The organism is Aeromonas sp. sia0103 (assembly GCF_963895295.1).
GTDB lineage: Bacteria > Pseudomonadota > Gammaproteobacteria > Enterobacterales > Aeromonadaceae > Aeromonas > Aeromonas encheleia.
Map to the genome: position 1 here is coordinate 284,056 of NZ_CAWQKG010000022.1, position 113,851 is coordinate 397,906.

The window sequence follows — 113,851 nt, forward strand, 5'->3', positions numbered from 1 at the left end:
GAACACGGCGCCGATCCGGGCCAACAGCCCCGGGGTATCCAGCGCCGTCAGCTCCAGCAGGGTGTGTCGAGTCTCCCCTTTATGGAGTGGGGAGCGGGGCAAGAACACCACCCGGGTCGGCACGCTGAACTGGCGGTGGCGGCGCGACAGTGGCTTGTTGCGCAGCACCAGCTTGCCCGGCTCCTGCAGGGCCTTCTCCAGCGCCTTCCTGATGGTGGCGGTGCGGTTCGGGCTGATGGGATCGCCGGTCGGCTCCAGCACTATGAAGGTATCCAGCACGTAATCGCTGCGCGAATTCATGATCTGGGCGTCGTGGATGTTGAGATTCTTCTGATCCAGCGCCGAGGCCACGGTGGCGAACAGATTCGGGGTGTCGCGGCAATAGATGAACACCTCGCTGCCGCCCCGGGTGGGGTGCTTGCCGATGATCACCAGCGGGGCGGGATTGTCGCCATGAGCGATGATCTTGCGGCAGTGCCAGGCGATCTGCTCCGGGTTGTGGCGCAGGAAGTAGTCGGCCTTGAAGTCGCTCCACAAGGCGTTGATCGCCTCCTCCGGCACCTCACGTTGTGCCAGGATCTGCTTCGCCTGACGCTGGTTCTCGCGGATCTTGAGCCGCATGTCGGGCGGGTTCTCCAGCCCCTGGCGCAGGGCCTTCTGGGTGGCGAAGTAGAGCTCGCGCAGCAGGGTGCCCTTCCAGTCGTTCCAGAGGGTATCGTTGGTGGCGCAGATATCGGCCACGGTCAGGCAGTAGAGCAAGTCGAGATGTAGCTCGTCGCGCACCTTCTGGGCAAAATCGGCCACCACCTCAGGATCGTAGATGTCGCGCCGCTGGGCGGTGACCGACATCAGCAGATGGTGGCGCACCAGCCAGGCCACTAGGCGGCTCTCGTAGCGATCCAGCCCGTGCAGCTGGCAAAACTCCAACGCATCGACGGCGCCGAGCTCGGAGTGATCCCCACGGCGGCCCTTGGCGATGTCGTGGAACAGGGCGGCGATGCTGAGCAGCTCCGGCTTGCGCAGCTGGGCGAACACCTCGTGACAGAGCGGGTGGGTCTGACGGCTGGCCGGATTGGCGAAGCGATGGATGTTCTTGAGCAGCCGGTGGGTGTGCTCATCCACCGTGTAGGCGTGGAACATGTCGAACTGCATCTGGCCGACGATGAGGTTCCATTGGGGCAGATAGGCCGCGAGGATCCCGTACTTGTGCATCAGGGTGAGCGCTTGACCTATGCCATTGGGGTGGCGCAGCAGCGCCATGAACAGGCGGCGACACTCGGGCAGGTCCTGCAACCAGCAGCTGAGGGTGCGCCGCGCCTCGCGCAGCTGGCGCAGGGTGGCGGAGTGAATGCCGGCGATGTCGGGATGCTGGGCAATCTGGTAGAAGAGCCGCAGTATGGCGGCGGGATCGCGGCCAAACAGCTCGGGATCCACCGCATCGATGAGCCGGCCCCGCAGCTGGAACTCGGGGCAGAGGCGGCGGACATCCATGGCGGTGTTGCCGAGAATGGCCTCGTCAAACAGCTGCAGCAGCATCTCGTTGAGCTCGGCGACCCGCCGCACCGTCTGGTAGAAGCGCTTCATCATCTGCTCGACCGGGCCGTTGCCTTCGCCCTCGAAGCCCAGCATCTGGGCCACGGTGCGCTGGCGGTCGAACAGCAGGCGGTTGTCGCCCTTGTTGATGGCCATGTGCAGCGCGAAGCGCACCTTCCACAGGAAGTTTTGGCAGTCGAGCAGCTCGCGGTACTCGGCCCGGTTCAGGAAGCCGTGGCTGGTCATCTCATAGAGGGTGGTGGCGCCGAAGTGGCGGCGGGCGACCCAGGCCAGGGTCTGGATGTCGCGCAGGCCCCCCGGGTTGCTCTTGAGATCGGGCTCCAGCTTGTAGGCGGTGCCGAGGAACTGCTGATGGCGCAGGCTCTGCTCCTCGCGTTTGGCGCGAAAGAACTCCTCACTCGGCCAGAAATGCAGGGGATGGGTCGCGGCTTGCAACTGCTCGAACCCGGCCAGACGACCGGTGATGTAGCGCGCCTCGATGAGGTTGGTGGCGACCGTGATGTCGGCCCGGCCCTGCTCGATGCACTCGGCCACGTTGCGCACCGATTGCCCCACCTCCAGCTTGAGATCCCACAGCAGGGTGATGAACTCGCCGATGCGCAGCCCCAGCACCTCATCGAGCTCCTCCCCTTCATAGAGGATGAGCAGGTCGATGTCGGAGTGAGGATGCAGCTCGCCGCGGCCATAGCCACCCACCGCGATCAGGGTGAGCGCCGTCTTGTCGAAGCCGAATTTCTGCCACAGCCGGATCAGCAACTGATCCATGTACTCGGAGCGGGTGGCTACCAGTTCGATGATGTTGTCACCGGCATCGAAGCGGGCATGCAACCAGACAAGGAAGCGGCTCAAGTACTCCTTGCAGTTCTCGCGGGTGAGCTGATCATCGGGCAACAGATGGGGGGAAAGCAGGCTGGCATCCATGGCATCTCACACTCTGGTCGGGCGGCTAAAAACAAAACCCCGGTGCAGGGCCGGGGTTTGATGTTAACCGTGTTTGTAGAACCGGTCGATAGTGTCGTCGGGGCGCAGGGTCAGCACCTCGCAGCCGTCGTCGGTGACCAGCAGGGTGTGCTCCCACTGGGCGGAGTCGCCGCCATCCTTGGTGGTCACGGTCCAGCCATCCTTCGGGTTGACGCGGCAGTGGTATTTCTTGCTGTTGACCATGGGCTCTATGGTGAAGCACATGCCGGCCTTGAGCTCCAGCTTGCCGCCGTTGCGGTAGTGCAGGATCTGCGGCTCTTCATGGAACTCGCTGCCGATGCCGTGGCCACAGTAGTCGCGCACCACGGAGAAACCGGCCTGCTCGACGATGGGCTGGATCACGGCGCCGATCTCGGTGATACACATGCCGGGGCGCACCCGCTTGATGGCGGCGTACAGGCTGTCCTGAGCCACCTTGCACAACTGGCGGCGCAGCGGGGTGGTCTGGCCCACGATGAACATGGCGGAGGTGTCGCCGTGGTAACCATCCTTGATGACGGTGATGTCCAGGTTGATGATGTCCCCTTCCCGCAGCTTCTTGTGGTTGGGGATGCCGTGGCAGATCACGTCGTTCACCGAGGTGCAGATGGACTTGGGGAAACCGTGGTAGTTGAGGGGGGCGGGGACCGCCTGCTGCACGTTGACGATGTAGTCGTGGCACAGGGTGTTCAGCTCGTCGGTGGTCACGCCGGCGTTGACATGGGGGGCGATCATGACCAGCACATCGGCAGCCAGCTGGCCGGCAATGCGCATCTTTTCAATCTCTTCCGGTGTCTTGATTTTGATGGACATGGGATCTCTCTTGGGGCCTGACTTCTCATCCTGGGATGACCTAAAATCAGGTAATGAAAAATAGATGCGTTTGCAATCAGGGCGAAATTTTATCCCCAACCTCCGTTTACTTCCAGTGTGATTGTCATCACAGCGTCAGCCAGCGGTCGCATTCCCGCTCCTGGGGATCCATTTTTAGCATGGCTGCTGGTGGTGTCCTGACCAAAGTTATGGTATAAAGCGCGCCGGAATGGGGAACTTGCGTCCGCATTTCATCACCCTTACTCAATAACACACACACATCGACACCTGTACCGGGGTGCCCCTTTGGGGTCGGTTACATGGGATGTGTGGAGGCCTAACCCCAATACAGAGGTATAAAATGGCTAAAGTTTCTATGCGCGACATGCTGCAAGCCGGCGTTCACTTCGGTCACCAGACTCGTTACTGGAACCCGAAAATGAAGTCCTACATCTTCGGCGCCCGCAGCAAGGTTCACATCATCAACTTGGAAAAAACCGTTCCGATGTTTGACGATGCCATGAACTTCATCAGCTCCGTAGCTGCCAAGAAAGGCAAGGTACTGTTCGTTGGTACCAAGCGTGCCGCGTCTGAAGCCGTAAAAGATGCCGCCATTCGTTGCGACCAGTTCTATGTTAACCACCGCTGGCTGGGCGGCATGCTGACCAACTGGAAAACCGTTCGTCAGTCCATCAAGCGCCTGAAAGATCTGGAAACCCAGAGCCAAGACGGTACCTTCGAAAAGCTGACCAAGAAAGAGGCGCTGATGCGTACTCGCGAAATGGACAAGCTGGAGAAGAGCCTGGGTGGTATCAAGAACATGGGCGGCCTGCCTGACGTTCTGTTCGTTGTCGATGCCGACCACGAGCACATCGCTATCAAAGAAGCCAACAACCTGGGTATCCCGGTCGTTTCCATCGTTGATACCAACTCCAACCCGGACGGCGTTGATTACGTCATCCCGGGTAACGACGATGCCATCCGTGCCGTCAACCTGTACCTGAATGCTGCCGCTGACACCGTACTGGAAGCTCGCGCTCAGGACATCGTTGTTCAAGCCGAACAAGATGGCTTCGTTGAAGCTGAGTAATTGATAAGGACTGAAAAGCCCTTATTAACCAAGCTGATGTAATTGGTTAGCAGGGGCCCTTGTGGCCCCTGTTTCTTGTCAAATCAAGACCGAGGATACTGAACATGGCTAACGTTACTGCCGCCCTGGTAAAAGAACTGCGCGAGCGCACCGCCGCTGGCATGATGGATTGCAAAAAAGCACTGGAAGAAGCCGCTGGTGACATCGAGCTGGCTATCGAGAACATGCGCAAATCCGGTCAGGCCAAAGCCGCCAAGAAAGCCGGCCGTATCGCCGCTGAAGGCGTGATCTTTGCCCGTACCGAAGGCAACATTGCCGCCATGATCGAGCTGAACAGCGAAACCGACTTCGTCGCCAAAGATGCCAGCTTCATGGCCATGGGCCAGAAGATCGCCGACATCGCCGCGACCCAGAAGATTGCTGACGTTGACGCCCTGAAGGCCGCCGATTTCGGTAACGGTGAGTCCATCGAGCTGACCATCACCAACCTGATCGCCAAGATTGGTGAGAACATGAACCTGCGTCGCGTGATGCTGGTTGAAGGTGACAACCTGGGCACCTACGTACACGGTTCCCGTATCGGTGTTATCACCAAGCTGATCGGTGGTACTGCCGAGCTGGCCAAAGATCTGGCCATGCACGTTGCTGCCAACAGCCCGCAGTTCGTCAAGCCGGAAGACGTGTCCGCCGAAGTCGTTGCCAAAGAGCGCGAAATCCAGATCGACATCGCCATCAACTCCGGCAAGCCGAAAGACATCGCCGAGAAGATGGTTGAAGGCCGCATGAAGAAGTTTACCGGTGAGGTTTCCCTGACTGGTCAGCCGTTCGTGAAGGATCCTTCCATGACCGTTGCCGAGCTGCTGAAGAAAGAAGGCGCTGACGTTGTTTCCTTCACCCGTTTCGAAGTGGGCGAAGGCATCGAGAAGCAAGAGACCGATTTCGCGGCTGAAGTTGCAGCCCAAATCGCGGCCGCTCAAAAGGCTTAATCGAACCGGTTTTTCCGTTTCCCCAGACCGCGACTTATGTCGCGGTCTTTATATGACCAGGAATCAGTGACATGAGTACCAATCCCAAGCCTGCATACAGACGTGTTCTTCTGAAGTTGAGTGGTGAAGCCCTGCAAGGATCCGAGGGTTTTGGCATTGATCCAGCGGTGCTGGAACGGATGGCCCAAGAGATCAAAGAGCTGGTTGAGCTGGGTGTTCAGGTCGGTCTGGTCATCGGCGGCGGCAACCTGTTCCGCGGTGCCGGTCTTGCCAAGGCGGGCATGAACCGCGTGGTGGGTGACCACATGGGCATGCTGGCGACCGTCATGAACGGCCTGGCCATGCGTGATGCCCTGCATCGTGCTTATGTGAATGCCCGTCTGATGTCTGCCATCTCGCTGCAAGGCGTCTGCGACTCCTATAGCTGGGCCGAGGCCATCAGCCAGCTGCGCGCCGGCAAGGTGGTAATCTTCTCTGCCGGTACCGGCAACCCCTTCTTTACCACCGACTCCGCAGCCTGCCTGCGTGGCATCGAGATCGAAGCCGACGTGGTGCTCAAGGCCACCAAGGTCGATGGTGTATTCAACGAGGATCCGGTTAAGAATCCGGACGCCGTGCTGTATCATGAGCTCAGCTACAACGAAGTGCTTGATAAAGAGCTCAAAGTGATGGATCTTGCAGCCTTTACCCTGGCCCGTGATCACGACTTGCCGATCCGGGTGTTCAACATGAACAAACCGGGTGCCCTGCGCCGCGTTGTCATGGGTGAGCCGGAAGGCACACTGATCCATCACATCAGCAAATAAGGTAGCAGCAAGCCGGAAGGCGCTCTTATCCATTACGTCAGTAAATAAGTCAGAAGCGGACCTGCTCAGGGTTCGCTCGTCAAAAGGAAAACCACTGTGATCAACGAGATTAAAAACGACGCCAAGGACCGCATGGCCAAGAGCGTAGAATCGCTCAAGACCCAGATGTCCAAGATCCGTACCGGCCGCGCTCACCCGAGCCTGCTCGACGGTATCCAGGTGGAGTATTACGGTGCAGCCACTCCTCTGAAACAGTTGGCTAACGTAGTGGCAGAAGATGCCCGCACCCTGTCCATCTCCATCTTCGATCGCTCCATGATCCAGGCGGTGGAAAAAGCCATCCTGACCTCGGATCTGGGCCTGAACCCGTCCAGCAACGGTCAGACTCTGCGCGTGCCATTGCCACCGCTGACCGAAGAGCGTCGCCGCGATCTGACCAAGATCGTCCGCGCCGAAGCCGAAGGCGCCCGGGTTGCCGTGCGCAACATCCGTCGCGACGCCAACGCCGACCTGAAGTCCTTGCTCAAGGATAAAGAGATCTCCGAAGACGACGATCGTCGTGCCCAGGAAGAGATCCAGAAGCTCACCGACGCCTTCATCAAGCTGATAGACGAAGCCCTGGCTGCGAAGGAAAAGGAGCTAATGGAAATCTAAGCCTCCGACAGGTATATTACGAGCGCCGTGTAGTGCCCCTGCACGGCGCTTTTGTCTTTGTGGGAGAAATGAATGTCGCTTTTGGCAGCGCTAGGCGATAGCGCCAGCTCGTCCTTGCCTCGTCACGTCGCCATCATCATGGATGGCAACGGTCGCTGGGCTCAGAACCGTGGCAAGATGCGGGTCTTTGGCCACAAGGCGGGCGTGAAGTCCGTGCGCGAGGCCGTGACCTTTGCCGCCCGTGCCAAGCTGGAGGCGCTGACCCTGTTTGCGTTCTCCAGCGAGAACTGGCGGCGCCCGGAAGGGGAGGTGAATGCCCTGATGGAGCTGTTCCTGACGGTGCTGGGCCGCGAGGTGAAGAAGTTGCACAGCAACGGCATTCGGCTCAAGGTGATAGGCGATACCGCCCGTTTCAGCGATCGGCTGCAGGCCAAGATCGCCAAGGCCGAGGCGCTGACCGCCGACAACCAGGGGCTGACCCTCAACATCGCCGCCAACTACGGTGGCCAGTGGGACATCGCCCAGGCGGCCCGCAAGCTGGCCCGCGCCGTGGCGGCCGGTGAGCTGGATGCCGAAGCGGTCGATGAGACGACGCTGGCGCAGCAGGTCTGCATGGCCGATCTGCCGCCGGTGGATCTGCTGATCCGCACCGGAGGCGATCATCGCATCAGCAATTTTGTGCTATGGCAGCTCGCCTATGCCGAGCTTTATTTTACCCCGGTATTGTGGCCCGATTTCAACGAGGCCGAGTTCAGCGAGGCGGTTGCCTCCTTCGTGACCCGCGAGCGCCGCTTCGGGTGTACGGGTGAACAGATACGGGAATTGATCGCCGAGCACCAGACCGGCTAAACCCCGCTCCCAAGAGAGAGGTTTCTTTTGCTAAAACAACGAATTATTACCGCATTACTGTTAGTACCCCTGGTTTTGGGGGCACTGTTTTTCCTGCCGTTGAAATTCTTTGCCCTGCTGGCTGCCCTGGTGTTCTTGCTGGCCAGCCGCGAGTGGAGCGCCTTCGTCTCTGCCCAGCCGCAGCAATGGCTGCCGCTGGTGTTCTGTCTGCTGCTCGGGGCCAGTCTGTTCTGGGTGCCGGTGGAGCAGCTCTGGATCCCTCACCTGCATCCTCTGTTGATGGGGGTGCTCTGGACGGCGGTCAGTTGGTGGCTGCTGGGCCTGCTGTTGGTGTTGCGCTATCCCCAGAGCGCCAGCCTGTGGAAAAAGTCCGTCTGGCTGAAATCCCTGTTTGGTCTGGTCACCCTGGTGCCCTTCTTCTGGTCACTGGTGGCCATCCGTGGCTACAACTTCTATCACGACCCCATGATGGGGGCCTGGATCCTGCTGTTCGTCATGGGCCTGGTCTGGGCGGCAGATTCTGGCGCGTATTTCTTCGGCAAGGCGTTTGGCAAACACAAGCTGGCACCGGCCGTCAGTCCGGGCAAAACCATTGAGGGCATGCTGGGCGGCCTGTTTACCGCCAGCCTGCTGGCGATTGGTGTAACCTGGTTCATGGGCCTCGTGCCCGCCAAGATGGGGGTCGTGCTGCTGTGCTCCCTGCTGGCGGTGCTGGCCTCCGTGCTCGGCGATCTCACCGAGAGCATGTTCAAACGAGAGGCGGGCATCAAGGATTCCGGCACCCTGCTGCCGGGCCACGGTGGCATTCTCGATCGCATCGACAGCCTGACGGCGGCCCTGCCGGTCTTCCTGCTCAGCTATCTGCTACTCGGTCAGGGGTTTTGATGCATAACTCTCTGATGATATCGAGGGCCGCTGGCTCCATCGGTCTGTTACTCGTTCAGGAGTCTTGATGCACAACTCACTGGTGATCCTGGGAGCGTCCGGCTCCATCGGTCAGAGCACCCTCAGGGTACTGCGGCAGAATCCGGGCCGCTGGCAGGTGCTGGCGCTGACGGCTGCCCGCAGCGTGGATGCCATGCTGCGCGATTGTCTCGAATTCTCCCCCCGTTTCGCCGTCATGGTGGATGAGACCGCGGCCCGCGAACTGGCCGAGCGGCTCAGGACCCACGGCAGCGCCACCCGGGTGCTGGCCGGCCAGGCGGCCCTGTGCGAGGTCGCCGCTCACCCGGATGCCCACAGCGTGATGGCGGCCATCGTTGGAGCTGCGGGATTGGCCCCCACCATGGCGGCCGTGCGTGCCGGCAAGCGGATCCTGCTGGCCAACAAGGAGGCGCTGGTGATGTCCGGAGCCTTCTTTATGGAGGCGGTTCGCCACCATGGGGCCGAGTTGCTGCCCATCGACAGCGAACACAACGCCATCTTCCAGTGCCTGCCAGAGGCCATTCAGCGTCAACCCGGCTTCTGCGATCTGGCGGGGGCGGGCATCAGCAAGATCCTGCTGACCGGCTCGGGCGGCCCCTTCCGCTATACCGATATCAACGAGCTGGACAAGGTCACGCCGGCCCAGGCGATCGCGCACCCCAACTGGTCCATGGGGGCCAAGATCTCGGTGGACTCCGCCACCATGATCAACAAGGGGCTGGAGTACATAGAGGCGCGCTGGCTGTTCAATGCCCTCCCTGAGCAGATCCAGGTGGTGATCCATCCCCAGTCGGTCATCCACTCCATGGTGCAGTACAAGGATGGCTCAGTGCTGGCCCAGCTCGGCAACCCCGACATGTGTACCCCCATCGCCCACGCCCTGGCCTATCCGGGCAGGGTAGAATCTGGGGTGGAACCTTTGGATTTCTTCAGTGTCGGAGAGTTCAGCTTTATCCGTCCCGACTACGAACGCTATCCCTGCCTGGCGCTGGCCATGGCGGCCTGCCAGCAAGGGCAGGCGGCGACCACCTCGCTCAATGCCGCCAATGAAGAGAGCGTCGCGGCTTTTCTTGCAGAGCGGATTGGATTTATGGATATTGCCAGAGTCAACGAGTCCATCATGGCGGCGTTGGGCAGTTCTGCCGTAACATCGCTTGACGATTTGATTGCACTGGATGGCACGGCGCGTGTCCGTGCCCACCAACTGATAGAGGAGCTTGCTCGATGAACGGACTGTGCTGGCCAGAGGCCGCTCTCTACGCCCTCGGGTATGACCTCGGGGTCAACCACTGATGGGTGTTGTACTGTGGAATGACAACGCCCTCGGGCGCCCCGTTGGCGATGAGCACGAGGTGATCGGCTGATGGGCGGCATACTGTGGAATATCGGTGCCTTCATCGTCGCCCTCGGGCTGCTGGTGGCGGTGCATGAGTTTGGCCACTTCTGGGTGGCCCGCCGCTGTGGCGTCAAGGTGGAGCGCTTCTCCATCGGCTTTGGCAAGGCGATCTGGCGCCGTGTCGGCAAGGACGGCACCGAGTACGTGCTGGCCCTGATCCCGCTGGGTGGCTACGTCAAGATGCTGGACGGTCGGGTCGATGAACTCAAGCCGGGGGAAGAGGCGCAGGCCTTCAATCACAAGAGCGTCTGGGCGCGGATGGCGATCGTCGCGGCCGGCCCCATGGCGAACTTCGTGTTCGCCCTGTTCGCCTTCTGGCTGATGTTCATGATAGGTGTGCCCAGCGTCAAGCCGGTGATCGGCGAGGTGCGTCCCGCCTCCATCGTGGCCCAGGCTGGCATCACGCCGGGCATGGAGATCGTCGGGGTCGGCGATGAGGCCACCGGAGACTGGGAGAGCGTGACCTACGCCCTCATCAGCCATCTGGGGGACAAGTCGGTACAGCTCAAGTTGAAGGCGGCGGACACCAGCTATGGGATCGACAAGACGCTGATGCTGGAGAGCTGGACCTTCGATCCGGACAAAGAGTCTCCTATCGGCAGCCTGGGGATAGTGCCGCTCGGTGGCAAGGTGCTCCCGGTGGTCGAGGCCATCGTGCCCAAGAGCGCGAGCGAGAAAGCCGGCATGCAGGTGGGGGATCGCATCAAGCGGGTCGGCGAGCAGGAGATCACCGAATGGACCCAGTTCGTCGAGCGGGTACAGCAATCGCCGGAGCAGCCACTGCAGGTGATGGTGGAGCGCGGGGGGAATGAGTTGACCCTGACCCTGCTGCCGGACGTGAAAAAAGTGCGGGGCCAGCTGGTCGGTTTCGTCGGCCTGTCGCCACAACTGGTTCCATTACCGGATGAGTATCGAGTTCTGTTACAGTATGGGCCTTTGCAAGCCCTGTGGCATGGGGTCCAGAAGACCTGGAGCCTGATCACGCTGACCTTCGACATGATCGGCAAGCTGATCGGCGGTATCGTCTCGTTGGACAATCTGAGCGGCCCCATCTCCATCGCCAAGGGGGCCGGCAGCAGCGCCGATTACGGGTTGGTCTATTTCCTCGGTTTCCTGGCGTTGATCAGCGTCAACCTGGGGATCATCAACCTGTTTCCCCTGCCGGTGCTGGATGGTGGCCATCTGGTCTACTTCCTCATCGAGGCAGTCACCGGCAAGCCGGTACCAGAAAAAATTCAGGAAGTTGGGTTCAGGATAGGCGCCGCCATTCTGATGTTACTGATGGGCATTGCGCTGTTTAATGATTTCGCTCGCCTCTGAGGCTAGAGCATCAACAAGGACACATAAGAACAAAATGGCTGTTAAAAAAGCATTGGTGTTGAGTTGCCTGCTGGGAGCCAGCTTCCTGGCTCAGGCGGCCCCTGCCTCTTTTGTGGTGCAAGACATTCAGGTCGAGGGTCTGCAGCGGGTGACCCTGGGCGCCGCCCTGTTGAATCTGCCGGTCCGGGTCGGTGACTCCGTGGACTCGGTGGCCCTGGCCAACGCCATCAAGAAGCTGTATGCCTCGGGTAACTTCGAGGACGTCAAAGTCTATCGTGACGGCCAGGTGCTGCAAGTCGTGGTGAAGGAGCGCCCGACCATCTCCAGCATCGAGTTCTCCGGTAACAAGGACATCAAGGAAGAGCAGCTGACCCAGAGCCTGGAGTCCTCCGGCATCCGGGTGGGCGATCCGCTGGATCGTACCGTGCTGAGCTCCCTCGAGAAGGGGCTGGAAGACTTCTACTACGGCGTGGGCAAATACTCCGCCAAGGTCAAGGCCATCGTCACCCCCTTGCCCCGTAACCGGGTCGATCTCAAGTTCACCTTCGTGGAAGGGGAAGCGGCCAAGATCCAGCAGATCAACATCGTTGGCAACCAGGTGTTCCCGGAAGAGAAACTGCTGGCCCAGCTATCCCTCAAGGATGATGTGCCCTGGTGGAACTTCACCGGCGATCAGCGCTATCAGAAGCAGAAGCTGGCCGGCGACATCGAAGTGCTGCGCTCCTACTACATGGACCGCGGCTACATCCGCTTCCAGCAGGAGTCGACTCAGGTCTCCATGACTCCGGACAAGAAGGGCGTCTACGTCACCCTGAACATCAAGGAAGGGGATCAGTACAAGGTCTCCGGCATTCAGGTCAAGGGCGACCTCATCGATCGCGGCAGCGAGATGAAGGGGCTCATTCCCATCGAGGCGGGCAGCGTCTACTCCGCCAGCCAGGTGACCCACACCGAAGAGGTGCTCTCCAAGTTCCTCGGTCGTTACGGCTACGCCTATCCCAAGGTGACCACCTTCCCGCAGGTCAACGACGAGACCAAGGAAGTGGAGCTGATCGTCAACATCGAGCCGGGCCCCCGGGTCTATGTGCGCAACATCAACTTCAGTGGCAACGTCACCACCCAGGACGAAGTGCTGCGGCGCGAGATGCGCCAGATGGAAGGCACCTGGCTCTCCTCCGACAACGTCGAACAGTCCAAGACCCGTCTCAACCGCCTCGGCTTCTTCGAGAGCGCGGAGGTGGACACCAAGCGGGTGCCGGGCAGCGATGATCAGGTCGATCTCGACTTCAAGGTCAAGGAGCAGCCAGCCGGCTCCATCAACGCGGGCATCGGTTACGGTACCGAATCGGGTCTGAGTCTGCAGGCGGGTTTGCAGCAGGACAACTTCATGGGTACCGGCAAGAAGATCGGTATCAACGCCAGCACCAACGACTACTCGAAGAACATCGATCTTAGCTACAACGATCCCTACTTCACCGTCGACGGTGTCAGCCTGGGTGGCCGACTCTACTACAACGAGTTCAGCGCGGCCGATGCCAACATCGTTGACTATGAGAACACCACCATCGGCTTCCGCCTCTCCAGTGGCTTCCCGGTCAACGAGAACAACCGCCTCGACTTCAGCCTCGGCTACGAGAACAACAAGCTGTCCCAGCCCAACCCCTATGTGCAGGTGGATGAGTTCTGGAAGGTGTACAGCGGCAACCTGGATGGTGACAACCGCATGGTGTTCAACACCGTCGACGTCACCGCCGGCTGGACCCGCTCTACCCTCAACAAGGGCCAGTTCCCGACCGCCGGTGACCGTCAGCGGGTCAACGCCAAGGTGACTTTGCCTGGCATGGATCTGCAGTACTTCAAGCTGAATGCCGAAGATGCCCACTACTTCCCGTTCGATGCGGACCACCAATGGGTCATGCTGGCCAAGGCCCGCGCCTCCTACGGTAACGGTTACGGCAGCAACGGCGATTACGACCACGTGCTGCCCTTCTTCGAGAACTACTATGCCGGTGGTTTCGATACCCTGCGTGGCTTCAAGAGCAACACAGTGGGTCCGAAGGCGCTCTATTACTACAACCTGGGTGGTAACGACGTGATCCAGGGCACCGACAGCTCGGTGGGTGGCAACGCCCTGGCTGTCGCCTCCCTCGAGATGATAGTGCCGACGCCTTTCGCCTCCGAAAGCTATCAGCCCCAGCTGCGGACCAGCTTCTTCATCGATGCCGGCAGCGTGTGGGATACCACCTTCAACTATGAGCAGTACCAGAACCGCTGCTTCAGCGGCTGTAACTACCTGATGGATTACTCCGATCCCAGCAATATCCGGGTGTCGGCCGGTCTGTCGCTGCAGTGGCTCTCTCCCATGGGCCCGCTGGTATTCGTGCTGGCTCAGCCGCTCAAGAAATACGAAGGGGATGATACTGAAGTATTCTCCTTCAACATCGGCCGTACCTTCTAAGGGCGCGGACGCTCCCCCACCTCGGTGGGGGTATTCAATGATGGGACGCGCAGCTTGCGTGCCTCACCAGGTAACAAGCCGGTCCCAAGGACTGCTTGCACAATCAGTTAAATCAGGTAGCCCTCGACCGAGGGACCAAGGAGTAAGTGTGAATAAAGCGTTGAAAGTAGCTGGTTTGAGTTTTGCACTGATGGCTGCCGGTATGGGCTCCGCCTGGGCTGAGACCAAGATCGCCGTGGTTGACATGGGCGAAGTCTTCCAAAAGCTGCCCCAGCGTGAAGCCGTGGCCAAGAAGCTGAAGGGCGAGTTCGAGCCGCGCATGCGCGAGCTGCAGAAGCTGGAATCCGACGGTCAGGCACTGGTCGAGAAGTTCAAGAAGGACGAAGCCTTCATGAGCAACGAGCAGAAGAAGCAGAACCAGGAGAAGCTGGCCAAGCTGCAGATGGAGTTCAACCAGAAGCGTCAGGCGTTTGAGAAAGACAACGGCCGTCGCCAGGCGGAAGAGCGCAACAAGATCCTGACCAAGGTCCAGGCTGCCATCGATTCCATCGCCAAGAGCAATGGTTATGATCTGGTGCTGGAGCGCAATGCCGCGCCTTATGCCGCCAGCAAGCTGGACATCTCTTCCCAGGTTATTTCTCAGGTAAGCAAGAGCAACTAATTGATGGCATTCACTCTCGCACAGCTGGCCCAGCAACTGGGGGCCCAGGTCCATGGCGATGGGACCCAGGAAATCCGCAAGGTAGCGACACTGGAAAAGGCCGGGGAGGGTGACATTGCCTTCCTGTCCAATCAAAAATACCGGCATTATCTGGAGCAGAGCAAGGCCACGGCCGTGCTCATTACAGAGGCGGATTTGCCATTTTGTCCCACCAATGCCCTGGTGCTCAAAGACCCCTATGTGGGTTTTGCCCGGGTAGCCCAACTGCTGGACACCACCCCGCAGCCGGCCACGGATATCCATCCGAGCGCCGTCATCGCGGCGGACGTGCAACTGGGCGAGAGAGTGGCCATCGGCGCCAATGCGGTCATCGAATCCGGCGTCGTGCTGGGGGATGACGTGCGCATTGGCCCGGGTTGTTTCGTTGGCAAGCATACCCGACTGGGAGCGCGCTCCCGGTTGTGGGCCAACGTCACCCTCTATCACAACGTGACCCTGGGCACAGACTGTCTGGTGCAAGCCGGCACTGTGATCGGGGCCGATGGCTTCGGTTATGCCAACGAACGCGGCGAGTGGATCAAGATCCCCCAGCTCGGTGGCGTGACCATTGGCAACCGGGTCGAGATCGGAGCCTGTACCACCATAGACCGGGGTGCGCTGGAAGATACCCGCATCGCGGATAACGTCATCATCGACAACCAGTGCCAGATCGCCCACAACGTCGAGATCGGTTATGGCACAGCCATCGCGGGTGCGACCACGATGGCCGGTAGTCTCAAGGTCGGCAAATATTGTATCATTGGCGGCGCCTCCGTCTTTAACGGGCACATGGAGATCTGCGACCAGGCCACCATCACAGGTATGGCCATGGTGATGCGACCCATTACCGAGCCCGGTATCTACTCTTCCGGCATCCCCCTGCAATCCAATAAAGAGTGGCGCAAGACCGCCGCCCGGGTGATGCGTATCGAAGAGATGCACAAGCGGTTGAACCGACTTGAGAAAAAGCTGGGTCAAGAATAATCACGATTGGTATAGGGTACTGTTTTGACTACTGAAAAGAAGAGCCTGGGCATCCAGGAAATCATGGATCTGCTGCCCCACCGTTATCCGTTCCTGATGGTGGACAAGGTCGAGAGCTACGAGATCAGCGATGAGCGCAAGACTTTGCGTGCCATCAAGAACGTCTCGTTCAACGAGCCGATCTTTCAAGGCCACTTCCCGGCCAAGCCGGTGTTCCCTGGCGTGCTGATCCTGGAGGCCATGGCCCAAGCGACTGGCATCCTGGCCTTTACCATGGTGGGCAAACCGTCCCCCAACGAACTCTATTACTTTGCCTCAATCGATAACGCTCGTTTCAAGCGCCCGGTTGGCCCTGGCGATCAGCTGGTGCTCGACGTTGTGTTCTTAAAAGAGCGCCGCGGCATTGCCAAGTTCACCGGTGTTGCTACCGTTGATGGTGAAGTGGTCTGTACCGCCGAACTGATGTGTGCAAAGCGCGAGGTGTAACCGTGATCGACCAGACTGCCATCATTCACGATACTGCCATCGTTCATGAGTCTGCGGTGATCGGCAAAGGGGTGGAAATCGGCCCCTTCTCCGTCATTGGAGCCGAGGTGGAAATCGGTGACAACACCTGGGTCGGTTCCCATGTGCTGATCAAGGGCCCGACCAGGATCGGCCGTGGCAACAAGATCTTCCAGCACTCCTCCATCGGTGAGGATTGCCAGGACAAGAAGTACGCCGGTGAGCGCACCTTCCTCGAGATCGGTGACAACAACGTGTTTCGCGAGAACTGCACAGTGCACCGCGGCACCACCCAGGATCAGGCCCTGACCAAGGTGGGCAGCGGCAACCTGTTCATGGTCAACGTGCACGTGGCCCACGACTGCATCATCGGTGACAACTGCATCTTCGCCAATAACGCGACCCTAGCGGGCCACGTGGTGATCGGCGATTTCGTGATCTTCGGCGGCCTCTCTGCCATTCACCAGTTTGGTCGGGTCGGCTCCCACGCCTTCGTCGGTGGCTGCGCCGCCCTGAACAAGGACGTACCGCCCTATGTGATGGCGGCCGGCAACTACGCCAAGCCGTTCGGGGTCAACTCCGAAGGCCTGCGTCGCCGTGGCTATAGCCCTGAGGCCATCTCCGCCGTCAAGCGCGCCTACAAGGAGATCTTCCGCTCCGGCAAGACCATCGAGGAGGTGCTGCCCGTGCTGATCGAGATGGCTCAAGCCGAACCGGCCGTCCAGCTCTATGTCGACTTCCTCAAAGACAACGAGCGCGGGATCATCCGTGCCTGACCCGATCCGCATCGGTATCGTCGCCGGGGAGACCTCCGGCGACATCCTGGCTGCCGGTCTGGTGCGGGAGCTGCTGGTCCGCTATCCCGATGCCCGCTTCGAAGGCATCGCCGGACCGCGCATGCAGGCGCTCGGCGTCAAGGCGCTGTTCGAGATGGAAGAGCTTTCCGTCATGGGCATCACCGAGGTGCTGGGCCGTCTGCCCCGCATCCTGCAGGTGCGCCGCGAGCTGTTGCGCCATTTTATTGCCAATCCCCCTGATATCTTCATCGGGGTGGATGCACCGGATTTCAATATCGGGGTGGAGCTGAAGCTACGCCGCACCGGTATCAAGACGGTTCACTACGTCAGCCCCTCCGTCTGGGCCTGGCGCCAGAGCCGCATTCACAAGATCAAGGCCGCCACCGATCTGGTGCTCGCCTTCCTGCCGTTCGAGAAAGCCTTCTACGACCGTTTCGATGCCCCCTGCCGTTTCGTGGGGCACACCATGGCCGATGCCATTCCGCTGGTGCCGGATCAGGCCGCCGTGCGCCAGGCGCTCGGCATCGACCCGAGCCGGCGCTGGCTGGCGGTGCTGCCGGGCAGCCGCAGTGCCGAGGTCGGCTTCATGTCACCGGTGTTTCTCGAGGCGTGCAAGCACCTGACGGTGCACTGCCCTGATCTCGGCTTCATAGTGCCGCTGGTCAACCAGAAACTGCGTGAGCAGTTCATGGCCATCAAGGCCGAGGTGGCGCCGGATCTCGACATGGTGCTGCTGGAAGGGCAGGGCCGTGAGGCCATGATCGCCGCCGACGTGGTGATGCTCGCCTCCGGTACCGCCGCGCTGGAAGCCATGCTGGTGAAGAAACCCATGGTGGTGGGCTACAAGCTCAAGCCTTTCAGCTATTGGCTGGCCCAGTGGCTGGTGAAGACGGACTATGTCTCCCTGCCCAACCTGCTGGCGGACCAGATGCTGGTGCCCGAGCTTCTCCAGCATGAGTGCACCCCGTGCAATCTGGTGGACGAGGTCAGCAAGTTGCTGGAACACGACAACAGCGAACTCATCGCCACCTTCACCCGGCTGCACAAGAAAATTCGCTGCAACGCCGACGTGCAGGCCGCCGAGGCGGTCGCCGAACTGCTCGGCAGATAGCGCGCCCCCGGGCGATGCTGTGCTGACACTGGCCCTGCGGGGCCTGTTTTGATTCAAGGCATTGATATGACGATCGATATTCCGCAAGACAAGCTGGTAGCAGGGGTTGACGAGGTGGGTCGTGGCCCGCTGGTGGGCGACGTGGTCACCGCCGCCGTGATCCTGGATCCGGCCAACCCGATCGCGGGCCTTGCCGACTCCAAGAAGCTCTCCGAGAAGAAGCGCCTCGCCCTGTTTGACGAGATCAAGGCCAAGGCGCTGGCCTGGTCCATCGGTCGGGCCAGTCCGGATGAGATCGATGAGCTGAACATCCTGCACGCCACCATGCTGGCGATGCAGCGGGCGGTGGCGGGCCTGGCCATGACGCCCGAGCTGGTCTTCATCGATGGCAACCGCTGCCCGGCGCTGCCCATGGAGGCGCGCGCCGTGGTCAAGGGCGACAGCCTGGTGGCCGCCATCAGCGCCGCCTCCATCCTCGCCAAGGTGACCCGTGACGCCGAGATGACCGAGCTGGACGGCCGTCATCCGGCCTACGGTTTCGCCCGCCACAAGGGCTATCCGACCGCAGAGCACCTCGCCATCCTGGCCGAGCGCGGCCCCTTGCCCGAGTATCGCAAGAGCTTCAAACCGGTGCGCCGGGCGCTGGGGATCGAATAACCATGGCCGAACCTCGTTTCATCCACCTGCGGGTCCACTCCGACTTCTCCATGGTCGATGGCCTGCAGAAGATAGGTCCCATCGCCTCGGCGGCGGCGGCCAACGACATGCCGGCGCTGGCGCTGACCGACCAGATGAACATGTGCGGCCTGGTACGCTTCTATGGCTCGGCCCATGGCAAGGGCATCAAGCCCATCGTCGGGGCGGATTTCTGGGTGCAGAGCGAGGAGCTCGGCGACGAGCAGTTCCGCCTCACCCTGCTCGCCATGGACAACGACGGTTACCAGAACATCACCCTGCTCATCTCCCGCGGCTATCAGCGCGGTCATGTGCAGGGCCGCCCCGTCATCGACAAGAGCTGGCTCGCCGAACACGCCAAGGGCGTGATAGTGCTGTCCGGCGGGCGGGAGGGGGATCTCGGCAAGTTCATGCTCAAGGGCAACCGGCAGATGGTGGAGCAGAGCCTCGCCTTCTACCAGCGGCACTTCCCCGACGCCTATTACCTCGAGCTGCTGCGCACCGGCCGACCCGATGAAGAGGTCTACCTGCACATGGCGGTGGCCATCGCCACCGAGTTCGAGCTGCCGGTGGTGGCCACCAACGAGGTGGTGTTCCTCTCCGCCGAGGACTTCGACGCCCACGAGATCCGGGTCGCCATCCACGATGGCTACACCCTGATGGACAAGCGTCGCCCGCGCCGCTACAGCCCGCAGCAATACCTGCGCAGCCAGGAGGAGATGTGCGAGCTGTTCGCCGACATCCCAGAGGCGCTGGAGAACACGGTGGAGATCGCCAAGCGCTGCAACGTGACGGTGCGCCTCGGCGAATACTTCCTGCCGAACTTCCCGACCGGTGACATGAGCACCGAAGACTTCCTGGTGATGAAGTCCAGGGAGGGGCTGGAGGACCGACTGGCCTTCCTGTTCCCGGATCCCGAGGTGCGCGCAGCCAAGCGCGTCGAGTACGACGAGCGGCTGGAGATCGAGCTCAAGGTGATCAACCAGATGGGCTTCCCTGGTTACTTCCTCATCGTGATGGAGTTTATCCAGTGGTCCAAGGACAACGGCATCCCCGTCGGCCCGGGCCGGGGCTCGGGAGCCGGGTCGCTGGTGGCCTATGCGCTCAAGATCACCGATCTGGATCCCCTCGAATTTGATCTGCTGTTCGAACGATTCCTGAACCCGGAGCGGGTCTCCATGCCCGACTTCGACGTCGACTTCTGCATGGACCGGCGGGACGAGGTGATCGAGCACGTCTCGGAGATGTATGGCCGGGAGGCGGTCTCCCAGATCATCACCTTCGGCAGCATGGCGGCCAAGGCGGTGGTGCGGGACGTGGGTCGGGTGCTGGGCCACGCCTATGGCTTCGTGGATCGCATCTCCAAGCTGATCCCGCCGGATCCGGGCATGACGCTCGCCAAGGCGTTCGAGGTCGAGCCCAAGCTGCCTGAGCTGTACGAGCAGGACGAGGAGGTCAAGGATCTCATCGACATGGCGCGCCGGCTGGAAGGGGTGGTGCGCAACGCCGGCAAACACGCAGGTGGTGTGGTGATAGCCCCCACCAAGATCACCGACTTCGCGCCGCTCTATTGCGATGATTCCGGCCATCACCCGGTCACCCAGTTCGACAAGAACGACGTGGAGTACGCGGGTCTGGTGAAGTTCGACTTCCTGGGGCTGCGCACCCTGACCATCATCGACTGGGCGCTCGGCATGATCAACCCGCGCCTCGCCAAGGAGGGCAAGCCGCCGATCGACATCGCCGCCATCCCCATCGATGACAAGAAGTCGTTCGCGCTGCTGCAGCGCTTCGAGACCACGGCGGTATTCCAGCTGGAATCCCGCGGCATGAAGGATCTCATCAAGCGGCTGCAGCCCGACTGCTTCGAAGACATGATCGCCCTGGTGGCGCTGTTCCGCCCAGGCCCGCTGCAGTCCGGCATGGTGGACAACTTCATCGAGCGCAAGCACGGCAAGGAGGCCATCTCCTACCCGGACGAGAAGTGGCAGCACGAGAGCCTCAAACCCATACTCGAACCCACCTACGGCATCATCCTCTATCAGGAGCAGGTGATGCAGATAGCCCAGGTGCTGGCGGGCTATACACTGGGTGGCGCTGACATGCTGCGCCGGGCCATGGGCAAGAAAAACCCCGCCGAGATGGCCAAGCAGCGTTCCGGCTTCGAGGAAGGGGCGGTCAAGAACGGGGTCGACGGCGAGCTGGCGATCAAGATCTTCGATCTGGTGGAGAAGTTTGCGGGCTACGGCTTCAACAAGTCACACTCCGCCGCCTATGCGCTGGTCTCCTACCAGACGCTGTGGCTCAAGACCCACTTCCCGGCCGAGTTCATGGCGGCGGTGATGACCGCCGACATGGACAACACCGACAAGATAGTGACGCTGGTGGACGAGTGCCAGCGGATGGGGCTCACCGTGATACCGCCGGACGTGAACACCGGTCGCTACCGGTTCAGCGTCAATGAAGACGGCCACATCGTCTACGGCATAGGCGCGGTGAAGGGGGTCGGCGAGGGCCCCATAGATGCCATACTGGCGGCGCGAGACAGTGAGGGTCCCTTCCGCGATCTGTTCGACTTCTGCAACCGGGTCGACATCAAGAAGATCAACAAGCGGGTGATGGAGAAGCTGATCTTCTCCGGCGCCATGGACCGACTCGGTCCGCACCGGGCGGCGCTGATGGCCACGCTGGAAGAAGCCATGCGCGCCGCCGAGCAGCACGCCAAGGCGCAGGCGGTGGGCCAGGTCGACATGTTTGGGGTGCTCACCGAGGAGATCGACGACGTCAAGAAGGCGTTCGCCAACGTGCCGCACTGGCCCGACAAGGTCTGGCTGGAAGGGGAGCGGGAGACGCTCGGTCTGTATCTGACCGGCCATCCCATCAACCAGTACAGCAGCGAGCTGCGTCGTTATACGTCGGGGCGGTTGTGCGATCTGCACCCCACCTCCCGCGACACCATCACCACGGCGGCGGGGCTGGTGATCGCCGCCCGCAGCATGGTAACCAAGCGTGGCAACAAGATGGGGATCTTCACCCTGGACGACAGATCCGGCCGTCTGGATGTGACCCTGTTCAGTGAAGCGCTGGAAAAATACGAAGAATTGATGCAAAAAGACCGTATTTTAGTGGTTTCTGGACAGGTCAGCTTTGATGACTTCTCCGGTGGCCTTAAAATGTCGGCCCGCGAATTGCTGGATATTAACGATGCGAGGGAGCGTTTCGCCAGGGCGATCCGCATTTCCCTCGATGAACAACGCATTGATGAGCGCTTTTTCCCGCGTTTGTGCGAGATTTTGGAGCCCGCCCGTGCCGGAGTCTGTCCGGTTCAGGTAAACTATCGTCGCCCCGGCTCCCGGGTGCGATTGACGCTCGGTACCGAGTGGCGGGTGACGCCCACCGATCAACTGATAGATGACTTGCGAGTCCTGCTTGGACGAGAGCGGGTTGAATTGGTTTTTGATTAGAGGATCTATAGTCCCTATGAGTCTTTTTCTGGATTTTGAACAGCCGATCGCCGAATTGCAGGCTCAGATCGATGAACTTCGCCATGTGAGTGAGCACAACAGTGCCGTGGACCTGAGCGAAGATATCCGTCGGCTGGAGAAGAAAAACGAAGAGCTGACCAAGAAGATCTTCGGCGATCTGGGGGCCTGGCAGGTATCCCAGATGGCGCGTCATCCCCAGCGCCCTTACACCCTCGACTACATCGAGCAGATCTTCACCGACTTCGACGAACTGGCCGGCGATCGCGCCTACGCCGATGACAAGGCCATCGTCGGTGGCATCGCCCGTCTCGACGGCGAGCCGGTGATGGTGATTGGTCAGCAGAAGGGTCGCGAGACCAAGGAGAAGATCCGACGCAACTTCGGCATGCCGCGCCCGGAAGGGTACCGCAAGGCCCTGCGTCTGATGGAGATGGCCGAGCGCTTCAAGATGCCGATCATCACCTTCATCGACACCCCGGGTGCCTACCCCGGCGTGGGTGCCGAGGAGCGTGGCCAGTCCGAGGCCATCGCCCGCAACCTGAAAGTCATGGCCGGCCTGACCGTGCCTGTGGTCTGCACCGTGATCGGTGAAGGCGGCTCCGGCGGCGCACTGGCCATCGGCGTCGGCGATCGGGTCAACATGCTGCAGTACTCCACCTACTCCGTCATCTCGCCGGAAGGTTGCGCCTCCATCCTGTGGAAGAGCGCCGACAAGGCGCCGGTCGCCGCCGATGCCATGGGCATCACGGCCCAGCGCCTGAAGGAGCTCAAGCTCATCGACAACATAGTCGAAGAGCCCCTCGGCGGCGCCCACCGCAACGTGGAGCTGATGGCCGAGCGCCTCAAGGCCCGTATTAAACAAGACCTGGCGGCCTTGCGCCCGCTCGACAGCGACCAGTTGCTGGAGCAGCGCTACCAGCGTCTGCTGGGATACGGCTACTGCTAAGCCAAAGCCTTTCCGAGTGACTCCCCAAGACCCCTGCCATGTGCAGGGGTCTTGTTATTTGTGTCCTGTATGAAGATCGCCCAGATTCCTTTTCCCCGGCCCGGCGCCTGCCGAAAACCCCCTGTCTGATCAACTCGGCGGCCATTAGCGATCAAAAAAAGTGGGATCCATCTCCCATTTTACTTAGAGTGACCGATTCCGATCTGCCGGATCGGAATCCCTGCAAGGATTGCCCCCAGACATCAACGAGACGAGCGCAGACAGGCCCACAGGCGCCTTTAGCCTGCCGGCGGCGGAGTGCCGCCTGCCCTGGCCCTGACGCCGTCCATCCTGCAGTGAGCGAATCATGAGCGAATCGGTTTTTGAGATCCATGACTGGACCCTGAGCGTCAACGACAACATGCTGTGTCGTCCCGATCGCGAGGTCTACCTTGAGCCCAGGCTGGTCAACTTGCTGCGGTTCCTGGCGAGCAATGCCGGCACCGTATTTGGCCGTGACTCCCTGATCAACGAGGTGTGGGACGGCGCCGAGGTGACCGATCAGGTGGTCACCCAATCCATCTTCGAGCTGCGCAAGATCCTCAAGGATGGTCGCAACGACGCGGCGGACTACATAGTCACAGTGCCCAAGCGCGGCTACAAGCTGGTGGCGCCGGTGCGGCCGCTGCGGGTCGTCTCCCTGGCCATGCCGGAGTCCTCCCCCGGGGCCATGCCCAAGCCGTCACCCCGCGATGAGCCGGACGAGCCCTTGGCCGATGGCGAGGTGGCGCAGGGCCAGAGCCTGGCCCCTTTCCCGGCCGGGCCCCTGACCCGGGCCATCTCGACCCATACCGGCCACAGTCGCTGGAAGATGGTCAGCTTCGACATCTTCGTGGTCGTGGTGCTGGTCTCCATCGTCAGCCTGCTCGGCTACCAGCACGCCAGCCCCCAGATCCACAGCTTGCTGGATCCCAATCTGCTGGTGTTTCGTTTCCACTCCGGCATGGATGGCGAGAGCGAGAGCGTGCGCCTCGCCGATGGCATCACCCGCACCCTGATGGGGGAGGTCGCGGCGGCCACCCCGCTGCGGGTGCAATACGATACCCATAGCCGCACGAGCGGCATCCTGCCCGGCAAGGAGCTGAGCGTGCGGGTCTCCCATCACCCGGGTGGTACCTACATGGATTTGGAGTATCGCAATCTCAACACCAACCGGGTGCTGTGCAGCCACCAGTACCAGCTCAGCCGTCACAACGTGCATGCGGTGCTGCAGGAGAGCAGCCAGGATCTGCTGCGCGCCCTCGAGCGGCCCGAGGCATCACCCGGCATGGGGTGGCCCGCCGACGATGCCTCGCTGATGGCGATGATGGAGGCGCACTATTACACCAACAGCCAGGATGCGGTGGCGCTCAAGCGCGGCATAGCGCTGCTCGACGGCTCCCTCGTGACCCAGCCCGATCAGCCCCTGCTGCTGGCGGAGCGTTACCTGGCAGGGGAGGCGTTGGCCACCCTGACGGGCCACTCGGAGAGCGAACGGCTGCAGGGGATAGGCGCCCACCTGGCCAGCGTGGTGCAGAGTGGTGGCATGATGCCGGCGCGGGTGTGGGAGGCGCTGAGCCTGCAGGCCGTCCTGAGCGGCCAGCAGCGAGAGGCAAACCGGCTGCTGGCGCTGGCCGCCAGCCGGGGCCGCACCGTGCTCTACTACATTCTGCTAGGCAAGCTGGCCGAGCTGGACGGGCATCCCGATGCGGCGGGAGACGCCTATAGCCAGGCATTCCTGATGGAGGCGACCGAGCAGACCTACCTGCTCTGCCAGCAGCTGGGCTTCTACAGCAACATGGAAACCCTGACGCCCGTTCTCTACAACACCTTTGGCAACAGCAAGGTGAAGCTGTTCTAAGCCATATCTCTCCCCCCTGATCCCATTTTTTCTACAGCAACAGGCTACCCCAGGGTGGCCTGTTGCTTATCCGTGGCCGGGAGGCGGGATCCCAGCCGAAGGGGCGTCGCGCCCCAATCTCTTATCCCCCCATCCCCCTCTCTCCCTCTCCTTATGCACCTTTGGCCACAGTCGCTGGCGCCACGGCCCTTGCTGATTTTCATGGTGCTGGCGAGCCCTGACGCCTGTCCGGCCATGGGGTAGGGGGGCCCTGGATTGCGCCGGCGGCGGCTGACCAAGGGCGGCCTGGCGCCGGGCCCGCAAGTCGATGGGGCTGAACGGCGCCCACTCATTCCGTCAGGAGTGCACCGAAAAATATCAAGGTGGGCCGGCAGGGGTCATCAACCTCATCAAGGCGGCGGCGGCACATCAGGATTTTATCAAGGTGGCTCATGATGAGTGGTTTAACTGTCTGTATTTAATGGGTTTATATGGGTTGTTCTGAGCGGCTTTAAAAAAGTGTGCTCATGTTTTTATCCCTGAGGGGGCCCTTATGTTTTCCGCTGGCTGGCGGTCTAGTCTGTGCCCATTCTCTGGCGGGAGCTTCCGCCAGTAGTGTTTGACGACCCGACCTTTTATAGACCCGGAGATCCTATGTCCCTCGATACGAGCAAGAAGATCGGCCTCATCGCCTGTACAGGTGTGGTGGCCGGCAACATGATGGGGAGCGGCATCGCGCTGCTGCCTTCGGCCCTGGCCACTGTCGGTTCCATCTCGGTATTCAGCTGGGCTATCTGCCTGGTGGGCGCCATGGGCCTGGCATTCGTGTTCGCCCGCCTCGCCACCAAGAACCCGCAAGAAGGGGGCCCCATCGCCTATGCCGGTGAAATCTCCCCGGTGTTCGGCTTCCAGACCGGGGTGCTCTACTACCACGCCAACTGGATCGGCAACCTGGCCATCGCCATCACCGGCGTCTCTTATCTGTCGGTGTTCTTCCCCATCCTGAACAACCCCATACCGGCGGCCGTGGCCACCATAGCGGCGGTCTGGATCTTCACCTTCGTCAACCTGCTTGGCGGCAGCTGGGTGAGCCGACTCTGTACTCTGGGGCTGGTGCTGATCCTGCTGCCGGTGGTGGGCACCGCCCTGATGGGCTGGGCGCACTTCGACACCACCCTCTACAGCCAGAACTGGAACACCACAGGTGGCAGTGACCTGCACGCCGTCATCAGCGCCGTGCTGATCTGCCTCTGGTCCTTCGTCGGGGTGGAATCGGCCGCCGTCTCCTCCGGCATGGTCAAGGATCCCAAGCGCACAGTGCCACTCGCCACCATGCTGGGCACCGGCATCGCCGGCGTCATCTACATACTCTCCACCCAGGTGATCGGCGGCATGTTCCCGGCCGGTGAGGTGGCCGCCTCCGGCGCCCCCTTCGCCATGGCCTCTTCCGCCATCTTCGGCGACTGGTCTGCCCCCTTCGTCTCCGCCTTCACCGCCCTGGCCTGCTTCACCTCGCTCGGCTCCTGGATGATGCTGGTGGGGGAGGCGGGCAAGCGTGCCGCCCACGACGGCAACTTCCCGAAGATCTACGGTGAGCTGGACAAGAACGGCGTCGCCAAGAAGGGGCTGATCCTCGGCTCCCTCAAGATGACGGCCCTGATGGTGGTGCTGACCGCCTTCACCTCCCAGTCCGCCCACGCCGCCGACCTGTTCAACGTGCTGACCACGGATGCGGTGCTGCTGACCATGCTGCCCTACTTCTACTCCAGCATTAACCTCATCCGCTTCGAGGGCATGACCTCCCGCAGCATCGGCGCCATGCTGTTCTCCGGCGTCGCCAGCGTGTTCTGCCTGGTGGCCCTGATGGGCGCCAAGGGGTCCAACCTCACCGCTACCTTCGTGGTGTCGCTCATCATCCTGATGTTCTACGCCAAGAAACAGGGGTTGCGTCAGCACGACGCCTTGCTCAACGAGCAGCCCAGCCACTAACTCCGTTTCCCTTTTTCCTGCGCTCTTCACTCACCATCCCTGATGGAGAGCGCCTCTTCACGTGTGGAGCATCAAGATGAATATCATTGCCATCCTCAACCACCTGGGCGTGTTCTTCAAGGAAGAGCCCATCCGTCAGCTGCAGGCCTCCCTCGAGCGCAAAGGCTTTCAGGTGGTCTATCCGGTCGACGTGGCCGATCTGCTCAAGCTGATCGAGAAGAACCCCCGCGTCTGCGGCGCCATCTTCGACTGGGACAAGTACTCCCTCGGTCTGTGCAAGGAGATCCACGATCGCAACGAGAAGCTGCCGATCTTCGCCTTCGCCAACGACCAGTCCACCCTGGACATTCATCTGACCGATCTGCGCCTGAACGTGCACTTCTTCGAGTACCGTCTCGGCATGGCCGACGACATCGCCCTCAAGATGGGTCAGGCCACCCAGGAATATCAGGACGCCATACTGCCGCCCTTCACCAAGGCGCTGTTCAAGTACGTGGAAGAGGGTAAATACACCTTCTGTACCCCGGGTCACATGGGCGGTACCGCATTCCAGATGAGCCCGGCTGGCAGCATCTTCTATGACTTCTACGGCCCCAACGCCTTCAAGGCGGATGTCTCCATCTCCATGCCGGAGCTGGGCTCCCTGCTGGATCACTCGGGTCCGCACAAGGAGGCCGAGGAGTACATAGCCCGCACCTTCAACGCCGATCGCTCCTACATAGTCACCAACGGCACCTCTACCGCCAACAAGATAGTCGGCATGTTCTCCGCCCCGGCGGGTAGCACTGTGCTGGTGGATCGCAACTGCCACAAGTCCCTGACTCATCTGATGATGATGAACGACGTGACCCCGATCTACTTCCGGCCGACCCGCAACGCCTACGGCATCCTGGGTGGCATTCCCCAGAGCGAGTTCAGCCGCGAGACCATAGCCGCCAAGGTGGCCGCCACCCCGGGCGCCCAGGCGCCGCGCTACGCCGTGATCACCAACTCCACCTACGATGGCCTGCTCTACAACACCGGCTTCATCAAGGAGAGTCTGGATACCCCCTACATCCACTTCGACAGCGCCTGGGTGCCCTACACCAACTTCAGCCCCATCTATGAGGGCAAGTGCGGCATGAGCGGCGAAGCCATGCCGGGCAAGGTGTTCTACGAGACCCAGTCCACCCACAAGCTGCTGGCGGCCTTCTCCCAGGCCTCGATGATCCACATCAAGGGTGACGTGGAGGAGGAGACCTTCAACGAAGCCTTCATGATGCACACCTCCACCTCGCCCCAGTACGGCATAGTGGCGTCCACCGAGATCTCCGCCGCCATGATGCGGGGCAACACCGGCAAGAGGCTGATCAAGGACTCCATCGATCGCGCCGTCTCCTTCCGTAAAGAGATCAAGCGGTTGCGGGAGCAGAGCGAAGGCTGGTTCTTCGACGTCTGGCAGCCGGACGACATCGACACCCTCGAGTGCTGGAAGCTGGATCCCAAGGATGACTGGCACGGCTTCAACGGCATCGACGATGACCACATGTACCTGGATCCCATCAAGGTCACCCTGCTGACCCCGGGGATGAACCGTCAGGGCGAGCTGATGGAGCGCGGCCTGCCCGCCTCTCTGGTCTCCAAGTTCCTCGACGAGCGCGGCATAGTGGTGGAGAAGACCGGCCCCTACAACCTGCTGTTCCTGTTCTCCATCGGCATCGATCAGTCCAAGGCGATGCAGCTGCTGCGCGCCCTGACCGAGTTCAAGCGCGGCTACGACCTGAACCTGACCATCAAGAGCATCTTGCCGAGCCTCTACCGTGAAGACCCGAGCTTCTACGAAGGCATGCGCATCCAGGAGCTGGCCCAGAGCATCCACGCCCTGACCAGCAAGTACCGCCTGCCGGAGCTGATGTTCAAGGCGTTCGACGTGCTGCCGGAGATGAAGATGACCCCGCACGTCGCCTGGCAGCAGGAGCTGGCCGGCAACCTGGAAGAGGTGCCGCTGCGTGACATGGTGGATCGCATCAGCGCCAACATGATTTTGCCCTACCCGCCGGGAGTGCCGCTGGTGCTGCCGGGGGAGATGGTGACCGCGGATTCCCTGCCGGTGTTGGAGTTCCTCGAGATGCTGTGCGAGATCGGGGCCCATTACCCTGGCTTCGAGACCGACATCCACGGCCTCTATCGCCAGGCCGATGGCAGCTACACCGTCAAGGTGCTGCGTTAATCGAGAGTGACAACAACGGGCCGTGAGGCCCGTTTTTCCCTGCGGGGTTTAACCCTTTTTGTGTGAGTCGCCATCATGAAACGAGTTCTCTCCATTCAATCCCACGTGGTGTTCGGCTGTGCCGGCAATGGTGCCGCCGTGTTTCCCATGCGCCGCATGGGGCTGGAAGTCTGGCCGGTCAATACCGTGCAGTTCTCCAACCACACCCAGTACAGCGCGGGCTGGCAGGGGATGGGGATGCCGGATGGTCACATCCGCCAGCTGATGACGGGCCTCGCCGACATAGGCGTGCTGGGGCAGTGCGATGCGTTGCTGAGCGGCTACCTCGGCTCCGCCGAGCAGGGGGAGGAGATCCTGGCCGCGGTGGCCCATCTCAAGGCGCTCAATCCAGAGGCCCTCTATTTTTGTGACCCCGTCATGGGTCACCCCGACAAGGGGTGCATAGTGGCCCCCGGTGTCGCCGATTTCTTCAAGACGCGGGCGCTGGCCTGCGCCGACATGCTGGCCCCCAATCTGCTGGAGCTGGAGCAGCTGACCGACCGCGAGATCCAGAATCTGCCCGAGGCGCTGGCGGCCTGCCAGCAGTTGCGCGAGCAGGGGGTCAGGCTGGTGATGGTCAAGCATCTGGGGCGGGCCGGGTTTGCCCTGGACAGGTTCGAGATGCTGCTGGTGTGCGACGCCGGGGCCTTTCATATCTCCCGGCCCCTCTATCCGTTCAAGCGCCATCCCATCGGGGTGGGGGATCTGCTCAGCGCCATCATGCTGGCCAATCTGCTGGCCGGACAGGATCCCGTGCAGGCGTTCGAGCGCACCAACGCCAGCGTGGATGCGGTCATGGCCCACACCTGGCTGGCGGGGGCCTATGAGTTGCAGCTGGTGACGGCGCAGCAGGCGATGGCCGAGCCCGAGGTCCACACCCGCGCCATCCGGCTCTAGCCTGCCGTTCTTGCGGCCAGGGCTAGCCGGCGCGGCGTGTCAGTTGTGCCTCCTGGCGGGGGCCGAGCGGCTGGGTGCGGCGCAGCGGACGGGGGGCGCAGGCCAGGGCGAGGCGGCGCCACTCCCGCCACAGCAGCCAGCACAGCGGCAGGGTCAGCAGCAGCACCGTGGTGGGCTGGGCCATCAGCACCCCATCGCGGCCCCACTGCAGCGGCAGCAAGAAGATCAGCGGCAGCAGCAGCAGGGTCTTGGCCGCCGAGATGATCAGCGCCTGGCGGGTGCGCGCCATGGATTGCAGCAGCACTATGCCGAACATGATGATCCCCTCCAGCGGGATGGCGGCGAGGTTGAGGGTCAGGCTGCTGACGGCAGCGGACAGCAGCTCCTCATCCTGATCGCCGGTGTAGAGCATGGCCACCTGGCGTGGCAGCAGCTGGATCAGCAGCCAGACCAGCATGCCGTAGATCAGCGTGATCTTGAGCCCCATCTCCATCAGGAACTTCAGATCCCGGTGGCGCTTGGCCCCCGCAGCCTGGCTGATGAGCGGTTGGATGCCGAACGCCAGCCCCTGCAGGATCACGATGAACACCGCCTCGGTGTAACCGGCCACGGTGAAGCCGGCCAGATCCTTGACCGAGCCATGGACCATCAGCTGGCTATTGTGCAGCAGCAGCAGCAGCCCCAGGTTGAACTGGGCGATCAGGCTCGGCAGCCCGGTGAACAGCAGGCCGGGCATGGCTGGCAGATCGGGCACGAGCTGGCGCCACGAGAGGCGCAGCCTGGCGTGGGAGCTAAAGAAATAGCCGAGGCCCAGCAGGCTGACGATGCCCTCTGAGATGAGGGTGGCCTGGGCCGTGCCCACCAGCCCCAGCCCCAGCCGGCCGACCATCACATAGTTGAGCAGGATGTTGAGCACTGCGCCGGCACTGACCAGGATCATGGCCAGCCTGGGCCGGCCGTCGTTGCGCAGCAGGTAGGGTACCGCCAGGTTGCTGGCCAGCAGCAGGGTGCCGCCGCCGATCCACAGGAGGTAGTCGCTGGCCTGCTGCCAGGTCTCGGTGCCTTGCTCGATCCCCAGCCCCAGCAGGATCTCGATGTGCCAATGGTACAGCAGCAGCGGCGCCGTGGTGCCCAGCAGCACCAGCAGCCAGAGCGCGTTGACCAGGGCCTGGCGGGCCTGGCGAAGGTTCTTCGCCCCCTGCTGGAAGGAGATGGCGGTCGCAGCCCCCATGGCGATCATGGCGGCGAGACCGATCAGCACCATGATGACCGGATAGACCAGGTTGATACCGGCGAGGCCGGCGGCCCCCACGTAGTGGCCGACGAAGATGCCGTCGACCAGGTAATAGGCGCCGGACACCAGCATGGCGAGGATGGAGGGGAGGGCATAGCCCCAGAAGCGACGGGTCATGGCCCGTTGGCGTCGGGTGAAATAAGCGGACATGGCGATGCTTCTTGCTGTGTTGGGATCGAAGCACCAGTGTAGATTTTTACGTTTTGATTGATAATCCGGTGTTTATTTGATGAGTTGATGAATTCCGCTCAGTAATTGCGGCGGCTGGTGGTGCGCCTTGAGCATGTCGATCAGGGCGCGCAGGCCGTGTCCCAGCTGATGGCGGCTGGGGTAGAAGAGACAGAAACCGGCAAAGGTGGGGCTCCATGAGGTCAGCACGCTCACCAGGCTGCCGCTCGCCAGCTGCTGGCGAACCTCCTCCTCCAGGCAGTAGGCCAGCCCCAGCCCCGCCTCGGCGGCCCCCAGGTAGAGGGCCGGGGTGCTGGTGGTCAGCGGCCCGCTCACCTCGATCTCCAGCAGCTTGCCGTCGGCGGCAAAGGCCCAGCGGTAGTGGTGATGGGGGGTGAGGCGATAGCCGATGCAGTCATGCTGGACCAGCTCGGCCGGATGCTGGGGCGTGCCGCGCCTGGCCAGATAGGCCGGGGATCCCACCACCAGATAGCGCTGCAGCGGCCCGAGCGGGATGGCGATCATCTCCTTGGGCAGCAGGTCGCCATAGAAGATGGCGGCATCATAGCCGTCCTCGATGAGGCGCGGCATCAACTCCTGCTCCACCACCTCCACCTGCACCCGCGGATAGCGCACCAGATAGTCGATCAGCACCGGGGCCAGCACCTCATCGATGGCCCCGCGCGGCGCACAGATCTTCAACCTGCCGACTGGCTCATCACTGTGACGGGTCAACTCGTCGAGGGCCCCCTCCAGCTGGGTCAGAGTCGGCACCAGTTGTTGCAGCAGCCGCTGACCGGCGTCGGTCGGCACCACGGCTCTGGTGCTGCGATTGAGCAGCCTGACCCCGAGCCGACTCTCCAATCCCTTCAGGCTATGGCTCAGGGCGGAGGCCGAGACCCCGAGTTCGAGGGCGGCCTTGCTGAAGCTCTGGTGGCGGGCGACGGCGGCAAACACCGCCAGTTCGGCGAGATCGGTGCGGGTGATGGTCATCTTGATTCGACAGGCTGAGGGCGAAAAACAAGGGTACGCCAAGGGGCTGAGACACACAATCTGCGTTCGGAACCAGGCATGTTACGCATTTGTTGATCACGGTAAGTATTGGAATCTATTGAAACAAATTTGATTTGTTAAAAAAAGCTAACAAATCGGCGTCTGTAATGTGATCTCGAACGACCGAAAGTCGACCACAGTCAAACTTTGGTTGATTAATTCAAAAAAACGCTGTGATTAATAGGGGCATTTAATTAGAGTCAGCTCATCGGATGAGGTGCTTGTTGCTGAGTTGTTAACGCAAGCGGGTGCCTCAACCAAGTTCAGGATCTCATGCCGTCGTTTGTTGCAATTCGGTTATCACAAGGAGCGATAGCCTGATTGCCGGGGCGTGAGGGGGTAGTGACAAGGACGAACAGCAGGCGTTCCAGGGAAACGGAACCGGGCCAGCTGGCCAATAGACAACAAGATTCCACTTTCCTTGATGACAGGAACAACTTATGTCCGACATGAATATTGCAGTTGATGGTCGTTTAGCCAGTCAGGCTTCCCGTGGCATCAATAAGGCCGACCTGGTCTGGATGCTGGGTCTGTACGGTACCGCTATCGGTGCCGGTGTGCTCTTCCTGCCGATCAACGCCGGTGTAGGTGGCCTCTGGCCGCTGGTTGCCATGCTGATCCTGGCCCTGCCGCTGACCTTCTTCGCTCACCGCGGTCTGGCCCGCTTCGTGCTGTCCGGCTCCACCCGTGATGGCGACATCACCGAAGTCGTAGAAGAGCACTTCGGCAAGACTGCAGGCAAATTCATCACCCTGCTCTACTTCTTTGCCATCTACCCGATCGTACTGATGTATTCGGTCGCCATCACCAACACCGTTGAGAGCGTGATTGTTCACCAGCTGGGTATGACTGCACCGCCCCGTGCCATCCTGTCGCTGGCGCTGATCCTCGGTCTGATGGCGATCGTTCGCCTCGGCGGCCAGTTCATCGTCAAGGCGATGAGCGTGCTGGTATTCCCGTTCGTGATCACCCTGATGGGCCTGGCGTTCTACCTGATCCCGCACTGGAACGGTACCATCATCACCGAAGCGCCAGCGCTGGCTGACGCCTTCAACGGTGACTTCCTCAAGACCCTGTGGCTGGCCATCCCGGTCATGGTGTTCTCCTTCAACCACTCCCCGATCATCTCCTCCTTCGCGGTGGACAACAAGGGTCGTTACGGTGAAGGTGCCGAGAAGAAGTGCAGCAACATACTGCTGGGTGCTCACGTCATGATGGTGATGACCGTTATGTTCTTCGTATTCAGCTGCGTACTGAGCCTCTCCCCGGCTGACCTGGCTGCTGCCAAAGAACAGAACATCTCCATCCTGTCCTACCTGGCCAACCACTTCGACAACCCGGTTATCGCCACTGTGGCTCCGTTGATCGCCATGGTTGCCATCAGCAAATCCTTCCTGGGTCACTACCTGGGTGCGCAAGAAGGCATGAACGGCCTGATGGCCAAGGCGCTGCGCGAGAAGGGCAAGAACGTTGACATCAAGCAGCTGAACAAGGTGACTGCGGTCTTCATGATCCTGACCACCTGGGCCATCGCCACCATCAACCCGAGCATCCTCGGCATGATCGAAGACCTGGGCGGCCCCATCATCGCCATGCTGCTGTTCCTGATGCCGATGTACGCCATCACCAAGGTTCCGGCCATGCGCAAATACGCTGGCAACATCAGCAACGGCTTCGTGACCCTGATTGGCCTGATCGCCATGTCCGGCATCATCTACAAGCTGATTTCCTGATAAAGCCTGCAATCCCTTGCATGAAAGCCGCCTCGACAGAGGCGGCTTTTTTTATGGGCGCAGCGATAGCCCTTAACAAGCGCGCGGCAGCGGCCTAACATGGCGGGGTGTTTTTCCAGTCAGGACAAAAGGATATGTCTGCGTTGAAGAAAGAGCTCGGGCTCTGGCAGGGGATGGGGCTGCTCGCCACCTCCCTGCTCGGCACCGGGATCTTCGTGGTACCGGCGACCGCGGCGTCGCTGGCGGGGGGCGCCTCGCTCTGGGCCTGGCTGTTGCTCATCGTGCTGGTGCTGCCCATCGCCTTCACCTTCGCCCGGCTCGGCCGCCGTTATCCCCACGCGGGCGGGGCACCCCATCTGATCGGGCTCGCCTTTGGCAACGGTGCCGAGCGTTTCTCCGCCTTCCTGTTTCTGGCGGTGCTGCCGGTGGGGCTGCCCGCCGCGCTCACCATAGCCGCCGGCTTCTGGCACGCCCTGTTCGATCTGGGCGAGCTGACCCTGTGGGCCATCCAGCTGTTGACCCTGCTCGGGGTCTTCCTGCTCGGCCTGCGCGGCGCCCGCTCCTCCGGCAACCTGCAACTGCTCATCGCGCTGGCGATCCTGGGGCTGACCCTGCTCATCTGGATCAAGGGAGATCTAAGCTGGCGCGACGCGGCCCAGCCGCTGCCGACGGCAGCCGAGTGGCCCGCCATGGGCACGGCGCTGGCGGTGATGTTCTGGTGTTTCGTCGGGCTGGAGGCCTTCGCCCACATGGGGGAGGAGTTCAAGCGACCGGAGCGGGACTATCCCCTGGCCCTGCTCGGCGGCGTGCTGCTGGCGGGGCTGATCTATTGGGTCCACTCGCTGGTGGTGCTCAAATATGGGCTCTATGGCGATGAGGCGACCAATGCCACCGCCATCCCGGCGCTGCTCTCGCTGCTGTTCGGGCCGACCGCCAAGTGGCTGGTGGCGATCCTGGGTTATCTCTCCTGCTTCGCCAGCATCAACATCTATCTGCAGGGCTTTGCGCGCCTGATCTGGAGCATGGCGCGGGAGGGCAAGCTGCCGGTCTCCCTCTCCCGGCTCAGCGCCCGCGGTGCCCCGCTGGCGGCCCTGTGCTGGGTGCTCGCCATCTGCCTGCTCTCCATCACCCTGATCCTCTGGTGGCGGCTGCCGCTGGATGCGCTCATTCGCTACGCCAACGGCAACTTCGTGCTGGTCTACCTGCTCTGCATGGCGGCGGGCTGGCGCCTGCTCGGCGGGGTGGGCAAGGGGCTGGCGGGCCTGAGCGTGCTGCTCTGCCTAGCGGTGCTGGTGGCGCTCGCCTCCGAGGTGCTCTACGCCCTACTGCTGAGCGCGGGCTATGGCCTCTTCTCCCTGTGGCGGCGCCATCGTCGTCGGGGCCATGCCAGCCGCCTCTCGACCATCGAGTAACGCCGTGTCACGGATAAAAAAAGCCCCGCCAGTGCGGGGCTTTTTCATGGTGCTCGAGGTTAGCCGTCAGTCGAGGCCGAGCCGCTCGGCGAGCCGTTGCAACTCGTCGCGCCAGCCTTGCTGCAGCCTTGGGGTCTGATGCCTGGGCTTGCGGGCGAGATCGGCGGCCAGCAGGCCATCCAGCTCGTACCAGCGCGCCAGCAGCGCCTCGTCGCCCTCCGCCAGGGTGGCCTCCTCCGTCGGCGCCTCATGGGGTGCAATGCCGCCGGGGGGCAGGCTGTCGCCGCGCAGCTCGGCATAGGCTTGCTCGGCGCCGTGGGCCTCCAGGATCCTGCCCTCCCTGATCACCCAGAAGCGGTTGCAGCTGCGCTCGATCAGATCCCGGTCGTGGGAGATCAGCAGCACCCCGCCGGCAAACTGCGCCAGCGCCTCGGCCAGCTCCTCCTTGCCCTCCAGATCCAGATGGTTGCTGGGCTCATCGAGCCAGAGCAGGTGATGGCTCGCCAGCGACAGGGCGAGAAACAGCAGTCTGGCCCGCTCGCCGCCGCTTAAGGCATGCACCCGCTGGCCGTGACGGGCGTAGGGGAAGCCCGCGCGGATCAGGGCCTGGCGCAGGCTTATCGCCGGCAGCGGGGCAAGGGCATAGAGCGCATCGGTCAGGGTGGCTTGGCCGTCGAGTTGCTGCAGGGACTGATCGTAGTAGGCGATGCTGGCCGCGGGGTGACGGTACCAGCCCTCCGCCTGGCGCTGCTCGCACAGCTCACGCCAACACTGGCGCAGCAGGGAGGACTTGCCCGCCCCGTTGGCACCGAGCAGGGCGACCCTGTCGCCGGAGCGCAGCCAGAGCCCCTCCGCCCGCAGCAGGGGCGGCAAGGCGGGGGCCGGGCGCACGTCGAGCGCCTCCAGCCTCAGCAGGGCGTCGGCGGGCAGCCCCAGCCCGTGCAGCTCGAGCCGCCAGGGGGCGCCGGCGCCGACCAGGCTCTGCTCCTCCCGCAGCCTGACAATCCGTTTCTCCATGGACTTGGCCTGGCGCACCAGCTTGGCGTTGTCATGCTCCCGTCCCCAGATGGCGAGCCGCTTGCTGCTGGCGCTCAGGCGGTCGATCTCCTTCTGTTCATCGGCCCGGCGCTGGCGGGCGCTCTCGTCCTCCTGTACCAGCGCCGCCCTGGCCTGGCTGCAGGGCAGGGCGAAGCGATAGAGGCGTCTGTCCCGCAGGATCAGGGTGTCCTGGGTGACCCGGTCGAGCAGGCGGGCATCGTGGGAGACCAGCACCAAGGCCCCGCGCCAGCCCTGCAGGAACTGTTCAAGCCAGAGCAGGGAGGGGAGATCCAGGTGGTTGCTTGGCTCGTCGAGCAGCAGCAGGTTGGGTTGGCGCAGCAGGGCGCGGCCCAGCTGCAATCGACTGTGCTGGCCGCCGCTCAGGCTGGTGACGACCTGGGTGGCGTGCGGCGCCAACTGCAGATCCTCGAGCATCTTGTCCAGCTGCCAGCCGAGCGCGGGATCGTCCGCCACGGCATCGCCGAGGGCGGCGCGGGTGCTGAGCCCGTGCAAACGGCTGGGAAGGTGCTGCGTCACGAACTCGCAGCGACAGGGGGCGGCTCTGTGGATGCGCCCGTCATGGGGCTCGACCTGGCCGGCCAGCAGGCTGAGCAGGGTGCTCTTGCCGCTACCGTTGGCGCCTATGAGGCCGATGCGGTCACCGCTGTGGATGCTGAGATCGATGCTGTCGAACAGGGGAAGCTCTCCTGCGTTCATCTGCAGGGAGTGGGTGCTCATCAAAGTTGTCATGCTCTTGCTCTCTAAAATGCGGGATCGAAAATCCCTGTCATCAGGAGCGCTGGCGACAACGGTCGAGAAAGGTCTCGGTCAAGAAGGGAGTCGGCTTTGCTCGAACCCGCTATCGCAGCGCGATGGTATGCAGGCAAGAGCACTCGAATGTGCCGAACAGGCGGGCCGAGAACATCGGACACGCTTGGATAACCATTTTTTACCTCCTTATTTTCGTGATGGCACCGTGCGGCGATTATAGGCACAGAAGAAAAGGGTCGTCTATCGGGGCCATGAGGTGTCAAGACAGGTGGGGGGAGAGGCTCAGGGGGGTGGGCGATGAGAGCGGCCTCAGCCTGCGATAACGCAACAGCCCCGCGATGCGGGGCTGTGTTACAAAGTGGTGGGTGTGAGCGAGCCAGTCAATCGCGGGGGGTCTTGAGCGCCTGGATCACGTCGTCGCCGGGGGCCAGCTCGGTGACGTGGTTGAAGCTGTCGAGCCCGGCCTGCGGGTTGATGGTGAACGCATCGGCGCTGAGGTAGCCACCGCTGCCGGCGCTCTCCACTATGATGATGAGCTCCGGCTGCTTGTCACCGTTGAGATCCTGCAACTTCAGCTCCTTGATGCCGCCGTCCCGCGCCTGCACCTTGCCATCGATGAACTGATCGAGGGGGAACTGGGGGTTGGCGCCGGAGTAGAGGCGCACGTCGTAGCTGCCGATGGAGGCGGGTTCACCGCGTCCCTCGGCGACGGTGAGCACCTGACCGGTGGGGAGCGTCAGCTGCTTGAAGAAGCCCTCTGCCGCCTGGCTGGTCAGTGGCAGAGTGAGCAGTCCGAGAGTAATCAATAAGGCTTTCATGGATGTGACCCTTGTTGCTGCTGGGATGGCAGGGGCTTGCCCCTGCCGTCATGTCTGTGTTCGGCGCCGGACTCCGTGTCGGGTCCGGCACCTTCTCTTTCACTACCCTATCCGGTGCGCTTGGCCGGGTCCAGACAGGGAGGATTTCTCTGCCCTCTCTATTACCATATCTTGACCCGTTTGGCAGGGTCCAGATAGAGCTTGTCGCCCGGCTGGATGTTGAACGCCTCGTAGAAGGCGGGGATGTTCGGCACCACCCCGTTGACCCGATACTCGGGCGGGGAGTGGGGATCCGAGGAGAGCAGCATCTGCATCAGCTCGGGTCGATACATGCCCTTCCACACCTGGGCCCAACCGAGGAAGAAGCGCTGCTCGCCGGTGAAACCGTCCAGCACCGGCGCTTCTTCGCCCTTGAGCGACAGCAGGTAGGCCTTGTGGGCTATGGTGAGGCCGCCGAGATCGCCGATGTTCTCCCCCAGGGTGAACTGGCCGTTGACGTACTGGCCCTTGATGGGTTCGAAGCGGTTGTACTGGGCCACCAGCCGGCTGGTGCGGAAGCGGAACTCCTTGAGATCGCTTGGGGTCCACCAATCGCGCATCACGCCGTCGCCGTCGGACTTGGCGCCCTGATCGTCGAAGCCGTGGCCCATTTCATGGCCGATCACGCCGCCGATGGCGCCGTAGTTGACCGCGTCATCCGCTGTCATGTCGAAGAAGGGGGGCTGCAGTATGGCGGCCGGGAACACTATCTCGTTGTTGCTCGGGTTGTAGTAGGCATTCACCGTCTGCGGTGACATGTGCCACTCGTCCCTGTCCACCGGCTTGCCGAGGCGGGCCAGGTTGTCGGCGTATTCGAAGGCGCGGGCCCGCTGCAGGTTGCCCACCAGATCGTCCTGGCGGATCTCGATGGCGCTGTAATCCTTCCACTTGTCCGGGTAGCCGATCTTGGGCCTGAACTTGGCGAGTTTCTCAAGGGCCTGGGTCTTGGTGGTCGGCGACATCCAGTCCAGCTCCTCGATGCTCTGGCCGTAGGCGGTGCGCAGGTTCTCCACCAGCTGCTCCATGCGGGCCTTGGCCTGGGGCGGGAAGTAACGCTCCACATAGAGCTGGCCGACCGCCTCACCCAGCAGATCGTCAAGTACCCCGAGCGCACGCTCCCAGGGGGCGCGCTGCTTGGGGGTACCGCTCAGGGTGGTGCCGAAGAAGGCGAAGTTCTGACGATCGGTCTGGCCGTCGAGATAGGGGGCGTAATCGGTGATTAGGTGCCACTTGAGATAGGCTTGCCAGTCGCCGATCGGGGTCTGCTGCATCAGGCCGTTGAGGGCCGACAGATAGCTGGGTTGGCCGATCACCAGGCTGCTCTGGCCGGCGAGGCCGGCCTGGCCGAGATAGGCGTCCCAGTCGATGGCGGGGGCTAGGCGCTTGAGCTCGCCGAGGGAGCCCTTGTTGTAGTTCTTCTCCCGATCCCGCAGGGCCACGTTGTCCCACTGGATCTGGGCGATCCGGGTCTCCAGGGCCAGGATGCGTTTCGCCTTGGGTCCCGCATCCGTCTCGCCGAAGCGGCTCAACATGCCGGCGATGTGTTGCTCGTACTTCTGTCTCAGCGCCTGGCTGGCCGCATCGCTCTTGAGGTAGTAATCCCGATCCGGCAGGCCGAGCCCGGACTGATAGAGGTAGACAGCGTAGCTGTCCGGCGCCTTGGCGTCGGCATCGATCCAGAAGCCGAACGGGGCATTGCCGCCGAGGCGGCCGGCCTGGGCGAAGGCCTTGGCCAGCGTGCTCTGGTCGCTGATCCGGTCTATCTCGCTGAGCTGGGGCAGCAGCGGGGCCGTGCCCTTGGCGTCTCGCGTGCCCTGATCCAGGTAGCTGCGATAGAGATCGTGGATCTGCTGGGCCGGCGTCCCCGCCGCGGCCGCCTTGCCGTCCAGCCCTTCCACCAGCACCCGCACATCGGCGAGGGACTTGTCCCGCAGCAGGTAGAAGGCGCCGTCGGCCGGCCTGTCGTCCGGGATCTTGGCCGTCGCGAGCCAGTGGCCGTTCACGTAGCGGAAGAAGTCATCACCGGGCTTGACCCGGGTGTCCATGTTGGCCAGCGCGAGGCCGGAGTGCTTGCTTGCTGTGTCCGGCGCCTGACTACAACCGGCTAACAACGCCAACCCGATGAGGCCGGCCAGTATGCTTTTCTTATTGTTCATTCGCTTGATTCCAATTCGGGTTATTCAGCTTCCCTGCCCAGCTCGGGAGGGATCTCACTCTAGCAGTCCGGTTACAGCTTGATAAGCCTGACTCTGCTAAGATCCCACCAGCTGTTTTGGGGAAGCCTATGATTTCTCGTATTTATTCTCGTTTTTGTCAGACCCTGCCAGCGCCGGAAGGTTCCAAAGGCCTGCTGGTGGCCTTCAGTGGCGGGCTCGATTCCACCGTCTTGCTGGTGCTGGCGGTGCAATTTGCCCGCGAACACCGGCTCGGGCTGCGCGCCCTGCATGTGCATCACGGCCTGAGCCCCCATGCCGACGCCTGGGTGGCGCACTGCGAAGGCCTGTGCCGGCAGCTGGCGGTACCGCTCCAGGTCGAGCGGGTGCAGCTGGCGCGCGGCAACGGCGAGAGCCTGGAGGCCCAGGCCCGTGAGGCGCGCTATCTGTGCCTGGCTGCCCACCTCGGGCAGGGGGAGTGGCTGCTCAGCGCCCACCACCAGGACGATCAGCTGGAGACTCTGCTGCTGGCGCTCAAGCGCGGCGCCGGCTTGCGGGGGCTGGCGGGCACAGTGCCAGATCAGCCCTTCGCCGGTGGCCGCCTGCTGCGGCCGCTACTCGAGGTCAGCCGGGCCGAGCTGGCGGAGGCGGCGGCGAGCCTGCCCCATGGCTGGGTGGAGGACGAGAGCAACCTGGACGAGAGCTATGATCGCAACTTCCTGCGCCAGACGCTGATCCCGCAGCTCAAGGCGCGCTGGCCCGCCATGGCCCAGACGGCGGCGCGCAGCATGGCGATCTGCGCCGAGCAGGAGGCCTTGATCACCGAGCTGGCGGAAGAGGATTGGCATAGAGCCGGGGAGGGGGATGCCTTGCACATAGCTCCGTTGCAGGCCCTGTCGCCGGCCAGGCGCAACAACCTGCTGCGCCACTGGATCCGCCGCCAGGGCGGGGAGATGCCCTCGCGGGAGCTGCTTGGCCTGCTCTGGCAGGAGGTGGCGCTGGCGCGGGAGGATGCCAATCCGCAGTTGGGCTTGAAGGATCTGCAGTGCCGCCGCTTTCAGGGACGGCTGTATCTGGTGCGGCCCAATCTGCTGCCCCGGCACGAGGAGTTGCCCATCCGGGTGGGGGAGTCGGTTGAGCTGCCGGACGGGCTGGGCCGGCTCAGCCTGCGTCTGCAACCCGAGGGGGAGGGGCTGCGCTTGCCCCGGGCGGACGAGCCGCTGTCGGTGCGTTTTCAGGTGGCGGCGGGCAGCATGCTCAAACCCGTGGGGCGGGTGGGCAGCCGACGGCTGAAGAAGCTGCTGCAGGAATATGGAGTCCCTTCCTGGCAGCGGGGCCGCATCCCCATCCTCTATTACGGCGAGCAGGTGGCGGCGGTTGCCGGCCTCTTCGTATGTGACGGTTTTCAGGTGCCGGCGGGCGGCATCGGCTGGCATTGGCAGAAACCTGAGCCAGTCGAGATTTGAACCCTGCCCATCACTCCGATGGGCCGGTCACTCCGACCCGCTTGCGGGCGTATGGATGGGGGCATCGGCTGGCACTGCAGATACGGGATCCGGCCAAGGGGTGAGCCTTACCCGTTACTCCGATGGGCCGGTCACTGCGGCCCGCTTGCGGGCGTATGGATGGGGGCATCGGCTGGAACTGGCTTGAGCCGTTACTCCGATGGGCCGGTGACTGCGGCCTTCTTGCGGGCGTATTGATGGGGGCATCAGCTTGGACCATCACTCTGACGCACCGCTGACTCCGGCCCGTTTGCGGGCGTAGAGGTGGGCATCCGCCGCCTCATACAGGCTCTGCACATCCACCCCGGCCTGCCAGCTGGCGGCACCCAGGCTGCAGCTGACCGCGAAGGCGCTGAGCTCCTCGTGGCTGTGCATCACGTGTTGCAGGCGTAGCCAGACCGGGCGCCAGGCCTCGGGTTCGGCGGGTTGCAGCAAGAGCGCGAACTCGTCGCCACCGAGGCGAAAGGCCTGATCCGTGCCGCGGATGCAGCCGTTGAGCAGTTGCGCGAAGCGGCTCAGCACCAGATCCCCCACAGGGTGACCCCAGGTGTCGTTGACCTGCTTGAACCTGTCCAGATCCAGCAACACCAGTACCAGGCCGTGGGATTCCCGGCAGTGCTGCTCCACCGCGCGACCTATGGCCTCATCGAAGTAGGAGCGGTTGCCGAGCCCGGTCAGGTGATCGAGCCGCACCTGCCGCTCCAGCCCATCCAGCCGCAGATAGAGCGGCAGTGGCAGGCAAAGCAGCTGATGATATTGGCGCAGCAGCCGCTGCTGATCGTCGCTCAGGGGCTGCTCCAGTTCGTATTGCAGCAGACCGAGGCGCTGATCATGCTGGCCACGCAACTCGAATCGATAGCTATGCAGCACCTGATGGGTCTGGGGCGGCCGGCAGATGAGGCTATGGGGCTGGTCGCAGTCGAGATGGAGGCTATGGATACGGACAACCTTTGCCACCCGCTCGGCAAAGATTGCCAGCAGGGCGTCAAGATCCCGTTGTGCCAGCAGCCGCTCGAGCAACTGCTGGCGCTCCTGGCCGGCCAGCGGCCTGAGCCGCTCCATCTGCTGCACCCACTGCTCGATGCCATGCCCGAAGCCATTCAATGATGATGTGTTTTCCACGCGACAGCCCCTAACCATCCAGCTTGCTTGTCCTTGCCTGCCCCTTCCCTGCAATACTTGTGCCCTAAATATGTTCGATAGTGAACAAGGGCGCTGGCTAGGCTTAACGAAACAAAAAGGAAGGAAAAAAGAGGTGGCTGGCGGGGTGCCAGCGATGCGGCTAACGCCTCGTCGGCCCCGTCGTGGATGGGCGGCCCAGTGTAGAACCGACGGGCTTGGACCCAGTGCAGAACCGCCAGAGGCAAGCGCGAGTGAAATGGACGCCGGGAGCCCGAGGCGTTCCTCAACGCTGGTGAAGGGGTTGGCCTCGCGGCCGCCGCGCCGGGAGATAAATGGGAGAAGCCATTGTATGCAGACGTATTGATCCTGCTGCTCGCCGCCGTCCTGCTGGTGGCGATCTTCCGGCGCCTCGGCCAGCCGGTGATCCTCGCTTACCTGTTCGTCGGCATGCTGCTCGGCCCCCATGGCGCCGCCATCGTCACCGGGCAGGCGATCATGCAGACCATAGGGGAGCTCGGCATCGTCTTCCTGATGTTCTCCCTCGGGCTCGAGTTCTCACTGCCGCGCCTGCTCTCCATGCGCAAGCTGGTGCTGGGGGTCGGCGGCCTGCAGGTGCTGTTCACCACCTCGCTGTTCTTCTGGCTAGGGTGGTGGTGGGGGCTGACCCTGTCCCAGGCGCTGGTGGTCTCGGGCACCCTGGCGCTCTCCTCCACCGCCGTGGTGATCAAGCAGCTGGGGGAACTGAAGCAGCTGCACACCCGCCGCGCCCAGCTCGGGGTGAGCATATTGCTGTTCCAGGACCTGGCGGTGGTGCCGCTGCTGGTGATGATCCCCATACTCGCCAGGCCCGAGGTGCAGGGCAGCGCCCTGTTGGCGGAGATCGCCTGGGCTTCCCTCAAGGGGCTGTTCGCCCTGATCGCCCTGCTCGCCGTGGGAAAATGGCTGCTGCCCACCCTGTTTCACGAGGTGGCGCGGGCGCGCTCCGACGAGCTGTTCGTGCTCAGCGCCCTGCTGGTGGCCTTGCTGGCGGCGTCGCTGACCCAGTGGATGGGGCTTTCCATGGCGCTCGGCGCCTTCTTGGCCGGCATGATGCTGGGGGAGTCCCACTATCGCCATCAGCTCGAGGTCGACATCAAGCCGTTTCGGGACGTGCTGATGGGGCTCTTCTTCATCACCATCGGCATGGCCATGGAGTGGCAGCTGGTGGCGCGGGTCTGGTGGCTGGTGCTCGCCAGCGTGCTGGGGCTGATCCTGTTCAAGTCGTTGCTGGTGCTGTTGGCGGGCCGGTTGATGGGGGAGCGCAAGCGCGATGCCATGGCGGCCGGCATCATGCTGAGTCAGGTGGGGGAATTCGGCTTCGTGCTGCTGGCGCTGGCGAGCCACCATGGTCTGCTCAGCCAGCAGCAGGTCTCCCTGCTCATCGGCATCGGGGTCACCTCCATCGCCCTGACCCCCTGGCTGGTGCAGAAGGCGCAGGGGCTGGCCCACTCCCTCACCGATGCGGCGCTACACTCCCGCTCCGAGGTGGCCCAGTCGGGATTGAGCAAGCATCAGCACGTCATCATCGCCGGCTTCGGCCGCACCGGGCAGACCTGTGCCCGCTTTCTCAAGCTCGAGGAGTTGCCCTTCCTCGCGCTGGATCTGGATCCGGAGCGGGTGAACGAGGCCAAGCTGGCGGGGGAGCAGGTGGCGTTCGGTGACGCCAGCCGCCGGGATATCCTGCTGGCCGCCGGCCTCACCCGGGCGCGGCTGGTGATCATCACCTTCGATGATCGCAAGCGGATCGATGCCATGCTGACCCTCATCCGGGAGCTGGCGAGCGGGGTCAAGGTGCTGGTGCGCACCCGGGACGACAGCTTTCTCGAACACTACAAGCAGGCCGGGGCCTTCGAGGTGATCCCCGAATCCCAGGAGGGGGCCCTGATGCTGGTGTCTCACCTGCTGGTCAACTGCGACATCCCCATAGGTCGGGTGATCCGGCGCATGGAGCACGAGCGCAGCAGCCAGTACCGCTTCCTGCACGGCTTCTACTGGGGGGATCAGAGCGCCAACAACCTGGAGACGGATCAGCTGCTCGAGCGGCTGCACCCCGTGCTGCTGCACGATCAGGCCTGGGCGGTGGGGCGTCGGGTGCGGGAGCTGGCCCTCGGCGAGGTGCGGATCAAGGCGATCCATCGCGGCGAGCAGAGCCTGGAACCGAGACCCGAGCTGCGGCTGGCCGCCAGCGATCGGCTGGTGCTGTTTGGCAATGCGGTGGCGATGGAGCGGGCCGAGCAGCGCCTGCTGGAGGGGCACTAGGCAAGCCGCCTCCTCAGGCCTCCTCACGGATCCGCTCCTCTATGCCCAGGAAGGCCTCGATGCGCTGGCGTTCCCCCAGCGCATCCTGATAGCCGAGTTTTATCAGCTGCTGGCAGTAACCCGGATCGAACATCAGGAAGCTGGCCAAGCTGCTGCTCTCGCTGCCGGTGACCCCCATCACTCGCAGCAGGCGGCGCACATGGGTCGGCAGCCTGGGCAGGTAGTCGAGGGCGATGAGATCCAGATCCTGGCTAGGCCTGATCACACAGGTCTCCACCTGGCGCAGCTTCAGCCGATTGCGCTCCCGATCCGGAATGAGTGCCAGGGTCTGGTTGATGCGCCCCAGCCGCTCCAGATCCGAATTGAGGGTGTCGGAGAAGACGGTGTTGAGCAGATGGCCGGCGATGTTGGAGCTGGTCAGATGGCCCTGATGCGGCGCCATCGCCGCCGGGTGTGGCGAGTCCAGGGTCACCAGCAGGATCCGCTCCGCCCCCAGGTGAATGGCGGGGCTCAATGGACTCAGCTGGTGGATGGAGCCGTCCCCGTAGAAGCTGTCGCCGATGCGGGTAGCCGGGAAGACGAAGGGCAGCGCCGAGGAGGCCAGCAGGTGATCCGAGGTGAGCAGGGTGCGCAGGCCACGCCGTCTGGCCCGCTCCCAGGGCTGATGCTCGGCCCGCCCCTGGAAGAAGGTGGTGGAGAGGCCGTCATCATAGTCAGAGGCGGTGATGGCGATGGCCTCCAGGCTGCCGTAGAGGATGTTGTCATCGATGCGGTGATAGTCGATGACCTGCTCCAGCAGGCGGCGCAGCGGCGCATTGTCGAACAGGTGAAAGGCGCGGTTGCTGCTCGGGCTGATGAGGCCGGCCGAGCCCTGATACAGGGTGCGCCATAGCAGCTGACAGGGGTGGAAGTCGAAGATGTGGTGGGTCTCGAAGCGGCGCCAGATCCACTCCAGCTTGCGCACCCCAAGATGGAAGCAGGAGGCGTAGCAGGCCAGCGCCGTGACGTTCAGCGCCCCGGCCGAGGTGCCGCACAGGATGGGAAACGGGATGCCGAGGTTGCGGGGGTAGAGCTCGGCCACGGCCTTGAGGACACCGACCTGATAGGCGGCGCGGGCACCGCCACCGGTCAACAGAAGCGCTGTATTGGGTCTGGCCATGACGCTACCCCTTATGTTGTTGCCGGCAAGCAGCCACCATGGGCGGGTCTGAGCATGATGTTGCGCCTTGTTGTTGCCATCTGCGCGTTTTACCACCGAGCAATTCAACTATAAGCCGCTGTATCAAATATAAAAATGGCCGCCTCATCATTTTTTGAGGCGGCCAGTTCCAGGCGGTATCAGGCGGCGCCCTGGGGCTGGGTCAGCCGATCGAAGGCGGCGAATACCGGGGGGCTGGCGAGGATGCGGCCGTGGCCGAGGCCACGGGTGCTCACCAGCCGGGTGCGGCCATCCTGCGCCGCGCGCAGCGAGTCCTTATGGGGGGCGAACCTGTCCTCCTCGTCGTGGACGATGAGGGCATGGCCGGCGCGACTGGCGAGCCGGCCGAGGGGATCGACCGTGCTGAGGGGATGCTGGTATTCCTGCTCTATCTCTTTCACCACCGCATCGAACAGCCGGATGGAGTAGCCGGAGCGCGCCACCATGCCATAGAGCTGGGGCACGTAGTCGAGCACGGGGGAGATCAGCAGCAGCGGCAGCCTGTCGAGGGCGGGATGCTGGCTGGCGAGGGTGACGGCGCCGCCCATGCTGTGGGTGATGACCCCCTCGATGGGGCCGAACCGCTCGAGCAGCTCGTCGAAGGCGCGCACGAACCTGGGCAGGTGACCGGTGTGGCCGTCGCTCTGGCCGTGGGCCGGGTGATCGTAGGCCAGCGCCGTGAAGCCCTGGGCGGCTATATGGGCCATCAGCGGGTAGAACTGGCTGGCGCTGCCGGACCAGCCGTGCATCAGTAGCCAGACCGGCCCCTGGCCGAGCCGATAGCTCATCAGCGCCCCTTCGCGGGTGTGCACCGCCTGTTGCACCAGCCCGGCCGGTGCATCTGTCTCGCTGCTGGGTCGTTGCGGGGTCAGCAACAGCTTGCTGGCGGTACGCCTGGCGTGGGCGGGGGCCAGCACGTGGTGCAATCGGGTGCTGAGCCCCAGCAACAGCTTGCTCGGGCTGAAACGGCGGGTGTTGAAATAGATCTTGCTGCTCATGGTCATCCTGTCGTTTTTATGTGCGAACGGTCGTGCTTTTTTATCGGTTTTTAAAAGGAAAACTGAAAATCAGCGCCAGCTCAGCAGCAGACTCTCCACCTCGGGCCAGAAGTGGCGGGCCGGATCCTGACACAAATCCAGCGCATTGAACACCTGATCCCCGAGATAGAGGCCATAGAGCCGGTAGACGGCGCGCCAGGGATCCAGATCCCTGCGCCACTCGCCCTGGGCCTGGCCCTGCACCACCTGGCGAGCCAGGTAGTCGAGCCAGAAGCGCACCAGCTGGCGGGCCGCCTGCTGCACCTCCCCCTCCTGGGCCGAGGTCCAGGCGTCGAGGAACATGCAGCGGCCGGCAAAACTCTGGTTCCAGGCCAGCCAGGCGTGGAGCAGGGCGGTCAGCTTCTCCTGCTGGGTCTGATGCTGCTGCCGGCGCACCGGCTGGATCACCCGCTCCCTGAACACCTCGGCGGAATAGCCCAGCACGGCGATCTGCAGGTTGTCGCGGGATTGAAAATGGGCGAACAGGCCGCTCTTGGACATCTCGCACAGGCTGGCGAGGGAGCCGATGGTCAGGCTCTCCAGCCCTTGCTGGCTGGCCTGTTCGAAGGCGGTCTGCAAAATGTTCTCGCGGGTCAAACGGCCCTTGCTCATCGGCGGATCCTCACTGTTGTCTGCAGCATAAAGTACGATCGTACTATTTGTCGAGCCACAAACCGGCGGAAGGCGCTCGGCCGCTCGGGCTCAGTCGTCCTTGATGCCCATCTGCTGCAGGGCGATGACCGTCTGGGTACGGTTCTTGACGCCGAGCTTGCGGAAGGTTGGTCGTGATATGGGGCCGGTGGCCGCCGGCTCAGTCGTCCTTGATGCCCATCTGTTGCAGGGCGATGACCGCCTGAGTGCGGTTCTTGACGCCGAGCTTGCGGAAGGTAGGTCGTGATATGGCGCCGGCTCAGTCGTCCTTGATGCCCATCTGCTGCAGGGCGATGACCGCCTGGGTGCGGTTCTTGACACCGAGCTTGCGGAAGATGGCGGTGATGTGGGCCTTGATGGTGGCCTCGGAGACCTTGAGCTCCCAGGCGATCTGCTTGTTGAGGCTGCCGTCGCGCAGCATGATCAGCACCTTGTACTGCTGGGGCGTGAGGCTGGCCAGCTTGCTGGCGAAGTCGGGGCCATCCTCGGACTCGGGCCGCAGGGAGATCCCCTCCGGCACCCAGTTATCGCCTCCGATCACCGTATTGAGGGCGCTGACCAGCTCCTTCATGGGGACGGACTTGGGGATGAAGCCGAGGGCGCCGAGGCGCAGCACCTGCTGGATGATGGCAGGATCCTCCGAGGCGGACACCACGACGATCGGCAGATCCGGGTATTGGCCACGCAGGTAGGCGAGCCCTTCGAATCCGTTGGCTCCCGGCATCTTGAGATCGAGCAGCAGCAGATCCACCTCGGGGTGTTCTCCCAGCAGCTGGGTCAGGCTGTCGATGGAGTCGGCCTCCAGCAGTCGGGCCTCGTCGATGGCCATGTGCACCGCTTGATAGAGGGCGCCCCGAAACAGGGGGTGGTCATCTGCGATGACGATGGTAAATTGGCTGTCCATTGCTCACATTATTGCTAACTGATTGTTTTGAAAAATCAAACTAGCACTGCTCCTGTGGGGGGTCAAACCCGCAGCGGTGCAAATGTGAGGCGACCATGGGATGTCGTGCCAACGGGGCCGATCCATGGCATCAACAACCCAAGCAGGAGGCAATGAATGGGATCCTTGGTACTGACGGTGGGCACGGGCTCCACCTGGGCGATGCGGGCGGCACTGGTGCTCACCATGAGCGGGCTGGAGTGGCAGGAGCAGGTGTTCGATCTGGAGGATGCCAAGGCGCTGCAGCGGTTGAAGCGGGTCTCGCCGACCGGGTTGGTGCCCTGGCTGGATGATGGCGAGCTGCGGATACACGACTCCCTGGCCATCGCCGAATACCTGCATGAGCTGTGCCCGGAACGGCAGCTCTACCCGCAGGATAGGGCCGAGCGCGCCCTGGCCCGCAGCCTGTGCGCCGAGCTGCACTCGGGCTTTGGCCAGATCCGCAGCCGCCTGCCCTTCTTCCTGGGGGCGCCGACCCAGTGCGAGCCGCCGGTGGAGACCATAGGCGAGCTGGCCAGGCTGCAGACGCTCTGGTCCCAGGCGAGGGGCACCTTCTATTTCGAGGAGGCGGGGATCATCGACGCCTTCTACGCGGTGATGGCCTACCGGCTGGCGAGCTATGGTATCCAGCTGCCCGGCCAGGCCGGCGCCTATCAGCAGGCCCTGCTGGCCTGGCCCCTGTGGCAGGCGCAGCTGGTCAAGGCGCGGCTGCAGTGGCCGGCCATCGCCCGGCAGCTGGCATGAGGTGAAGGGGCCTGCGCAATGAGAGAGGGGAGCCACTGGCTCCCCTCTCGTTTGTCTGGTGCGGGCCGGGTTATGGCTGCCGGCCGGCAAACACCACCACCACCTTGTCGGCGCCTTTTTCTCGCACGAAGCTGTAGGGTGCATCGGACAGCTTCTGGTGGCTGCCCGCCGCCACCGCCGGATGGGCGGCGCGGAACTGGCCGAGGTGCTGCCAGTGCTTGACCAGCTCGGCCTTGTCGCCGCTCCCCAGCTCCTGCCAGTTCATGTCAGAGCGCACGCTCTGGTCAAAGACGCCACCATCCTTGGCGAGATCGCGGCCGGACTCGTCGCCGTAGTAGAGCTGGATGCCGCCCGGCAGCAGCATAAAGCTGTTGGCCACCCGGCGCTGCAGCGGCACGTCCCGATAGTCGCCGAAGAACAGCTTGGTATCGTGGGAGCTGATGTAACTCAGCACGTTGAACTCCGGATCCTGATTGATGCGGCTGGCGTAGCCGGCATAGGTCGGCTCGGCCGCCGCCATGCACTGGGCCTGGGGCAGGGCGAACTCGCGCTGGTAGTCGAAGTTGATCAGGGAGTCGAAACCGTGTCGGTACCAGAAGTCCTTGGCCACCCCGTGATCCCACACCTCGCCCACCATGTAGAACGGCAGGTTGTCGAGGGCCTTGGCCGGGTTGGCGGCCTTCCACTCCTTGAGCGCCGCCGTGCCCGCCTGCTTGAGCCTGGCCCACACTGCCGGCTCCAGGTGCTTGACGGTGTCGGCCCTGAAGCCGTCGATGCCAAAACGCCGCACCCAGTCGGTGTGCCAGGCGATCAGGTAATCGCTGACCGTGGCATCGGGCAGCGCCCTGGCCAGGCTGTCCTTCTTCGCCGCGAGCAGGGGGGGCAACCCCACCGACTTGGTCGATTCGGTCAGGAAGTCCGGCAGCCCAGCCACCGAGCCGGTCACATCGTCGGTGCTGGGTTGCGGGTAACCTGGCAGGCCGGCGCGCACCCAGTCAGGCCCCCACCACTGGTTCCAGTTCGGGGACTGGTAATCGATAAACTGGTTGTAGCCATGCCAGTCGAGGCCACCGCTCGGGCGCCACTCGTTCCAGCGGGCCGGCAATTTCCCCGTGTTCTGGGTCAGGCTGTCGAGCCCCAGATCCTGCAGATCCGCCAGGGTGGCGTAGCCGGCGTGGTTCATCACCACATCGAGGATGATGCGCATGCCGCGCTTGTGGGCCTCGTCCACCAGGGTCTTCAGGCTCTCCTCGTCGCCGTAGTTGGGGTCTATCTTGGTGAAATCCAGCGCCCAGTAGCCGTGGTAGGCGTAGAAGGGAAAGTTGCCCTGTTCGCCGCCGCCGATGAAGCCGTGCACCTGCTCCACCATGGGGGTGATCCAGATGGCGTTCATGCCGAGGGACTTGATGTAATCGAGCTTCTCGGTCAAGCCCTTGAAGTCGCCGCCGTGCCAGGTGGCGACCTCGTCCTGACCGTCTTTCTGGCGACCGAAGCTGTGATCGTTGGCGGGATCGCCGTTGTGGAAGCGGTCGGTCAGCAGGAAGTAGACGCTGGCCTGATCCCAGCTGAAGGGCTCGGGCTTGGGCGCCGCTATGGGCTCGAGCAGCAGCAAGCCGCCGCTCTCTTTCGATGGCGTTAGCGTCAGCTTGCCGCCCTTGACCACAGCCTCCTGTTTTGAGTAGGCATCCCGTAGCCGGGTGCCATCCGGCCAGACGCCCTTGAGCGACACGGTGACAGGGCCGCCATCCCAGGCGATGCAGGGCTCCTCGGGGGGCTGGCGCTTGAACTCGCTCTTCTTGGTCGCCCGCAGCACCTTGAGGCTGGGGGTCGCCGGGTTGAAGGTGAACTCGTAGTCCCCCGCCAGCATCACCCGCAGGCTAAAGCTTTGATCCTTGGCGCACTTGTCCATGGGTTGGGCGGTGCCGAAGGGGAGTGGCTGGTTCTCGCTCGGGCCGAAGCTGGTGCCGCAGCTGTTGTTTGCGTCGCTGATGCGGATCTGGTGACTGCCCTTGCTTAAGGTGTGAGTCAGGCTGACGGTGCCCTCGTCCAGTGCCAGCGTCTCGGCCACCGGCTCGCCATCCACATAGAGGTGCAGCGCCGGTGCGGCCAGCGCCTGGCTGGCGAACAGTGGCGTGGCCAGCACGGCGAGCCACAGGGGCGAGAGGCTGCGATCGAGGCGAAGAGAGGGACGCATAAGCCATTCCTTGAGCTGGGTGAGCGGATTCCGTTGAGGAGCTCATTCTAGGGGGCAAGGCGGCGGGTCTGGATCGGTAAAATCCCGATTTGTGAGGTCAGTTCAAATGGTTACGTTTTCAAGCAGAGCAAAGTGTGATGGCTGCCGTGCAGGCCCCCGGACGGGGGCCAAAAAAATGCCGGTCAGTCGACCGGCATGTTCAGGTGGGGCTGCTCGCCTGCAGGCGAGCCCGCGTCAGACGGTAAAGAACTTGAAGTTGACGAAGGCCACCGCGATGAAGGAGGCGACCATGCCGCTGACGCAGAGCACCGCCGGGCGGATGGCCGGCCAGCGATGGGTCAGCAGTACGATGGCCAGCAGGGTCGGGTAGAGGCCGAACATGTAGCGCGGCATGGCATTGAGCCCGGTCATCAGCGGTATGGTGCAGCAGATGAACATCAGGGTTGCCTCGGCCCAGCGCTTCTGGCTGAACAGATAGCCGTTCAGGCACCAGCCGAAGATCACCATGATGGAGAGGTAGGCCTTGCGGCCGCCCAGCTCGAAGCCACTGAGCCACCAGTCGAGGGGGCTGTCCATGTAGCGGCCCCAGGCCACCTGGATGTGCTTGAAGGCGAGCGCGTCCCCGGTGAGGTGGTAGAGATAGACCATGTAGGCGAACAGGCCGAACGGAATGAGCCAGAGGGTGAACACCACCTTGAAGGCTCGCTCGGTGAAGCGGAAGAACTCGCGCCAGCCATAGGCCTGCAGCGCCAGGATCAACACCGGGAACACCATCATCACCCCCAGGTTGCGGGTGCCGGAGATGAGGACGCCGAGGAAGGCCACCATCAGCCACTGCTCGCGGTAGGCAAACAGGAACATGCCCAGCATCAGCGCCATGAACATGGGCTCGGTATAGCCGGAGACGAAGTAGGCGGAGAAGGGGGAGAAGGCCAGCAGCCAGACCCCGAAGCGGGCGGTCTCGTCACCGAGCTTGAGCTGGCGCAGCACCAGCAGCATCAGCGGCAGGCTGATGAAGAAGGCGATGTTGGCCACCAGCATCAGGCCGATCAGGCTCTCGATGTTGAGCAGGCTGGCGAGGCCGCCGGCGAGCATGGGGTAGAGCGGCATGAAGGCCCAGTTCGCCGCGTTGCCCTTGCTGAGCCAGCGCGGATAGAGGTCATAGCCGTTCTCGATGATGCGCTGGAACCAGACGCAGTCGAACTGGCAGTAAGCCTGCAGCGGACCTATGGGGGCCGTGCCGTAGAGCTGGACGCCGAAGTAACCCATGCCGTAGAGGGCGGCCCGGCTTAGCACGAAAGCGGCGATGATCATCAGCCAGTCACGGTTGCTGATCCGCAGGGAGGGGCGGTAGGGGCCCGCGGTGTCGGGGGTCGGAATTGTCATGTCATTCATCAGGCAAATACCCAGATCCTGGAGAGGAGGTAGGTGAGAACTGTGACCGCCAGGGTGGCGATTACCACGGGGAGCAGGCCGGAGAGGCCCGCCAGCAGCAGGCCGGAGAGCAGCAGGTTACGCACCACCAGCGAGAAGAGTGCCACCAGCAGGAACTTGCCGGCCGCCCCCTGTTTCTGGAAGGTGATGTAGCGATGGCCGAAGAAGGAGAACCAGAAGGCCACCGCAAATGCGAGCGTGGTGACCAGGTGCTCCGAGATGGTGGGCCAGGTGCGAAACAGCGCGATCGAGGTGCCAAGATCGACGAGGGTAGCCCCCCCGCCGACGAAACCGAAACGAACCAGACGCCAGAATTCCTCGCGGGAGATCATTGAGGCGCTTGCTCCTGCTGGTCGTCAGCGGCCTTCACTGTGGCCGCCTTCTTGCCGGCGCTCTTCTTGCTGTCGGTGGCCGCGCCGTCCTGTGGTTGTGCTTCATCCTGCTTGGCATACTGGCCGTACACACCTTCGATGAGGTAGACAGGGCGCTGCTTCACCTCGACGAACATGCGGCCAATGTACTCGCCGATGATGCCGAGGGAGAGTAGCTGGATGCCACCGAGGAACAGCATCACCGACATCAGTGAGGCGTAACCGGGCACATCGATGCCAAAGAACAGCACCTGGGTGATGATCTTGAGGATGTAGAGGAAGGCGATCAGGGAGACGCCGACCCCGACGTAGCTCCATACCCGCAGCGGCCAGCTGGAGAAGCTGAGCAGGCCGTCGAGGGCGAAGTTCCACAGCTTCCAGTAGTTGAACTTGGTCTCACCGGCGTGGCGGGCGGGACGCTCGTAGGGGACGCCGACGGCGCGGAAACCGGCCCAGGCGAAGAGCCCCTTCATGAAGCGGTTGCGCTCGGGCAGTTGCTTGAGCGCCTCGACCACCTTGCGATCGATCAGGCGGAAGTCACCGGCGTTCTCCGGCAGCTTGGTGCTGGTGGAGAGGGCGTTGAAGAAACGGTAGAAACCGCCGGCGGTGAGGCGTTTCATCGGGGTGTCTGCGCTGCGATCGACCCGGATGCCGAAGACGGTGTCGTAGTCGCCGGTCTGCCACAGCTTGACGAATTCCAGGATGAGGGCGGGGGGATCCTGCAGATCCACGTCCATCGGCACTATGGCATCGCCCTTGGCCTGATGCAGGCCGGCGGTCATGGCGGCCTCTTTGCCGAAGTTGCGGGCCAGGTTGACCAGGGTGACGCGGGGGTCGCGGGCGATGGCCTGCTCGACCACCTCACGGGTGCGGTCGCGGCTGCCGTCGTTGACGAACACTATCTCAAGCTGATCCTTGAGCGGGGCCAGCTCGTTGTCTATCGCGCTGATGAAGGCGTCTATGCTCTCTTCCTCGTTATAAACGGGAACGACCAGAGAGAGTCGAAAATCGGCATGCGACATGGGAACTTCCTTATTGGAAAATGGTGTTATAAAACAAAGTCTTATATTTTTAGATTCACTGGGCGACGGTCAGACGTACCGACTGGACGTTGAGCGGTGTCGGTGCGGACAGGGCCAGGAAGTTGGGGTGCTTGGGATCGGCGGTCAGCGATTCGCCGGGCAGGTTGAGCCGGATCTCGTTGATGCCCGCCTTGGCCAGCTTGACTGTGGTGGTGATGTCGTGACCCAGTGCGACCTTGAGCAGGGTGCCCGCCTCCGGGCTGTTGATCCTGGCCTGGATGGTCACCTGCCCGGGTTGTGCCTGGTGCTTGGGCAGCACGAAATAGAGGCCACCCTGGCCGCTGAGTTCGGTGCCTTCGGCGTTCGGCTTCTTGGCCCAGCCTTCGCTGGAGAGGAAGCGGCTCGGCTTGGTGAGGTTGAGTTCGTTACCCGGCTGGTAGGTCATGCTGGAGTTGTGCTCCCAGAAGCGGGTCTTGCCTTCCAGGTAATAGAGCTTGTAAGCCAGGCTCACGTTGGGGTGAGCGGCCAGGTAGAGGGTGTAGAGGTAAAAACCACTCAATGCCATGATGGCAGCCAGAAAACCGAACTTTTTATAGGTCATATCACTCACTCGATGCCTGACGGATGGGTAGGCTGATTTCGCGCATATGCTAATCCAATTGCAAAAAAAGCATAGTGGATCACAAAAATATATTCGCTCAGATATTAACCCCTTTTCCCCCACGCTCCAAATGTCGCCGACGGCCTCCCTTTATCCTCGCCATCGGGGCCTGTGCCCCCGCATCTGGCTCATGACCGCCCCCACGTCAAAAGGGGGCCTCATCAGGCAAATGACTGATATTGCTCATTGCTGTGGCAGGATCTGTCGCCATTTGTCCTGCGCAGATCTAAGATGGCGCGTCCCATCGTCAAGGATGATCCATGAGGCTGCTCTTTCTCTGCCTGCTCTGCCTGTTGCCTGCCCAGCTGGCGTGGGCCCGCTCGGGTTGTGCCACGCCCTTGCGCGTCGGCTTCGACAACTGGCCACCCTATCACTATTACCAGCAGGACGGTGAGCGTCGGCGCCTGCACGGCTTCTCGGTCGATTATCTCAACGCGGTGGCGACCCGGTTGGGGTGTCGCCTGGTCTATGTCGAGCGCCCCTGGAAACGGGTGCTGCAGGACTTGGCACAGGGCCGGCTGGACATCGCCATGGAAGCCTATTTCTACGATGACAGGGCGCGTTACGCCTGGTTCTCCACTGCCTACAACCCGGGCCGCAGCGCGCTCTGGGTGCGCAAGTCCGACAGCTATGCCGAGCAGGACCTGGCCAGCTGGCTGGCCAGAGGATACAAACTGGGGGTGACCAAGGACTATTACTACGGCGCCGAGATTGCCGGGCTGCTGCAGCGCCATCGAGAGCAGGTGAGCGAGGTCAACGATGCGCAAAATTATCGCAAGCTGTTGCTGGGGCGGGTCGATGGTTTCCTCGGGGATATTCTTGCCACTCCCTGGGGTCTGAAGAGAGAAGGGCTGGCGGAAGGCATAGTCCCCCATGTCATGCGGGTCTATGAGACGCCAACCTATTTCATGTTGAGCAAGAAGACCCTGCCGAGCGACTTTGTGCAGCGCTTCAACCAGGCGATCGAGGCGGTTGGCAAGAGTGATGAGCACGCGCTCATCTGGCGTCGTTACGCGCCCGCCCGCTAGCAAAGTCGCCGGCATTCACGCATCATGGGCATCTGACCGTGGCGCCTGACAGGCCGAAGTGAACCGATTTGAGGTAAGCATGGGTAAGAAGTATTGGTGGGCATTGGCAAACCTTATCTGGTTGGGCTGCTGGCCGGCGGGCATGGCCCAGGCCAGCACGGAACAGATGGTGGTGGCCAGTCCCAGCATCCAGCACGACTGGTATCAGAACAGCACGGCCCAGCAGGCGCGCCTGGAGCTGGAGCGTCAGCTGCAGGAGGCAGTGCTCGCCCAGCTGCACCCGGACTTCTACCGACTCTGGCAGCAGTTGCAGAAGGCCCCTGCCGATCGGCGCGGCGCCCTCTACGACGAGGCCTTTGGCAAGCTGGCCCGTTTCCAGCAGGCTTGGCGTGCCATGGATCTGGTTGCCCGCGAGCAGATGCAGACCCTCAAGCTCGATCTGACCAAGCCCCTGGCCCACGAGCCGGTTGGTGACAACCTGCTGGATCAGGTCAAGCAACTCAGGCCCCAGGTCGCCGAATATGAGGCCGTGCGCGAGGAGGTGGGCAAGCTGCTGGCGATGCCCATGGCCAAGCACTGGCCCAACCTGGACATGCCGACCCTGCGTGCCGGGGAGAGCTCGACCGAGCTCGGCCAGATCCGCTCCATCCTCAACGAGCTGGGGGATGGCGCCCCCACCCATCAGGACGCCACCTATGATGCGGACACCGAACAGGCCATCAAGCAGTTCCAGCGTCGCCACGGCCTGACCGCCGACGGCATCATAGGCCGTCAGACCCGCTCCTGGCTCAACACAGGCCCAGAGGTGCGTGCCAGCCTGCTGCTGCGCAACCTGTGGCGCCGGGATCTGGTGGATCATCTCGCCGGCCGCTATGTGCTGGTCAACATCCCGGATTACCGCCTGAGCGTGGTGGAGTCCGGCAGCGAGGTCTTCACCAGTCGCGTCATCGTCGGCAAGGAGCAGCGGGCCACCCCCATCCTCGCCAGCGAGATCCGCTCCATAGTGCTCAACCCTGCCTGGCATGTGCCGCGCTCCATCCTGAGCAAGGACATTCTGCCCAAGCTGGGACGGGATCCTGCCTACCTCAATCGGGAGCAGTTCGAGGTGATCGACGGCGAGGGCAACCCGGTGCAGTTCAGCGAAGATGGCTGGCATCAGGCGCTGGCGTCTGGCTTCCCTTACCGGTTGCGGCAAAAGCCCGGCGATCACAACGCCCTGGGGCGCTACAAGTTCTATCTGCCCAACAACGATGCCATCTATCTGCACTCGACGCCGGGCAAGGCGCTGTTCGAGCAGGGGGCGCGGGCCTTCAGCTCCGGTTGCATCCGGGTCGAACATGCGGACGATCTCGCCGAACTGCTGCTGGCGGATTCCCGTTATCAGCCGGACAAGGTCGCCAACATCCTGAAAGAGAGCGAGACCAAGTGGCTGCCCCTGACCACGCCGATCCCGGTGTTCACCGTCTACTGGAGCAGCTGGATCGACGAAGAGGGTCGCCAGCAACTGCGCAACGACATCTACGGATTCGATCGAGCAAGCTTTCAGAGTCGCTTGTTGTGATCCCTGCCACAGAGTGAAAAGCCCGGCTCATGCCGGGCTTTTCTATGGGCGTTTGCGGTTTGACAGGGCTTTTCTCGGCGGGTAGTTTCGGCCTCTGTATCATTTTCATTCACCACTGTTACTTCACTCTGGAATGGACGGACAACGGATGCTGGAACAAGAGATAAGCCGACGCCGTCTGCTGCTGGGCGCCGGTTGCCTGATGGGGGCCAGCCTGCTGTCGTTCCCGGCCATGGCGAGCCGCAGTACCTCGGGGCGTGAACTCAGCTTCTTCAACCTCAATACCGGCGAGCGGGTACGCACCAGCTATTGGGAGAATGGCCGTTATCTGAGCGATGGCCTGGCCGAACTCAATCATATTTTCCGCGACTACCGTCGCAACGAAGTGTTCAACATCGACAAGAAGCTGTTCGATCAGCTGTTTCTGTTGCAGCACAGGCTGGGCCGCCAGGGCGAAATCCAGCTCATCTCGGGCTACCGCTCACCGGCCACCAATCGCCAGAAGCGGCAGCGCAGCCGTGGCGTCGCCAAACACAGCTATCACACTCTGGGTCAGGCGGTGGACGTGCGCATCCCCGGCGTGCAACTGGCACATCTGCGCAAGGCGGCCCTGAATCTCAAGGTCGGCGGTGTGGGTTACTACCCGTCTGACAACTTCGTGCACCTCGACACAGGCCCGGTGCGCAGCTGGTAACTGGCGGTTCGGCTCTGCCGTTCGCTGCTCGCCAACAGGGGATTCCGGGTTGATGCGCCGCGGGGCAGGGTTGGCACAGAGGGCCCCCGAGCTGCTAGGCTCTGGACACTATCCAGAGGAGAAATAAATGAAGCAGATTTTGATCGGGGGGCTGATCGCCCTGCTGTTGACCGGGTGCAGCAAGCTGAACCGGGAGAACTACGACAAGTTGAAGATGGGGATCAGCTATACCGAGGCGAGCAGCATCCTCGGCAAGGCCGAGAGTTGTGACGACAAGCTGGGCACCACCAGCTGCGTCTGGGGAGGGGAGGGCAAGAATATCAAGATCCGCTTCATCGCCGACAAAGCGACGTTCTTCAGTTCGGAAGGGATCAACTGAGTCAGTCTTGTGTCGTCGTCACCAACAAAGAAGCGCCGGAAGGCGCTTTTTTGTTGGTGATAATAAACTCAGTATGGTCAGGAGCTGGCGCACTCAGTGAGTGGCATATTGATAATTGAAGGTGGGCAGCCCCCACTTGAAGCGCACCGCCAGCAGCCGCAGCACGAAGCCGATGCCGATAGCCCCGAAGGCGGCCCAGTCATTGGGCAGGCCCTGGGCCAGCGCGAAGCAGTAGAGGGCGGCCGTCACCAGGGAGACGGCGGCGTAGAGCTCGCGCTTGAACACCAGTGGGATGCGCTGGCACAGGAGATCCCGCAGCACACCGCCGAAGACGCCGGTCACCACGGCCATGATGCAGGCGATACCGGCCCCGTGGCCCATCTCCAGCGCCCGGGCCGCGCCAAAGATGGAGAACACCACCAGCCCCAGCGCATCGAGCGCCAGGAACAGCTTGCCGAGATAGCGCATCAGCGGTGCCGAGATGACCCCCGCCATGGCCGCCCCCGCCACTAGCAGCACATATTCGGGATGCTCCACCCAGAGCAGGGGATAGTGCCCCAGCAGCACATCCCGGATGGTGCCACCGCCGATGGCCGTCGCCGACGCGATGATCACCACACCAAACAGATCCATCCGCCGCCGACCCGCCGCCAGCGCGCCAGTCATCCCTTCGGCCACCAGGCCGAGCAAGAAGAGAGCATGTAACATGAGTTATCCCAGGGTGCGAGAAAGGCCCGCATCCTAACAAGCCTGCTCTGGCACGACAAGAACTCTCACATTTGCATTAGAATAAGTAATGAAAAGGGGGCCTATGCCCCCGTTTTTAGTTATGGCAGACCGCTGCTTAGCGGCGGAGCTGTTCGTTGCGGTATTGATCCACCCACATGGCGGTGGCGCCGCAGATGGCGACCGGCATCACGAACAGGTTGACCACCGGAATGGCGGAGAAGAGGGTGACCAGGGCGCCGAAGCTCAGGCACTTGCCGCGGCGTTGCTTGAGGGCATCGCGCATGGTGATGAAGTCGATCTTGTGGTTGTCGAATGGATAATCCACGTACTGGATCGCCATCATCCAGGCGCTGAACAGGAACCAGAGCACGGGCGCCAGGGTCTGCCCCACCACCGGGATGAGGAACAGGATGAGGCAGCCGATGGCCTTGGGCAGGTAGTACTTCAGCTTGGTCCACTCGCGGCCGAAGGTGCGCGGCACATCCTTGACCACATCCAGCATGCCGGTGTCGCTCACCGCCTCACCGGTCAGGATCTGCTCCACCTTCTCCGCCAGCAGGCCATTGAAGGGGGCGGCGATCCAGTTGGTCACCGAGCTGAAGATGAAGGAGAACACCACCAGTATGGTGACCAGGGCGATGGGCCACAGCAGGTAGTCGAGCCAGCCGAGCCAGGCCGGGATCTGCTGATGCAGCCAGCCGAACAGGCCGTCGAGCTGCAGCAACAGGGCATAGAAGGCGCCGGCAAACAGCACCACGTTGACCAGCAGGGGGATCAGCACGTAGGTGCGGATGCCGGGTTGGCGGATGAGCGAAAAGCCGCGCAGGAAGTAGTCTGCACCGCTGACTGAATCTTTGACCAGGGGGGATTGGCTCATCTGAGCTCCATCTGTTAACGGGAAACTGCCAGCATATTACAAACAAGCCCTTGATTTGGTAAAGTCGCTGACCATTCCTTTTCCGTCGCAGTTCAGCTGAGCGCCGGATATTGATGGGAACAGCCCGCCTTTTCGTTATTTCGTTACCCAGATAGGCCCTCATGCGTCTGAAATTGATCAAACTCGCCGGTTTCAAGTCGTTTGTCGAGCCGACCCGCATCGAACTGTCGGCCGACATGACGGCCGTGGTCGGGCCCAACGGCTGCGGCAAATCCAACGTGATCGACGCGGTGCGCTGGGTGCTGGGGGAGAGCTCGGCCCGCCATCTGCGCGGCGAGAACATGACGGACGTCATCTTCAACGGCTCCCTCAACCGCAGCCCCCATGGCCGCGCCTCGGTGGAGCTGGTGTTCGACAACCCCCACAATCGGGTGCCCGGCGAATTCGGCCGCTTCAGCGAGATCTCGGTGCGCCGGGAGGTGCTGCGTGACGGCACCAATCACTACCAGATCAATGGCCAGAAGTGTCGCCGCAAGGATGTGACGGATCTCTTCCTCGGCACCGGCCTCGGCCCCCGCAGTTACGCCATCATAGAGCAGGGCACCGTCAGCCGGCTGGTGGAGTCGCGTCCGGCGGATCTCAAGCTGTTCATGGAGGAGGCGGCGGGGGTCTCCCGCTACAAGGAGCGGCGCCGGGAGACGGAGCAACGCATCCGCCACACCCAGGAGAACCTGGAGCGGCTCGGCGACATTCGCGGCGAGCTGGGTTCCCGCCTCGATCACCTCAAGGCCCAGGCCGAGACCGCCGAACGCTACAAGCAACTCAAGGGCCGTTCGCGCGCCGCCCGGGCCGAACTCATCGGCTCCGAGCTGTGGGCGCTGGAGACCCGGCTCGGCGAGGCCAAGGCCGAACTGAGCCAGGCCGAGCAGGCGCTGGCGGCGCTGGACGCCAAGCGAACCCAGGACGAGGGGCGTCACGTCAGCCTGTCGGTGGCCCGCCAGGAGGCCCAGGCCGAGCAGGCCAGCCGGCAACAGCAGCTCTTCCTCGGGGGTCAGGCCATCGCCCGCCTCGAGCAGCAGCAGCTTCACCAGACCGAACTCGGCCGTGATTGGCAGGTCAGGCGCCAGGCCCTCGGCGAGCGGATAGATGGCATCAAGACGCAGCTGGCGAGTCAGCAGGAGCAACTGACCGACGGCACGCTCAGGGGGGAGCTGGAGTCGGCGCGGCTGGAGCAGTGTGAGCAGTTGCTCACCGACCAGCAGGCGCAGCGCCTGGCCGCCAGCGAGCAGCTGGAGCAGGCCCGGCTGCGCCAGCAAGAGTGGCAGCAGCAGCTCGGCCAGGCACAGGGCAGGCTCAATCAGACCCGAGCCCAGGTCAATGGCCTGCAGGAGCTGCAGGCCAAGACCCGACTGGCGCGGCTCAAGCTGGAAGACGAACAGGCCGGACCGCTTGGGGAGAGTGACGATCTGCAGCCCAGGCTGGATGCCCTGGCGGCCGAGCTGGAGCTCGCCCGGGCGCGGCACGCCGAGCTGGATGAACAGTGGGAGGCCGCGGTGGTCGGCCACGAGGCACTCAAGGCGCAACGGGGCCAGCAGGGCGGCCTGGTGCGCGAACTGGAGGCCCGCCTCACCACTCTTAATCAGATGCTGGGGGAGCAGATGCAGGGGGCTACCCTGGCCGATCGGCTGCAGGTGGCGCCCGAATGGGCCCAGGCACTGGACAAGGTGCTGGGTCGCTGGCTCACCGCCCAGCCGGCGGATGAGTGCAACCTGGAGCAAAGTGGGCTCTGGATAGGCCCGGCCCATCCGGCGGTGCCCGGCACCCTGGCGGCTCAGCTGGCGGGGGAGCATATCCCCGCCTTCCTCAACGCCATCTGGCTGGTGGAGAGCCGGGAGGCGGCCCTGGCCCGTCAGGCCGGGCTCGCGGCCGGTGAGTCGCTGCTGACCCCGGCGGGGGACTGGTTCGGTCCGAACTGGGCCGATCTCGGTCAGGGGGGGGCGCTCGGTACCCTGGCCCTGCTCGGTGAACGTGAGCGGTTACACACCGAGCTGGCGGCGAGCCAGCAGGCGTTGGTCCAGCTGGATGCCCAGCTGGGTGCGGCCGATGCGAAGCGGGCCCAGCTGCATGCTGCCTTCGAGCTGGCTCAGCGCACCCTGCGCGAGCGGGAGCTGCAGTGGCAGCAACTGCGGGAAGCCTGGAGCCTGCAACAGGGTCAGCGTCAGGCGCGGTTGCAGCGGCTCGGCCTGCTCGGTGAGGAGCTGCTGCGGCTGGACAGGGAGCAGGCCGACGAGGCGCAGCGGCTGGAGAGGGCCCTGCTGCAGCTCGAGCTGGATGAGGCGCGGCTGATGGAGTTGCAGGAGCAGGGCGAGCCCTTGGCCGAGGCCCTGCTGCTTGCCCAGGAGCGGGTCAGCCAGGCCGAGCGGGCGCTGGAGGAGGCGCGCGCGCGCCGGGAGCAGCAGCAGGCCCACTGTCAGCGCTGGCAGCTGGAGCAGCAAAACCTGAGCCAGCTCATCGCCCTGCGTGAGCAGGAGCTGGCACGGCTAGGGCTGGAGCTGGCGGAACTCAAGGCGCCGGGGGACACGCCAGGTCAGGATCTGTCGCCCCTGCTGACCGAGCAGCGCAACCTCGAGGCGCAACAGTTGGCCTGTCATCAGCGCCTGGCGGAGCTGGAGCGGCAGCTGACCGAGCTGGAGCAGGCGCGCAGTGCCGATCACAAGCAGTTGGTGACCCTGCAGGAGAAGCTCGCCCAGCTCAGATTGGAGCGGGAGCGCAACCTGACTCGGCGCCAGGGGCTGCATGAGCAGTTCGAGGAGCTGGGGGTGCGGCTGGTGGATCTCGATCAGGCGGTGCTGATCGCCGCCGATCGCGGCAAGCTGCGCCAGGAGATCCAGACCCTAGAGACCCAGGTGGAGGCGCTGGGGGCCATCAACCTGGCGGCGCTGGAGGAGTACGAGGCGGCGAAAACCCGCTCAAGCTACCTCGAAAACCAGTGCCAGGATCTGGAGCAAGCGCTGGAAACTCTGAGCCAAGCCATTAAAAGAATTGATAAAGAAACACAAATACGCTTCCGTGACACTTTCGATAAGGTCAACGAAGATTTAAAATCCCTGTTTCCGAAGGTGTTCGGGGGGGGCAGTGCCTGGCTTGAATTGACCTCGGATGATCTTTTGGAGGCCGGAGTGAGCATCATGGCAAGACCTCCGGGCAAGAAGAATGCTACCATTGCCCTGCTTTCCGGGGGGGAGAAGGCGCTAACCGCCCTTGCGTTGGTTTTTGCCATCTTCAGACTCAACCCAGCACCCTTTTGTTTGCTGGATGAGGTGGATGCGCCGCTCGATGAAGTGAACGTCGGTCGCTTCTGTTCTCTTGTCAAAGAGATGTCGAGCACAGTACAGTTCGTTTACATCAGTCATAATAAGGTCTCCATGGAGATGGCTGAGCAACTGATAGGCGTCACTATGCAAGAGCCCGGGGTTTCTCGCATTGTGTCGGTCGATATCGGTGAAGCCGTCGCTTTGGCTGAGCAAAACTAGAAAGAGAAGCAGCTAATGCAGGAATTGCGTTACATCTTGGTTGCCCTGGGCGGTATTGCCATCGCGGCATTGCTCATTCACGGGTTGTGGAGCAACAGAAAAAACCGTCAGGCACCGATCAAAGAGAAACCTCTGGGCCGGATGGATTCCAAATCACGGGAACGTGACAACGATACGTTCGACAGCGATGGCATCGGCCAGGTGCGTGTGGTCAGTGGCGGGCGTCGTGCCGAGCCCAAGCTGCACAACGATGAGGCGCGCCAGCCTGAAGTCAGCCGCCGTGCTGCCGTCCCCGCCTTCGATGACGAAGATGAGGATGACGAGCTGCCACCGCCCGTGCGCAAGCCTGCCGCTCGCCCGGTGGCCCCCGCGCCCGTCTATGAAGACGACGAGGACGAGTATGAAGAGCCGCTCGCCGAGACCATGGAGGAAGCCCCTGCTGCCCCGGTGCGCAAGCCTGCCCAGGTGATCCGTCGTACCCCGGTGCACCGCTCCCGTCCCCAGCGCGAGCCCATGCTGCAGCCGCTGGACGAAGAGCCGCTGGTGGAGCCGGCCTACGCCACTGCGCCGACCTTCGGTGCCCGCGAGCCAGCCCCCGAACACAAACCCCGTTATGTTGCGCCTGAGCCAGCCTACGAAGAGCCGGTCTATGATGACGAGCCCCTCATGGCCGACCCTGTGCAGGAGCTGCCGCCGGTCGAGAAGATCTGGCAGGATGTCTATGTCATCAACCTGATGGCCCGCCCCGGTCACGATCTGCAGGGGGCGACGCTGCTCTCTTCCCTGCTGACGCTGGGCTTCAAGTTTGGCGAGATGGATATCTTCCACCGTCACGAGGATCTGGGTGGCAAGGGTGAAGTGCTGTTCTCCATGATCAACATGGTCAAGCCGGGCACCTTCAACCCCTACCGCATGGAGCAGTTCAGCACCCCGGGTGTCTCCCTGTTCATGCAGTTGCCCCTGCGCAGCAACGCGGCCTTCGCCTTCGAGCACATGCTGCAGGCGGCGGATCAGTTGGCAAGCGACCTCGACGCCATGCTGACCGACGCCTCGCGCAGCCCCCTGAGCGACGACGACATCGCCCGTTACCGTCACGAGCTGGCGGCCTACGAGGCCAGTCGCGACTAAGGCGCCTGCGGGTCAATGACATCAAAAATGCGGTACCTGGGTGCCGCATTTTTGTTTGTGCGATTAACTTACTATTCCAACCACAGTCCGAGACTTCTCCATGAGCGAAATCCTCTCCCGCCACCGTCAACTGTGTGAGCTGCTGATCGAATATGGTCATCAGTACTATGTGCTGGACAATCCCACCGTGCCTGACGCCGAATACGATCGGCTGATGCGCGAATTGATTGCGCTGGAGGCCGAGCATCCCGAGTTGAAAACCCCGGCCTCACCCAGCGTGCGGGTCGGCGGCCAGCCGTTGTCTGCCTTCCGGCAGGTGCGCCACGAGATCCCCATGCTGAGTCTGGACAACGTGTTCAGCAGCGAGGAGCTGCAGGCCTTCGAGCAGCGCATGAGGGATAGGCTCAAGCGCGAGCTGAGTTTCAGCTTCTGCTGCGAGCCCAAGCTGGATGGCCTGGCGGTCAGCCTGCTCTACGTGGAGGGCCAGCTGGTGCAGGCTGCGACCCGGGGGGATGGCGCCACCGGTGAGGAGATCACCGACAACGTGCGCACCATCAAGGCCATCCCCCTCACCCTGCGAGGCACCGGCTGGCCCGCCCGGCTGGAGGTGCGCGGCGAGGTATTCATGCCCAAGGCCGGTTTCGCGGCGATGAACGAGAAGGCGCTGGCCGCCGGCGAGAAGGTGTTCGTCAACCCGCGCAACGCCGCGGCAGGCAGCTTGCGCCAGCTCGATTCCCGCATCACCGCCAGCCGTCCCCTGAGCTTCTATGCCTACGGGGTCGGGGTGGGCGGTGAGCTGCTGGGGGATTCCCACTTCGGGCGGCTGTGCCAGCTCAAGGAGTGGGGCCTGCCCATGAGCGCCGAGGTGAAGCTCAAGGAGGGCGCCGCCGGCTGTCAGGCGTTCCATGACGACATCCTGGCCCGCCGTGGCGAGCTGCCCTACGAGATCGACGGCGTGGTCTACAAGGTCGACAGCATACCGCTACAGCTGGAGCTGGGCTTCGTGGCGCGCGCCCCGCGCTGGGCCACGGCGCACAAGTTCCCGGCGGAGGAGGAGATGACCCTGCTGGAGAACGTCGAGTTCCAGGTCGGCCGCACCGGCGCCGTGACCCCGGTCGCCAAGCTCAAACCCGTGTTTGTCGGCGGCGTCACCGTCTCCAACGCCACCCTGCACAATGCCGACGAGATCGAGCGGCTCGGCGTCATGATCGGCGATACCGTGATCGTGCGCCGGGCGGGGGACGTGATCCCGCAGATAGTGGCGGTGGTGGCGGCCCAGCGCCCCACGGATGCCCGCGCCATCCTGTTCCCCACCCAGTGCCCTGTCTGTGGCTCGGCGGTGGAGCGGCTGGAGGGGGAGGTGGTGACCCGCTGCTCCGGCGGCCTGTTCTGCGAGGCGCAGCGCAAGGAGGCGATCAAGCACTTCGCCGCCCGTCGCGCCATGGACGTGGATGGCCTGGGGGACAAGATAGTGGAGCAGCTGGTGGACAAGGGGCTGGTGAAGACCCCGGCCGACCTGTTCAGCCTGACCGCCATCCAGCTCGCCGGGCTGGAGCGGATGGGACCGAAATCCGCGCTCAACCTGGTGGCGGCCATCGATGCGGCGCGCAGCACCACCTTGCCGCGCTTCCTGTTTGCGCTCGGCATTCGTGAGGTGGGGGAGGCGACCGCGCTCAATCTTGCGAACCACTTCCTGACCCTGGATGCCCTGCGCGCCGCCTCGGTGGAGCAGCTGCTGACGGTGGCGGACGTGGGGGAGGTGGTGGCCAAGCATGTCTACTACTTCCTGCGCCAGCCGCACAACATCGAGGTACTCGACGCCCTGCTGGCGGCCGGCATCCACTGGCCGGCCATCGAGAAGAAGGCCGCCGCCGAGCAACCCTTCGCCGGCAAGACCTTCGTGCTGACCGGCACCCTGACCACCCTGTCACGCAACGATGCCAAGGCGGCCTTGCAGGCGCTGGGGGCCAAGGTGGCGGGCTCGGTCTCCGCCAAGACCGACGTGCTGGTGGCCGGCGAAGCCGCAGGCTCCAAGCTCGCCAAGGCGCAGGAGCTCGGCATCACCGTCTGGACCGAAGAGGAGTTGCAGGCGGCGATCCAGCCTTGAGTCGAGGTGAATCACCGAACAACAAACCCGGCCATCAGGCCGGGTTTGTTGTTACTGGGCTCACTCCAGCCATTGGGCCTTCTCCTGCCACTTGGGTGGCACCCTGAGTTGCCAGCGCGCCAGCTCCTCCCGGCTGAACACGTATTCACCGCGCAGGGCCGCGCGCGGGGAGAGGGATTCGGGGGTGGTACCCGCCAGGATGGCGTTGACCAGCTCGGCGGCCTTCTCCCCCTGGGCATGGCCGTTGAGCACCAGGCCGCCGATGGCCCCGCCCTTGCCGACCGAGAACTCCCAGAAGGAGAACAGCGGCACCGGGCTATGCTGGCTGGTCCATGTCAGCACCTGTTTCTCGCTCACATGGACTCCCCGTTCATCGGTCAGGGTGTGGTAGAGGCCGATGAAGAGCGCCTCATAGCCGTTCTGTCGGCTGGCGAGCACCACCTCCTGCCAGCGCCGGTAGTCGTCGATCTGCTGGCTGTTGACCCTGGTCTGGCCGACCCGCTGCTCGTTGGGGGTCGTGAACTCATCCTCGATGGCGGTGCGCGACACCTCGCTCGCATCGAACAGCACCAGCGCCTTGCCCAGCCCCCCCATCAGCTGGCTCATCTCGCTGATGTTACGCTTGAGCAGGGGGCGTTCCAGCACCCCGGTGATCTGGGGGTGACCGACCAGCCCCTTGTGGCGGGGATTCTCGTTCATGCCGAGGAACACCACTGGGGTGCCCTGGGCCGCGATCGGCCGGGCGAGGGCGTTGATGGCATTGTCGTCGCCGAGCACCACCAGATCCGGCTTGAGTTGCCGGTAGGCGCTCATCGCCCTGGCGGTGCTCTGCTCCACCTCCTGGCGGGGTTGGCGCTTGCTGTCCAGATAGAAGTGACTGAGGTGATGGGCGCCCTTGAGGTGCTCCTGCAGGCTGGTGTTGTAGCTCTGATCCCACAGGTTGGCGGGGTGATAGCTGCTGATCACCAATATCTCGGCGGCCCGGAGGGGGAGAGGGAGAAGGGCTAGCAGTAGCAACACCTTGGTCACGTTCATTTCCCGTTGGCAGGACACAGCACCCAGTATGTGCACTTTGCCACTGGTATGCCTTCGTCAATTGTTGTCGGATGGCTACGCCATCCCCATAGGGGGGGTGATCGGACGCCAGCCCGCCCCCCGTCTGGGATGGCTTTAATGAGGCTCCTTTGGTGCTGGTTGTGAACTGCCCCACTCCTCTCAAAACCTGATGTGGATCAAGAAATGAGGCCGCGCTTTGGTGCCTAATAGACACCACATATAGGGATGCATTCATTAAAAACACCTATATGTTGTGTTGTTAAGCTGTGTACAAGCTGTTCTCTTCTCATCGTCAGCCCTGGCTTGTCAAGCCTCGGCTGCATTTATTTGCGCCCAGGACGAGGCGCGGGGAAGGGTACCAAACAAGGTAAGCCGAAGGCGATAGCCTGGCCTTTAAAACGGGGAAAACGCATGAAACCGGTTGTGATCAAACGTGATGGATGTCGCGCACCATTCGATGCCAAGCTGATTGCCGAGGCGGTGAGCCGGGCGGCGGCCGCGGTCAGCCAGGCCAATCCGTCGCTGGGCGAGCGGGTTGCCAGCGCCGTCAGCCTGGAGCTGGAAGGGCGGGGCGAGGTCGACATTCACGAGATCCAGAACCGGGTCGAGAACCATCTGATGGCCTCCGACGACAAGGCGATCGCCCGTGCCTACATCGAGTATCGCCACGACAGGGATCTGGCACGCGAGGCCCGTGGTCGGCTGGCCCAGGAGATCCGCGGCCTGGTGGAGCAGACCAACGCGGCCCTGCTCAACGAGAACGCCAACAAGGATTCCAAGGTAATACCGACCCAGCGGGATCTGCTGGCCGGCATCGTCGCCAAGCACTACGCCACCAGCCACATGCTGCCCCGCGAGGTGGTGCAGGCCCATGAGCGCGGCGATCTGCACTTCCACGATCTCGACTACTCCCCCTTCTTCCCCATGTTCAACTGCATGCTGATCGATCTGCAGGGCATGCTGACCCACGGCTTCAAGATGGGCAACGCGGAGATCGACACTCCCAAGTCCATCAGCACCGCCACCGCCGTGACCGCCCAGATCATCGCCCAGGTGGCGAGTCACATCTATGGCGGCACCACCATCAACCGCATCGACGAGGTGCTGGCGCCCTATGTGACCATCAGCTGGCAGAAACACCGGGAGGTGGCTGAGGAGTGGGGGATAGCCGATGTGGACGCCTACGCCATGGCCCGCACCGAGAAGGAGTGTCACGACGCCTTCCAGTCGCTGGAGTACGAGGTCAACACCCTGCACACCGCCAACGGCCAGACGCCCTTCGTCACCTTCGGCTTCGGCCTCGGCGACAGCTGGGAATCCCGCCTCATCCAGCGCGCCATCCTCGGCAACCGCATCGCGGGCCTTGGCAAGAACAGGAAGACGGCGGTGTTCCCGAAGCTGGTGTTCGCCATCAAGGATGGCCTCAACCACAAGCCGGGGGATCCCAACTACGACATCAAGCGGCTGGCGCTCGAATGTGCCTCCAAGCGGATGTACCCGGACATCCTCAACCATGATCAGGTGGTCAAGGTGACCGGCTCCTTCAAGACCCCCATGGGCTGCCGCTCCTTCCTCGGCGCCTACGAGGAGAATGGCGAGCTGGTCCACGAGGGACGCAACAACATCGGGGTGGTGAGCCTCAACCTGCCGCGCATCGCCCTGAAGTCTCGCGATGAAGCGGACTTTTGGGGCAAGCTGGATGCGGCGCTGCGGGTCGCCAAGCAGGCGCTGATGTATCGCATCGAGCGACTCGACGGCGTCAAGGCGCGGGTCGCGCCCATCCTCTACATGGAGGGGGCCTGCGGCGTGCGGCTCAAGGCCGACGACAACGTCAGCGAGATCTTCAAGCACGGCCGCGCCTCCATCTCGCTCGGTTACATAGGGGTGCACGAGACCATCAACGCCCTGTTCGGCACCGACACCCATCTGTTTGACAGCGAGGCGCTGCGCCAGAAGGCCATCGCCATCATAGCGCGGCTCAAGGCGGCGACCGACGAGTGGAAAGAGGAGACCGGCTACGGATTCAGCCTCTACTCCACCCCGAGCGAGAACCTCTGCACCCGCTTCTGCCGCATCGACGCCAAGGAGTTTGGCGTGGTGGCCGGGGTGACCGACAAGGGTTACTACACCAACAGCTTCCACCTCGATGTGGAGAAGCAGGTCAACCCCTACGACAAGCTGGACTTCGAGGCGGCCTATCCGCCCATCGCCAGCGGCGGCTTCATCTGCTACGGCGAGTACCCCAACATCCAGCACAACCTGGAAGCGCTGGAGAACGTCTGGGACTACAGCTATGACAGGGTGCCCTATTACGGCACCAACACCCCCATCGACGAGTGCTACGACTGCGGCTTCACCGGCGAGTTCGAGTGTACCTCCAAGGGCTTCACCTGCCCGCGCTGCGGCAACCATGATCCCGCCAAGGTGTCGGTGACCCGCCGGGTGTGCGGCTACCTCGGCAGCCCCGATGCGCGCCCCTTCAACGCGGGCAAGCAGGAAGAGGTCAAGCGCCGCGTCAAGCACATGTAAGACGAACGGCTGAGCGACGAGATGGCTCCTGATGAGGGAGCCATTTTTATTGGCGGATCTGGCGCCCGTGCAGGGGCCGAGGAGAGAGGATGCATTACCACCAGTACTACCCGGTCGATGTGATCAACGGCCCCGGCACCCGCGCCACCCTGTTCGTGGCGGGCTGCGAGCACCAGTGCCCCGGTTGCTACAACCAGGCCACCTGGCGGCTCGATGGGGGCACGCCGTTCGACCAGGCCATGAGCGATCGCATCATCAATGATCTCAACGACAGCCGCATCAAGCGCCGTGGCCTGTCGCTCTCCGGCGGCGATCCGCTGCATCCGGCCAACGTGCCCTCTGTGCTGGCGCTGGTGAAGCGGGTGCGGGCCGAGTGCCCGGGCAAGGACATCTGGTGCTGGACCGGCTATCTGCTCGGCGAGCTGTCGGCAGCCCAGCGTGAGCTGGTGGCCCTGCTGGATGTGCTGGTCGACGGCAAGTTCGTGCGGGAGCTGGCGGATCCCGGCCTGCTCTGGCGTGGCAGCAGCAACCAGCAGATCCACGATCTCAACGCCTGGCGGGAGAGTATGGAAGAACGGATCCCCTGCGTGACGCTGACCGCAGCCAGCTGAACCCTGGCTCAACGCCAGGGAAGAAACGAGGGAAAGGATCCCCGTCGGGTTTGCAGTTGCAGGCAAGGCTGTTTATGGTTAGCCCATCCGAATCACGCGACATCTTTCATGAGGAACCATGAGATGAACAATCTGCTCAAGATCCTGCTGGCCATCTTCCTGCCCCCGGTCTGTGCCTTTATCCAGGTGGGTTTCAGCCTGCATTTCTTTCTCAACATAGTGTTGACCCTGCTCGGCGGCCTGCCCGGCATGGTGCACGCACTCTGGCTGGTGGTCAGCGACAAGCGAGCCTGACACCACAGGCTCACGGATGAGCAAGCTGGGTGATAACGGGTCAACCGTTCGGGATTGGTCTGGTTGGCGGTGTTCAAACGGATACTTTTTCGTTAGGATGGGCGACTGACCGACAGGGGTGGTTCATGACGGCCTCTGAGCCCAGCAGAGAGAACAAGGAGCCTTGCATGAAATGGAAAGTCGCAGTCTGGTCAGGACTGGTGTTGGCGTTGTTGCAGGGGTGCTCATCCCGACCTGAGGCGGCACTCGATCGCGCACCTATAGTGATCCCGCTCGAGCAGTTGTCCCATTACTGGATCCAGGAGAACCAGCGTTCATTCTTCGGTGATGATGAACCGGTACGGCGGCCTGCCAAGCCGGTCAAGGGCTATGTGGAGGTGCGCTATCTGATCGACTCCAATGGCATGCCGACCAAGCCGGAAGTGGTGGCGGCAGAGCCACCCGGTGAACTGGAGCAGAGTGCGCTGGCGACTCTGTCCCGGATCCGCTACAGCCCGGCAGAGGGCAATCCGGATGCTCACCCGGTACAGGTGGTCAACCGCTTCGAAATCGAGATCAACTGATCTCTGGGTGATAAAACAGACCCCGGCCTGGCCGGGGTCTGTTTTATTGTTGCTTGCAGTCGTTGTAGAGGCTCTGCCACTCGCCATCCTTGTCGCGCATCTCCACGAAGCCCTCCTTCCCCTTGTTCCACCAGACCACCTCATGATCATCGGTATAGCGGGCACCGGAGGCGGAGACCGCCTGTGGCAGGGTGTAGTCCTTGCCGTTGGGCAGGGACAGCTTGATGAAGTTCAGGCTCTCGTCCGAGAGCGAGAAGTAGCGCACCTGCACCTTCTGGTTCTGTTCACACAGATAGCTGACCGGATCGCCGCCGGTCACCCCCAGGCCGCCGGCACCGCGCTCGCAGCCGCCGAGCAGGGTCAGGGCACCCAGGCTCAGCAGGAATAGGTTGATCTGTTTCATGTTGTAGCTCCCCTTGGTGTCATATGGACTTGAGCCTAACAGCTTGAGCCAGCGTCGCAATCTCGAAGAGTGCTGACCGCGTCGGTATGTGTCCGGATGGATAGTCAGGCCGGCACTGGCTGGCGGATAGCCGGTGTGGCGAGGGGACACATCATGGCGCGCTCCAGAATATCCAGGATGTCGCTGTCGATGGTCTCATCAAACTTGCGGGCGAACAGGTGATCGCTTTGCTGCAGGGCATCTGCGTCATGCACCGTGTAGTCGCGCGGGCGCAGCTTGATGTCGCCCATGGGGATCCAGTCGATGGCTCGCTTGTCATCGTTGACTATCTGGCCCTGATAGCTGGTGTTCATGATCACCGTCTGGAAGAAGCCCTCGTCGGCGATCAGGGTGTGGCGGTAGAAATCCTTGAAACGATCGACCTCAGGGCTGTGGCTGACGAACTCGCAGAAGGCCCGGCTCAGGATCATCCACTGATTGCCAATGTAGGGGGTCACCCCCTCCAGGTAGGGGCGGGTCTTCACCGGCTCGCACACCAATTCCCGGGCGGTCTCGGTCACATAGTGATCGATGCGGTGCAGGGTGTCCGGTCGGTGCTGGCGCTGATCCGCGACCTTGAGAAAATCCTTGCCCTTGTGATCGCGCAGGAAGTCGTGAATGTCGTGCTGGGAGCGCAGCGGGAAGTCCTGGGCGCTCAGATTGATGAAGAACTCCCACTCCTTGTTCTGCTCCAGCAGCGCCGCTATGCCGCGCAGCTCCGCATCCACCAGGCTGTAGCCGCCCCAGAGTGCATTCTTGCTGGGTAGCATGGCGGCGTTGGGGTAATCGGCAAGGAAGTCGGCGATCTCCTGTTGCAACTCGGGACCCGAGCGCTTGTCCACGTGGATCAGGTAGTGGTTGCTGTCGTGGTAAATCGCCTTGAACAGGCGCTTGAACTGGTCGGGATAGCGATGAACCAGAATGAGGTAGGCAATCATGGCAGGTGTCCTGTGTTGGCGGCAGGGCTGCGCCAAACAGAAAGTGCCTCAGGCGGATGGCTTGAAGCTGGTTCCCGTCGGGATGGCCGCTGTCGCAGTAAAAAAGAGTGGATAGCAGATAACAACAGTGAGAACAGGCTGCGGCAGGGAGGGATGCGCCTTATGGCATCGGGTCAATACAGCGGGTCCGGCGACGTCGGGTTGAGGGTGAGGGGTGGGCAAGGGCTGCCCTGGCTGGCGACTCTTTTGCATGACAAGCCTGTCATCAGGTGCAGAGCGCAATCGGCCGGTGAGTGAGGCGCCACAGTAGCACGGTTCGGGCCAGGTTCGTCATATATCGCCGGTACCGCAGAAATACCATTCAATGGAGTCCACATATGGCCTCGACATCCCGCCCCGGCACCTCGCAGACGGAGCGCAGTCTCTCTTCCTCGGGTATATCACAAGCCGTTGCCGCTATGCCCGGCCAGCGAACAGGACGCAAAAAAACGCCCCGGTAGGCATAGCGGGGCGAAAGGGAGCCATCCTTTGGCTGCAGAAAAGGGGTCAATAACCGAAGCGGGTCGCCTCGAAGCGGTTGAGCAGGCGGTGAATGAGGTAGCAGGCCAGCAGGGTGACGACGATGGCGAACATAATGCTGCTCACCCGGTACAGGGCGCTGAACACCAGATCGTTGCCCGGGGTCAGGTACTGGCCAAACAGGATGCCGAGGGTGGTGAGGGCACCGAAGCCGACCCCGGAGCCGCTGGCCTCCTTCACATGGGCATGGCTGAACAGCATGGCGCCGAGCCAGAGCAGGGGGGCGACCAGCAGCAGCAAACCGGACCAGTCGTACAGCACCAGCTGGCCGAGGATGCCGAAACTCACCCCGAGCAGGGTGCCCATGGCGCGCTTGCGGGCATAGCTCAGCGCCCCGTCCCAGTGCATGGGGAACAGCACCAGCAGGGTGGTCGCCTGGGCGGACATGGAGTCGCGCAGATCGAACAGCTGGAATACCAGAAATGAGAGGGTGGCGATGCTGGCGCCGAGCAGCGCCTCGTGCCGCATCCGGTGCGGGGCCTTGGGCGCGGCGGCGGGTTTGGGCCGCTCCTCCACATCCGGGATCAGGGCCGTCATCAGGTAGGCGATGAGCACCGACAGGACGCTGGCCCACAGGTTGCTGAAGATCAGATCGTTCAGGTCTGTCCCGGGGTAGCTGGCAAAGTGCAGCATGATGCTGAGGCTCAGCACGCCGTTGGCGCCGAACAGGAACAGGCTGCCGCGGGACATGGCGGCGAAACGGTAGAGGAACAGCAGGAAGACGATGGGGGTCATCAGGCCGGGATGGCCGCCGAACAGGCCGCCGAGCAGGCCGACCTCCAGCCCGCACGACGCGGCGGACGCGATGAGCTGGCGGGCGGCGTGACCGTTCATCACCGGTATCATCCCCAGCAGCAGCACCGGGGTGACGGTGAAGAAGACCCCGTTGCTCCAGCCGAAGATCTTGCACAACACGAAACCCAGGGTGCAGCCAAAGGCGATGCGCAGGCACTGGCGCAGCTCGTTGGCGGTGAGGGGCCTGTGCCACAGGTTCATGGCCGTCATCTCAGTAGATGTAGTGCAGCAGGCTGAGCAGGCGGATCTGGCCGCGCGCCAGCAGGGCGGTGAGGGCGTTGTCCGGCAGCAGCTGGACGGTGGCGCGAGCCCCGGCCGGCAGATGGGCGGGCAGCTGCTCGAGGGCCAGATGCAGGCGCAGGCGCTGGGCATCGCGCACCCAGCGATCCGATTCGATGGGGTTGGCCAAGAGGCCGTTGGCATCGAACTGGCCGGCGCTGACCCCGGCATCCAGGCTGGAGACCCGGGCGGCATAGAGGCGACCGGGCTCGCCGTCGAAGGCGATCAGGGCCTGGCTGCCGGGGCTGACATGGCGCAGGCTCTTCTCGCGAAAATCGGCGATCACGTCCACCTGCTCCGAGACCAGGGCCAGCAGGGGAGCCCCCGCGCTGGCCACGCTGCCCGGCTTGAGCTGCAGGTTGGTGATGATGCCATCCTGGCTCGCATGCACCTGGCTGTAGGTGAGATTGAGCTCGGCCTGGGCGAGGCGGTTGCGCGCCTGGCGCAGCAGCAGGTTGTCGTCACCGGCCAGGCCACGATTGACCCTGGCCTGCTCCATGCGGGCCTGGCTGGCCAGCAGGTTGGCCCGGGCGGTGCGGGCGGCGCTGTCCGCGTCATCTTTCTGCTGCTCGGACACCATGTGGCGACGGTAGAGGGCATCGATGCGCTCGGCCTCCCGCTGTTTCTGGGCGGTCTGGGTCTGCAGCGAGCTGTAGTCGGCGGCGGTGGCGTTCAGGGTCGCATCCAGCTGGCGATTCTGCTGCTCGGCCTGGGCCAGGGCGAGCCGGGCCTGCTCGACCGCGAGTTCGAACGGCGCGGGATCCAGCACGAACAGCAGATCTCCCTGTTTGACGTGCTGGTTGTTCGCCACCGCAACCTCGACCACCTTGCCGCTGACCTGGGGCGCCATCCTGGTGACGACCCGGGTGGCCATGGCCTGCGGGGTGAGCGGCATCTTGATGTCAGCCAGCAGGAAGTAGCCGAACACCAGGATGAAGCACAGGATGGACCACTTGATCCAGCGTTTGAATTGTTGATCCGGGGTCATCTTATTCTCTCTCTTCCTGCGGGGCGCCAATCTTGCCGAGGGCATTGGCGGAAATGCGGTGCACTGTCTCTTCAAACTGCGCCAGCTCCTGCTGGCTGATGCCGCTGAGCAGCTCATGGCGTATCCCCATGATGCGATCCTCGATCTGATCGAGCAGCGCCTTGCCCGCCGGGGTCAGGGTGACGATGCGGGCGCGCTTGTCCTGGCTGCAGCAGTGGCGCTCGATCAGGGCCTGCTCTTCCAGCTGACCCAGGGTGCGCATCAGGGAGGGCAGCTCTATCTCGAGGGCCTCGGCCAGGGTCTTCTGGCTGAGGTGGCCGCCGAGGCGGCTCAGCTTCCAGAGCGCGGTCCAGCGCGGATGGGTGAGCCCAAGTGGGGCCAGCTCGATGTCGGCCACGGTGCGCCACAAGCGGTGCAGCCGCCCCAGTTGCTCGGCGAGGGACAACTCGCGCAACATCTCCAGATCCTTTTTCATGGCAGACACCTCATATACTTAGCCTGCTAAGCATTATATTTATTTAGCAGGCTAAGTAAAGCGTGATTCAGCTCACATTAAGGTTGCGGCGGCGAGAGGCACAAAAAAAGAGGCGGTGACGGGGGCGGGGGCATTCGGTGAGGTCGGGCCGGCGTCCGGTGCTGAATGGTGCTTAAGGTTTCAATGTTTTTATATGGCTTTGCAAGCCTGCTAACCGACAGCGCCGGAGGGGATCACTAGAGTAGCGCCACACCACACGCTGGAGCATAACAATGAAAAACCTCTCTACCCCCCAAGCACAAGCCAAGGTCGCCTGGAGCGACCAACAGATCGCCGGCATGCCCATGATGATCTTCCTCGGGCTGGCCACCTGCGTCCTCTTCTCCGGCTGGAACGGCTCCCTGCCGCTCGGCATGGTCGGCGCCCTGGCGCTGATGTTCGTGCTCGGCACCCTGCTGACCGAGCTCGGCGAGCGCATCACCCCCATCCGCGAATACCTGGGGGGCGGCACCATACTCGCCATCTTCGGCGGCGCCGCGCTGTTTGAGTACCGGGTCCTGCCGGTCGAGGCGGGCCAGGTGATCATCGGCTTCATGAAGGAGGGGGGCTTCCTCAACTTCTTCATCGCCAGCCTGGTGACCGGATCTGTGTTCGGCATGAGCGGCGCCCTGCTGAAAAACGCCGCCATGCGTTACTTGCCGGTGATCCTGGGGGGCGTGGCCCTGGCGCTGCTCAGCGTCGGCCTGGTCGGCTCCCTGCTGGGCTACGGCTTCAAGAATGCGGTGCTGCTCATCGGCCTGCCCATCATGGGTGGCGGCATGGGCGCCGGCGCCGTGCCGCTGGTGGAGATCCTCTCTGGCCCGCTGCAGATGTCCAGCGCCGATCTGCTGTCACGCATGGTGCCGGCGGTGGTGATCGCCAACACCCTGGCCATCCTGGTGGGCACCATGCTGGCCCGCCTCGGCCGTCGTTACCCCTCCCTGACCGGCAACGGCAAGCTGATGATCAAGGAGAGCGGCGAGAGCGTGGCCGACGAGAAGGTCCAGGCCCCGACCCTGGAGAGCCTGGGTCTCGGGCTCTTCATCAGCTCCAGCATGTTCGTGCTGGGCTCCCTGCTCGGCAACTTCATCCCCATGCACCCCTTCGCCCTGATGATACTGGCGGTGGCCATCATCAAGGTGAGCGGCGTGCTGCCGCGCCGTTACGAGCAGGCGGCCGCCGACTGGTACCAGTTCGTGGTGAGCAACCTCACCCCCTCCCTGCTGGTGGGCATAGGCGTCGCCTACACCAGCATCCCCGAGCTTATCGGCGCCTTCTCGGTCAACTACTTCATCATGGTGCTGGTCACCGTCGTCGGCGGGGCCCTGGGGGCGGCCATCGTGGGACGGATGATCGGCTTCTATCCCATAGAGGCGGCCATCACCGGCGGCCTGTGCATGGCCAACATGGGAGGCACCGGCGATGTGGCCGTGCTGTCGGCGGCCCAGCGCATGAAGCTGATGCCGTTCGCCCAGATCTCTTCCCGTCTCGGGGGGGCCGTGATGTTGATCCTGGCCACCCTGCTCATCTCGCTGCTGGCATAAAAGGAATCGACAATGAACGACATCATGATGGGCACCAGCCTGCCCTATGCCGAACGCAAGCGACAGGGCCTGATGGGGCGCATGCCCCACAAGGAGGAGTCACTCTCCCAGCAGCGCCGCCGCATCTACCGCCTGGTCTCGGCCATGCAGAGCCCCTTCGATCAGCACCTGCTGCTGCGCCAGCTGCAGGAGGACAACCCGGTGATCTTCTACGATCTGGTGCGCCACCACCTGCCGGAGCTGCTGCCCATCATCTACACCCCTGTGGTGGGTGAGGCCTGCCAGCGGCACAGCGATCTCTACCTGCGTAGCCACGGTCTCTACCTCTCCTGGCACGACAGGGACGATCTCGACGACATCTTCGCCGCGGTGGAGCAGGAGGTGGACGTCATCGTCATCTCCGACGGTGAACGGGTGCTGGGGCTCGGCGATCTCGGCATCGGCGGCATGGGGATCTGCATCGGCAAGCTGGCGCTCTACTCCGCCGCCGGCGGCATCAATCCGGCGCGCACCCTGCCGCTGTGCGTGGATGTGGGCACCAACAATCCGGAGCTGCTGGAGGATGACTCCTACCTCGGCTGGCAGGCGCCACGGGTGGACGGGGAGCCTTACTACCACTTCATGGACAAGGTGGTGGCGGCCATTCGCCGGCGCTGGCCCCAGGTGGTGTTGCAGTTCGAGGACTTCGCCGGCAAGCACGCCGCCAACCTGCTGGCCCGTTATAGAGACGAGTTGTGCATGTTCAACGACGATATCCAGGGCACGGCGGCGGTCGCCTCCGCCTGCGTGCTGGCCGGCCTGCAGCAGGCCGGCAGCACCTTGGCGACGACCCCGGTGCTGATCGTCGGCGCTGGCTCCGCGGGCTGCGGCATCGCCGCCATGCTGGCCCAGCTGGCGGGCAGCCCTGAGGGAGTGCAGTTGTTCGATCAGGACGGCCTGGTCTGCCTGGACAGAGCCAACCTGACGCCGTCCCAGCGCCCCTTCGCCCGCCCGGCGGAGGAGGCCTGCGCCTCCCTGCCCGAGCTCATAACGCGGCTGCGCCCCGGGGTGCTGATCGGGGTGAGCGGCCAGGGCGGCCTCTTCACCGAGCAGGTGCTCGGCGCCATGGGGGCGGTGTGCGAGCGGCCGGTGATACTGCCGCTCTCCAACCCGACCCGCAGCGCCGAGGCGACGCCGGCCCAGGTGTGGCAGGCCACCGCCGGGCGCGCCCTGCTCGCCACCGGCAGTCCCTTCGCCCCGGTCGAGGTAGAGGGAGAGGCGCGGGTGGTCTCCCAGTGCAACAACGTCTACGTCTTCCCCGGCATCGGCCTCGGTGCCTGCGCCGTCAAGGCGCTCCGCATCAGCGATGGCATGTTGCAGGCGGCGGTGCGGGCGGTGGGGGCCTATCCGCTGGCGGAGGGGCGACTGCTGCCTCCCATCGAGCAGGTGGGGGAGGTGGCCCGCGCCGTGGCCAGGGCGGTGGCGATCTGCGCCCGGGACGAGGGGCTTGCCGATTTCAGCGGCGATCCTGCGCCGCTTATTGACCAGACCTGGTGGCGCCCGCACTATTGGTCCGCCTCCTGACGCTGCAAGGTTAATCGATGAAACTGCGCCACCAACTGGTCACCCTCTCCCTCGGGCTGTCACTGCTGCTGATCGTGATCCTGGGGGGCCTGCTCGCCCTCTTCATCCGCCACCTGCTGGAGAGCAACCTGCAGGAGAAGGGCAGCGATCTGGCGCGGGTGCTGGCGGCGGACACCCGGGTGGTGCAGGCCCTGCAGCAGGGCAGCGATCCCGGCCTGCGCGACTATGTGCAGGGGATCTGCAGCCGCACCGATGCCGCCTACATGGTGGTGACCGACGAACATGCCCGCCGTTTGAGCCACCCCTCCCCCGAGCTGGTCGGCGGGACCTTCCGTGGCGAGGACATCTGGCCGGTGATCAATGAGCTGCGCAGCTACTGTTCCAAGGATGCGGGCACCCTCGGCCCGGCCATCCGCTGCTTCTCGCCGGTGATAGGGGCGGACGGGCGCGCCATAGGCGCGGTGGCGGTGGGCTACCTGATGCAGACGGTGGAGGGCATCTATCTGGAGCGGATCGCCCTGCTCATCAGCGCCATCGGCGCCGTGCTGGGCTGCGGCCTGCTGCTGGCGTTCTGGTTGCAGCACCGGCTGCGGCGCACCCTGCTGGATCTGGAGCCGGAGACCATAGTCAACCGCTTCGCCCAGCAAGACCTGGTGCTGGAGGGCATCTCGGAGGGGATAGTGGCCCTCGATGGCAACCATCGCATCAAGATGCTCAACAGCGCGGCCTTCTACCAGTTGCGGCTGCCGGGTACCGGCCGCCACGCCCTGCTGGGGCAATCCCTGGCCGAGCTGGCCCCCAGCCTGTTGCCGGCCCTGAACCAGCAGGGCGGGGTGAACTTCACCGTGCAGGGGGAGGCGTTCGTCGGCCACTGGCAGGATCTCAGCGGCCGCGAGCCGGGCCGCATGCTGATCTTCAGCCGACCGGATGGCACCGGCAGCCTGGGGATGCAGGTGACCCACCTGCGCCAGTATGCCGAGATGCTGCGGATCCAGACCCACGAGTTTGCCAACAAGCTGAGCAGCCTCTCCGGCCTGCTGCAGCTCGGCCACGTGGACGAGGCGGTGGAGCTGATCCAGCAGGAAAACGAGGCCTGCCAGACCATGCTGCAGGATCTGCTGCGCTCCATCGAGAACAAGCCGGTGGCCGGGCTCATCCTCGGCAAGTTCAGTCGGGCGCGGGAGCTGGGGGTCGAGCTGGTGCTGGATCCCGGCTCGGCGCTCGGGGAGTACTCGGCCGAGATATCGGCGGATCTCATCACCTGCCTCGGCAACCTGCTGGACAACGGCATCCGCGCCGCCTGGGCCAACCGCCAGCAGTGCCCCCCCAGGGTGCTGCTCTCCGTCGACGACTTCGGGCGGCGGCTGGTGATCGAGGTGGAAGACAGCGGCGAGGGAGTGGACGAGGCGCTGGCGGATCACCTGTTCGACTACGGCGTCAGCCGCCAGATCGGCGATCACGGCGTAGGTCTCTTTCTGGTCAAGAAGACGGTGGCCCGCCGTGGGGGTGTGATAGAATGGCGACGCACCGCCGAGCAGACGACATTGTTCGGTATCTATTTGAATAAAAACCAATTGGTGTGAGCGATGAAGCCAATTTTCACTCTTGTTATCGAGGATGACGAGCGGATCGGCGCCATCCTGGCCGAGCTGATCTCCTCGACCGCGGGTTACTCCCTGCTGGGCCGGGCAGAGAGCCTGGCCCAGGCCGATCTCATGATGCGCGCCACCGAGCCCCAGCTGCTGGTGGTGGATATCTCCCTGCCGGATGGCTCCGGCCTGGAGTGGGTGAACCGGCTGCGCAGCCACAATCGCGAGGTCTATGTGGTCATGGTGACCGCCTCCTGCGACGTGGAGACCATACAGCAGGCCCTCAACCTGGGGGTGCAGGATTACATCATCAAGCCGCTGCGGCTGTTTCGCATCCAGCAGAGCCTCGACGAGATCCTGACCCTGCACCGGCGCCTGTGCGAGCGCGGCCTGCTGGAGCAGAGCGATCTCGATCGCCTGATGGGCAAGGGTCGCATTCAGCCACGGGAGGTACGCGATACCCCCAAGGGCATAGATGCCATCACCCTGCGCCAGGTGCTGGAGCTGCTGGCAGGGGAGCCGGACCAGGCCTTCTCCACCGATACGGTGGCGCTGCGCCTGTCGCTCAGCCGCACCACGGCGCGCCGTTACCTGGAGTTTCTGGAGTCCGAAGACAAGCTGGATGTGGATCTCAACTACGGCCAGCGTGGCCGCCCCGAGCGGCGTTATCACTGGCGCCGCCCCGGTTGAGGCGAGCAGGATAAACAACAAGGGAGCCTCGGCTCCCTTGTTGTTTATCTGCATCCTGCACCCTTGGTGCGGCCGGGGATCAGGCCCCTTCCAGCTGGGGCGCGCGCCGTCTCGGCTTGAACTGGGAACACATGACGCCCCCCAGGATCAGGCCGCCGCCGAGCAGGTGATAGCCGTGGATGGGCTCCCCCAGGCTGCTGACCGCGATCATGGCGGTGAACAGCGGGATCAGGTTCATGAACACCGAGGTGCGCTCAGGTCCGAGGCTGGCCAGGCCGCGCATCCAGCAGTAGGCCGCCAGCAGGGAGGAGGCGAGCCCGGCGAACAGCACCATGCTCCAGCCTTCCCGCGGCACCGCCAGCGAGTCGGCGCTGAGGGCGACCGGGATGAGCAGCAGCACCGCCAGCAGGATCTGCACATAGAGGTTGAGCCAGGGGCCGAACGGCAGCTGCCAGCGGCGGATCAGCAGGCCATAGAGCGCATAGCTGGCCGCCCCCAGCAGCATCATGCCATCCCCCGGGTTGATGCCGTTGTGCAGCAGCGCCAGGGGCTGGCCCTGACTCAGCAGCCAGAACACCCCGAACAGGGAGACGCTCATGCCCCCCAGCGCCTGCTTGCCGGGCCGCTGGCCGAAGAAGCAGGCGCCGATCAACAGGGTGAGCAGCGGCAGCAATGAGCCGATCACCCCCATGTTGGTGGCCGAGGTGCTGTGGGCGGCGTAGTAGGCCAGGCACTGGTAGAGCACCATGCCGAGCAGGGAGAGCACCAGCAGCTTGCCGAGCCAGAGGCGGACCTCGGCGCGGCGGCGCCACAGCTGCGGCAGGCAGAAGGGGGAGAGCGCCAGGGCGGCGAGCACCCAGCGGTAGAACGAGATGGCGGCGGGATCGACGACACCGGCCGCGGCCTTGGAGACCACGGTGTTGGTGGCCCAGATCAGCACCGCCATCAGGGGGAACAGGAGGGGGGAGAAGATACGCATTAAAGACTCCTTAGCATCAGGCCATCAGTCTACTCTTGTCTTTTTGTTGGCAAGTAACGTAAAACTGACAATCTATCCCGCAGAAAGGACAACCCATGCAGCCGCGTCCCCATCAGCGCCAGGATGCCGAACTGGCCGAGCCCAATCCGCTCTACCTGCGCTATCAGCAGATCCAGGCCGACAGTGCCTGCGCCTCCCACAGCCACCCCTGGGGTCAGCTCAGCATGATAAGCCTGGGGGTGATGGAGATAGTGCTGGACGAGCAGCGGCTGCTGGCCCCGGCGGACTACCTCATCTGGGTGCCGGCCGGGCTGGAGCACGCCTCCTACAACCAGCAGGCCCTCGACTACACCTCCATCTATGTCAACGACAGCCTGGCCGCCCGGCTGCCCACCGAGCCCAGGCTGCTGGAGATGACGCCGCTGATCCGGGCCCTGCTGGCGGATTTCTGCGATCGGCGGCTGGGGCACATGGAGGACGAGTGGGACAGGCGCCAGGCTGAGCTGCTGGTAGAAAAACTGAGCCGGACTCGCTGCCAGGAGAGCTACCTGCCGATGAGCCAGGACAAGCTGCTGGCCCCCATGCTGGCGGCCCTGCGCAGTGATCCCGCCGATCCCCGCACCCTGGCCCAGTGGGCCGAGCAGTTGCACAGCACCGAGCGCACCCTGGCCCGGCGCTGCGTGCGCGAGCTCGGCATGAACTTCGGTCAGTGGCGGGCCCGGCTGCGGCTGCTCAAGGCGCTGGCCTGGCTCAAGGGGGAGCTGCCCATTCAGGAGATAGGCTGGCGGCTCGGCTACGGCTCCACCTCGGCCTTCATCGCCATGTTCAACCGGGAGCTGGGCTGCTCCCCCCAGCGTTATCGTCAGCAGCTGGCCCAGCCAGGGGGCTGAGCCCGGGCTGGCGTCAGTCGGGATGAGATCGACGGATAAAGGGAGGGCGCCCTAAGGCGCCCTTGTCGGTTGGGATGAGCGACTGCCCGCCTAGAAGAAGCCGAGCGGGTTGATGTCGTGGCTCACCAGCAGGTTCTTGGTGTTCTGGTAGTGATCCAGCATCATCTTGTGGGTCTCGCGGCCGATCCCCGACTTCTTGTAACCGCCGAAGGCGGCGTGGGCCGGATAGGCGTGGTAGCAGTTGACCCAGACCCGGCCGGCCTGGATGCCGCGGCCCATGCGCCAGGCCAGGTTGCTGTCCCGGGTCCACAGACCCGCCCCCAGCCCGTACTGGGTGTCGTTGGCGATGGCCAGCGCCTCCGCCTCGTCCTTGAAGGTGGTGACCCCGAGCGCCGGGCCGAAGATCTCCTCCTGGAACACCCGCATCTTGTTCTGACCGTGGAAGATGGTGGGCTGGATGTAGAAGCCCCCCTCCAGCCCGCTCACCCTGGCGGCATTGCCGCCGATCAGCATCCTGGCCCCCTCGCCACGGCCTATTGCCATGTAGCTCAGGATCTTGTCGTACTGCTCGCGGGAGACCTGGGCCCCCACCTGGGTCACGGTGTCGAGCGGGTTGCCCTGCACTATGGCGCGGGTGCGGGCCAGCACCCGCTCCATAAAGTCGTCGTAGATCTTCTCGTGCACCAGGGCGCGGGAGGGGCAGGTGCACACCTCGCCCTGGTTGAAGAAGGTCATCAGCATGCCCTCCACCGCCTTGTCGATGTACTCGTTCTCATGACTCATCACATCGGCAAAGTAGATGTTGGGGGACTTGCCGCCGAGCTCGACGGTGGAGGGGATCATCTTGTCGGCGGCGCAGCGCAGGATATGGGCACCGATCTCGGTGGAGCCGGTGAAGGCGAGCTTCTGGAGCCGATCGCTGGTGGCCAGCGCCTGGCCCGCCTCGGCACCGAAGCCGTTGACCACGTTGACCACGCCGGGGGGCAGTATGTCCTTGATGAGATCCATCAGCAGCATGATGGTGACCGGGGTCTGCTCGGCGGGCTTGAGCACGCTGCAGCAACCGGCCGCCAGCACAGGGGCCAGCTTCCAGGCCGCCATCAACAGCGGGAAGTTCCAGGGGATGATCTGGCCGACCACGCCGATGGGCTCCTTGAAGTGGTAGCTGACGGTGTTTTGATCCAGCTCGGCGGCCGAGCCCTCCTGGGCACGGATGCAACCGGCGAAGTAGCGGAAGTGATCCACCACCAGCGGCAGATCGGCGGCCAGGGTCTCGCGCACCGCCTTGCCGTTCTCCCAGGTCTCGGCGACGGCGAGGCGCTCTATATTTTGCTCGATGCGATCGGCGATGCGCAGCAGCAGGTTGCTGCGCTCGGTGACGCTGGTCTTGCTCCAGCTGGCGAACGCCTTGTGGGCGGCATCCAACGCCAGTTCGATGTCGGCAGCGTCGGAGCGGGCCACCTCGCAGAACACCTTGCCATCCACCGGCGAGATGTTCTCAAAGTAGCGGCCGGCGCGGGGGGCGACCCAGTCGCCACCGATGAAATTGTCGTAACGGGACTTGAAGCTGACCAGGGCACCTGCCTGGCCGGGGGCGGTATAAATCATCTCGACGTCCTTATGTGTGTGGTCCTGATCGGTTGTGCCTGGGCACTCCGGCTGTCATGCCTGTTCCCTGCCGCAATCACCCATCAGCCATCGCAAACGTCATGCCAGAGGGTCTGACCAGCAGGATAAAAGTTACAAAAACGTTATCAAACGGGGTGTGGCGTCGTATCTTGATTAACCAGTGAGCCCGGTGGCGGCGTCCAGCCTGTGCCGTTTCTGGACAGTGACCGCGACACTGTGCCCTTTATGAACAGGAGGCGTGATGATCGAGTTACCTCAGTTTGCCGGCCCCATCCAACGCTCCTGGCAGCGCTGCCTGCATCAGGGGCTCAGCCGCCAGCAGAGCACCGAGCTGGACTTGCTGCCCCAGGGGGAGCTGTCCGCCCGGCTGGAGGCGAGCCAGGGGCTCGTCGCCTGCTTCCAGCGTTTCGTGTTGCCGCTGTTTGCCCAGCTGCTGGCCGGGCGACCCTGCCGGCTGCTGCTGTGTGACGCCGAGGGGGCTATCCTGGCCGCCAGCGGCGACGATGGCTTCGCCCGTCACGCCGAGCGCATCTTCTTGCGCAGCGGCGCCCGCTGGGGGGAGGCGAGCAAGGGTACCAACGCCATCGGCACAGCGCTCGCCGAGCAGAGCGAGGTGCAGGTGCTGGGGGCCCAGCACTTCTTCGCCCAGCACAGCTTCCTCAGTTGCAGCGCCTGCCCCCTGCTCGGGTCGGACGGGCAACTGCTCGGGGTGCTCGACATCTCCACCGATGCGGCCCACCACGACGGCGACATGCTGGGCACTGTGCGGCTGCTGGCGATGACCCTGGAAAACGCCCTGCTGGCCCGCCAGCCGGGCTGGCTGGTGGATCTGGAGCCCCAGAGCCTCTGGTCTGCCCGGCTGCTGCTGGGGGAGGCGGGGGAACTGCTCGGCGCGAACCGGGCCGGGCGACTCTGGCTCGGCCAGTATCCCTTCGATGGGCAACAACTGCTGCGCGAGCGCCGTGGCCTGCGGCTGCTGCCCGAACCCGCGCCCGTCGTGGCGCCTAGTCAGACGGCGTCGGTGCCGCTCAAGATGCTGGAGCGGGGCATCTCCCTGCTCGTCGAGGGGGAGACCGGCAGCGGCAAGGAGCACCTGGTGCGCATCCTGCACCGCCAGTCGAGCCGACGGGACAAGGCGCTGCTGTGCGTCAACTGCGGCGCCCTGCCGGCGGAGTTGGTGGAGGCCGAGCTGTTCGGCTACGTGGGCGGGGCCTTCAGCGGCGCCCGCAGCCAGGGCAGTCAGGGCTACCTGCGCGCCGCCCACGGCGGTATCCTGATGCTGGACGAGATCGGCGAGCTGCCGCTGTCGGCCCAGACCCGCTTGCTGCGGGTGTTGCAGGAGCGCGCCGTCACCCCGGTTGGCAGCCACAGACCCGAGCCGGTGGACTTCTGGCTGGTCAGCGCCAGCCACCGGGATCTGGCCGCCATGGTGCAGGCCGGCACCTTCCGCGAGGATCTCTACTACCGCATCTGCGGCTGGCGCCAGTCGCTTGCGCCGCTGCGGGCGCGACCGCTGGCCGAGCGCAGGGCCCTGATCCTGCACCTGCTGCGGGAGATGGATCCCGCGTTGCGGCTCGATGAGGCCGCCGAGCGCCAGCTGCTGGCCCACCCCCTGCCCGGCAACGTGCGTCAACTCAAGCAGGTGCTGGAGGTGGCCTGCGTGCTGGCGGAAGGGCTGGGCAACATCCAGCCCTCGCACCTGCATCTGCCCGAGGCGCAGACGCTGTCGCGAGCCCAGTGTGTGGGGGAGGCCGCCACCCTGAGGGAGCATAACCGGCTGCGGGTGCAGCAGACCCTGGCGGCGTGCGACGGCAACGTGAGCGAGGCGGCGCGCCGACTCGGCATCAGCCGCACCACCCTCTACCGGACGCTGCGAGCGGGCGGCTGAGGGCGCTATCGCTTCCTGCCCGCCTTGTGTACTATGGGGCGCAAGACGATTTCTCTTTATTTTTCCGTAGCATGGAGTGCTCTGTGGTAAAGATATCAAGACGTTGGCCCGCTCCCTCCTACCCCGAGCATGGGCCTGATTCCGAACGGAACTCAAGCAGGGCGTTCCCTGCGTCTGGGAGCGGCGGCCCCGCATGCCCCTAGGCATGTCACCGGCCCGTTAGCCCATGGCGCCCGCGGCGGCGCGTGTAATAACCTTTGGATACGGAGCAGGTTGGAGCCGGATCGGAAGGTGTAGAGTAAGAGTCCTGTTTAGGCGTGATACATATGCTTCCTTCCTATTCTCGCGTGACCAACCTGTTGTTCTGGGTGTTGCTGGTATTGAGCCTGCTGGCGATCCTGCTGTTTGAATTCGGGCCGGATCGACGGCTGGAGATGGTGGCCAATACCGAACTGTCCGTCACCGTGCATGATGATCGCCCGCTGGGGGGCCATTCGGTCACCTCCCTGCTCCCATCACGGGAGAAGCCCGCCATCGACTGCCAGTTGCGCGCCGGCTACGAATTTCCCTTCTGTGAGCTGGCATTGACCCTGGCCAAGCCCGAGCAGGGAATCGATCTCTCCCATTTCGACGGGGTGCGCATCAAGTTGCGGGTCGAGGGGGAGGGGGAGGGGGAGCAAGTATGGCGACTCTATCTGCGCAACTATCACCCCGCCTACTCCAAGCCCGGGGATGAGACCTCCCACAAGTTCAACGAGGTGATCTTCCGCCCCGACGATTACGGCAGTGTCCAGGACGTGCCGCTCAAGGTGTTTACCCCGGCCACCTGGTGGGTGCAGCAGTACAAGATCCCGCTCTCCCAGCAGGGGCCGGATCTGCACCACGTCTATGCCATCGAGATCGCCTCCGGCGTCGGCATGAAGCCCGGCCACTACCGGCTGGCGCTGGAGCAGATGGAGTTTTATGGTCGCTGGGGGCGGGCTGGCTCCTTCTATCGTCCCCTGCTGCTGAGCTGGCTGGCCTACGGGCTCACGCTGTTTCTGGTGCAGCATCTGCTGATGCGGGACCGGCTGCGCAAGGCCAGGGCGGCGCGGCGGGCGGCCGAGGCGTTGAGCCAGAGCCTGAGCGAGCAGAGTCGGCGCACCGAGGAGGAGGCCCGTTACGATCCCCTGACCGGGGCCCTCAACCGGTTCGGCGGCGAGAAGCTGCTCAGCGAGCTCGGCGAGATACCGCTCTCCTTCATCTATATCGACATCGATCACTTCAAGCGGGTCAACGACAACCATGGCCACCCCATGGGGGACGAGGTGCTCAAGCACATGGTGAGCGAGGTGCTGCGCCACTGCGATAGCCTCTGCCGCCTGGTGCGCTGGGGGGGAGAGGAGTTCGTGCTGGTCTGCCTGCACCATGAGCAGGGCAAGGCGCTGGCGCTGGCCGAGCGGCTGCGGGCCGCGCTGGTCGGCTATCCGCACTGGCCAAGGGGCCTGAAGATCACCGCCTCCTTCGGGGTGGCGGAGCGGCGCGGCGATCCGCTGGAAATTGTGCTCAAGCGGGCCGATGAGGCGCTCTATCGGGCCAAGAAGCAGGGCCGCAACCGGGTCGAGGTGGGGTAAGGGCGCGCGGTGGTGCCCTCAAATGCCCTGGCCGTGCTGGCCTCTGCGGGCAAAAGCCCGCTATGCTGCGCCGCAATGAGGGCGCTCGCCGCCCGGCTCATCTGACGAGGAACATCCCCATGCCGCAACTCCTTGGCGCCCTGACCCTGCTGGTGGCCGACTACGACCAGGCCATCGCCTTCTTCACCCAGGGGCTCGGCTTCGCCCTGCTGGAAGACAACCCGCTCGACGAGCCGGGCAAGCCCGGCAAGCGCTGGGTGCGGGTCGCCCCCCGTGGCGCCTCCGGTGCGGCGTTGTTGCTGGCACGGGCCGCCACCCCCGAGCAAGAGGCCGCCATCGGCCGGCAGGGCGGTGGCCGGGTCTTCCTGTTCCTCGAGACCGACGATTTCTGGGGCGATTACCATCGCATGCAGGCCTATGGCGTGCACTTTTGTGAACAGCCCCGGGTCGAGGCCTATGGCACCGTGGTGGTGTTCGAGGACCTCAGTGGCAACCGCTGGGACCTGCTGCAACGCGTCGCTGCCAACTGAAACTGAAAACGTTTATCATCCCGCCTGTCATAAAGTCATAAAAGTGTCACAGAAAGTTCTAATAATTGGCGCACCCATCTTCACAGAGGAGAGAGAAGGGATATGGCTAAGCGAATTCTGGTGGTCGAGGACGAGGCACCAATCCGCGAAATGCTCTGCTTCGTGCTCGAGCAAAAAGGATATGAGACGATTGAAGCGGAAGACTATGCCGATGGCTTGGCGAAGGTGCGTGAGCCCTACCCGGAACTTATCGTGCTGGACTGGATGATGCCCGGTGGCAGTGGCATCCAGTTTATCAAGCAACTCAAACAGGATGAGGTGACCCGCCAGATCCCGGTGGTGATGCTGACCGCCCGTGGCGAGGAGGAGGACAAGGTGCGCGGTCTGGAGGCGGGAGCCGACGACTACATCACCAAGCCGTTCTCCCCCAAGGAGCTGACCGCGCGGCTGCATGCCGTGATGCGTCGGGTCTCCCCTACCTCGGTGGACGAGGTGATCGAGGTGCAGGGGCTCAAGCTGGATCCGGTTTCCCATCGCGTCAGCGCCGAAGACAAGGCGCTCGACATGGGGCCGACCGAGTTCAAGCTGCTGCACTTCTTCATGACGCACCCGGAGCGGGTCTACAGCCGCGAGCAACTGCTCAACAACGTCTGGGGCACTAATGTGTATGTGGAGGACAGAACCGTGGATGTGCACATCCGTCGCTTGCGCAAGGCGATCGAAGAGACGGGGCACGACAGATTGATCCAGACGGTGCGTGGAGCCGGTTATCGCTTCTCAACCCGTCTCTAGGGGCTAACATGTTGCAACCTTACGCCTGGCGGCGACAGTTGTGGCGAATGGCGTTCTTCTACGCCCCCTTCGTCTTGGTAGGTTGGTTGACGAATTACCTCACCCTCTGCCTGCTGCTAGCCACCCTGCTGCACCTCGGCTGGCACTACCGCTTCCAGAAGCGGCTGTCGGACTGGCTGTGGCACGATCGCAGCCTGGTGCCCCCCAACGGCAGCGGCAGCTGGGAATACATCTTCAACGGCATCTACAAGCTGCAGCAGCGCCACCGGGCCCGGCGCCGCGAGCTGGCGGGTCTGATCCGCCGCTTTCGGGAGGGGGCCGAGGCGCTGCCCGATGCGGCCGTGGTGTTTCGCACCGATGGCAGCATCCTCTGGTGCAACCGGCTGGCGGAGCAACTGCTCGGCTTTCGCTGGCCTGAGGATGCCGGTCAGCACATCGGCAACCTGATCCGCAATCCCGCCTTCGTCGCCTACCTCGGCAAGGGGCAGTATGACGAACCCTTCGAAATGAACTCCCCGATCAACGAGGAGAAATCGCTCGAGTTTCGCATCATGCCCTACGCCGAGGATCAGGCCATGCTGGTGGTGCGTGACGTGACCCGGCTGCGCAGTCTGGAGAAGACCCGCAAGCACTTTGTCTCCAACGTCTCCCACGAGCTGCGCACCCCGCTCACCGTGCTCAAGGGTTATCTGGAGATGACCGAGGAGCCGCCCCCCCCCGCCATGTGGGCCAAGGCCCACAGGGTGATGATGGAGCAGACCATCCGCATGGACAATCTGGTCAATCAGCTGCTCACCCTGTCGCGGATCGAGGCGGCTCCGACCGTGGATCTGTCCCATCTGGTGGACATGCCCGCCATGCTGGGGTTGCTGGAGCAGGAGGCGCGGGCGCTCTCCGGGGAGCATGCGCACCAGATAGAGTTCAGGGTGCAGCCCGGCCTGCTGGTGCGAGGGGACAGGGATCAGCTGCGCAGCGCCGTCTCCAACCTGGTCTACAACGCCATTCATTACACCCCGGCGGGTCGCAAGATCAGCGTGGAGTGGCGCAAGCAGGGGGCCATGGCGCTGTTCGCGGTGCAGGACGAGGGGGAGGGGATACCGCCTGAGCATCTGGCGCGCCTCACCGAGCGCTTCTATCGGGTCGACAAGGCGCGCTCCCGCCACACCGGCGGATCCGGGCTCGGCCTCGCCATCGTCAAGCACGCGCTGAGTCATCACGATGCCCAGCTCGAGATAGAGAGCCAGGTCGGCGTCGGCAGCCGCTTCAGCTTCCTCATCCCGGCGAGGATGGTGGTGAAATAGCCTCGGCAGCAATGCGTTAGCGTCATCAAGGGGGCCTCTGCGAGGCCCCCTTCTCATCTGCCAGCATCTGCCGCCATGTCATCAAAGTGTCACATTAAATCCATAAATTTGTCATTGCCAGGTCAGATACTGGCGCCGTCTTAAGAACAGACCTTCTGTCACTTTGGAGATAGAGGCTAGGGAATGAAACTCAACAATCTGACTGATGCAGTCGGGTTGACCACCGCAAGACAGTGTTAATCGGCGCCATGTATTGGCAATAGCCTTCTGTAATTTTGGAGAGATTGGATGAAACTCAACAAACTGGCCGGTGTGATCGGATTCACCGCAGCAACCCTGTTTTCTGTCAGCACTCTGGCTGCCGGTGTGGATAAAGACCTGCCGGAATACGCCCCGACCAGCGGCATCTCGGGCAACCTGTCCTCTGTCGGCTCAGACACCCTGGCCAACATGATGACCCTGTGGGCCGAAGAATTTAAGCGCATGTACCCCAACGTCAACGTGCAGATCCAGGCCGCCGGTTCTTCTACCGCGCCGACCGCACTGACCGAGGGCGTCGCCCAGTTTGGCCCCATGAGCCGCGCCATGAAGGCCGGTGAAGAAGAGGCATTCGAGAAGCGTTACGGCTACAAGCCGACCGCCATCCGCGTCGCGGTCGATGCCCTGGCCGTGTTCGTCAACAAGGACAACCCCATCAAGGGGCTGACCATGCCGCAGATCGACGCCATCTTCTCCAGCACCCTCAAGTGCGGCGAAGCCAAGGCCGCCACCAAGTGGTCCGATCTGGGTCTGGATGGCAGCTGGTCCAGCAAGGATCTGCAGCTGTTCGGCCGCAACTCGGTATCCGGTACCTACGGTTACTTCAAGGAGCACGCCCTGTGTAACGGCGACTTCAAGAGCGGCGTGAACGAGCAGCCGGGTTCCGCCTCCGTGGTGCAGTCCGTCTCCTCCTCCCTGAACGGCATCGGCTACTCCGGCATCGGTTATGTCACCTCAGGCGTGCGCGCCGTGCCGCTCTCCAAGGATGGCAAGACCTTCATCGAGGCGACCTCTGACAACGCCATCACCGGCAAGTATCCGCTGTCGCGCTTCCTGTACGTTTACGTGAACAAGCACCCGAACAAGCCGCTCTCCCCGATGGAGCAAGAGTTTGTGAAGATGATCCTCTCCAAGGCCGGTCAGACCATAGTGGCCAAGGACGGTTACGTGCCGGTCCCCGCCAAGGTGGTCCAGGCCGACCTGAAGAAGCTGGGCCTGATGTAAGCCATCGCCTCGCCAGTACAGAACAACGAGCCCCATGCGGGCTCGTTTTTATTGGCGCCATGGGATCTTTTTGGTCGCATGTCATGGCTGGCGGCTTGCACCGGACGGCGGCATTCCCGAAAATAGGGCAACTTCAAGGTAAAGGATCCCTTCATGCGCGCCTCTTCTCTGTCCAAAATCGGCCTGGTGGCTCTGTGCGGTTCGCTGCTGGCTGGCTGTGCCCAGTCGCCGACCGGCCGTAGCCAGATGCTGCTCTTCTCCCCCCAGCAGATGAACCAGCTGGGGGCCGACTCCTTCGATCAGATGAAGAAGCAGGAGAAGGTGAGCAAGGATGCCAGGCTCAACGCTTATGTTTCCTGCGTGGCCAAGGCGATCACCGCCCAGGTGCCGGCCAGCTACGGCATCACCAGCTGGGAAGTGGTCGTGTTCGACTCCAAGGAGGTGAACGCCTTCGCCCTGCCTGGCGGCAAGATCGGGGTCTACAGCGGCCTGCTCAAGGTCGCCAAGAATCAGGATCAGCTCGCCACCGTCATAGGTCACGAGCTGACCCACGTGCTGGCCCAGCACTCCAACGAGCGACTCTCCCGGGATCAGTTGACCGGCATCGGGCTGGCGGTGGCCGATGTGGCCCTGGGCAGCAGTCAGGGCGGCGGCGCCACCATGGCGGCGCTCGGACTCGGGGTCCAGGTGGGGATCACCCTGCCCTATGGCCGTGAGCAGGAGAGCGAGGCCGATCGGCTTGGACTGGATCTGATGGCCCGTGCCGGCTTCGACCCGGCCCAGGCCATTCCCCTGTGGCAGAACATGAGCGCGGCCTCCGGTGGCAAGGCGCCGCCCCAGCTGCTCTCCACTCACCCCAGTGATCAGAACCGCATCGCCGAGCTGCAGGCCCAGCAGGCCGAGGCGCAGCCCCTGTATCAACAGGCCCGTGCCGCAGGTCTGACTCCTCAGTGCAAGGCATAAGTCTGCGCATGGCCCGCCCCGCTGACGCCGCCGCCATGACGGTGATGCAGCGGGCCAGCTGGCTGGCGGCCTATGGCAAGGTGCTCGGGGAGGCGCCGCTGACCCGGCTGGCGGTCACCGCGCACCTGCGGGTGTGGCGCCACCGGCTCGCCGAGCCGGGCCCCCATCCCATGCTGCTCTGCCTGGGGGAGCTGGTCATCGGCCTGCTCTATTGGCAGCCGGCGCGGGAGGGGGCGCTGACGACGGCCCGCATCCTGGCGTTTTACCTGCATCCCGACCATTGGTGCCAGGGCCATGGCAAGCGGCTGTGGCAGGCGGTGGCGATGCAGATGCGCCGGGAAGGCTGCGAATGCGTCAGGTTGTGGCTGCTGGATGGCAACGACATCGGGGAGCGCTTCTACCAGCGCCGCGGCTTCATCTTCGATGGCCAGGAGCGCACCCTGCAGAGCTTCGGGCAACCCTGCCTGCAGCGACAAATGTTCCGTTTGCTTTGAGCTGGCTCCCGTTTTTAGCCTCCGGTCACTTTATTTTTTTTGCGAATTAATACAATGTGCCCCTTCTGGACAGACTGAGGTGACCCGGTTCACCGGCAAGGGAGTGTGGGCATGTATTACGGCTTTGATATTGGCGGTACCAAGATAGCCTTCGCGGTCTATGACGGCGGCTTGAATCTCTGTCACGAGGAGCGCATGAGCACCCCGGGTGACGATTATCAGGGATTGCAGCAACTCATTCTCGCCAGGACCCTGGAGGCCGACGCCCGGTTTGGCACCAGAGGGGCGGTCGGCATCGGTTTTCCCGGCATCCTCAATCGCCACGATCGGAGCATAGTGGCCGCGAACCTGCCCGCCATCCATGGCCGTCATCTGGGGGCGGATCTGGCGACCCTGCTGGGTCGTACCGTCAGTGTCGACAACGACGCCAACTGCTTCCTCTGGTCCGAAGTGCAGCAAGGGGCTGCCGCCGGGGCGGAGAGCGCCCTGGGGGTGACCATAGGCACCGGCATCGGCGGCGCCGTCTATCTGGCGGGCAGGCTCATCCAGGGGCGCAACTGGCTGGCGGGGGAGATAGGCCATTACCCGCTGCCGGCCACCATCCTGATGAAGTATCCCGAGCTGCCTCGTCCTCGCTGCGGCTGTGGCCGCCTGGTCTGTTTCGAAACCTATGCCTCCGGCACCGGCCTGGAGCGGCTCTATCATCATTTCCACGGCGAGCGGGCCAGCGGCCACCAGATCGTCGCCTGCGCCGATGCCCGGGAGCCCAGCGCCCTGGCGGCCATCGACTGCTGGCTGGAGATCATGGCCGCCGGTCTCGCCACCGCCATCTCGGTGATCGACCCTGAGGTGGTGGTGCTGGGGGGTGGCCTCAGCGGCCTGCCCGCCCTCTATGAACAGTTGCCGCAGCGCCTGCCCGGCCATCTGCTGCCCGGCGTCGCTCTGCCGGCGATCCGCCAGGCCCGTTTCGGCGGTGCCGGCGGGGTGCGCGGTGCGGCCTTGCTCAATTTATGAGATCAGACACAGGGTCTGATCTCCCCGGAATAAGGAGTCTTCATGACCCGTCTTGAAATCTGTATCGACAACCTGGAATCCCTGTTTACCGCTCAGCAGGCTGGCGCGGATCGCATCGAGCTCTGCTCTGCGCTGGGACTGGGTGGTCTCACCCCCTCCTATGGCTTCATGCAACAGGTGGCGCGCCACGCGACCATCCCGGTGTACGCCATGATCCGCCCCCGCGCCGGGGATTTCTGTTTCAGTGCCGCCGAGTTCGAGCTCATGCTGCTGGATGTGGCCGCCGCCCGCGCCGCCGGCTTGCAGGGTGTGGTGGTGGGGCTGCTGGACGAGGCCGGCAGGGTGCCCGCCGCCTTGCTCCAGCAGCTGGTCGATGCCGCCGGTCCCCTCGGCGTCACCTTCCATCGCGCCATCGATCTCAGCTCCAACTGGCGCGCCGATCTGGAGACCATAGTCGCGGCCGGCTGTGAGCGGATCCTGAGCTCTGGCCATGCGCCGACCGCCCTGGCGGGTCTGGAGACCCTGCAGGCCATGCAGCAGACGCTGGCGGGCCGTGCCAGCCTGATGCCGGGGGCCGGGGTCAATGCGGACAACGTGCGCACCATCCTCGAGTTCACCGGGGTGAGCGAGGTGCACATGTCCGGCATGGGCTGGCGCGGCGGCATGGTGCCTCACGGCGTCAACATGGGCACCTCGGACGACGGCCGGGTCAATATCACCGACGGCGCCAAGGTGGCGGCGGTGCGGGCCCTGCTGGACGCCTGACGAGAGTGGTTAGCTCTTGAGGAGATCGCCGCCAATGGGCGGCGTTCGCCTCCGGCTGGTGTGAACTCTCTCCCGCCGGCGGGGAAATCAGGGCCGGCGCCGGCAGCACCCCGGGAAAAAGTCTGATATCATCCCGTCTCTTTTACATGCCTCATTACTTGGATCTGGAGCTACATCTCAATGTCCCAATACGACTCTATCGAACAGAAGGCCAGCTATGGCATCGGCCGCAACATGGGTGATCAACTGGCGCAGCAAGCGTTCGCCGGTCTGGATATCCCGGCCCTGCAACAAGGTCTGGCAGATGCCCTGAATGGTCTGGAGTTCGCGGTCAGCCGTGACGATATCAATGATGCCTTCCAGGTCATCACCGCCCGCATGCAGGAACAGCAGGAAGCCGTTGCCAAGGCCGCTGCCGGTGAAGGCGAAGCCTTCCTGGCCGACAACGCCAAGCGCGCCGACGTCAAGGTGACCGACTCAGGTCTGCAATACGAAGTCATGGTGGAAGGCGATGGCGCCGTGCCGGTGGCCGGTCAGTCCGTGCGCGTGCACTACCACGGTACCTTCACCCACGGTGGCGTGTTCGACAGCTCAGTCGCCCGTGGCGAGCCGGCCGAATTCCCGGTGACCGGCGTCATCGCCGGTTGGGTGGAAGCGCTGCAGATGATGCCGGTAGGCTCCAAGTGGAAGCTCTACATCCCGCACGATCTGGCCTACGGTGCCCGTGGTGCCGGCTCCATCCCGCCCTACTCCGCACTGGTATTCGAAGTGGAGCTGCTGGACATCCTGTGATCCGGCTGGCTTGATGCAAACGGCGACCCTTGGGTCGCCGTTTGTTTTTGGGGCCTCGGGGCCGGGCAATGGGCAGATGCCCGAGTTATAGTCAGGGCTTCTCCCAGGAGAGCGACCATGGCAGCCATCATCGAGGTCATCGACCTTATCAAGCACTTTCCCGGCGTCAAGGCGGTGGATGGCCTCAGCTTCGCCATTCCCGCCGGCAGCTGCTTCGGCCTGCTCGGGCCGAACGGGGCGGGCAAGACCACCACCATAGAGCTGCTGGAGGGGATCCTCACCCCGGACAGAGGCCAGATCCTGTTTCATGGCGCCCCCCGCGGCCCCGATTACCGCTCCCGTATCGGCATCCAGTTTCAGCACACGGCGCTGCAGGATTTCCTGACGGTGCGCGATACCCTGCGTCTGTTTGCCAGTCTCTATCCCAATCCCCTGTCGCGGGAGCTGCTCATCGAGCTGTGCGCCCTCGGCGAGTTTATCGATCGGGACAGCCGCAAGCTCTCCGGCGGCCAGCGTCAGCGCCTGCTGCTGGCGCTGGCGCTGCTCGGCGATCCCGAGCTGCTGTTTCTGGACGAGCCCACCACCGGGCTGGATCCCCAGGCGCGGCACCACTTCTGGCAGCGCATAGAGGCGATCAAGGCCCAGGGCAAGACGGTGGTGCTCACCACCCACTACATGGACGAGGCGCAGCAGCTGTGCGACCGCATCGCCATCGTCGACCACGGTCACCTGCTCAGCCTGGATACGCCGGCGGCCCTGCTGGCCCGTCACTTCGACGGCGTGCTGGTGCGGCTGATGGATCACCCGGCCCTCGCCACCCTGGGTCACCCGCTGCAACGCCATGGCGATCAGGTGGAGCTGAGCTGTCCCGACGTGGCGGCCCTGCTGCCAAGGCTGCTCAGCCTGGGGGTGCCGCTGACCGGCATGCAGGTACGCTCCCCCAATCTGGAGGATCTCTTCCTCTACCTGACCGGCCACAGCCTGAGGAGTGGCTCATGAGCGGCTCGATGAAGCGTATCGGGGCACTCTTCCATGCCCACAACCTCGAGGATCTCTTCCCGCAGCGGGTCGGCCATAGCCTGAGGAGCGGCGCATGAGCGGCTCGATGAAGCGTATCGGCGCACTCTTCCATGCCCGCAACCTCGAGTTTGTGCGGGACAGGGCGGCGCTGATCTGGAACCTGGCCTTCCCCCTGCTGCTGGTGATCGGCTTCTCCCTCATCTTCTCCGGCCCCCCCAAGCCGCTGGTGCAGATCGGGGTGCTGGGGGCGCTGCCCGCCGCCTACCAGCCCCTCGGCGTCATACCGCTGCTCAAGCTGATCCCCTATGAGGACGAGGGGAGGGGGCGGCTCAAGGTGCGCCATCATCAGCTGGATCTGCTGCTCTCGCCGGCGCAGGGGCGCTATTGGGTCAACCCGGATGCGCCCCAGGGGGCCATGGCGGAGTACCTGCTGCGCCAAGCGGTGTTCATGCCGCTGCAGAAGGAGACCCTGAGCGGCCAGGCCATCCGCTACGGCGACTGGCTGCTGCCCGGGGTGATCGGCATGAACCTGATGTTCTCCGGCCTGTTCGGGGTCGGCTTCGTCATAGTGCGCTATCGCAAGAACGGGGTGCTCAAGCGATTGCGAGCGACCCCGCTGTCGGCGGCCGAGTTCCTCTGCGCGCAGCTGCTGTCGCGTGTCCTGATCACCCTGGTGGTGAGTCTGCTGGTGTTTCTGGTGGCGTACTGGCTGCTCGGCGTCCCGCTGCTCGGCTCGGGCTGGTTGCTGCTGCTGATCGCTCTGGCAGGTGGCGCCGCCATGGCTTCGCTCGGGCTGCTCATCGCTGCCCGCATCCAGAACGAAGAGCTGGCGAGCGGTTTGCTCAATCTCATCAGTCTGCCCATGATGTTCTTATCCGGCGTCTGGTTTTCGCTGGAGGGCTCTCCCCCCTGGTTGCAGGCGGTGGCGGCGCGTTTGCCGCTCAGTCAGATCATCGATGCAGCCCGCGCCGTGATGCTGGAGGGCGCCGGTTGGCAGGAGGTGGCTGGGCCATTGGCCCAGGTTGTCCTGTTCGCCCTGGTGTGTGTCACGCTGGGGGCCGCGCTGTTCAAATGGAGTGCAAAATGAAGTCAATGTGGTGGTTGCTACTGCTGGTTGCCACGCTGCCGGTGAGCGCCGGTACCCTGCGTTGCAAGAGCGCCCTGCTGACCGAGGGGGATACCACGGCCGAGCTGCTGATCCGCTGCGGTCAGCCGATGCTCAGGGAGGACCTGACCCGTTACGAGGAGAACGGCTTTGGCGCCAGGATGACGGTCAAGTACGCCGAGCGCTGGACATACAACTTCGGCAAGAGCGAGTTCATGCAGTTTGTCACCGTCGAGAACGGCGTCATCACCGAGATCGAAGACGGCCCGCGCGGCGGCTGATCCCCTGGCCGTCCGGCTGCATTATCACAGAGCCAGTGCGGGCAGGGGGCCTGCCGAGTCAATGGCAGCTCCGCCAATGGCGTCCCCTAGCGCCGGAAAGCCACAGGGCCATCGCGCTCTTCACCGCCACTCCCATTCCTGCCTTTCAGGGTCACGGCTCCCTGTGTTGGAGCCTGCTGACAGAAATCTGAGCTTAATGAATCTGTTATGAGGCCACTTCGTTGCCCCACCACGGTGCAGTCGCATTTTGTCGAAAAAATAATCCTCATGGAATGAATGGCCTATGACAGCAGGCTATTTGGTCGATAAGGGTCTATTTTCTATTCAAATGGTGCACCGTGAGCGGTTTAAACATTTTGTGCTGTTGCACCAGAAGTGGGCCAGGTTGCACCGATTGACAGGTTTTTAACCGGCTGGATAAGCTGCAAAAAGCAGAGAAAACCAAGGCATCTGATGAGGTTTGGGGTGCCAACTTTGAATCAAACCACAGGGAAGAGTGACATGAAGCAGATACACAAGGCAGGTATGGTGATAGTGCTGTCGCTGACGGCGGCCAATGTCTGGGCGGATGGGACCCTGGACGCGGTCAAGAAGAAGGGGTTCGTGCAGTGCGGGGTCGGCGATGGTCTGCCCGGATTCTCCAACCCGGATGCCAAGGGCACCTGGACCGGGCTGGACGTGGACGTCTGCCGCGCCGTCGCCGCCGCCGTGCTGGGGGATGCCGGCAAGGTCAAGTATGTCTCCCTCACCGCCAAGGAGCGTTTCACCGCCCTGCAATCCGGTGAGGTCGACCTGCTCTCCCGCAACACCACCTGGACCCTGACCCGTGACGGCTCGCTGGGCCTGACCTTCGCCGGCGTGAACTACTACGACGGCCAGGGCTTCCTGGTCAACAAGTCCCTCGGGGTCAAGAGTGCCAAGGAGCTGGACGGCGCCGCTGTCTGTATCCAGTCCGGTACCACCACCGAGCTCAACCTGGCGGACTACTTCCGTGCCAACGGTGGCATGAAATATACCCCAGTGGTGTTCGATACCTCGGATCAGACCGTCAAGGGATTCGAGGCGGGGCGCTGCGACGTGCTGACCTCGGATCAGTCCCAGCTCTATTCGCTGAGGATCAAGCTGTCAAAGCCGGGAGAGGCCGTGGTGCTGCCTGAGGTGATCTCCAAGGAGCCGCTGGGCCCGGCGGTGCGGCAAGGGGATGAGCAGTGGTTCAAGGTAGTGCGCTGGAGCCTCTACGCCATGCTCAATGCCGAGGAGGCGGGGGTCACCAGTGCCAACGTGGATGAGATGCTGAAATCCACCAATCCGGACATCCGCCGTCTGCTGGGGCTGGAAGAGCCCAAGGGCGCCGTGCTGGGGCTGGATGACAAGTGGGCCTACAACATCGTCAAGCAGGTCGGCAACTACGGCGAGTCGTTCGATCGCAACGTGGGGGCGGGTTCTCCGCTCAAGATCGATCGAGGCATCAATGCGCTGTGGAACAAGGGGGGCCTGATGTATGCCCCGCCCATCCGCTGAGTCGATGAACTGCCGGGGGGCCTGGCCCCCCATTTCCCTCTTGCCTTGGCCTTGCCGGAGTCATCCCTATGGCGTTACATGCACCGAACCAGAGGAAAGAACAGGGCCGCTGGTGGTATGACGCGAAGGTACGGGCTCTGATCTTCCAGTGCCTGGCCGTTGCGGCCGTGATCGCGTTTCTGTTCTACATCATCAACAATGCCCTGACCAATCTGGCCACCCGTGGCATCACCACCGGCTTCGACTTTCTGGGCAACACCGCCGGTTTCGGCATCTTGCAGAGCCTGATCCCCTACGACGAGACCTATACCTTCGGTCGCACCTTCGTGGTCGGCCTGCTCAATACCCTGCTGGTGTCGGTGCTCGGCATTCTATTTGCCACCCTGCTCGGCTTCGTGCTCGGGGTGGCCCGGCTGTCGAGCAACTGGCTGGTGGCCAAGATTGCCACCGTCTACATCGAGACCTTTCGCAACATTCCGCTGCTGCTGCAGATCTTCTTCTGGTACTTCTCGGTGCTGCGCACCTTGCCCTCGCCGCGCCAGAGCGTAGAGCTGGGGGAACTCGCCTTCCTCAATGTGCGCGGCCTCTATATCCCCAAGCCCCTGTTCGAGGATGGCTTCGGTTATGTGCTGTGGGCGCTGCTGCTGGCGCTGTTGGTGAGCTGGGGCCTGCGTCGCTGGGCCCATCGCCGCCAGGAGCTGACTGGCAGGAGCTTCCCGGTCTGGCTCTGCTCCATAGGCCTGCTCATCCTGCTGCCCCTGCTCACTTTCCTGCTGGTGGGGAGCCCGCTCTCCTGGAGCATCCCTACCCTGCAGGGCTTCAACTTCAGGGGCGGGCTGACGGTGCTGCCCGAGCTGGCCGCCCTGCTGCTGGCGCTGACCATCTACACGGCGGCCTTCATCGCCGAGATAGTGCGCTCCGGTATCCAGGCCATCAGCAAGGGGCAGACGGAGGCCGCCTCCGCGCTGGGGCTGTCGCCCACCAAGACCCTGCGGCTGGTGGTCATCCCGCAGGCGATGCGGGTCATCATACCCCCGCTCACCAGCCAGTATCTGAATCTCACCAAGAACTCTTCGCTGGCCACCGCCATCGGCTATCCGGATCTGGTCTCCGTGTTCATGGGGACCACCCTCAACCAGACCGGGCAGGCGATCGAGGTGATCGCCATGACCATGGGGGTCTATCTGCTCATCAGTATCACCACCTCGGTGCTGATGAACATCTACAACCGCAAGATGACGCTGGTGGAGCGCTAGGGAGGCAATATGTTTGTGAATGAGTTGCAAGAAGCGCTGCCGCCGCCCAGCAATCGTCGAGGGATCCTCGCCTGGATCAGGCAAAATCTGTTCCCCAACTGGTGGAACGGCCTGTTGACCCTAGGGTTGGCGTACCTGCTGTTGCCGGCTATCTGGTCCGCGCTGGATTGGGCCCTGTTCTCGGCCAGCTGGCTGGGGAGCAGCCGTGCCGATTGCGTGCAGGGAGGGGCCTGCTGGATCTTCATCGAGAGTCGGCTGGGGCAATACCTCTACGGCTTCTACCCGGTGGATCAGTACTGGCGCATCAACCTGGTGTTTGCCGGGCTGGCCGGGCTGCTGGCGTTGCTGATCTGGCCAAGAACACCCCGCAAGGGTTGGCTGGCGATCTTTACCCTGCTGGTGTTCCCGGTCATCGCTTTCCTGCTGATCCACGGCGGGGTTGGCCTCGAGGTGGTGGAGACCAACCGCTGGGGCGGGCTGATGCTGACCCTGGTGCTGGCGGTGGTGGGCATAGCGGTGGCCCTGCCATTCGGGATCCTGCTGGCATTGGGGCGCCGCTCCCACATGCCGGTCATCTCCAGCCTGTCCACCGTCTATATCGAGTTCTGGCGGGCGGTGCCCCTGATCACTGTGCTGTTCATGGCCTCCGTCATGCTGCCACTGTTCATGACCACCGAGGTGGAGCTCGACAAGCTGTTGCGGGCCCTCATCGGCATCATATTGTTCCAGTCGGCCTATGTGGCCGAGGTGGTGCGCGGTGGCCTGCAGGCGATCCCCAAGGGGCAGTATGAGGCGGGGGATGCCCTTGGGCTTTCCTACTGGAAGGTGATGGGGCTCATCATCATGCCGCAGGCCCTCAAGATCACCATCCCCTCCCTGGTGAACACCTTCATCTCCCTGTTCAAGGACACCAGCCTGGTGCTGATCATCGGCCTGTTCGATCTGCTCGCCATCTCCAAGGTGGCGTTGGCAGATCCGGCCTGGCTGGGGTTCTCCACCGAGGCCTATGTGTTCATCGCCATGATTTTCTGGATGTTCTGTTTTGGTATGTCCCGCTACTCCATCTATCTGGAGAACAAGCTCAACACGGGTCACAAGCGTTAGGAGTGATTGCAAGATGACAACAGAGATGATGGCCGCGCTCAAGGCCGCCTATCACAAACGGCATGGCGACTGTCATATGCAGCGCAATATCGCCCGACAGGGGTGGAATGGGGAAAAACGGGTAATGGGAGCACAGAACCAGCGCTCACAAGCTTCGGGAGTAGCTTCAACATGACAACGGACACCGTGGTTTCACTCAAGGACGTCAACAAATGGTATGGCGAGTTCCATGTGCTGCGTAACATCAACCTGCAGGTGGGCAAGGGGGAGAAGATCGTCATCTGCGGGCCATCCGGCTCGGGCAAGTCCACCATGATCCGCTGCATCAACCGGTTGGAGGAGCACCAGAGCGGTGACATCCTGGTCAGGGGCACAGTGCTCACCTCGGATCTCAAGCACATAGAGACGGTGCGCAAGGAGGTGGGAATGGTGTTCCAGCACTTCAACCTGTTCCCCCATCTGACCGTGCTGGAAAACTGCTGTCTGGCACCCATCTGGGTCAAGCAACTGCCCCGCAAGGAGGCCGAGGAGATCGCCATGACCTTCCTGCGCCGGGTCAGGATCCCGGAGCAGGCGCTCAAGTATCCGGGTCAGCTGTCCGGCGGGCAGCAGCAGCGGGTGGCCATCGCCCGCAGCCTCTGCATGAATCCGCAGGTCATGCTGTTTGACGAGCCGACCTCGGCGCTGGATCCCGAGATGGTGCGCGAGGTGCTGGATGTCATGGTGGAGCTGGCCCATGAGGGGATGACCATGCTCTGCGTGACCCACGAGATGGGGTTTGCCAAGCAGGTCGCGGATCGGGTGATCTTCATGGACAGAGGCCAGATCATCGAGGAGAACGTGCCGGATCAGTTCTTCGACCATCCCCAGTCGGAGCGCACCAAGCTGTTCCTGTCCCAGATCCTGCAGCATTGAGCGCCGACTGCTGGGCGCGATAAAAACGCCCGCACGATCGGTGATCGGCGGGCAAAGACGTACATGGAAGCAGACTACCAACGGAAAGGAGTATGTCAGCCCGGCAACAGGGCGGTGGTGCGCAGATCGCGCACCGCCAGGTTGATCTGCCGGGCCAGGCGCAGCGCCTGATGGCAGCTCAGGGATTTCAGATCGATGATCCCGCCCTGAAACTCGAAGCGCCCCAGCGCCTCTATCATGAAGCTACCGTGATGGAAGCTCTTGATATAACGGGCAATCTGGCGTGGAGACAACTGCTTGAACACCTTCATGGCAAAACACCCTGTTGCTTGGACAGGGCACACTATGCCGCGCTCCCGTGACACTGATGTGACATTTTATAAAGGGTTGTATGAATCCTTCTTTCGGCGTTATCGCGCCCTGCGAAGCGGCGTCTCTGGCCGTGAAAAAAGGGTGCCTCGGCAGGCCGCTGCCCCGATATACTGCGGGTCATCGATGAGTTCAATGAAGGTGTCGCGAGTGGAGTGGGTGGACGTAGTGGATGCGCAGGATAGGGTGATCGGGGTCGCCGAGCGGGCCAAGGTGCGGCGGGAGAATCTGCGTCATCGTGCCAGCTATATCCTGGTGCTCGATGAGGCTGAGAGGGTGCTGGTGCAGCGCCGTACCCTCGGCAAGGACTTCTGCCCCGGCATGCTGGACGCCTGCGCCGGCGGCGTGGTGACCCAGGGTGAGCAGATGGAACCCTCCGCACGGCGCGAGCTGGCCGAGGAGCTGGGCATCCGCGACGTGGCGTTGCAGGCGTTTGGCACCTTCTACGCCGAGGGGGAAGGCTATCGGGTCTGGGGCGGGCTGTTCAGCTGTTGCTATCAGGGGCCGCTGCAGCTGCAGGCGGAGGAGGTGAGCGAGGTGCACTGGATGAGCCTGGCCGAGATAGCGGCGCGGGCCGACGAGTTCACTCCGGATTCCCTGCTGGCCATCGCAACCTGGCAGGCGCGGCGGCACGGGTGAGGGTGGCGACGCGAGCCGTCGAGTTTGGTTTTCCTGCTCACCATCGCGACCTGGCAGGCACGGCGGCAGGGGGGAGCCGGTGTCGCCCCCTTCAGGGTTGGAGTAGACTGGAACATCTTCCCTCCACTTAAGGACGAGACATCATGATCACTGTCGGCCAATCCCTGCCTGCGGGCGAATTCACCTTCCTGACTGCCGAGGGCAAGCAGGTGCAGGACAGCCAGGCCCTGTTTGCGGGCAAGAGAGTGGTGCTGTTCGCGGTGCCCGGCGCCTTCACCCCCACCTGCTCCAATGCCCATCTGCCCGGTTACGTGGTGCTGGCGGACGAGTTCAAGGCTAAGGGCATCGATGCCATCTATTGCCTCTCGGTGAACGATGCCTTCGTGATGAGGGCGTGGCAGGAGGCCCAGAATGCCGAAGCCATCACCATGCTGGCGGATGGCGACGGCAGCTGGACCCAGGCCCTGGGCCTGGCCAAGGCGACCGGCGCCTTCGGTGGCCTGCGGGCGCAACGCTTCGCCCTGATCGCCCAGGACGGCGTGGTGCAGCAGCTGTTCGTGGAGGCGCCGGGCAAGTTTGAGGTGTCCGATGCCGAGAGTCTGCTGGCCGCGCTCTGAACTGTTAATCATTGTTTGATTTCACCTTGAAATAGCAAGGCGGCTCGCTACACTGAGCCCACTTTTGGATGGAGCCAGGCTAGCAGCCTGGCTCTCGTGTTTGCAGTCGATGGGATAGAAGAATATGACCCTGGCTTTTGTTGCCCTGATTGCCGGACTGGCGCTGCTGGTCTGGAGTGCGGATAAATTTGTGGACGGCGCCGCCGCGACCGCCCGTTATGCCGGCATGCCACCGCTGCTGATCGGCATGGTGATCATAGGTTTTGGTACCTCGGCCCCGGAGATGGTGGTCTCCGCGCTGGCGGCGGCTCAGGGTAACCCTGGGCTGGCCCTCGGCAACGCCTATGGCTCCAACATCACCAACATCGCGCTGATCCTGGGTCTGACCGCCCTCATCAGCCCCATCGCCGTCTCCTCCCAGGTGGTACGCAAGGAGATCCCCATCCTGCTCGGCATCACCCTGCTCTCCGGTGCCCTGCTGATCGATGGCCACCTGGGTGGCACTGATGCGCTGATCCTGGGGGCCGTGTTCCTGGTGCTGATGGGTTGGTCCATCTGGGCCGGCATGACCGGCAAGGGAGATGCGCTCGATGCGGATATCGCGGACGATATCAGTAGCGAGGGCATGTCGCTCAAGCGCGCCATCGTCTGGCTCCTGGTTGGCCTGGTGCTGCTGATCGCCGCCTCCCGCCTGCTGGTGTGGGGCGCTGTGACCATAGCCCAGGCGCTTGGCATCAGCGATCTGGTGATCGGCCTGACCATAGTGGCGGTGGGCACCTCGCTGCCGGAGCTGGCCTCCTCCCTCATCGCCATTCGCAAGAAGGAGCACGATCTTGCGCTCGGCAACGTGCTCGGCTCTAACCTGTTCAACACCCTGGCCGTGGTCGGCATCGCCGCCGGCATAGCGCCGCTGGATGTGGACCCGGCGGTGCTCTCCCGTGACTGGAGCCTGATGATGGGGCTGACCCTGTTGCTGCTGATCATGTGTCTTGGCCGCAAGGGGCAGGGGCGGATCAACCGCTGGGAAGGGGGCCTGCTGCTCGCCATCTTCGTGGCCTATACCTCCTGGCTGCTGGGTAGCCAGTTCCTCTGATGCCAGAGTGGTGCAGAGATAGATACGAAGAGGGGGAAGCATTTGCTTCCCCCTCTTGTTTGGTGCAATCCAGGCCGGATCAGGCCACCGCCACCAGCTTCTGCTTCTGGGCGCTGTCCAGGATCAGGATGCTCGCCTTGGGGAAGAAGTTGAAGGTGGAGGCCGAGGCCCAGGTGTAGGCCCCCATCACCCGACCGATGACCAGCTCGCCGATCGCCAGATCCGGCAGCATGATGCCGTCGCGGATCACGTCCACGCTGTCGCAGGTGGGGCCGGAGAGCACCGCATTGTGCAGTTCGCCGTGGGCATAGGGGGTGCTCACCGGGTAGGTTACGTGGTCATAGAGCTGACCGTTGTAGCTGCCGTAGAGGCCGTCATCCAGGTAGTACCAGATCTTGTCACCGCGGTGGGCCTTGCCCATCACGCTGGACACCGAGGTCATGGCCGGCGCGCTGATGAAGCGGCCCGGCTCGGCGATCTTCTGCACGGTGGCGGGCAGCTTGGCCAGCGCCGCGCGGATCGGGGCGCAGAAGCCGTCGATGTCGAACTCGCCGCCCTCATAGTCCACCGGGAAACCGCCGCCGATGTCCAGCACCCAGGGCTTGAGCCCGAGATCCCAGGCCTGCTCCATGATCTCGCGGCAGGCGTCGATGGCCTGCACGTGGCGACGGGAGTGGGGTACCTGAGAGCCGACGTGGAACGACAGCCCCATCACCTTGATCCCCTTGGCCTGAGCCAGTTGCAGCAGCGGCAGCGCCTGCTCCGGGGTGCAGCCAAACTTCTTGGAGAGATCGACCTTGGTCTCCGGGTTCGGGAAGCTGACTCGCAGCAGCAGTTTGACCTCGTCCTTGTAGGGAATGAACTTCTCCAGCTCCAGCGGGTTGTCATAGACAAAGACGGTGCAGCCGAACTCCAGCGCATAGCGGATGTCGCTGTCGCGCTTGATGGGATGGGTATGAATACAGCGTCCCGGGCGAACCCCTTGGCTGCGCACCAGATCCACTTCGCCATTGGTGGCCAGATCGAAACAGGCCCCCTCTTCCCGCAAGACAGAGACCACCGCCTCATGGGGCAGGGGCTTGAGTGCATAGTGCAAGCGCACATCGGGCAGGGCGGCGGCCAGGGCCCGATACTGTTTGCGGACGGCTGCCTTGTCGAGCAGCAGCAGGGGGGAGCCAAATTGTTCAACCAGCTGACGGTAATCTTGTGCGATCAGGGTCTCGTTCATTCTCTTTTGAAAGTCCTTAGGGGGCAGGTCTGCCCTAGCCTTGGTTTGTTGAGACGGCAGCGGCCGGCTCAGGCGAGTGGTCCGGAGGGACCCACCAGGCACAATGCATAACTCCTCGGCAAAGTGCTTAGTTATGCGCGGGATTATCGGCTTATTGCGTTTCTGTGCAAGCATTTTGATTGGATATGTTGGCAAGTTTTTCTGGTCGAGACGAAAGATGCTGTCGATATGCAACGAGGTGGCGAAGCTGTCTCGAGAATGGGTCGAATGAAACTCGGTAAGCTGTTGATAGTTAACGAACAAGTAACATTTTTCTGGATGCTGGCGTCAGTGGAAAAAAAGCGCGGCCCCGGGCGGCCGAGCGGGAGACAGCTCACAGTTTTTGGATTACCATGCCCGCTTCCTAATCCAAACTAGTTCGGATGAAGGTAGCAGGAGAGCGATGGGGGACCATCCACCGAAGAAGTGAATCTTTCAGGTACCGGGCAACCGGTGTGGACTGCTACTGGACGATACTCTGGAGAGACCCGTTAGATCGGGCGCCGAAGGAGCAAGGCACCATGACTGCATCGCAGGCAGGTGTCGGAAACTCTCAGGCAAAAGGACAGAGGGGATGGGATGGTTGTACCTGGGCTTGGCCCGCATCCGATCACCTCTGGCGATCGCGACACCTATGGGAAGATCATCCTTCTCCTCCTTAATTGTTGTTTTTTAAGGAGGATGCATGTCATCAATTCAATCGGCGTTAACCGCCATCGATAGCTTTATCTGGGGTCCGCCACTGCTGATCCTGCTGGTCGGGACCGGTGTCTATCTCACCCTGCGTCTGGGTTTGCTTCAGGTCGTGCGCTTGCCGCTCGCCCTGCGACTGGTATTTGGTCGCGATCAGGGCCAGGGCAAGCAGGGGGATGTCTCCAGCTTCGCCGCGCTCTGCACCGCGCTCTCCGCCACCATAGGCACCGGCAACATAGTCGGGGTTGCCACCGCCATCAAGCTTGGCGGCCCGGGTGCCCTGTTCTGGATGTGGATGGCGGCCCTGTTCGGCATGGCGACCAAGTACGCCGAGTGTCTGCTGGCGGTCAAGTATCGCCAGCAGGATGCCAACGGCCAGATGGCGGGTGGCCCCATGTACTATCTGGAGAAGGGGCTCGGCTCCAAGCCGCTCGCCAAGCTGTTCGCCCTGTTTGGCATAGGTGTCGCCTTCTTCGGCATCGGCACCTTCCCCCAGGTCAACGCCATCTCCGACGCCATGAGCCTCTCCTTCTCGGTGCCCCGCGAGGCGACCGCCGTGGTGCTGACGCTGATAGTGGCGCTGGTGACCCTGGGGGGCATCCAGTCCATCTCCAGCGTGTCGAGCAAGGTGGTGCCCTTCATGGCCATCTTCTACATCCTCGCCTGTGCCGGGGTGCTGGTGAACAATGCCGGCGCCCTGCCGGAGGCGGTGATGTTGGTCATCAACAGCGCCTTCACCGGCCATGCCGCCACCGGCGGCTTCGTCGGGGCCGGCATCATGCTGGCGATCCAGTCCGGGGTGGCGCGCGGGGTCTTCTCCAACGAGTCAGGCCTCGGCTCTGCCCCCATAGCGGCGGCGGCGGCCAAGACGGATTCCTGCGTGGAGCAGGGGCTGGTCTCCATGACCGGCACCTTCATCGACACCCTCATCATCTGCACCATGACCGGCCTGACCCTGGTGGTCACCGGCGTCTGGAGCGGGGACCTGAGCGGTGCCGCCATGACCAGCGCCGCCTTCGCCCAGGGACTGGATGCGCAGATAGGCCAGTATCTGGTGAGCATAGGGCTGCTGTTCTTCGCCTTCACTACCATTCTCGGCTGGAACTACTACGGCGAGCGCTGCACCGAGTACCTGTTCGGGGTCAAGGCCATCAAGCCCTACCGCCTCATCTATCTGGTGCTGGTGGCGAGTGGCGCCTTCCTCCATCTGGACATGATTTGGCTGCTGGCCGACATCGTCAACGGCCTGATGGCGGTGCCGAACCTGATCGGCCTCATCGGCCTGCGCCACGTGGTGATCGCCGAGACCCGCGCCTACTTCAGCCGGGATCTGGATGCGGAATCCGAGCCCCAGACTGCATGAGTCTCTGTTGGGATCCCATGCTGTGACAGCCGAGACCCTGGTCTATTGCTTCAGCCGGGGCCAGGATACCGAGTCGGAGCCCGAGCCGCAGACGGCCTGAGCCTGTCTTTGCTCCGTGCAGGAAATGAAAAAGCCACGACCCCGGTCGTGGCTTTTTCGTTGGCGTCCTAGTGGTTAGCTCTCCTGCCCGTTGGAGAAGGGCAGGGGCCTAGCCGCCGATCAGCAGCACCTGCAGCCGCCGCCGGACCTGCGCCACCAGCTCCTCGGGACTGCCCTGCCAACCGATCTGCTGTGCCAGCGTGGTGGAGGTGCCGGGCAGGAAGCGCAGCTCTCCGCCCGCCAGTTCATAGAAGCGGCTCGCCATGCGGGTCCCCTCGTCCAGATCCCCCGCCACCAGCAGCATGGCCTGGGCCAGCACGGCGCCGCCGTGATCCTGGGCCGGCGCCAGCCAGCGCTGGGCGGTGCCGGTAATCTTGCGACCCCCGATCACCAGATTGTACTGACCGTCGCAAAACGAACCGGGCACGAAGTCGTAGCCGCCCTGCAGGCCATAGTCCGCCAGCAGGGCCAGCAGCGGCGCCCCCAGCAGTTGGTAGTAGTGGCCAAGATCCGTGGTGGTGCGCGGCAGCAACAGGGAGAGGTTGAGGATGCCGGCGCCGTGGGGCACGGCGGTGCCGCCGCTGTCGCGCACATAGACGGGCCAGCCCTCGGCGGCGAGTTGCTCACAGGCGCTTTGATAGTGGGGCAGCCGCATGTCCTTGCGGGTGACGATGAGGCACTGGGACGCCTGCCAGAGGTGGGCACCGGCCCGACCCTGGCGGGCGCAGTCGCGCAGCCACTGCTGCTCCTGGGCCAGCACGAGATCGGGGGGCTGGGGAGTGGATGGCGTGTCCGGTGTCGGGCTGAGCAGGGAGTAGGGCATGGCGGTTTCCGGCGGCAGTGGTGCCAGCACAGTACCCGCGGGGAGGGGCAAGGTAAAGCCCCGCACGGCGGGGCTTCAAGGGGAGGAGGTCGGACCCGATCAGTGGCTGGTGTTGGCGCGAATGGGCAGCAGCAGGTTCATGATGATAGCGGTCAGGCCGCCGGTGGCAACGCCATAGGAGAGCACGCTTCGGGCCAGCTCCGGCAGGTGCTGCAGTACCTCGGGCACCTGCGCCACCCCCAGTCCCATGGCGATCGACACCGCCAGTATCATCAGGGCGCGGCGGTCCAGCTCCTCGCGGGAGATGATGCGCACCCCGGCGGCGGCTATGGTGCCGAACATGACGATGGTGGCACCGCCCAGCACGGGTTCGGGGATCTGCTGTACCAGGCTGGCCACCGCCGGGAACAGGCCGAGCAGGGCCAGCATGGCGGCGATGAAGAGGCCGACGTGACGGCTGGCCACCCCGGTCAGTTGGATGACGCCGTTGTTCTGGGCGAAGGTGGACATGGGGAAGGTGGAGAAGACCGCCGCCAGCATGGAGTTGGCCCCATCGGCCAGCACGCCGCCCTTGATCCGCGCCATGTAGACGGGGCCGTCCAGCGGCTCGCCGGAGATGTCGGAGGTGGCGGTCATGTCACCTATGGCCTCCAGCGCCGTCACCACGAAGATGATGGCCAGCGGCACGAACAGCTGCCAGTCGAAGCCGAGGCCGTAGTGCAGGGGGATGGGCACCATCACCAATGGGCCCTCGAAGATTGGCGCGCTCACCTTGCCCAGCAGCAAGGCCGCCCCATAACCCACCAGCATGGCGATCATGATGGCGGAGAGGCGCAGCCAGGGATTGCGACTGCGTTGCAGCAAGACGATGAGGCCGAGCACCAGCAGGGAGAGGAAGAGGTTGCTGTGGCTGGCGAAGCTGCCGTCGGCCAGGGCGCCATAGCCGCCGCCCATGCTGATGAGGCCCACCTTGATCAGAGTCAGACCGATGAGCAGCACCACTATGCCGGTCACCAGCGGGGTGATCACCCGCTTGACCAGATGCAGGAAGCGGCTCATCACCACTATGGTGAGGGCGGCCGCCAGCATGGTGCCAAACAGGGTGCCCAGCAGATCCTCGGTGGGCATGGCGGCCTGCTTGAGGGCGAGGCCTGAGGCGATGATGGGGCCGAGGAAGTTGAAGCTGGTGCCCTGCACCGACAGCAGTCCGGAGCCGAGCGGGCCGAAGCGGCGGGTCTGGATGAAGGAGGCGATGCCGGACATGACCAGCGACATGGAGACGATATAGCGGGTGTCGGCGGCGGGGAGGCCGAGGGCATTGGCGATGATGAGGGGCGGGGTGATGATGGCGACAAACATGGCGAGCATATGCTGCAGGGCGGCGAACAGGGTCTGGGGCAGGGGGGGAATATCGTCGATGCCGTAGACCAGTTCGCTGTGGGCTCGCCTGGGGGGATGTGCCTCTAGGGGGGCGCGCGTGGCGGCTGCCTGTTCCATAAATACCTCAAAAAATGGTGGGGAGGGGGATAAAATTGGGCGCTATTGTAGTGGCTGAAATGGGGCTGACCAGCGCTAATTGAGCGGGATCGGGTTTATTTCTGGATGGGTTGAAACGTTTGCGCGCGGCGATTATGATCCGCCGGTTTGTGTGACGGTGCTCGCCCTCAAATGGTCACTGTCGCATAGGGTTTTGAGGCTGTACGGCGTAGAATGAGCCCTCGTCTGTAACGTGGAGACTCTGGATGCTGAAGCTGTCGGAGTTTTGGAGTGCCAGAGAACACTCCGATGATTTTACCCTGACCCGCATGGGTTTCATGACGGTACGTCTGCGGCTGCTGACCTGTGTGCTGATGCTGGGTCTTCCCGCCTGGGCGCTGGTGGATTGGCTGACCCTGGCACCTGCCCAGTTCGACGAGTTGTTCAAGGCCCGCATCTTCTGCTTGCTGGCCCTCTCTCCGCTCATCCCCTTCTCCTATCTCATTCACTTCAAGCGCGAGCGGATGAAGCTGGCCTTAGGCTATCTGATGGCGGTGATGATGCTGTTTGCCCTCATCTGCCTGCACAGCTTCGGGGCGGATCAGGAGCTGCAGGCGGGCTACA

Annotated in this window: 96 protein-coding genes, 1 pseudogene and 1 riboswitch (2 of these 98 running past the window's edge); of the genes and pseudogenes, 65 read left to right on the forward strand and 32 right to left on the reverse strand. The window is 63.4% G+C overall.

Annotated elements, in window-relative coordinates:
• Both glnD and map read right to left on the reverse strand, forming a co-directional pair.
• A protein-coding gene (gene glnD, locus AACW18_RS09775; protein WP_218388523.1) for a bifunctional uridylyltransferase/uridylyl-removing protein GlnD crosses the window boundary here: on the reverse strand, positions 1 to 2,475 show its 5' portion. Its footprint begins 213 nt before the window's first position; only the first 2,475 of its 2,688 coding nucleotides appear in the window; it begins with the start codon at positions 2,473 to 2,475; its stop codon lies off the left edge, out of view.
• A 63-nt stretch (positions 2,476 to 2,538) separates the two neighbouring features.
• Positions 2,539 to 3,327: a type I methionyl aminopeptidase gene (gene map, locus AACW18_RS09780; RefSeq protein ID WP_218328960.1), complete on the reverse strand. Its 789-nt coding sequence runs from the start codon at positions 3,325 to 3,327 to the stop codon at positions 2,539 to 2,541.
• 361 nt (positions 3,328 to 3,688) lie between these two features.
• Between map and rpsB the strand changes: the two genes are divergently transcribed.
• The 21 genes from rpsB (at position 3,689) to pdxY (ending at position 30,004) form a co-directional block, all read left to right on the forward strand.
• Positions 3,689 to 4,417 (forward strand): 30S ribosomal protein S2, encoded by a 729-nt coding sequence (rpsB, locus tag AACW18_RS09785; protein ID WP_042654066.1) that lies wholly within the window; start codon positions 3,689 to 3,691, stop codon positions 4,415 to 4,417.
• Positions 4,418 to 4,521: 104 nt separating this feature from the next.
• The gene (gene tsf / locus AACW18_RS09790) at positions 4,522 to 5,403 is read left to right on the forward strand and encodes a translation elongation factor Ts (RefSeq protein WP_042654065.1); all 882 of its coding nucleotides are present in this window, start codon (positions 4,522 to 4,524) and stop codon (positions 5,401 to 5,403) included.
• A gap of 71 nt (positions 5,404 to 5,474) precedes the next feature.
• Positions 5,475 to 6,209, forward strand: coding sequence for a UMP kinase (gene pyrH, locus AACW18_RS09795; RefSeq protein ID WP_042654064.1), 735 nt, complete (start codon positions 5,475 to 5,477; stop codon positions 6,207 to 6,209).
• A 96-nt stretch (positions 6,210 to 6,305) separates the two neighbouring features.
• Positions 6,306 to 6,863 (forward strand): ribosome recycling factor, encoded by a 558-nt coding sequence (gene frr / locus AACW18_RS09800; protein WP_042654063.1) that lies wholly within the window; start codon positions 6,306 to 6,308, stop codon positions 6,861 to 6,863.
• 72 nt (positions 6,864 to 6,935) lie between these two features.
• Positions 6,936 to 7,712, forward strand: coding sequence for a polyprenyl diphosphate synthase (gene uppS / locus AACW18_RS09805; RefSeq protein ID WP_218388524.1), 777 nt, complete (start codon positions 6,936 to 6,938; stop codon positions 7,710 to 7,712).
• 27 nt (positions 7,713 to 7,739) lie between these two features.
• Complete coding sequence (locus AACW18_RS09810; protein WP_042654061.1) at positions 7,740 to 8,597, forward strand: phosphatidate cytidylyltransferase; 858 nt, start codon at positions 7,740 to 7,742, stop codon at positions 8,595 to 8,597.
• Positions 8,598 to 8,664: 67 nt separating this feature from the next.
• Positions 8,665 to 9,864, forward strand: a complete 1,200-nt coding sequence (gene ispC, locus AACW18_RS09815; RefSeq protein ID WP_218388525.1) for a 1-deoxy-D-xylulose-5-phosphate reductoisomerase — start codon at positions 8,665 to 8,667, stop codon at positions 9,862 to 9,864.
• A 135-nt stretch (positions 9,865 to 9,999) separates the two neighbouring features.
• Positions 10,000 to 11,352, forward strand: a complete 1,353-nt coding sequence (gene rseP, locus AACW18_RS09820; RefSeq protein WP_218388526.1) for a sigma E protease regulator RseP — start codon at positions 10,000 to 10,002, stop codon at positions 11,350 to 11,352.
• A 34-nt stretch (positions 11,353 to 11,386) separates the two neighbouring features.
• Positions 11,387 to 13,810 (forward strand): outer membrane protein assembly factor BamA, encoded by a 2,424-nt coding sequence (bamA, locus tag AACW18_RS09825; protein WP_218289849.1) that lies wholly within the window; start codon positions 11,387 to 11,389, stop codon positions 13,808 to 13,810.
• Positions 13,811 to 13,958: 148 nt separating this feature from the next.
• Entirely contained in the window at positions 13,959 to 14,471 is a 513-nt protein-coding gene (locus AACW18_RS09830) for an OmpH family outer membrane protein (RefSeq protein WP_042654057.1), read from the forward strand.
• A 3-nt stretch (positions 14,472 to 14,474) separates the two neighbouring features.
• Positions 14,475 to 15,494, forward strand: a complete 1,020-nt coding sequence (gene lpxD, locus AACW18_RS09835; protein ID WP_042654315.1) for a UDP-3-O-(3-hydroxymyristoyl)glucosamine N-acyltransferase — start codon at positions 14,475 to 14,477, stop codon at positions 15,492 to 15,494.
• Between the two features lie 24 nt (positions 15,495 to 15,518).
• Positions 15,519 to 15,980, forward strand: a complete 462-nt coding sequence (fabZ, locus tag AACW18_RS09840; protein ID WP_042038166.1) for a 3-hydroxyacyl-ACP dehydratase FabZ — start codon at positions 15,519 to 15,521, stop codon at positions 15,978 to 15,980.
• 2 nt (positions 15,981 to 15,982) lie between these two features.
• Positions 15,983 to 16,774 carry an acyl-ACP--UDP-N-acetylglucosamine O-acyltransferase gene (gene lpxA / locus AACW18_RS09845; RefSeq protein WP_084228369.1) on the forward strand — a complete coding sequence of 264 codons (792 nt, stop codon included), beginning with the start codon at positions 15,983 to 15,985 and terminating at the stop codon, positions 16,772 to 16,774.
• Positions 16,767 to 17,906, forward strand: coding sequence for a lipid-A-disaccharide synthase (lpxB, locus tag AACW18_RS09850; RefSeq protein WP_218289851.1), 1,140 nt, complete (start codon positions 16,767 to 16,769; stop codon positions 17,904 to 17,906). Before lpxA ends, lpxB begins: the two co-directional genes overlap by 8 nt.
• Before the next feature lie 66 nt (positions 17,907 to 17,972).
• Positions 17,973 to 18,563 (forward strand): ribonuclease HII, encoded by a 591-nt coding sequence (gene rnhB / locus AACW18_RS09855; protein WP_218388527.1) that lies wholly within the window; start codon positions 17,973 to 17,975, stop codon positions 18,561 to 18,563.
• A gap of 2 nt (positions 18,564 to 18,565) precedes the next feature.
• Positions 18,566 to 22,045: a DNA polymerase III subunit alpha gene (gene dnaE / locus AACW18_RS09860; RefSeq protein ID WP_042654054.1), complete on the forward strand. Its 3,480-nt coding sequence runs from the start codon at positions 18,566 to 18,568 to the stop codon at positions 22,043 to 22,045.
• Positions 22,046 to 22,061: 16 nt separating this feature from the next.
• Entirely contained in the window at positions 22,062 to 23,012 is a 951-nt protein-coding gene (accA, locus tag AACW18_RS09865) for an acetyl-CoA carboxylase carboxyl transferase subunit alpha (RefSeq protein WP_042654053.1), read from the forward strand.
• Positions 23,013 to 23,358: 346 nt separating this feature from the next.
• A complete protein-coding gene (gene cadC, locus AACW18_RS09870) occupies positions 23,359 to 24,891 on the forward strand; it encodes a lysine decarboxylation/transport transcriptional activator CadC (RefSeq protein ID WP_218388528.1) in 1,533 nt (510 codons plus the stop codon).
• Between the two features lie 633 nt (positions 24,892 to 25,524).
• On the forward strand, positions 25,525 to 26,859 hold the full coding sequence (gene cadB / locus AACW18_RS09875) for a cadaverine/lysine antiporter (RefSeq protein WP_042654051.1): 1,335 nt from the start codon (positions 25,525 to 25,527) through the stop codon (positions 26,857 to 26,859).
• 76 nt (positions 26,860 to 26,935) lie between these two features.
• Positions 26,936 to 29,068, forward strand: a complete 2,133-nt coding sequence (locus AACW18_RS09880) for a lysine decarboxylase CadA (protein WP_218328951.1) — start codon at positions 26,936 to 26,938, stop codon at positions 29,066 to 29,068.
• Between the two features lie 75 nt (positions 29,069 to 29,143).
• Positions 29,144 to 30,004, forward strand: a complete 861-nt coding sequence (gene pdxY, locus AACW18_RS09885) for a pyridoxal kinase PdxY (protein ID WP_218388529.1) — start codon at positions 29,144 to 29,146, stop codon at positions 30,002 to 30,004.
• Positions 30,005 to 30,026: 22 nt separating this feature from the next.
• On the opposite strand, the gene AACW18_RS09890 is transcribed toward pdxY, so the two are convergent.
• A complete protein-coding gene (locus AACW18_RS09890; protein WP_218388530.1) occupies positions 30,027 to 31,448 on the reverse strand; it encodes an MATE family efflux transporter in 1,422 nt (473 codons plus the stop codon).
• A gap of 72 nt (positions 31,449 to 31,520) precedes the next feature.
• Positions 31,521 to 32,459: a LysR family transcriptional regulator gene (locus AACW18_RS09895; protein WP_042654048.1), complete on the reverse strand. Its 939-nt coding sequence runs from the start codon at positions 32,457 to 32,459 to the stop codon at positions 31,521 to 31,523.
• A gap of 500 nt (positions 32,460 to 32,959) precedes the next feature.
• On the opposite strand from AACW18_RS09895, the gene AACW18_RS09900 reads away from it, so the two are divergent.
• Together AACW18_RS09900 and yjeH are read left to right on the forward strand one after the other, a co-directional pair.
• Positions 32,960 to 34,252 (forward strand): HAAAP family serine/threonine permease, encoded by a 1,293-nt coding sequence (locus AACW18_RS09900; protein ID WP_218388531.1) that lies wholly within the window; start codon positions 32,960 to 32,962, stop codon positions 34,250 to 34,252.
• A gap of 134 nt (positions 34,253 to 34,386) precedes the next feature.
• Complete coding sequence (gene yjeH / locus AACW18_RS09905; RefSeq protein ID WP_218388532.1) at positions 34,387 to 35,664, forward strand: L-methionine/branched-chain amino acid transporter; 1,278 nt, start codon at positions 34,387 to 34,389, stop codon at positions 35,662 to 35,664.
• A gap of 66 nt (positions 35,665 to 35,730) precedes the next feature.
• Here yjeH and AACW18_RS09910 read toward each other — a convergent pair whose 3' ends face one another.
• The 3 genes from AACW18_RS09910 to AACW18_RS09920 form a co-directional block, all read right to left on the reverse strand.
• Positions 35,731 to 37,452 carry an ABC-F family ATP-binding cassette domain-containing protein gene (locus AACW18_RS09910; protein ID WP_218388533.1) on the reverse strand — a complete coding sequence of 574 codons (1,722 nt, stop codon included), beginning with the start codon at positions 37,450 to 37,452 and terminating at the stop codon, positions 35,731 to 35,733.
• A 401-nt stretch (positions 37,453 to 37,853) separates the two neighbouring features.
• Positions 37,854 to 38,291, reverse strand: coding sequence for a PliI family lysozyme inhibitor of I-type lysozyme (locus AACW18_RS09915; RefSeq protein ID WP_218388534.1), 438 nt, complete (start codon positions 38,289 to 38,291; stop codon positions 37,854 to 37,856).
• Between the two features lie 161 nt (positions 38,292 to 38,452).
• Positions 38,453 to 40,486, reverse strand: a complete 2,034-nt coding sequence (locus tag AACW18_RS09920) for a M13 family metallopeptidase (RefSeq protein ID WP_218388535.1) — start codon at positions 40,484 to 40,486, stop codon at positions 38,453 to 38,455.
• Positions 40,487 to 40,614: 128 nt separating this feature from the next.
• On the opposite strand from AACW18_RS09920, the gene tilS reads away from it, so the two are divergent.
• The gene (gene tilS / locus AACW18_RS09925) at positions 40,615 to 41,949 is read left to right on the forward strand and encodes a tRNA lysidine(34) synthetase TilS (RefSeq protein WP_218388536.1); all 1,335 of its coding nucleotides are present in this window, start codon (positions 40,615 to 40,617) and stop codon (positions 41,947 to 41,949) included.
• Between the two features lie 258 nt (positions 41,950 to 42,207).
• Here the strand turns inward: tilS and AACW18_RS09930 are convergent, their stop codons facing one another.
• Positions 42,208 to 43,128, reverse strand: coding sequence for a GGDEF domain-containing protein (locus AACW18_RS09930; RefSeq protein ID WP_218289868.1), 921 nt, complete (start codon positions 43,126 to 43,128; stop codon positions 42,208 to 42,210).
• 327 nt (positions 43,129 to 43,455) lie between these two features.
• Here AACW18_RS09930 and AACW18_RS09935 point away from each other — a divergent pair, with 327 nt between their 5' ends.
• Positions 43,456 to 45,408 carry a cation:proton antiporter domain-containing protein gene (locus AACW18_RS09935; RefSeq protein ID WP_218388537.1) on the forward strand — a complete coding sequence of 651 codons (1,953 nt, stop codon included), beginning with the start codon at positions 43,456 to 43,458 and terminating at the stop codon, positions 45,406 to 45,408.
• A gap of 13 nt (positions 45,409 to 45,421) precedes the next feature.
• On the opposite strand, the gene AACW18_RS09940 is transcribed toward AACW18_RS09935, so the two are convergent.
• The 5 genes and pseudogenes from AACW18_RS09940 to AACW18_RS09960 form a co-directional block, all read right to left on the reverse strand.
• Positions 45,422 to 46,567, reverse strand: coding sequence for a patatin-like phospholipase family protein (locus AACW18_RS09940; RefSeq protein WP_218388538.1), 1,146 nt, complete (start codon positions 46,565 to 46,567; stop codon positions 45,422 to 45,424).
• Positions 46,568 to 46,746: 179 nt separating this feature from the next.
• A complete protein-coding gene (locus tag AACW18_RS09945) occupies positions 46,747 to 47,604 on the reverse strand; it encodes an alpha/beta hydrolase (protein ID WP_218388539.1) in 858 nt (285 codons plus the stop codon).
• 69 nt (positions 47,605 to 47,673) lie between these two features.
• Complete coding sequence (locus AACW18_RS09950) at positions 47,674 to 48,255, reverse strand: TetR/AcrR family transcriptional regulator (RefSeq protein ID WP_218388540.1); 582 nt, start codon at positions 48,253 to 48,255, stop codon at positions 47,674 to 47,676.
• Between the two features lie 199 nt (positions 48,256 to 48,454).
• A pseudogene (locus AACW18_RS21500) lies at positions 48,455 to 48,529 on the reverse strand (DNA-binding response regulator); the annotation flags it as partial.
• Between the two features lie 24 nt (positions 48,530 to 48,553).
• Positions 48,554 to 49,198 (reverse strand): response regulator transcription factor, encoded by a 645-nt coding sequence (locus tag AACW18_RS09960; protein WP_042654036.1) that lies wholly within the window; start codon positions 49,196 to 49,198, stop codon positions 48,554 to 48,556.
• Between the two features lie 156 nt (positions 49,199 to 49,354).
• On the opposite strand from AACW18_RS09960, the gene AACW18_RS09965 reads away from it, so the two are divergent.
• Positions 49,355 to 49,981 carry a glutathione S-transferase gene (locus tag AACW18_RS09965; RefSeq protein WP_218388541.1) on the forward strand — a complete coding sequence of 209 codons (627 nt, stop codon included), beginning with the start codon at positions 49,355 to 49,357 and terminating at the stop codon, positions 49,979 to 49,981.
• Positions 49,982 to 50,051: 70 nt separating this feature from the next.
• On the opposite strand, the gene AACW18_RS09970 is transcribed toward AACW18_RS09965, so the two are convergent.
• The 5 genes from AACW18_RS09970 to AACW18_RS09990 all read right to left on the reverse strand — a co-directional run bounded on the left by AACW18_RS09970 (position 50,052) and on the right by AACW18_RS09990 (position 55,603).
• Entirely contained in the window at positions 50,052 to 52,175 is a 2,124-nt protein-coding gene (locus AACW18_RS09970) for an alpha-amylase (RefSeq protein WP_218388542.1), read from the reverse strand.
• Between the two features lie 234 nt (positions 52,176 to 52,409).
• Entirely contained in the window at positions 52,410 to 53,570 is a 1,161-nt protein-coding gene (locus tag AACW18_RS09975) for a membrane protein (RefSeq protein ID WP_042654033.1), read from the reverse strand.
• Positions 53,570 to 53,941: a GtrA family protein gene (locus AACW18_RS09980; RefSeq protein ID WP_042654032.1), complete on the reverse strand. Its 372-nt coding sequence runs from the start codon at positions 53,939 to 53,941 to the stop codon at positions 53,570 to 53,572. Before AACW18_RS09980 ends, AACW18_RS09975 begins: the two co-directional genes overlap by 1 nt.
• A complete protein-coding gene (locus AACW18_RS09985; RefSeq protein ID WP_218388543.1) occupies positions 53,938 to 55,002 on the reverse strand; it encodes a glycosyltransferase family 2 protein in 1,065 nt (354 codons plus the stop codon). The genes AACW18_RS09980 and AACW18_RS09985 overlap by 4 nt, the downstream gene beginning before the upstream one ends.
• Before the next feature lie 55 nt (positions 55,003 to 55,057).
• Positions 55,058 to 55,603 carry a hypothetical protein gene (locus tag AACW18_RS09990; RefSeq protein WP_042654030.1) on the reverse strand — a complete coding sequence of 182 codons (546 nt, stop codon included), beginning with the start codon at positions 55,601 to 55,603 and terminating at the stop codon, positions 55,058 to 55,060.
• Between the two features lie 320 nt (positions 55,604 to 55,923).
• Between AACW18_RS09990 and AACW18_RS09995 the strand changes: the two genes are divergently transcribed.
• The 4 genes from AACW18_RS09995 to AACW18_RS10010 all read left to right on the forward strand — a co-directional run bounded on the left by AACW18_RS09995 (position 55,924) and on the right by AACW18_RS10010 (position 59,325).
• Complete coding sequence (locus tag AACW18_RS09995) at positions 55,924 to 56,691, forward strand: substrate-binding periplasmic protein (RefSeq protein ID WP_218388544.1); 768 nt, start codon at positions 55,924 to 55,926, stop codon at positions 56,689 to 56,691.
• Between the two features lie 79 nt (positions 56,692 to 56,770).
• The gene (locus AACW18_RS10000; RefSeq protein ID WP_218388545.1) at positions 56,771 to 58,252 is read left to right on the forward strand and encodes a L,D-transpeptidase family protein; all 1,482 of its coding nucleotides are present in this window, start codon (positions 56,771 to 56,773) and stop codon (positions 58,250 to 58,252) included.
• Positions 58,253 to 58,400: 148 nt separating this feature from the next.
• Positions 58,401 to 58,946 carry a YcbK family protein gene (locus AACW18_RS10005; RefSeq protein ID WP_042654027.1) on the forward strand — a complete coding sequence of 182 codons (546 nt, stop codon included), beginning with the start codon at positions 58,401 to 58,403 and terminating at the stop codon, positions 58,944 to 58,946.
• Positions 58,947 to 59,073: 127 nt separating this feature from the next.
• Positions 59,074 to 59,325, forward strand: coding sequence for a hypothetical protein (locus AACW18_RS10010; RefSeq protein ID WP_042654026.1), 252 nt, complete (start codon positions 59,074 to 59,076; stop codon positions 59,323 to 59,325).
• A 93-nt stretch (positions 59,326 to 59,418) separates the two neighbouring features.
• Here the strand turns inward: AACW18_RS10010 and AACW18_RS10015 are convergent, their stop codons facing one another.
• Both AACW18_RS10015 and cysZ read right to left on the reverse strand, forming a co-directional pair.
• Positions 59,419 to 60,033: a trimeric intracellular cation channel family protein gene (locus AACW18_RS10015; RefSeq protein ID WP_042654025.1), complete on the reverse strand. Its 615-nt coding sequence runs from the start codon at positions 60,031 to 60,033 to the stop codon at positions 59,419 to 59,421.
• A 136-nt stretch (positions 60,034 to 60,169) separates the two neighbouring features.
• Positions 60,170 to 60,931, reverse strand: coding sequence for a sulfate transporter CysZ (cysZ, locus tag AACW18_RS10020; protein ID WP_042654024.1), 762 nt, complete (start codon positions 60,929 to 60,931; stop codon positions 60,170 to 60,172).
• Between the two features lie 161 nt (positions 60,932 to 61,092).
• On the opposite strand from cysZ, the gene AACW18_RS10025 reads away from it, so the two are divergent.
• The 3 genes from AACW18_RS10025 to ligA all read left to right on the forward strand — a co-directional run bounded on the left by AACW18_RS10025 (position 61,093) and on the right by ligA (position 67,699).
• Positions 61,093 to 64,464: an AAA family ATPase gene (locus AACW18_RS10025; protein WP_218388546.1), complete on the forward strand. Its 3,372-nt coding sequence runs from the start codon at positions 61,093 to 61,095 to the stop codon at positions 64,462 to 64,464.
• Between the two features lie 15 nt (positions 64,465 to 64,479).
• Entirely contained in the window at positions 64,480 to 65,592 is a 1,113-nt protein-coding gene (gene zipA / locus AACW18_RS10030) for a cell division protein ZipA (RefSeq protein ID WP_218388547.1), read from the forward strand.
• Positions 65,593 to 65,692: 100 nt separating this feature from the next.
• Positions 65,693 to 67,699: an NAD-dependent DNA ligase LigA gene (ligA, locus tag AACW18_RS10035; RefSeq protein WP_218388548.1), complete on the forward strand. Its 2,007-nt coding sequence runs from the start codon at positions 65,693 to 65,695 to the stop codon at positions 67,697 to 67,699.
• Positions 67,700 to 67,759: 60 nt separating this feature from the next.
• Here ligA and AACW18_RS10040 read toward each other — a convergent pair whose 3' ends face one another.
• On the reverse strand, positions 67,760 to 68,734 hold the full coding sequence (locus AACW18_RS10040; protein ID WP_042654020.1) for an ABC transporter substrate-binding protein: 975 nt from the start codon (positions 68,732 to 68,734) through the stop codon (positions 67,760 to 67,762).
• Positions 68,735 to 69,166: 432 nt separating this feature from the next.
• On the opposite strand from AACW18_RS10040, the gene nrdD reads away from it, so the two are divergent.
• The 4 genes from nrdD (at position 69,167) to AACW18_RS10060 (ending at position 72,752) form a co-directional block, all read left to right on the forward strand.
• Positions 69,167 to 71,284, forward strand: coding sequence for an anaerobic ribonucleoside-triphosphate reductase (nrdD, locus tag AACW18_RS10045; protein ID WP_218388549.1), 2,118 nt, complete (start codon positions 69,167 to 69,169; stop codon positions 71,282 to 71,284).
• Between the two features lie 89 nt (positions 71,285 to 71,373).
• Positions 71,374 to 71,895: an anaerobic ribonucleoside-triphosphate reductase-activating protein gene (gene nrdG, locus AACW18_RS10050; protein ID WP_218388550.1), complete on the forward strand. Its 522-nt coding sequence runs from the start codon at positions 71,374 to 71,376 to the stop codon at positions 71,893 to 71,895.
• Positions 71,896 to 72,018: 123 nt separating this feature from the next.
• Positions 72,019 to 72,189 (forward strand): YqaE/Pmp3 family membrane protein, encoded by a 171-nt coding sequence (locus AACW18_RS10055; RefSeq protein ID WP_042654017.1) that lies wholly within the window; start codon positions 72,019 to 72,021, stop codon positions 72,187 to 72,189.
• A gap of 167 nt (positions 72,190 to 72,356) precedes the next feature.
• Positions 72,357 to 72,752: a TonB family protein gene (locus AACW18_RS10060; RefSeq protein ID WP_218388551.1), complete on the forward strand. Its 396-nt coding sequence runs from the start codon at positions 72,357 to 72,359 to the stop codon at positions 72,750 to 72,752.
• A gap of 43 nt (positions 72,753 to 72,795) precedes the next feature.
• Here the strand turns inward: AACW18_RS10060 and AACW18_RS10065 are convergent, their stop codons facing one another.
• The 5 genes from AACW18_RS10065 to slyA all read right to left on the reverse strand — a co-directional run bounded on the left by AACW18_RS10065 (position 72,796) and on the right by slyA (position 77,248).
• On the reverse strand, positions 72,796 to 73,155 hold the full coding sequence (locus AACW18_RS10065) for an MliC family protein (RefSeq protein ID WP_042654015.1): 360 nt from the start codon (positions 73,153 to 73,155) through the stop codon (positions 72,796 to 72,798).
• Positions 73,156 to 73,259: 104 nt separating this feature from the next.
• Positions 73,260 to 74,132 carry a beta-1,6-N-acetylglucosaminyltransferase gene (locus AACW18_RS10070; RefSeq protein ID WP_218289888.1) on the reverse strand — a complete coding sequence of 291 codons (873 nt, stop codon included), beginning with the start codon at positions 74,130 to 74,132 and terminating at the stop codon, positions 73,260 to 73,262.
• A gap of 546 nt (positions 74,133 to 74,678) precedes the next feature.
• Entirely contained in the window at positions 74,679 to 75,707 is a 1,029-nt protein-coding gene (locus tag AACW18_RS10075; RefSeq protein ID WP_218388552.1) for a DUF2955 domain-containing protein, read from the reverse strand.
• A gap of 10 nt (positions 75,708 to 75,717) precedes the next feature.
• The gene (locus AACW18_RS10080) at positions 75,718 to 76,773 is read right to left on the reverse strand and encodes an HlyD family secretion protein (RefSeq protein ID WP_042654013.1); all 1,056 of its coding nucleotides are present in this window, start codon (positions 76,771 to 76,773) and stop codon (positions 75,718 to 75,720) included.
• 1 nt (position 76,774) lies between these two features.
• Positions 76,775 to 77,248 carry a transcriptional regulator SlyA gene (gene slyA, locus AACW18_RS10085; RefSeq protein WP_218388553.1) on the reverse strand — a complete coding sequence of 158 codons (474 nt, stop codon included), beginning with the start codon at positions 77,246 to 77,248 and terminating at the stop codon, positions 76,775 to 76,777.
• A 272-nt stretch (positions 77,249 to 77,520) separates the two neighbouring features.
• On the opposite strand from slyA, the gene AACW18_RS10090 reads away from it, so the two are divergent.
• The 4 genes from AACW18_RS10090 to AACW18_RS10105 are packed head-to-tail and all read left to right on the forward strand — an operon-like array spanning position 77,521 to position 82,673.
• Positions 77,521 to 78,831, forward strand: coding sequence for a 2-hydroxycarboxylate transporter family protein (locus AACW18_RS10090; protein ID WP_218289891.1), 1,311 nt, complete (start codon positions 77,521 to 77,523; stop codon positions 78,829 to 78,831).
• Positions 78,832 to 78,843: 12 nt separating this feature from the next.
• Positions 78,844 to 80,394 carry an oxaloacetate-decarboxylating malate dehydrogenase gene (gene maeA, locus AACW18_RS10095; protein WP_218388554.1) on the forward strand — a complete coding sequence of 517 codons (1,551 nt, stop codon included), beginning with the start codon at positions 78,844 to 78,846 and terminating at the stop codon, positions 80,392 to 80,394.
• A 17-nt stretch (positions 80,395 to 80,411) separates the two neighbouring features.
• Positions 80,412 to 81,977, forward strand: a complete 1,566-nt coding sequence (locus AACW18_RS10100; RefSeq protein ID WP_042654009.1) for an ATP-binding protein — start codon at positions 80,412 to 80,414, stop codon at positions 81,975 to 81,977.
• Between the two features lie 3 nt (positions 81,978 to 81,980).
• Positions 81,981 to 82,673: a response regulator gene (locus AACW18_RS10105; protein ID WP_218388555.1), complete on the forward strand. Its 693-nt coding sequence runs from the start codon at positions 81,981 to 81,983 to the stop codon at positions 82,671 to 82,673.
• A 79-nt stretch (positions 82,674 to 82,752) separates the two neighbouring features.
• On the opposite strand, the gene AACW18_RS10110 is transcribed toward AACW18_RS10105, so the two are convergent.
• The gene (locus AACW18_RS10110) at positions 82,753 to 83,652 is read right to left on the reverse strand and encodes a DMT family transporter (RefSeq protein ID WP_218328925.1); all 900 of its coding nucleotides are present in this window, start codon (positions 83,650 to 83,652) and stop codon (positions 82,753 to 82,755) included.
• 95 nt (positions 83,653 to 83,747) lie between these two features.
• On the opposite strand from AACW18_RS10110, the gene AACW18_RS10115 reads away from it, so the two are divergent.
• Positions 83,748 to 84,542, forward strand: a complete 795-nt coding sequence (locus tag AACW18_RS10115) for an AraC family transcriptional regulator (RefSeq protein WP_218289896.1) — start codon at positions 83,748 to 83,750, stop codon at positions 84,540 to 84,542.
• 90 nt (positions 84,543 to 84,632) lie between these two features.
• Here the strand turns inward: AACW18_RS10115 and exaC are convergent, their stop codons facing one another.
• Positions 84,633 to 86,150: an acetaldehyde dehydrogenase ExaC gene (gene exaC / locus AACW18_RS10120; protein WP_218388556.1), complete on the reverse strand. Its 1,518-nt coding sequence runs from the start codon at positions 86,148 to 86,150 to the stop codon at positions 84,633 to 84,635.
• Between the two features lie 262 nt (positions 86,151 to 86,412).
• Between exaC and AACW18_RS10125 the strand changes: the two genes are divergently transcribed.
• From AACW18_RS10125 to AACW18_RS10210, 18 genes are all read left to right on the forward strand, one after another.
• Entirely contained in the window at positions 86,413 to 88,059 is a 1,647-nt protein-coding gene (locus AACW18_RS10125; RefSeq protein WP_218388557.1) for a sigma-54-dependent Fis family transcriptional regulator, read from the forward strand.
• Positions 88,060 to 88,385: 326 nt separating this feature from the next.
• Complete coding sequence (locus tag AACW18_RS10130) at positions 88,386 to 89,672, forward strand: GGDEF domain-containing protein (protein ID WP_218388558.1); 1,287 nt, start codon at positions 88,386 to 88,388, stop codon at positions 89,670 to 89,672.
• Between the two features lie 119 nt (positions 89,673 to 89,791).
• Positions 89,792 to 90,202 (forward strand): VOC family protein, encoded by a 411-nt coding sequence (locus tag AACW18_RS10135; RefSeq protein ID WP_218388559.1) that lies wholly within the window; start codon positions 89,792 to 89,794, stop codon positions 90,200 to 90,202.
• A gap of 102 nt (positions 90,203 to 90,304) precedes the next feature.
• Positions 90,305 to 90,994: a phosphate regulon transcriptional regulator PhoB gene (gene phoB, locus AACW18_RS10140; RefSeq protein ID WP_042654001.1), complete on the forward strand. Its 690-nt coding sequence runs from the start codon at positions 90,305 to 90,307 to the stop codon at positions 90,992 to 90,994.
• A gap of 8 nt (positions 90,995 to 91,002) precedes the next feature.
• Positions 91,003 to 92,295, forward strand: a complete 1,293-nt coding sequence (gene phoR / locus AACW18_RS10145) for a phosphate regulon sensor histidine kinase PhoR (protein WP_042654000.1) — start codon at positions 91,003 to 91,005, stop codon at positions 92,293 to 92,295.
• Between the two features lie 288 nt (positions 92,296 to 92,583).
• Positions 92,584 to 93,558, forward strand: a complete 975-nt coding sequence (locus AACW18_RS10150) for a PstS family phosphate ABC transporter substrate-binding protein (protein ID WP_042653999.1) — start codon at positions 92,584 to 92,586, stop codon at positions 93,556 to 93,558.
• A gap of 153 nt (positions 93,559 to 93,711) precedes the next feature.
• Positions 93,712 to 94,521 carry a M48 family metallopeptidase gene (locus tag AACW18_RS10155; RefSeq protein ID WP_218289901.1) on the forward strand — a complete coding sequence of 270 codons (810 nt, stop codon included), beginning with the start codon at positions 93,712 to 93,714 and terminating at the stop codon, positions 94,519 to 94,521.
• Entirely contained in the window at positions 94,509 to 95,015 is a 507-nt protein-coding gene (locus tag AACW18_RS10160; protein WP_218388560.1) for a GNAT family N-acetyltransferase, read from the forward strand. The genes AACW18_RS10155 and AACW18_RS10160 overlap by 13 nt, the downstream gene beginning before the upstream one ends.
• Positions 95,016 to 95,126: 111 nt before the next feature.
• Positions 95,127 to 96,029 (forward strand): ROK family protein, encoded by a 903-nt coding sequence (locus tag AACW18_RS10165; RefSeq protein WP_218388561.1) that lies wholly within the window; start codon positions 95,127 to 95,129, stop codon positions 96,027 to 96,029.
• A 42-nt stretch (positions 96,030 to 96,071) separates the two neighbouring features.
• Positions 96,072 to 96,794 carry a copper homeostasis protein CutC gene (locus AACW18_RS10170; protein WP_218388562.1) on the forward strand — a complete coding sequence of 241 codons (723 nt, stop codon included), beginning with the start codon at positions 96,072 to 96,074 and terminating at the stop codon, positions 96,792 to 96,794.
• Between the two features lie 180 nt (positions 96,795 to 96,974).
• Positions 96,975 to 97,586, forward strand: a complete 612-nt coding sequence (locus tag AACW18_RS10175) for an FKBP-type peptidyl-prolyl cis-trans isomerase (RefSeq protein WP_042653994.1) — start codon at positions 96,975 to 96,977, stop codon at positions 97,584 to 97,586.
• A gap of 117 nt (positions 97,587 to 97,703) precedes the next feature.
• Complete coding sequence (locus tag AACW18_RS10180; RefSeq protein WP_218388563.1) at positions 97,704 to 98,585, forward strand: ABC transporter ATP-binding protein; 882 nt, start codon at positions 97,704 to 97,706, stop codon at positions 98,583 to 98,585.
• Positions 98,586 to 98,679: 94 nt separating this feature from the next.
• Positions 98,680 to 99,693 carry an ABC transporter permease gene (locus AACW18_RS10185; RefSeq protein WP_218388564.1) on the forward strand — a complete coding sequence of 338 codons (1,014 nt, stop codon included), beginning with the start codon at positions 98,680 to 98,682 and terminating at the stop codon, positions 99,691 to 99,693.
• Positions 99,678 to 99,992, forward strand: coding sequence for a DUF2845 domain-containing protein (locus AACW18_RS10190; RefSeq protein ID WP_218289907.1), 315 nt, complete (start codon positions 99,678 to 99,680; stop codon positions 99,990 to 99,992). The genes AACW18_RS10185 and AACW18_RS10190 overlap by 16 nt, the downstream gene beginning before the upstream one ends.
• Positions 99,993 to 100,493: 501 nt before the next feature.
• Positions 100,494 to 101,513 (forward strand): amino acid ABC transporter substrate-binding protein, encoded by a 1,020-nt coding sequence (locus tag AACW18_RS10195; RefSeq protein ID WP_042653990.1) that lies wholly within the window; start codon positions 100,494 to 100,496, stop codon positions 101,511 to 101,513.
• Between the two features lie 68 nt (positions 101,514 to 101,581).
• Positions 101,582 to 102,769: an amino acid ABC transporter permease gene (locus AACW18_RS10200; RefSeq protein WP_252994820.1), complete on the forward strand. Its 1,188-nt coding sequence runs from the start codon at positions 101,582 to 101,584 to the stop codon at positions 102,767 to 102,769.
• Positions 102,770 to 102,778: 9 nt separating this feature from the next.
• Complete coding sequence (locus AACW18_RS10205) at positions 102,779 to 103,873, forward strand: amino acid ABC transporter permease (protein WP_042653988.1); 1,095 nt, start codon at positions 102,779 to 102,781, stop codon at positions 103,871 to 103,873.
• 171 nt (positions 103,874 to 104,044) lie between these two features.
• Complete coding sequence (locus AACW18_RS10210; protein ID WP_042653987.1) at positions 104,045 to 104,788, forward strand: amino acid ABC transporter ATP-binding protein; 744 nt, start codon at positions 104,045 to 104,047, stop codon at positions 104,786 to 104,788.
• Positions 104,789 to 104,883: 95 nt separating this feature from the next.
• Here the strand turns inward: AACW18_RS10210 and AACW18_RS10215 are convergent, their stop codons facing one another.
• Positions 104,884 to 105,099, reverse strand: coding sequence for a DUF1107 family protein (locus AACW18_RS10215; protein ID WP_218289910.1), 216 nt, complete (start codon positions 105,097 to 105,099; stop codon positions 104,884 to 104,886).
• Between the two features lie 184 nt (positions 105,100 to 105,283).
• Here AACW18_RS10215 and yfcD point away from each other — a divergent pair, with 184 nt between their 5' ends.
• From yfcD to AACW18_RS10230, 3 genes are all read left to right on the forward strand, one after another.
• Positions 105,284 to 105,796, forward strand: coding sequence for an NUDIX hydrolase YfcD (gene yfcD, locus AACW18_RS10220; RefSeq protein ID WP_371317031.1), 513 nt, complete (start codon positions 105,284 to 105,286; stop codon positions 105,794 to 105,796).
• A gap of 143 nt (positions 105,797 to 105,939) precedes the next feature.
• On the forward strand, positions 105,940 to 106,413 hold the full coding sequence (locus AACW18_RS10225; protein WP_218388565.1) for a peroxiredoxin: 474 nt from the start codon (positions 105,940 to 105,942) through the stop codon (positions 106,411 to 106,413).
• A 124-nt stretch (positions 106,414 to 106,537) separates the two neighbouring features.
• Positions 106,538 to 107,506, forward strand: a complete 969-nt coding sequence (locus AACW18_RS10230) for a calcium/sodium antiporter (RefSeq protein WP_218388566.1) — start codon at positions 106,538 to 106,540, stop codon at positions 107,504 to 107,506.
• Between the two features lie 79 nt (positions 107,507 to 107,585).
• Here AACW18_RS10230 and AACW18_RS10235 read toward each other — a convergent pair whose 3' ends face one another.
• Positions 107,586 to 108,734 carry a type III PLP-dependent enzyme gene (locus AACW18_RS10235; protein ID WP_218388567.1) on the reverse strand — a complete coding sequence of 383 codons (1,149 nt, stop codon included), beginning with the start codon at positions 108,732 to 108,734 and terminating at the stop codon, positions 107,586 to 107,588.
• Positions 108,735 to 109,241: 507 nt separating this feature from the next.
• A riboswitch (glycine riboswitch) is annotated at positions 109,242 to 109,352 on the forward strand.
• A 106-nt stretch (positions 109,353 to 109,458) separates the two neighbouring features.
• Between AACW18_RS10235 and AACW18_RS10240 the strand changes: the two genes are divergently transcribed.
• On the forward strand, positions 109,459 to 110,829 hold the full coding sequence (locus tag AACW18_RS10240) for an alanine/glycine:cation symporter family protein (protein WP_218289913.1): 1,371 nt from the start codon (positions 109,459 to 109,461) through the stop codon (positions 110,827 to 110,829).
• 208 nt (positions 110,830 to 111,037) lie between these two features.
• Here the strand turns inward: AACW18_RS10240 and AACW18_RS10245 are convergent, their stop codons facing one another.
• Positions 111,038 to 111,751 (reverse strand): lipoyl protein ligase domain-containing protein, encoded by a 714-nt coding sequence (locus AACW18_RS10245; protein ID WP_218388568.1) that lies wholly within the window; start codon positions 111,749 to 111,751, stop codon positions 111,038 to 111,040.
• A gap of 99 nt (positions 111,752 to 111,850) precedes the next feature.
• Positions 111,851 to 113,248, reverse strand: coding sequence for a nucleobase:cation symporter-2 family protein (locus AACW18_RS10250; protein ID WP_218388569.1), 1,398 nt, complete (start codon positions 113,246 to 113,248; stop codon positions 111,851 to 111,853).
• 245 nt (positions 113,249 to 113,493) lie between these two features.
• Here AACW18_RS10250 and AACW18_RS10255 point away from each other — a divergent pair, with 245 nt between their 5' ends.
• Positions 113,494 to 113,851: the 5' end (the start) of a GGDEF domain-containing protein gene (locus tag AACW18_RS10255; protein ID WP_218388570.1), read on the forward strand. Its footprint extends 773 nt past the window's final position; only the first 358 of its 1,131 coding nucleotides appear in the window; it begins with the start codon at positions 113,494 to 113,496; its stop codon lies beyond the right edge, outside the window.

What these genes read in the sequence shown, in the direction of transcription:
- map (WP_218328960.1), bottom strand. Translation starts at nt 3,327, where the DNA reads ATGTCCATCAAAATCAAGACACCGGAAGAGATTGAAAAGATGCGCATT.
- rpsB (WP_042654066.1), top strand. Translation starts at nt 3,689, where the DNA reads ATGGCTAAAGTTTCTATGCGCGACATGCTGCAAGCCGGCGTTCACTTC.
- tsf (WP_042654065.1), top strand. Translation starts at nt 4,522, where the DNA reads ATGGCTAACGTTACTGCCGCCCTGGTAAAAGAACTGCGCGAGCGCACC.
- pyrH (WP_042654064.1), top strand. Translation starts at nt 5,475, where the DNA reads ATGAGTACCAATCCCAAGCCTGCATACAGACGTGTTCTTCTGAAGTTG.
- uppS (WP_218388524.1), top strand. Translation starts at nt 6,936, where the DNA reads ATGTCGCTTTTGGCAGCGCTAGGCGATAGCGCCAGCTCGTCCTTGCCT.
- ispC (WP_218388525.1), top strand. Translation starts at nt 8,665, where the DNA reads ATGCACAACTCACTGGTGATCCTGGGAGCGTCCGGCTCCATCGGTCAG.
- rseP (WP_218388526.1), top strand. Translation starts at nt 10,000, where the DNA reads ATGGGCGGCATACTGTGGAATATCGGTGCCTTCATCGTCGCCCTCGGG.
- bamA (WP_218289849.1), top strand. Translation starts at nt 11,387, where the DNA reads ATGGCTGTTAAAAAAGCATTGGTGTTGAGTTGCCTGCTGGGAGCCAGC.
- lpxD (WP_042654315.1), top strand. Translation starts at nt 14,475, where the DNA reads ATGGCATTCACTCTCGCACAGCTGGCCCAGCAACTGGGGGCCCAGGTC.
- rnhB (WP_218388527.1), top strand. Translation starts at nt 17,973, where the DNA reads ATGACGATCGATATTCCGCAAGACAAGCTGGTAGCAGGGGTTGACGAG.
- dnaE (WP_042654054.1), top strand. Translation starts at nt 18,566, where the DNA reads ATGGCCGAACCTCGTTTCATCCACCTGCGGGTCCACTCCGACTTCTCC.
- accA (WP_042654053.1), top strand. Translation starts at nt 22,062, where the DNA reads ATGAGTCTTTTTCTGGATTTTGAACAGCCGATCGCCGAATTGCAGGCT.
- cadC (WP_218388528.1), top strand. Translation starts at nt 23,359, where the DNA reads ATGAGCGAATCGGTTTTTGAGATCCATGACTGGACCCTGAGCGTCAAC.
- cadB (WP_042654051.1), top strand. Translation starts at nt 25,525, where the DNA reads ATGTCCCTCGATACGAGCAAGAAGATCGGCCTCATCGCCTGTACAGGT.
- AACW18_RS09880 (WP_218328951.1), top strand. Translation starts at nt 26,936, where the DNA reads ATGAATATCATTGCCATCCTCAACCACCTGGGCGTGTTCTTCAAGGAA.
- pdxY (WP_218388529.1), top strand. Translation starts at nt 29,144, where the DNA reads ATGAAACGAGTTCTCTCCATTCAATCCCACGTGGTGTTCGGCTGTGCC.
- AACW18_RS09890 (WP_218388530.1), bottom strand. Translation starts at nt 31,448, where the DNA reads ATGTCCGCTTATTTCACCCGACGCCAACGGGCCATGACCCGTCGCTTC.
- AACW18_RS09895 (WP_042654048.1), bottom strand. Translation starts at nt 32,459, where the DNA reads ATGACCATCACCCGCACCGATCTCGCCGAACTGGCGGTGTTTGCCGCC.
- AACW18_RS09900 (WP_218388531.1), top strand. Translation starts at nt 32,960, where the DNA reads ATGTCCGACATGAATATTGCAGTTGATGGTCGTTTAGCCAGTCAGGCT.
- yjeH (WP_218388532.1), top strand. Translation starts at nt 34,387, where the DNA reads ATGTCTGCGTTGAAGAAAGAGCTCGGGCTCTGGCAGGGGATGGGGCTG.
- AACW18_RS09910 (WP_218388533.1), bottom strand. Translation starts at nt 37,452, where the DNA reads ATGACAACTTTGATGAGCACCCACTCCCTGCAGATGAACGCAGGAGAG.
- AACW18_RS09915 (WP_218388534.1), bottom strand. Translation starts at nt 38,291, where the DNA reads ATGAAAGCCTTATTGATTACTCTCGGACTGCTCACTCTGCCACTGACC.
- AACW18_RS09920 (WP_218388535.1), bottom strand. Translation starts at nt 40,486, where the DNA reads ATGAACAATAAGAAAAGCATACTGGCCGGCCTCATCGGGTTGGCGTTG.
- tilS (WP_218388536.1), top strand. Translation starts at nt 40,615, where the DNA reads ATGATTTCTCGTATTTATTCTCGTTTTTGTCAGACCCTGCCAGCGCCG.
- AACW18_RS09930 (WP_218289868.1), bottom strand. Translation starts at nt 43,128, where the DNA reads ATGGTTAGGGGCTGTCGCGTGGAAAACACATCATCATTGAATGGCTTC.
- AACW18_RS09940 (WP_218388538.1), bottom strand. Translation starts at nt 46,567, where the DNA reads ATGGCCAGACCCAATACAGCGCTTCTGTTGACCGGTGGCGGTGCCCGC.
- AACW18_RS09945 (WP_218388539.1), bottom strand. Translation starts at nt 47,604, where the DNA reads ATGAGCAGCAAGATCTATTTCAACACCCGCCGTTTCAGCCCGAGCAAG.
- AACW18_RS09950 (WP_218388540.1), bottom strand. Translation starts at nt 48,255, where the DNA reads ATGAGCAAGGGCCGTTTGACCCGCGAGAACATTTTGCAGACCGCCTTC.
- AACW18_RS09960 (WP_042654036.1), bottom strand. Translation starts at nt 49,198, where the DNA reads ATGGACAGCCAATTTACCATCGTCATCGCAGATGACCACCCCCTGTTT.
- AACW18_RS09965 (WP_218388541.1), top strand. Translation starts at nt 49,355, where the DNA reads ATGGGATCCTTGGTACTGACGGTGGGCACGGGCTCCACCTGGGCGATG.
- AACW18_RS09970 (WP_218388542.1), bottom strand. Translation starts at nt 52,175, where the DNA reads ATGCGTCCCTCTCTTCGCCTCGATCGCAGCCTCTCGCCCCTGTGGCTC.
- AACW18_RS09975 (WP_042654033.1), bottom strand. Translation starts at nt 53,570, where the DNA reads ATGAATGACATGACAATTCCGACCCCCGACACCGCGGGCCCCTACCGC.
- AACW18_RS09980 (WP_042654032.1), bottom strand. Translation starts at nt 53,941, where the DNA reads ATGATCTCCCGCGAGGAATTCTGGCGTCTGGTTCGTTTCGGTTTCGTC.
- AACW18_RS09985 (WP_218388543.1), bottom strand. Translation starts at nt 55,002, where the DNA reads ATGTCGCATGCCGATTTTCGACTCTCTCTGGTCGTTCCCGTTTATAAC.
- AACW18_RS09990 (WP_042654030.1), bottom strand. Translation starts at nt 55,603, where the DNA reads ATGACCTATAAAAAGTTCGGTTTTCTGGCTGCCATCATGGCATTGAGT.
- AACW18_RS09995 (WP_218388544.1), top strand. Translation starts at nt 55,924, where the DNA reads ATGAGGCTGCTCTTTCTCTGCCTGCTCTGCCTGTTGCCTGCCCAGCTG.
- AACW18_RS10000 (WP_218388545.1), top strand. Translation starts at nt 56,771, where the DNA reads ATGGGTAAGAAGTATTGGTGGGCATTGGCAAACCTTATCTGGTTGGGC.
- AACW18_RS10005 (WP_042654027.1), top strand. Translation starts at nt 58,401, where the DNA reads ATGCTGGAACAAGAGATAAGCCGACGCCGTCTGCTGCTGGGCGCCGGT.
- AACW18_RS10010 (WP_042654026.1), top strand. Translation starts at nt 59,074, where the DNA reads ATGAAGCAGATTTTGATCGGGGGGCTGATCGCCCTGCTGTTGACCGGG.
- AACW18_RS10015 (WP_042654025.1), bottom strand. Translation starts at nt 60,033, where the DNA reads ATGTTACATGCTCTCTTCTTGCTCGGCCTGGTGGCCGAAGGGATGACT.
- cysZ (WP_042654024.1), bottom strand. Translation starts at nt 60,931, where the DNA reads ATGAGCCAATCCCCCCTGGTCAAAGATTCAGTCAGCGGTGCAGACTAC.
- AACW18_RS10025 (WP_218388546.1), top strand. Translation starts at nt 61,093, where the DNA reads ATGCGTCTGAAATTGATCAAACTCGCCGGTTTCAAGTCGTTTGTCGAG.
- zipA (WP_218388547.1), top strand. Translation starts at nt 64,480, where the DNA reads ATGCAGGAATTGCGTTACATCTTGGTTGCCCTGGGCGGTATTGCCATC.
- ligA (WP_218388548.1), top strand. Translation starts at nt 65,693, where the DNA reads ATGAGCGAAATCCTCTCCCGCCACCGTCAACTGTGTGAGCTGCTGATC.
- AACW18_RS10040 (WP_042654020.1), bottom strand. Translation starts at nt 68,734, where the DNA reads ATGAACGTGACCAAGGTGTTGCTACTGCTAGCCCTTCTCCCTCTCCCC.
- nrdD (WP_218388549.1), top strand. Translation starts at nt 69,167, where the DNA reads ATGAAACCGGTTGTGATCAAACGTGATGGATGTCGCGCACCATTCGAT.
- nrdG (WP_218388550.1), top strand. Translation starts at nt 71,374, where the DNA reads ATGCATTACCACCAGTACTACCCGGTCGATGTGATCAACGGCCCCGGC.
- AACW18_RS10055 (WP_042654017.1), top strand. Translation starts at nt 72,019, where the DNA reads ATGAACAATCTGCTCAAGATCCTGCTGGCCATCTTCCTGCCCCCGGTC.
- AACW18_RS10060 (WP_218388551.1), top strand. Translation starts at nt 72,357, where the DNA reads ATGAAATGGAAAGTCGCAGTCTGGTCAGGACTGGTGTTGGCGTTGTTG.
- AACW18_RS10065 (WP_042654015.1), bottom strand. Translation starts at nt 73,155, where the DNA reads ATGAAACAGATCAACCTATTCCTGCTGAGCCTGGGTGCCCTGACCCTG.
- AACW18_RS10070 (WP_218289888.1), bottom strand. Translation starts at nt 74,132, where the DNA reads ATGATTGCCTACCTCATTCTGGTTCATCGCTATCCCGACCAGTTCAAG.
- AACW18_RS10075 (WP_218388552.1), bottom strand. Translation starts at nt 75,707, where the DNA reads ATGAACCTGTGGCACAGGCCCCTCACCGCCAACGAGCTGCGCCAGTGC.
- AACW18_RS10080 (WP_042654013.1), bottom strand. Translation starts at nt 76,773, where the DNA reads ATGACCCCGGATCAACAATTCAAACGCTGGATCAAGTGGTCCATCCTG.
- slyA (WP_218388553.1), bottom strand. Translation starts at nt 77,248, where the DNA reads ATGAAAAAGGATCTGGAGATGTTGCGCGAGTTGTCCCTCGCCGAGCAA.
- AACW18_RS10090 (WP_218289891.1), top strand. Translation starts at nt 77,521, where the DNA reads ATGAAAAACCTCTCTACCCCCCAAGCACAAGCCAAGGTCGCCTGGAGC.
- maeA (WP_218388554.1), top strand. Translation starts at nt 78,844, where the DNA reads ATGAACGACATCATGATGGGCACCAGCCTGCCCTATGCCGAACGCAAG.
- AACW18_RS10100 (WP_042654009.1), top strand. Translation starts at nt 80,412, where the DNA reads ATGAAACTGCGCCACCAACTGGTCACCCTCTCCCTCGGGCTGTCACTG.
- AACW18_RS10105 (WP_218388555.1), top strand. Translation starts at nt 81,981, where the DNA reads ATGAAGCCAATTTTCACTCTTGTTATCGAGGATGACGAGCGGATCGGC.
- AACW18_RS10110 (WP_218328925.1), bottom strand. Translation starts at nt 83,652, where the DNA reads ATGCGTATCTTCTCCCCCCTCCTGTTCCCCCTGATGGCGGTGCTGATC.
- AACW18_RS10115 (WP_218289896.1), top strand. Translation starts at nt 83,748, where the DNA reads ATGCAGCCGCGTCCCCATCAGCGCCAGGATGCCGAACTGGCCGAGCCC.
- exaC (WP_218388556.1), bottom strand. Translation starts at nt 86,150, where the DNA reads ATGATTTATACCGCCCCCGGCCAGGCAGGTGCCCTGGTCAGCTTCAAG.
- AACW18_RS10125 (WP_218388557.1), top strand. Translation starts at nt 86,413, where the DNA reads ATGATCGAGTTACCTCAGTTTGCCGGCCCCATCCAACGCTCCTGGCAG.
- AACW18_RS10130 (WP_218388558.1), top strand. Translation starts at nt 88,386, where the DNA reads ATGCTTCCTTCCTATTCTCGCGTGACCAACCTGTTGTTCTGGGTGTTG.
- AACW18_RS10135 (WP_218388559.1), top strand. Translation starts at nt 89,792, where the DNA reads ATGCCGCAACTCCTTGGCGCCCTGACCCTGCTGGTGGCCGACTACGAC.
- phoB (WP_042654001.1), top strand. Translation starts at nt 90,305, where the DNA reads ATGGCTAAGCGAATTCTGGTGGTCGAGGACGAGGCACCAATCCGCGAA.
- phoR (WP_042654000.1), top strand. Translation starts at nt 91,003, where the DNA reads ATGTTGCAACCTTACGCCTGGCGGCGACAGTTGTGGCGAATGGCGTTC.
- AACW18_RS10150 (WP_042653999.1), top strand. Translation starts at nt 92,584, where the DNA reads ATGAAACTCAACAAACTGGCCGGTGTGATCGGATTCACCGCAGCAACC.
- AACW18_RS10155 (WP_218289901.1), top strand. Translation starts at nt 93,712, where the DNA reads ATGCGCGCCTCTTCTCTGTCCAAAATCGGCCTGGTGGCTCTGTGCGGT.
- AACW18_RS10165 (WP_218388561.1), top strand. Translation starts at nt 95,127, where the DNA reads ATGTATTACGGCTTTGATATTGGCGGTACCAAGATAGCCTTCGCGGTC.
- AACW18_RS10170 (WP_218388562.1), top strand. Translation starts at nt 96,072, where the DNA reads ATGACCCGTCTTGAAATCTGTATCGACAACCTGGAATCCCTGTTTACC.
- AACW18_RS10175 (WP_042653994.1), top strand. Translation starts at nt 96,975, where the DNA reads ATGTCCCAATACGACTCTATCGAACAGAAGGCCAGCTATGGCATCGGC.
- AACW18_RS10180 (WP_218388563.1), top strand. Translation starts at nt 97,704, where the DNA reads ATGGCAGCCATCATCGAGGTCATCGACCTTATCAAGCACTTTCCCGGC.
- AACW18_RS10185 (WP_218388564.1), top strand. Translation starts at nt 98,680, where the DNA reads ATGAGCGGCTCGATGAAGCGTATCGGCGCACTCTTCCATGCCCGCAAC.
- AACW18_RS10190 (WP_218289907.1), top strand. Translation starts at nt 99,678, where the DNA reads ATGGAGTGCAAAATGAAGTCAATGTGGTGGTTGCTACTGCTGGTTGCC.
- AACW18_RS10195 (WP_042653990.1), top strand. Translation starts at nt 100,494, where the DNA reads ATGAAGCAGATACACAAGGCAGGTATGGTGATAGTGCTGTCGCTGACG.
- AACW18_RS10200 (WP_252994820.1), top strand. Translation starts at nt 101,582, where the DNA reads ATGGCGTTACATGCACCGAACCAGAGGAAAGAACAGGGCCGCTGGTGG.
- AACW18_RS10205 (WP_042653988.1), top strand. Translation starts at nt 102,779, where the DNA reads ATGTTTGTGAATGAGTTGCAAGAAGCGCTGCCGCCGCCCAGCAATCGT.
- AACW18_RS10210 (WP_042653987.1), top strand. Translation starts at nt 104,045, where the DNA reads ATGACAACGGACACCGTGGTTTCACTCAAGGACGTCAACAAATGGTAT.
- AACW18_RS10215 (WP_218289910.1), bottom strand. Translation starts at nt 105,099, where the DNA reads ATGAAGGTGTTCAAGCAGTTGTCTCCACGCCAGATTGCCCGTTATATC.
- yfcD (WP_371317031.1), top strand. Translation starts at nt 105,284, where the DNA reads ATGAGTTCAATGAAGGTGTCGCGAGTGGAGTGGGTGGACGTAGTGGAT.
- AACW18_RS10225 (WP_218388565.1), top strand. Translation starts at nt 105,940, where the DNA reads ATGATCACTGTCGGCCAATCCCTGCCTGCGGGCGAATTCACCTTCCTG.
- AACW18_RS10230 (WP_218388566.1), top strand. Translation starts at nt 106,538, where the DNA reads ATGACCCTGGCTTTTGTTGCCCTGATTGCCGGACTGGCGCTGCTGGTC.
- AACW18_RS10235 (WP_218388567.1), bottom strand. Translation starts at nt 108,734, where the DNA reads ATGAACGAGACCCTGATCGCACAAGATTACCGTCAGCTGGTTGAACAA.
- AACW18_RS10240 (WP_218289913.1), top strand. Translation starts at nt 109,459, where the DNA reads ATGTCATCAATTCAATCGGCGTTAACCGCCATCGATAGCTTTATCTGG.
- AACW18_RS10245 (WP_218388568.1), bottom strand. Translation starts at nt 111,751, where the DNA reads ATGCCCTACTCCCTGCTCAGCCCGACACCGGACACGCCATCCACTCCC.
- AACW18_RS10250 (WP_218388569.1), bottom strand. Translation starts at nt 113,248, where the DNA reads ATGGAACAGGCAGCCGCCACGCGCGCCCCCCTAGAGGCACATCCCCCC.